The organism is Microbacterium sp. GbtcB4 (genome assembly GCF_019091465.1).
Lineage (GTDB): Bacteria > Actinomycetota > Actinomycetes > Actinomycetales > Microbacteriaceae > Microbacterium > Microbacterium paraoxydans.
The window spans coordinates 170,890-281,053 of record NZ_JAGXJJ010000001.1; the positions used below are offsets into that span (position 1 = coordinate 170,890).

Annotated in this window: 116 protein-coding genes and 2 pseudogenes (2 of these 118 running past the window's edge); 59 read left to right on the forward strand and 59 right to left on the reverse strand. The window is 70.0% G+C overall.

Going from position 1 to position 110,164, the window contains the following annotated elements:
• The 7 genes from KVS71_RS00715 to KVS71_RS00745 all read right to left on the reverse strand — a co-directional run.
• A protein-coding gene (locus KVS71_RS00715; protein WP_217582868.1) for an iron ABC transporter permease crosses the window boundary here: on the reverse strand, positions 1–663 show its 5' portion. The gene continues 381 nt to the left of window position 1, outside the view; the window shows 663 of its 1,044 coding nt (coding positions 1–663); its start codon is at positions 661–663; its stop codon lies off the left edge, out of view.
• A gap of 32 nt (positions 664–695) precedes the next feature.
• Positions 696–1,721 (reverse strand): iron-siderophore ABC transporter substrate-binding protein, encoded by a 1,026-nt coding sequence (locus KVS71_RS00720; protein ID WP_217582869.1) that lies wholly within the window; start codon positions 1,719–1,721, stop codon positions 696–698.
• A 233-nt stretch (positions 1,722–1,954) separates the two neighbouring features.
• A complete protein-coding gene (locus KVS71_RS00725; RefSeq protein WP_025104028.1) occupies positions 1,955–2,158 on the reverse strand; it encodes a cold-shock protein in 204 nt (67 codons plus the stop codon).
• A 73-nt stretch (positions 2,159–2,231) separates the two neighbouring features.
• Positions 2,232–5,099 carry a helix-turn-helix transcriptional regulator gene (locus KVS71_RS00730; RefSeq protein WP_217582870.1) on the reverse strand — a complete coding sequence of 956 codons (2,868 nt, stop codon included), beginning with the start codon at positions 5,097–5,099 and terminating at the stop codon, positions 2,232–2,234.
• A gap of 68 nt (positions 5,100–5,167) precedes the next feature.
• A complete protein-coding gene (locus tag KVS71_RS00735) occupies positions 5,168–5,392 on the reverse strand; it encodes a hypothetical protein (RefSeq protein WP_217582871.1) in 225 nt (74 codons plus the stop codon).
• A 130-nt stretch (positions 5,393–5,522) separates the two neighbouring features.
• A complete protein-coding gene (locus tag KVS71_RS00740) occupies positions 5,523–6,611 on the reverse strand; it encodes a DUF998 domain-containing protein (RefSeq protein WP_217582872.1) in 1,089 nt (362 codons plus the stop codon).
• 93 nt (positions 6,612–6,704) lie between these two features.
• Positions 6,705–7,160, reverse strand: coding sequence for an SRPBCC family protein (locus tag KVS71_RS00745; RefSeq protein ID WP_025104032.1), 456 nt, complete (start codon positions 7,158–7,160; stop codon positions 6,705–6,707).
• A gap of 101 nt (positions 7,161–7,261) precedes the next feature.
• Between KVS71_RS00745 and KVS71_RS00750 the strand changes: the two genes are divergently transcribed.
• The 7 genes from KVS71_RS00750 (at position 7,262) to KVS71_RS00780 (ending at position 14,139) form a co-directional block, all read left to right on the forward strand.
• Positions 7,262–8,299 carry an aromatic acid exporter family protein gene (locus tag KVS71_RS00750; protein WP_060923400.1) on the forward strand — a complete coding sequence of 346 codons (1,038 nt, stop codon included), beginning with the start codon at positions 7,262–7,264 and terminating at the stop codon, positions 8,297–8,299.
• Positions 8,300–8,405: 106 nt separating this feature from the next.
• On the forward strand, positions 8,406–9,065 hold the full coding sequence (locus KVS71_RS00755) for a DNA alkylation repair protein (RefSeq protein WP_105949106.1): 660 nt from the start codon (positions 8,406–8,408) through the stop codon (positions 9,063–9,065).
• Positions 9,066–9,078: 13 nt separating this feature from the next.
• On the forward strand, positions 9,079–9,792 hold the full coding sequence (gene deoD, locus KVS71_RS00760; protein ID WP_217582873.1) for a purine-nucleoside phosphorylase: 714 nt from the start codon (positions 9,079–9,081) through the stop codon (positions 9,790–9,792).
• A 110-nt stretch (positions 9,793–9,902) separates the two neighbouring features.
• On the forward strand, positions 9,903–10,274 hold the full coding sequence (locus tag KVS71_RS00765; protein ID WP_025104036.1) for a hypothetical protein: 372 nt from the start codon (positions 9,903–9,905) through the stop codon (positions 10,272–10,274).
• Positions 10,275–10,342: 68 nt separating this feature from the next.
• Complete coding sequence (locus KVS71_RS00770; RefSeq protein WP_060923397.1) at positions 10,343–10,906, forward strand: ATP/GTP-binding protein; 564 nt, start codon at positions 10,343–10,345, stop codon at positions 10,904–10,906.
• Positions 10,903–11,403 (forward strand): hypothetical protein, encoded by a 501-nt coding sequence (locus tag KVS71_RS00775; protein WP_060923396.1) that lies wholly within the window; start codon positions 10,903–10,905, stop codon positions 11,401–11,403. Before KVS71_RS00770 ends, KVS71_RS00775 begins: the two co-directional genes overlap by 4 nt.
• A 24-nt stretch (positions 11,404–11,427) precedes the next feature.
• Positions 11,428–14,139, forward strand: a complete 2,712-nt coding sequence (locus tag KVS71_RS00780) for a DEAD/DEAH box helicase (protein ID WP_217582875.1) — start codon at positions 11,428–11,430, stop codon at positions 14,137–14,139.
• Between the two features lie 15 nt (positions 14,140–14,154).
• On the opposite strand, the gene KVS71_RS00785 is transcribed toward KVS71_RS00780, so the two are convergent.
• The 4 genes from KVS71_RS00785 to KVS71_RS00800 are packed head-to-tail and all read right to left on the reverse strand — an operon-like array spanning position 14,155 to position 17,317.
• The gene (locus KVS71_RS00785) at positions 14,155–14,544 is read right to left on the reverse strand and encodes a VOC family protein (RefSeq protein WP_025104040.1); all 390 of its coding nucleotides are present in this window, start codon (positions 14,542–14,544) and stop codon (positions 14,155–14,157) included.
• A 42-nt stretch (positions 14,545–14,586) separates the two neighbouring features.
• On the reverse strand, positions 14,587–15,537 hold the full coding sequence (locus KVS71_RS00790) for a D-alanine--D-alanine ligase (protein WP_105949101.1): 951 nt from the start codon (positions 15,535–15,537) through the stop codon (positions 14,587–14,589).
• A complete protein-coding gene (alr, locus tag KVS71_RS00795; protein ID WP_217582877.1) occupies positions 15,534–16,655 on the reverse strand; it encodes an alanine racemase in 1,122 nt (373 codons plus the stop codon). The genes KVS71_RS00790 and alr overlap by 4 nt, the downstream gene beginning before the upstream one ends.
• The gene (locus KVS71_RS00800) at positions 16,652–17,317 is read right to left on the reverse strand and encodes a M15 family metallopeptidase (RefSeq protein ID WP_060923035.1); all 666 of its coding nucleotides are present in this window, start codon (positions 17,315–17,317) and stop codon (positions 16,652–16,654) included. Before KVS71_RS00800 ends, alr begins: the two co-directional genes overlap by 4 nt.
• Before the next feature lie 87 nt (positions 17,318–17,404).
• On the opposite strand from KVS71_RS00800, the gene KVS71_RS00805 reads away from it, so the two are divergent.
• Entirely contained in the window at positions 17,405–18,076 is a 672-nt protein-coding gene (locus tag KVS71_RS00805; protein ID WP_060923034.1) for a response regulator transcription factor, read from the forward strand.
• Positions 18,069–19,160, forward strand: coding sequence for a HAMP domain-containing sensor histidine kinase (locus KVS71_RS00810; protein WP_217582878.1), 1,092 nt, complete (start codon positions 18,069–18,071; stop codon positions 19,158–19,160). The genes KVS71_RS00805 and KVS71_RS00810 overlap by 8 nt, the downstream gene beginning before the upstream one ends.
• A gap of 70 nt (positions 19,161–19,230) precedes the next feature.
• On the opposite strand, the gene KVS71_RS00815 is transcribed toward KVS71_RS00810, so the two are convergent.
• The gene (locus tag KVS71_RS00815; RefSeq protein WP_025104046.1) at positions 19,231–20,748 is read right to left on the reverse strand and encodes an SDR family oxidoreductase; all 1,518 of its coding nucleotides are present in this window, start codon (positions 20,746–20,748) and stop codon (positions 19,231–19,233) included.
• A 107-nt stretch (positions 20,749–20,855) separates the two neighbouring features.
• On the opposite strand from KVS71_RS00815, the gene KVS71_RS00820 reads away from it, so the two are divergent.
• From KVS71_RS00820 to KVS71_RS00850, 7 genes are all read left to right on the forward strand, one after another.
• On the forward strand, positions 20,856–21,056 hold the full coding sequence (locus KVS71_RS00820) for a hypothetical protein (RefSeq protein ID WP_217582880.1): 201 nt from the start codon (positions 20,856–20,858) through the stop codon (positions 21,054–21,056).
• 94 nt (positions 21,057–21,150) lie between these two features.
• Positions 21,151–22,221 carry a M4 family metallopeptidase gene (locus KVS71_RS00825; protein WP_217582883.1) on the forward strand — a complete coding sequence of 357 codons (1,071 nt, stop codon included), beginning with the start codon at positions 21,151–21,153 and terminating at the stop codon, positions 22,219–22,221.
• Positions 22,196–22,507: a protealysin inhibitor emfourin gene (locus KVS71_RS00830; protein WP_217582886.1), complete on the forward strand. Its 312-nt coding sequence runs from the start codon at positions 22,196–22,198 to the stop codon at positions 22,505–22,507. The genes KVS71_RS00825 and KVS71_RS00830 overlap by 26 nt, the downstream gene beginning before the upstream one ends.
• Before the next feature lie 103 nt (positions 22,508–22,610).
• Complete coding sequence (locus tag KVS71_RS00835; protein WP_217582888.1) at positions 22,611–22,802, forward strand: hypothetical protein; 192 nt, start codon at positions 22,611–22,613, stop codon at positions 22,800–22,802.
• A 103-nt stretch (positions 22,803–22,905) separates the two neighbouring features.
• Positions 22,906–23,664 carry a ribonuclease H gene (locus KVS71_RS00840; RefSeq protein WP_217582889.1) on the forward strand — a complete coding sequence of 253 codons (759 nt, stop codon included), beginning with the start codon at positions 22,906–22,908 and terminating at the stop codon, positions 23,662–23,664.
• A gap of 28 nt (positions 23,665–23,692) precedes the next feature.
• Positions 23,693–24,079, forward strand: coding sequence for a DoxX family membrane protein (locus tag KVS71_RS00845; protein ID WP_217582891.1), 387 nt, complete (start codon positions 23,693–23,695; stop codon positions 24,077–24,079).
• Positions 24,080–24,216: 137 nt separating this feature from the next.
• Positions 24,217–24,915, forward strand: a complete 699-nt coding sequence (locus KVS71_RS00850) for a Pr6Pr family membrane protein (RefSeq protein ID WP_231919563.1) — start codon at positions 24,217–24,219, stop codon at positions 24,913–24,915.
• Here KVS71_RS00850 and KVS71_RS00855 read toward each other — a convergent pair.
• From KVS71_RS00855 to KVS71_RS00865, 3 genes are all read right to left on the reverse strand, one after another.
• Positions 24,906–26,258 (reverse strand): FAD-dependent oxidoreductase, encoded by a 1,353-nt coding sequence (locus KVS71_RS00855; RefSeq protein ID WP_217582893.1) that lies wholly within the window; start codon positions 26,256–26,258, stop codon positions 24,906–24,908. The genes KVS71_RS00850 and KVS71_RS00855 overlap by 10 nt on opposite strands.
• A 95-nt stretch (positions 26,259–26,353) precedes the next feature.
• Positions 26,354–27,331: an SRPBCC family protein gene (locus KVS71_RS00860; RefSeq protein WP_217582896.1), complete on the reverse strand. Its 978-nt coding sequence runs from the start codon at positions 27,329–27,331 to the stop codon at positions 26,354–26,356.
• Between the two features lies 1 nt (position 27,332).
• Positions 27,333–27,740, reverse strand: a complete 408-nt coding sequence (locus tag KVS71_RS00865; protein ID WP_217582898.1) for a helix-turn-helix transcriptional regulator — start codon at positions 27,738–27,740, stop codon at positions 27,333–27,335.
• Between the two features lie 198 nt (positions 27,741–27,938).
• Between KVS71_RS00865 and KVS71_RS00870 the strand changes: the two genes are divergently transcribed.
• Positions 27,939–28,691 (forward strand): SDR family NAD(P)-dependent oxidoreductase, encoded by a 753-nt coding sequence (locus KVS71_RS00870; protein ID WP_062633228.1) that lies wholly within the window; start codon positions 27,939–27,941, stop codon positions 28,689–28,691.
• A gap of 167 nt (positions 28,692–28,858) precedes the next feature.
• Here the strand turns inward: KVS71_RS00870 and KVS71_RS00875 are convergent, their stop codons facing one another.
• Both KVS71_RS00875 and KVS71_RS00880 read right to left on the reverse strand, forming a co-directional pair.
• Positions 28,859–29,185, reverse strand: coding sequence for a hypothetical protein (locus KVS71_RS00875; RefSeq protein WP_217582900.1), 327 nt, complete (start codon positions 29,183–29,185; stop codon positions 28,859–28,861).
• Between the two features lie 69 nt (positions 29,186–29,254).
• Positions 29,255–29,701, reverse strand: a complete 447-nt coding sequence (locus KVS71_RS00880; RefSeq protein WP_105949093.1) for a MarR family winged helix-turn-helix transcriptional regulator — start codon at positions 29,699–29,701, stop codon at positions 29,255–29,257.
• 129 nt (positions 29,702–29,830) lie between these two features.
• Here KVS71_RS00880 and KVS71_RS00885 point away from each other — a divergent pair, with 129 nt between their 5' ends.
• Together KVS71_RS00885 and KVS71_RS00890 are read left to right on the forward strand one after the other, a co-directional pair.
• Positions 29,831–30,067: a hypothetical protein gene (locus KVS71_RS00885; protein ID WP_060921946.1), complete on the forward strand. Its 237-nt coding sequence runs from the start codon at positions 29,831–29,833 to the stop codon at positions 30,065–30,067.
• Entirely contained in the window at positions 30,064–30,609 is a 546-nt protein-coding gene (locus KVS71_RS00890; protein ID WP_060921947.1) for a MarR family winged helix-turn-helix transcriptional regulator, read from the forward strand. Before KVS71_RS00885 ends, KVS71_RS00890 begins: the two co-directional genes overlap by 4 nt.
• Here KVS71_RS00890 and KVS71_RS00895 read toward each other — a convergent pair.
• Positions 30,606–31,829 (reverse strand): MFS transporter, encoded by a 1,224-nt coding sequence (locus tag KVS71_RS00895; RefSeq protein WP_260981450.1) that lies wholly within the window; start codon positions 31,827–31,829, stop codon positions 30,606–30,608. The two genes, KVS71_RS00890 and KVS71_RS00895, sit on opposite strands and share 4 nt — an antisense overlap.
• Before the next feature lie 119 nt (positions 31,830–31,948).
• On the opposite strand from KVS71_RS00895, the gene KVS71_RS00900 reads away from it, so the two are divergent.
• On the forward strand, positions 31,949–33,532 hold the full coding sequence (locus KVS71_RS00900; protein ID WP_144881502.1) for an SDR family oxidoreductase: 1,584 nt from the start codon (positions 31,949–31,951) through the stop codon (positions 33,530–33,532).
• 18 nt (positions 33,533–33,550) lie between these two features.
• Here KVS71_RS00900 and KVS71_RS00905 read toward each other — a convergent pair whose 3' ends face one another.
• From KVS71_RS00905 to KVS71_RS00940, 8 genes are all read right to left on the reverse strand, one after another.
• Entirely contained in the window at positions 33,551–35,506 is a 1,956-nt protein-coding gene (locus tag KVS71_RS00905) for a BCCT family transporter (RefSeq protein ID WP_060921949.1), read from the reverse strand.
• A gap of 137 nt (positions 35,507–35,643) precedes the next feature.
• A complete protein-coding gene (locus KVS71_RS00910; protein ID WP_217582906.1) occupies positions 35,644–37,359 on the reverse strand; it encodes an AarF/UbiB family protein in 1,716 nt (571 codons plus the stop codon).
• 45 nt (positions 37,360–37,404) lie between these two features.
• Entirely contained in the window at positions 37,405–38,019 is a 615-nt protein-coding gene (locus KVS71_RS00915) for a PadR family transcriptional regulator (RefSeq protein ID WP_217582907.1), read from the reverse strand.
• Positions 38,020–38,090: 71 nt separating this feature from the next.
• The gene (locus tag KVS71_RS00920) at positions 38,091–39,002 is read right to left on the reverse strand and encodes an ROK family protein (protein ID WP_217582908.1); all 912 of its coding nucleotides are present in this window, start codon (positions 39,000–39,002) and stop codon (positions 38,091–38,093) included.
• Positions 38,999–39,682 carry an N-acetylmannosamine-6-phosphate 2-epimerase gene (locus KVS71_RS00925; RefSeq protein WP_060921951.1) on the reverse strand — a complete coding sequence of 228 codons (684 nt, stop codon included), beginning with the start codon at positions 39,680–39,682 and terminating at the stop codon, positions 38,999–39,001. Before KVS71_RS00925 ends, KVS71_RS00920 begins: the two co-directional genes overlap by 4 nt.
• Positions 39,679–40,545, reverse strand: a complete 867-nt coding sequence (locus tag KVS71_RS00930; protein ID WP_025104068.1) for a carbohydrate ABC transporter permease — start codon at positions 40,543–40,545, stop codon at positions 39,679–39,681. Before KVS71_RS00930 ends, KVS71_RS00925 begins: the two co-directional genes overlap by 4 nt.
• The gene (locus KVS71_RS00935) at positions 40,532–41,500 is read right to left on the reverse strand and encodes a carbohydrate ABC transporter permease (protein ID WP_082750030.1); all 969 of its coding nucleotides are present in this window, start codon (positions 41,498–41,500) and stop codon (positions 40,532–40,534) included. The genes KVS71_RS00930 and KVS71_RS00935 overlap by 14 nt, the downstream gene beginning before the upstream one ends.
• Positions 41,501–41,510: 10 nt before the next feature.
• Positions 41,511–42,800, reverse strand: a complete 1,290-nt coding sequence (locus KVS71_RS00940) for an ABC transporter substrate-binding protein (protein ID WP_060921952.1) — start codon at positions 42,798–42,800, stop codon at positions 41,511–41,513.
• A 128-nt stretch (positions 42,801–42,928) separates the two neighbouring features.
• Here KVS71_RS00940 and KVS71_RS00945 point away from each other — a divergent pair, with 128 nt between their 5' ends.
• The 3 genes from KVS71_RS00945 (at position 42,929) to KVS71_RS00955 (ending at position 46,917) form a co-directional block, all read left to right on the forward strand.
• Entirely contained in the window at positions 42,929–43,645 is a 717-nt protein-coding gene (locus tag KVS71_RS00945; protein WP_126893708.1) for a GntR family transcriptional regulator, read from the forward strand.
• A 40-nt stretch (positions 43,646–43,685) separates the two neighbouring features.
• Positions 43,686–45,188, forward strand: coding sequence for a DUF4127 family protein (locus KVS71_RS00950; protein WP_167627846.1), 1,503 nt, complete (start codon positions 43,686–43,688; stop codon positions 45,186–45,188).
• A gap of 127 nt (positions 45,189–45,315) precedes the next feature.
• Positions 45,316–46,917, forward strand: coding sequence for a glycosyltransferase family A protein (locus KVS71_RS00955; protein ID WP_186326341.1), 1,602 nt, complete (start codon positions 45,316–45,318; stop codon positions 46,915–46,917).
• Positions 46,918–47,002: 85 nt separating this feature from the next.
• Here KVS71_RS00955 and KVS71_RS00960 read toward each other — a convergent pair whose 3' ends face one another.
• Positions 47,003–48,346 carry an HNH endonuclease signature motif containing protein gene (locus tag KVS71_RS00960; RefSeq protein ID WP_254635339.1) on the reverse strand — a complete coding sequence of 448 codons (1,344 nt, stop codon included), beginning with the start codon at positions 48,344–48,346 and terminating at the stop codon, positions 47,003–47,005.
• Between the two features lie 267 nt (positions 48,347–48,613).
• Here KVS71_RS00960 and KVS71_RS00965 point away from each other — a divergent pair, with 267 nt between their 5' ends.
• Genes KVS71_RS00965 through KVS71_RS00985 form a run of 5 tightly spaced genes read left to right on the forward strand, consistent with a single transcriptional unit; the run spans position 48,614 to position 54,549 of the window.
• Complete coding sequence (locus tag KVS71_RS00965; RefSeq protein ID WP_217582912.1) at positions 48,614–49,693, forward strand: extracellular solute-binding protein; 1,080 nt, start codon at positions 48,614–48,616, stop codon at positions 49,691–49,693.
• A gap of 35 nt (positions 49,694–49,728) precedes the next feature.
• Entirely contained in the window at positions 49,729–50,748 is a 1,020-nt protein-coding gene (locus KVS71_RS00970) for an ABC transporter ATP-binding protein (protein ID WP_217582914.1), read from the forward strand.
• Position 50,749: 1 nt separating this feature from the next.
• The gene (locus KVS71_RS00975; protein WP_306663901.1) at positions 50,750–52,609 is read left to right on the forward strand and encodes an iron ABC transporter permease; all 1,860 of its coding nucleotides are present in this window, start codon (positions 50,750–50,752) and stop codon (positions 52,607–52,609) included.
• Complete coding sequence (locus KVS71_RS00980) at positions 52,606–53,628, forward strand: LacI family DNA-binding transcriptional regulator (protein ID WP_217582916.1); 1,023 nt, start codon at positions 52,606–52,608, stop codon at positions 53,626–53,628. Before KVS71_RS00975 ends, KVS71_RS00980 begins: the two co-directional genes overlap by 4 nt.
• A 42-nt stretch (positions 53,629–53,670) precedes the next feature.
• Positions 53,671–54,549, forward strand: coding sequence for a metallophosphoesterase (locus tag KVS71_RS00985; RefSeq protein WP_217582920.1), 879 nt, complete (start codon positions 53,671–53,673; stop codon positions 54,547–54,549).
• Positions 54,550–54,553: 4 nt separating this feature from the next.
• On the opposite strand, the gene KVS71_RS00990 is transcribed toward KVS71_RS00985, so the two are convergent.
• Positions 54,554–55,066 (reverse strand): hypothetical protein, encoded by a 513-nt coding sequence (locus KVS71_RS00990; protein ID WP_217582921.1) that lies wholly within the window; start codon positions 55,064–55,066, stop codon positions 54,554–54,556.
• 140 nt (positions 55,067–55,206) lie between these two features.
• On the opposite strand from KVS71_RS00990, the gene KVS71_RS00995 reads away from it, so the two are divergent.
• On the forward strand, positions 55,207–56,709 hold the full coding sequence (locus tag KVS71_RS00995; protein WP_217582922.1) for a SulP family inorganic anion transporter: 1,503 nt from the start codon (positions 55,207–55,209) through the stop codon (positions 56,707–56,709).
• A 214-nt stretch (positions 56,710–56,923) separates the two neighbouring features.
• Here the strand turns inward: KVS71_RS00995 and KVS71_RS01000 are convergent, their stop codons facing one another.
• The 6 genes and pseudogenes from KVS71_RS01000 to KVS71_RS01020 form a co-directional block, all read right to left on the reverse strand.
• The gene (locus tag KVS71_RS01000; protein ID WP_217582923.1) at positions 56,924–57,892 is read right to left on the reverse strand and encodes a PIN-like domain-containing protein; all 969 of its coding nucleotides are present in this window, start codon (positions 57,890–57,892) and stop codon (positions 56,924–56,926) included.
• The gene (locus KVS71_RS01005) at positions 57,882–59,477 is read right to left on the reverse strand and encodes a DUF262 domain-containing protein (protein ID WP_217582925.1); all 1,596 of its coding nucleotides are present in this window, start codon (positions 59,475–59,477) and stop codon (positions 57,882–57,884) included. Before KVS71_RS01005 ends, KVS71_RS01000 begins: the two co-directional genes overlap by 11 nt.
• A 273-nt stretch (positions 59,478–59,750) precedes the next feature.
• The gene (locus KVS71_RS01010) at positions 59,751–60,695 is read right to left on the reverse strand and encodes a hypothetical protein (RefSeq protein ID WP_217582926.1); all 945 of its coding nucleotides are present in this window, start codon (positions 60,693–60,695) and stop codon (positions 59,751–59,753) included.
• Positions 60,695–62,278, reverse strand: coding sequence for an N-6 DNA methylase (locus KVS71_RS01015; protein WP_217582927.1), 1,584 nt, complete (start codon positions 62,276–62,278; stop codon positions 60,695–60,697). The genes KVS71_RS01010 and KVS71_RS01015 overlap by 1 nt, the downstream gene beginning before the upstream one ends.
• Before the next feature lie 377 nt (positions 62,279–62,655).
• A pseudogene (locus tag KVS71_RS19915) lies at positions 62,656–62,821 on the reverse strand (IS481 family transposase); the annotation flags it as partial.
• A gap of 104 nt (positions 62,822–62,925) precedes the next feature.
• Positions 62,926–63,531, reverse strand: coding sequence for a MerR family transcriptional regulator (locus KVS71_RS01020; RefSeq protein ID WP_217582929.1), 606 nt, complete (start codon positions 63,529–63,531; stop codon positions 62,926–62,928).
• Positions 63,532–63,601: 70 nt separating this feature from the next.
• Here KVS71_RS01020 and KVS71_RS01025 point away from each other — a divergent pair, with 70 nt between their 5' ends.
• The 6 genes from KVS71_RS01025 to KVS71_RS01050 all read left to right on the forward strand — a co-directional run bounded on the left by KVS71_RS01025 (position 63,602) and on the right by KVS71_RS01050 (position 67,854).
• Positions 63,602–64,126: a DUF4188 domain-containing protein gene (locus KVS71_RS01025; protein ID WP_217582933.1), complete on the forward strand. Its 525-nt coding sequence runs from the start codon at positions 63,602–63,604 to the stop codon at positions 64,124–64,126.
• Between the two features lie 163 nt (positions 64,127–64,289).
• Entirely contained in the window at positions 64,290–64,928 is a 639-nt protein-coding gene (locus tag KVS71_RS01030; RefSeq protein WP_217582935.1) for a hypothetical protein, read from the forward strand.
• A gap of 160 nt (positions 64,929–65,088) precedes the next feature.
• A complete protein-coding gene (locus tag KVS71_RS01035; protein ID WP_217582936.1) occupies positions 65,089–65,304 on the forward strand; it encodes a hypothetical protein in 216 nt (71 codons plus the stop codon).
• 375 nt (positions 65,305–65,679) lie between these two features.
• Positions 65,680–65,964 (forward strand): hypothetical protein, encoded by a 285-nt coding sequence (locus KVS71_RS01040; RefSeq protein ID WP_217582938.1) that lies wholly within the window; start codon positions 65,680–65,682, stop codon positions 65,962–65,964.
• A gap of 250 nt (positions 65,965–66,214) precedes the next feature.
• Positions 66,215–66,556 carry a YciI family protein gene (locus KVS71_RS01045; protein ID WP_017202934.1) on the forward strand — a complete coding sequence of 114 codons (342 nt, stop codon included), beginning with the start codon at positions 66,215–66,217 and terminating at the stop codon, positions 66,554–66,556.
• Positions 66,553–67,854, forward strand: coding sequence for a DUF6596 domain-containing protein (locus tag KVS71_RS01050; protein WP_217582939.1), 1,302 nt, complete (start codon positions 66,553–66,555; stop codon positions 67,852–67,854). Before KVS71_RS01045 ends, KVS71_RS01050 begins: the two co-directional genes overlap by 4 nt.
• Positions 67,855–67,919: 65 nt before the next feature.
• Here the strand turns inward: KVS71_RS01050 and KVS71_RS01055 are convergent, their stop codons facing one another.
• Together KVS71_RS01055 and KVS71_RS19920 are read right to left on the reverse strand one after the other, a co-directional pair.
• On the reverse strand, positions 67,920–68,135 hold the full coding sequence (locus KVS71_RS01055) for a hypothetical protein (protein WP_217582941.1): 216 nt from the start codon (positions 68,133–68,135) through the stop codon (positions 67,920–67,922).
• A gap of 630 nt (positions 68,136–68,765) precedes the next feature.
• A pseudogene (locus KVS71_RS19920) lies at positions 68,766–68,885 on the reverse strand (IS481 family transposase); the annotation flags it as partial.
• Between the two features lie 191 nt (positions 68,886–69,076).
• Here KVS71_RS19920 and KVS71_RS20200 point away from each other — a divergent pair.
• The 3 genes from KVS71_RS20200 to KVS71_RS01070 all read left to right on the forward strand — a co-directional run bounded on the left by KVS71_RS20200 (position 69,077) and on the right by KVS71_RS01070 (position 70,007).
• Positions 69,077–69,223 (forward strand): DUF2599 domain-containing protein, encoded by a 147-nt coding sequence (locus KVS71_RS20200; protein WP_368874548.1) that lies wholly within the window; start codon positions 69,077–69,079, stop codon positions 69,221–69,223.
• An 8-nt stretch (positions 69,224–69,231) separates the two neighbouring features.
• Positions 69,232–69,441 (forward strand): hypothetical protein, encoded by a 210-nt coding sequence (locus tag KVS71_RS01065; protein ID WP_217582945.1) that lies wholly within the window; start codon positions 69,232–69,234, stop codon positions 69,439–69,441.
• A gap of 119 nt (positions 69,442–69,560) precedes the next feature.
• Positions 69,561–70,007: a GNAT family N-acetyltransferase gene (locus tag KVS71_RS01070; RefSeq protein ID WP_217582946.1), complete on the forward strand. Its 447-nt coding sequence runs from the start codon at positions 69,561–69,563 to the stop codon at positions 70,005–70,007.
• Positions 70,008–70,192: 185 nt separating this feature from the next.
• Here the strand turns inward: KVS71_RS01070 and KVS71_RS01075 are convergent, their stop codons facing one another.
• Positions 70,193–70,555 (reverse strand): hypothetical protein, encoded by a 363-nt coding sequence (locus KVS71_RS01075; RefSeq protein ID WP_217582948.1) that lies wholly within the window; start codon positions 70,553–70,555, stop codon positions 70,193–70,195.
• Between the two features lie 113 nt (positions 70,556–70,668).
• Positions 70,669–71,238 carry a TetR/AcrR family transcriptional regulator gene (locus KVS71_RS01080; protein WP_368874527.1) on the reverse strand — a complete coding sequence of 190 codons (570 nt, stop codon included), beginning with the start codon at positions 71,236–71,238 and terminating at the stop codon, positions 70,669–70,671.
• Positions 71,239–71,325: 87 nt separating this feature from the next.
• On the opposite strand from KVS71_RS01080, the gene KVS71_RS01085 reads away from it, so the two are divergent.
• Complete coding sequence (locus KVS71_RS01085) at positions 71,326–72,327, forward strand: SDR family NAD(P)-dependent oxidoreductase (protein WP_217582959.1); 1,002 nt, start codon at positions 71,326–71,328, stop codon at positions 72,325–72,327.
• Between the two features lie 62 nt (positions 72,328–72,389).
• Here the strand turns inward: KVS71_RS01085 and KVS71_RS01090 are convergent, their stop codons facing one another.
• Complete coding sequence (locus KVS71_RS01090) at positions 72,390–72,722, reverse strand: hypothetical protein (protein ID WP_217582962.1); 333 nt, start codon at positions 72,720–72,722, stop codon at positions 72,390–72,392.
• Between KVS71_RS01090 and KVS71_RS01095 the strand changes: the two genes are divergently transcribed.
• Complete coding sequence (locus tag KVS71_RS01095; RefSeq protein ID WP_217582964.1) at positions 72,721–72,891, forward strand: hypothetical protein; 171 nt, start codon at positions 72,721–72,723, stop codon at positions 72,889–72,891. The genes KVS71_RS01090 and KVS71_RS01095 overlap by 2 nt on opposite strands.
• An 88-nt stretch (positions 72,892–72,979) precedes the next feature.
• Positions 72,980–73,357, forward strand: coding sequence for a VOC family protein (locus KVS71_RS01100; protein WP_136051033.1), 378 nt, complete (start codon positions 72,980–72,982; stop codon positions 73,355–73,357).
• A 386-nt stretch (positions 73,358–73,743) separates the two neighbouring features.
• Here the strand turns inward: KVS71_RS01100 and KVS71_RS01105 are convergent, their stop codons facing one another.
• From KVS71_RS01105 to KVS71_RS01120, 4 genes are all read right to left on the reverse strand, one after another.
• Positions 73,744–73,908, reverse strand: a complete 165-nt coding sequence (locus tag KVS71_RS01105) for a hypothetical protein (RefSeq protein ID WP_158698493.1) — start codon at positions 73,906–73,908, stop codon at positions 73,744–73,746.
• 381 nt (positions 73,909–74,289) lie between these two features.
• A complete protein-coding gene (locus KVS71_RS01110) occupies positions 74,290–75,012 on the reverse strand; it encodes a 3-keto-5-aminohexanoate cleavage protein (protein WP_217582967.1) in 723 nt (240 codons plus the stop codon).
• A 7-nt stretch (positions 75,013–75,019) separates the two neighbouring features.
• Positions 75,020–75,247: a hypothetical protein gene (locus KVS71_RS01115; protein WP_025104100.1), complete on the reverse strand. Its 228-nt coding sequence runs from the start codon at positions 75,245–75,247 to the stop codon at positions 75,020–75,022.
• 175 nt (positions 75,248–75,422) lie between these two features.
• A complete protein-coding gene (locus KVS71_RS01120; RefSeq protein WP_217582969.1) occupies positions 75,423–75,863 on the reverse strand; it encodes a VOC family protein in 441 nt (146 codons plus the stop codon).
• Positions 75,864–75,962: 99 nt separating this feature from the next.
• Between KVS71_RS01120 and KVS71_RS01125 the strand changes: the two genes are divergently transcribed.
• From KVS71_RS01125 to KVS71_RS01145, 5 genes are all read left to right on the forward strand, one after another.
• The gene (locus tag KVS71_RS01125; protein ID WP_217582971.1) at positions 75,963–76,913 is read left to right on the forward strand and encodes a WYL domain-containing protein; all 951 of its coding nucleotides are present in this window, start codon (positions 75,963–75,965) and stop codon (positions 76,911–76,913) included.
• 138 nt (positions 76,914–77,051) lie between these two features.
• Positions 77,052–77,315: a type II toxin-antitoxin system Phd/YefM family antitoxin gene (locus KVS71_RS01130; RefSeq protein ID WP_060921288.1), complete on the forward strand. Its 264-nt coding sequence runs from the start codon at positions 77,052–77,054 to the stop codon at positions 77,313–77,315.
• A complete protein-coding gene (locus KVS71_RS01135) occupies positions 77,312–77,692 on the forward strand; it encodes a PIN domain-containing protein (protein WP_217582972.1) in 381 nt (126 codons plus the stop codon). The genes KVS71_RS01130 and KVS71_RS01135 overlap by 4 nt, the downstream gene beginning before the upstream one ends.
• Positions 77,693–77,801: 109 nt before the next feature.
• Positions 77,802–80,132, forward strand: a complete 2,331-nt coding sequence (purL, locus tag KVS71_RS01140; RefSeq protein ID WP_136051028.1) for a phosphoribosylformylglycinamidine synthase subunit PurL — start codon at positions 77,802–77,804, stop codon at positions 80,130–80,132.
• On the forward strand, positions 80,129–80,272 hold the full coding sequence (locus KVS71_RS01145; RefSeq protein WP_017202962.1) for a hypothetical protein: 144 nt from the start codon (positions 80,129–80,131) through the stop codon (positions 80,270–80,272). Before purL ends, KVS71_RS01145 begins: the two co-directional genes overlap by 4 nt.
• A gap of 78 nt (positions 80,273–80,350) precedes the next feature.
• Here the strand turns inward: KVS71_RS01145 and KVS71_RS01150 are convergent, their stop codons facing one another.
• Positions 80,351–80,923 carry a TetR/AcrR family transcriptional regulator gene (locus tag KVS71_RS01150; protein ID WP_217582973.1) on the reverse strand — a complete coding sequence of 191 codons (573 nt, stop codon included), beginning with the start codon at positions 80,921–80,923 and terminating at the stop codon, positions 80,351–80,353.
• A gap of 68 nt (positions 80,924–80,991) precedes the next feature.
• Between KVS71_RS01150 and KVS71_RS01155 the strand changes: the two genes are divergently transcribed.
• The 3 genes from KVS71_RS01155 to KVS71_RS01165 all read left to right on the forward strand — a co-directional run bounded on the left by KVS71_RS01155 (position 80,992) and on the right by KVS71_RS01165 (position 84,578).
• Positions 80,992–83,529 (forward strand): MMPL family transporter, encoded by a 2,538-nt coding sequence (locus tag KVS71_RS01155; RefSeq protein ID WP_217582975.1) that lies wholly within the window; start codon positions 80,992–80,994, stop codon positions 83,527–83,529.
• A 245-nt stretch (positions 83,530–83,774) separates the two neighbouring features.
• The gene (locus tag KVS71_RS01160) at positions 83,775–84,119 is read left to right on the forward strand and encodes a TraR/DksA C4-type zinc finger protein (RefSeq protein WP_217582976.1); all 345 of its coding nucleotides are present in this window, start codon (positions 83,775–83,777) and stop codon (positions 84,117–84,119) included.
• Positions 84,120–84,140: 21 nt separating this feature from the next.
• A complete protein-coding gene (locus KVS71_RS01165; protein WP_217582978.1) occupies positions 84,141–84,578 on the forward strand; it encodes a VOC family protein in 438 nt (145 codons plus the stop codon).
• Positions 84,579–84,677: 99 nt separating this feature from the next.
• Here KVS71_RS01165 and KVS71_RS01170 read toward each other — a convergent pair whose 3' ends face one another.
• Entirely contained in the window at positions 84,678–85,526 is an 849-nt protein-coding gene (locus tag KVS71_RS01170) for a Gfo/Idh/MocA family oxidoreductase (RefSeq protein WP_217582980.1), read from the reverse strand.
• 65 nt (positions 85,527–85,591) lie between these two features.
• Between KVS71_RS01170 and KVS71_RS01175 the strand changes: the two genes are divergently transcribed.
• Together KVS71_RS01175 and KVS71_RS01180 are read left to right on the forward strand one after the other, a co-directional pair.
• The gene (locus tag KVS71_RS01175; protein ID WP_217582981.1) at positions 85,592–86,413 is read left to right on the forward strand and encodes a hypothetical protein; all 822 of its coding nucleotides are present in this window, start codon (positions 85,592–85,594) and stop codon (positions 86,411–86,413) included.
• Complete coding sequence (locus KVS71_RS01180; protein ID WP_217582982.1) at positions 86,410–87,258, forward strand: SMP-30/gluconolactonase/LRE family protein; 849 nt, start codon at positions 86,410–86,412, stop codon at positions 87,256–87,258. Before KVS71_RS01175 ends, KVS71_RS01180 begins: the two co-directional genes overlap by 4 nt.
• A gap of 266 nt (positions 87,259–87,524) precedes the next feature.
• Here KVS71_RS01180 and KVS71_RS01185 read toward each other — a convergent pair whose 3' ends face one another.
• A complete protein-coding gene (locus KVS71_RS01185) occupies positions 87,525–88,382 on the reverse strand; it encodes a fumarylacetoacetate hydrolase family protein (RefSeq protein ID WP_060921279.1) in 858 nt (285 codons plus the stop codon).
• 10 nt (positions 88,383–88,392) lie between these two features.
• Complete coding sequence (locus KVS71_RS01190) at positions 88,393–89,367, reverse strand: C-terminal binding protein (protein WP_217582990.1); 975 nt, start codon at positions 89,365–89,367, stop codon at positions 88,393–88,395.
• Between the two features lie 77 nt (positions 89,368–89,444).
• On the opposite strand from KVS71_RS01190, the gene KVS71_RS01195 reads away from it, so the two are divergent.
• Both KVS71_RS01195 and KVS71_RS01200 read left to right on the forward strand, forming a co-directional pair.
• A complete protein-coding gene (locus KVS71_RS01195; RefSeq protein WP_105949046.1) occupies positions 89,445–90,194 on the forward strand; it encodes an SDR family NAD(P)-dependent oxidoreductase in 750 nt (249 codons plus the stop codon).
• Positions 90,187–90,537, forward strand: coding sequence for a nuclear transport factor 2 family protein (locus KVS71_RS01200; RefSeq protein WP_210676311.1), 351 nt, complete (start codon positions 90,187–90,189; stop codon positions 90,535–90,537). The genes KVS71_RS01195 and KVS71_RS01200 overlap by 8 nt, the downstream gene beginning before the upstream one ends.
• 69 nt (positions 90,538–90,606) lie before the next feature.
• Here the strand turns inward: KVS71_RS01200 and dinB are convergent, their stop codons facing one another.
• The 11 genes from dinB to KVS71_RS01255 form a co-directional block, all read right to left on the reverse strand.
• Positions 90,607–91,803: a DNA polymerase IV gene (gene dinB, locus KVS71_RS01205; RefSeq protein ID WP_217582998.1), complete on the reverse strand. Its 1,197-nt coding sequence runs from the start codon at positions 91,801–91,803 to the stop codon at positions 90,607–90,609.
• A 60-nt stretch (positions 91,804–91,863) separates the two neighbouring features.
• Entirely contained in the window at positions 91,864–92,667 is an 804-nt protein-coding gene (locus KVS71_RS01210; protein ID WP_217583008.1) for an SDR family oxidoreductase, read from the reverse strand.
• A gap of 1 nt (position 92,668) precedes the next feature.
• Positions 92,669–93,745: an enolase C-terminal domain-like protein gene (locus KVS71_RS01215; protein ID WP_217583020.1), complete on the reverse strand. Its 1,077-nt coding sequence runs from the start codon at positions 93,743–93,745 to the stop codon at positions 92,669–92,671.
• On the reverse strand, positions 93,742–94,500 hold the full coding sequence (locus KVS71_RS01220) for an SDR family NAD(P)-dependent oxidoreductase (RefSeq protein ID WP_060921272.1): 759 nt from the start codon (positions 94,498–94,500) through the stop codon (positions 93,742–93,744). The genes KVS71_RS01215 and KVS71_RS01220 overlap by 4 nt, the downstream gene beginning before the upstream one ends.
• A gap of 110 nt (positions 94,501–94,610) precedes the next feature.
• Positions 94,611–95,999, reverse strand: coding sequence for a hypothetical protein (locus KVS71_RS01225; RefSeq protein WP_217583022.1), 1,389 nt, complete (start codon positions 95,997–95,999; stop codon positions 94,611–94,613).
• Positions 96,000–96,033: 34 nt separating this feature from the next.
• A complete protein-coding gene (locus tag KVS71_RS01230; RefSeq protein ID WP_254635340.1) occupies positions 96,034–98,250 on the reverse strand; it encodes a peptidase C14 in 2,217 nt (738 codons plus the stop codon).
• A complete protein-coding gene (locus KVS71_RS01235) occupies positions 98,247–100,010 on the reverse strand; it encodes an ABC transporter ATP-binding protein (RefSeq protein WP_217583030.1) in 1,764 nt (587 codons plus the stop codon). The genes KVS71_RS01230 and KVS71_RS01235 overlap by 4 nt, the downstream gene beginning before the upstream one ends.
• Positions 100,007–100,855, reverse strand: coding sequence for an ABC transporter permease (locus KVS71_RS19930; RefSeq protein ID WP_217583032.1), 849 nt, complete (start codon positions 100,853–100,855; stop codon positions 100,007–100,009). The genes KVS71_RS01235 and KVS71_RS19930 overlap by 4 nt, the downstream gene beginning before the upstream one ends.
• Positions 100,848–101,810 carry an ABC transporter permease gene (locus tag KVS71_RS01245; protein WP_217583034.1) on the reverse strand — a complete coding sequence of 321 codons (963 nt, stop codon included), beginning with the start codon at positions 101,808–101,810 and terminating at the stop codon, positions 100,848–100,850. The genes KVS71_RS19930 and KVS71_RS01245 overlap by 8 nt, the downstream gene beginning before the upstream one ends.
• A 1-nt stretch (position 101,811) precedes the next feature.
• On the reverse strand, positions 101,812–103,347 hold the full coding sequence (locus KVS71_RS01250; RefSeq protein WP_105949040.1) for an ABC transporter substrate-binding protein: 1,536 nt from the start codon (positions 103,345–103,347) through the stop codon (positions 101,812–101,814).
• A 132-nt stretch (positions 103,348–103,479) separates the two neighbouring features.
• On the reverse strand, positions 103,480–104,841 hold the full coding sequence (locus KVS71_RS01255; protein WP_025104139.1) for an MFS transporter: 1,362 nt from the start codon (positions 104,839–104,841) through the stop codon (positions 103,480–103,482).
• A gap of 152 nt (positions 104,842–104,993) precedes the next feature.
• On the opposite strand from KVS71_RS01255, the gene KVS71_RS01260 reads away from it, so the two are divergent.
• The 3 genes from KVS71_RS01260 to KVS71_RS01270 are packed head-to-tail and all read left to right on the forward strand — an operon-like array spanning position 104,994 to position 107,427.
• Complete coding sequence (locus tag KVS71_RS01260; protein ID WP_060922906.1) at positions 104,994–105,644, forward strand: GntR family transcriptional regulator; 651 nt, start codon at positions 104,994–104,996, stop codon at positions 105,642–105,644.
• Positions 105,645–105,652: 8 nt separating this feature from the next.
• Positions 105,653–106,495, forward strand: a complete 843-nt coding sequence (locus tag KVS71_RS01265) for an SDR family NAD(P)-dependent oxidoreductase (RefSeq protein WP_217583049.1) — start codon at positions 105,653–105,655, stop codon at positions 106,493–106,495.
• A 20-nt stretch (positions 106,496–106,515) separates the two neighbouring features.
• Positions 106,516–107,427, forward strand: coding sequence for a phosphotransferase (locus tag KVS71_RS01270; RefSeq protein ID WP_217583051.1), 912 nt, complete (start codon positions 106,516–106,518; stop codon positions 107,425–107,427).
• Between the two features lie 27 nt (positions 107,428–107,454).
• Here the strand turns inward: KVS71_RS01270 and KVS71_RS01275 are convergent, their stop codons facing one another.
• Positions 107,455–108,042 (reverse strand): helix-turn-helix domain-containing protein, encoded by a 588-nt coding sequence (locus KVS71_RS01275; RefSeq protein ID WP_231919557.1) that lies wholly within the window; start codon positions 108,040–108,042, stop codon positions 107,455–107,457.
• 77 nt (positions 108,043–108,119) lie between these two features.
• On the opposite strand from KVS71_RS01275, the gene KVS71_RS01280 reads away from it, so the two are divergent.
• The 3 genes in view from KVS71_RS01280 to KVS71_RS01290 are tightly spaced (at most 32 nt apart) and all read left to right on the forward strand, a layout consistent with a single transcriptional unit that may run on beyond the window.
• Positions 108,120–109,034: an NAD(P)/FAD-dependent oxidoreductase gene (locus tag KVS71_RS01280; protein WP_217583054.1), complete on the forward strand. Its 915-nt coding sequence runs from the start codon at positions 108,120–108,122 to the stop codon at positions 109,032–109,034.
• A 25-nt stretch (positions 109,035–109,059) separates the two neighbouring features.
• On the forward strand, positions 109,060–109,326 hold the full coding sequence (locus tag KVS71_RS01285) for a hypothetical protein (RefSeq protein WP_217583061.1): 267 nt from the start codon (positions 109,060–109,062) through the stop codon (positions 109,324–109,326).
• A 32-nt stretch (positions 109,327–109,358) separates the two neighbouring features.
• Positions 109,359–110,164 carry the 5' portion of an amino acid permease gene (locus tag KVS71_RS01290; protein ID WP_217583063.1) on the forward strand. It continues 670 nt past the right edge of the window, so the window shows 806 of its 1,476 coding nt (coding positions 1–806); it begins with the start codon at positions 109,359–109,361; the stop codon falls past the right edge of the window.

The window sequence follows — 110,164 nt, forward strand, 5'->3', positions numbered from 1 at the left end:
GCAGATGAGGGCGCCGACCGCGAGGACGGGCGCGGTGATCGCGATCCGCGGCCACTCCGCCCCGCCGACGCCGCCGATCTGCCACGACTGGAACGTCTGCAGCAGGTCGACCCGCGGCAGCATGACCGCGCTGATGAGCGAGGCGAACGCGGCGGAGGTCGCCGCTCCCGCGAGGGCCAGCTTGAGCGGGGTGGCTCCGCCGCGACCGAGGGAGCCGACGGTGTACACGAAGACGGCGGCGGCCGCGGCGCCGACGATCGCGAAGGCCATCTGCCCGTAGGGGTTGCTCAGCCCGAAGAACGCGATCCCGAGGACGACCGCGAAGGAGGCCCCGCTCGAGACCCCCAGGATGCCGGGGTCGGCGACGGGGTTGCGGGTGACGGCCTGCATGGTCGCCCCGGCGAGCGCGAGGGCCGCCCCCACGAGGAGCGCGAGCACGGTGCGGGGGATGCGCTTGACGACCGCGGCCTGCGCGATCGTGTCGGTCTGGCCGGACAGCGCCGCGAGGATGTCGTCGAGCGTGACCGCGCGCACCCCGAACGACACCGAGAGCACGACGAGCACGAGGATCACTCCGACCCCGGCGAGCAGCCAGAGGGTGCGCACCACCGTCGGACGCCGCAGGGTGGCGGCGTCCGACGCGAGGACGGGTGCTGAGATCACGACGACTCTCCGCTGGGGGGCGGACGCGGAGCTTACTTCGCGAGCGGCGCGGCGAGGATGGCCAGGTAGTCCTCGAGACCCCACGGGATCGACAGCGCCGACGGGTTCGCCGAGGCGGCGATGGGCGTGGCGTCAGGGAGGATCGCGACGCGGCCGTCCGCGATGGCGGGGATCTTCGACAGCAGCGGGTCGGCCTGCAGCGTGGCCAGGGTGGAGTCGTCGCCGTAGGTCACCAGCACGTCCACGTCGTCGAACTTCTGCGCCTCCTCGGCGCTCACCTGCAGGTAGAACTGGTCGCTGTCCTCGTTCTCCTCCACGATGGCGGGGAGCGGCAGGCCGAGGTCGTGCAGGTAGCCGGGGCGCGTGTCGGCCGCGGTGTAGTAGCCGATCTGGCTCAGGTCGCTCGGGTCGAAGTAGGCGAAGAGCACCTTCTTGCCCTCCAGCGCGCTGTTGGCCGCGAGGGCGGCGTCCGCGTCGGCGTGCAGGTCCTCGATCAGGTCCTCGCCCTCGGCCTCGAGCCCCAGGGCCTTGGCGTTCATCTCGACCATGTCGTCGACGGACGTGCCCCACGCGACATCGGGGTAGGCGACGACCGGGGCGATCTTGGAGAGCGTGTCGTACTCCTCCTGCGTGAGCCCGGAGTAGGCGGCGAGGATCACGTCGGGAGCGGTGTCGGCCACGGCCTCGTAGTCGATGCCGTCGGTCTCGTCGAAGAGCACCGGGGTCTCGCCGCCGAGCTCATCGAGCTTCTCCTCGACCCAGGGGAGGATGCCGTTGTCGTCGTCGTCGCCCCAGGTGGCCTTGCTCATGCCGACCGGGACGATGCCGAGGGCCAGCGGCACCTCGTGGTTCGCCCACGCGATCGTCGCCACGCGCTCGGGCTTCTCGTCGATGGTCGTCTCGCCGTAGACGTGCTCGATGGTGACGGGGAACGCGTCGTCGGAGGCCGGGTTGCCGCCGGTGGTCGCGGTCGACTCCGGCGCGGAGGACGAGCAGGCGGAGAGCGTCACGGCGAGCGCGGCGGCCGCGCCGAGGGCGAGGAGTCGAGAGGTGCGCACAGGCGTTCCCTTCGGGATGGGAGGTGGGGTGTCGACGCGAGAGCGTCCGGCCTTTGGTAAGCCTCGCCTAATCTAACACGGAGGTTAGGGCGCCCTCACTCCCGTTTCGAATCGCTCACCTTGTCCCATCCGGCGCCCGGATGCCGCAAAGTGGGCGATTCGAAAGTGCCGGGGCAGCGAAAAGCCGGCCGGACCCGTACGGATCCGGCCGGCTTCAGGAAGTCAGCGCACGCTCAGAGAGCGCGGATGTTCGCCGCCTGCATGCCCTTGGGGCCACGCTCAGCGTCGAATTCGACCTTCTGGTTCTCGCGGAGCTCCTTGAAACCGGAGCCGGCGATAGCCGAGTAGTGGGCGAAGAGGTCTTCGGTGCCGTCATCGGGAGCGATGAAGCCGAAGCCCTTCTCTGCGTTGAACCATTTCACAGTGCCAGTGGCCATGTGTTTTCTACTTTCTGTTGACCGGCCGCTCACGCGGCCTGCATCATGCCGATGATCCGACATGCATGCTCGGTCACGCTACCACGGCGGACTGACGGGTCTCCCCTTCTTCGGCCGTGCGATGGGCGAGCGCCGCTTCGGTGCGCGTGCTCACGCCGAGCTTCCGCAGCACCGCCGAGACGTGGACGCTGACGGTCTTCACGCTGATGAACAGGCGCTCCCCGATCTGGCGGTTGCTCAGGCCCTCCGCGATGAGGGCGAGCACCTGCCGTTCTCTGGCCGTCAGCTGCTCCGTGTCGGTGGCCTCGCGGGGCCCGGTCGGACGCAGCCCTGCCGCCTCGCCGAACCGCGCCAGAGCCTTCCGCAGCGGGACGTGACCGAGATCCTCCGCGATCGCCGTCGCCGCGGCGAGCACGGCCGCCGCCTCCGCGCGCTCACCCGCCGCCACGTGCAGCCGGGCCCGTTCGAGGCGCAGCACCACCCGGAACGTCACCGGCACGTCATCGCCGTCCGCGCGGAGCAAAGCCTCGTCGACAGCAGCGGCCGAGGGGTCGAGGAGTGCGCCGAGCACCGTCGACCACGCGTCGCCCTGCAGTTCCTGCGGCTGTGCCGCCCACGCCGCCTTGATCGCCGCGACCGCCGCCTCGTCGTCCCCACCGCTCGCCCGCAGCTCCGACACGAGGGCGCCGGCCTCGAGGAGCAGTCGGCGCTCGTGCAGCAGCACCGGACCCTTGTCCGTCAGCATCTCCCGCACCGCGTCCAGCGCCTCGCGGAGGTCGCCACGGCTCTCCGCCACCGCGACCGTCATCGTGATCCGGTCGTACCAGATCTGCCGCTCCGAGACCCCCGTCTCCTCGAACGCCGGCAGCCACTCCTGCAGGGTCTCCGCGGCCTCCGTCGCCCGGCCCCGCCACGCGAGCACGCGCACCCTGGTCATGCTGACGTACATCCGGAAGACTCGCAGCGTGCCCTGCAGGAAGTCTCGGGCCAACATGTCCTCGACCGTGCCGATCTCCCCGAGTTCGAGCAAGGACACGATCATGTTCTGCGCCATGATCGAGCCCGACGTCCGCTCGACGCGCAACTCGCGGGCCCGGCGCAGGCCCTCCTCCGCAACGGCGACCGCCTCCCGATAGCGACCGAGCAGCGTCAGCAGATCGGAGTAGTTGACGCGGTACCGCATCTCGGCGGTCGATCCGGCGGCCAGCTCACGCGCCCGTTCGTACTCGCGCACGCCCTCCGCAATCCGGCCGAGGTGGGCCAGCGACGCGCCGCGGACATTCGCGGCGATCGAGAGCTGATCGGTGGTCGCGGCGCCCTTCGCCCGACGTTCGGCCTCGTCGGCGAGCCGGATCGCGTCCTCGCGGTCGCCCGCGATCATTCGCCGACTCGCGAGCTGATTGAGCAGCTCCGCACGGAACACGTCGTCGTCGACCCGCTCGGCCAGTTCGAGAGCCTCCTGCAGCAGCGGGATCGCCCCCAGCCGCCCGAGGTTCACGAGATACAGCGCCTTGTTGCGGAGCAGGCGCGCGTGCAGCCGCGGGTCGACCGTCGCCGGGTCGACCTCGCTCAGGGCGACATTGGCGACCGCCAGCGCCCGCTCGCCGTCACCGGCGTTACGGAGGACCGACCCGAGCACGTGGAGGAGCGCGAGCCTCGCGAATCCGGTGGCCTCCTCCGCGTCCGGCACGAGCGGCCAGAGCTCGAGGACGAGCTCCCCGAACCGCGCCGCACTGGCGAAGGCGTACTGGGCCTTGGCCTGCCGCATGGCCTCCGCGGCGGCGGCGATGGCGCGACGGTCGTCCTGTGCGAGCTGCCAGTGGTAGGCCAGCGCCGCCGGGTCGTCAGCCTCTCCCTGCTCCAGCGCCTCGGCATAGGACCGGTGCAGGCGTGCCCTCTCGCCGGGCAGCAGGTCATCGTGCACCGCCTCGCGCAGGAGGGCGTGACGGAATCGGTAGTCGTCCTCATCGACGACGATGATGCTGCTGCGCACCGCTTCACGGACCGCCTCCTCGAGCCGCGCCTCCGGAAGCTCGGCGAGGCGCTGGAGGAGCGGGTCCGCGATCGGCCGCTCGGCGCCGGACAGGACCTGCACCACGCGGCGCGCGTCGTCGCCGAGACGGTCGAAGCGGGCGAGCAGGAGGTCGCGCAGACTCTCCGGCAGCGGACCTTTGGCGCATCCGGCGATCTCCTCCACGAAGAAGGGCACGCCCTCGGCACGCACCTGCAGCCGCTCCAGCGCCGTCACGCTGGGCGCGCGTCCTGTGATCTGCTCGACGAGCTCGCCGACCGCATGGTCGTCGAGGCGCGGCACGGTCATCCGTTCGAGCAGCCGGGCTCGCGAGGCCTCGCCGATGAACCGGCTCACCGCGTCTCCCCGACGCACGTCGTCGGTGCGGCACGTGATGAGCAGGAGGAGCCGTCCGCGGTCGAGCGTGCGGAGCAGGAAGGAGAGGATCGCGAGGGTCGACTCGTCGGCCCAGTGCAGGTCTTCGACGAGGATGACCTGCGGCGCCAGTTCCGTGGCCGCTTCGATGAGCGAGGCGATCGCGTCGCGCAGGCGCTCGGGGCTCGTGCGGTCGCGGGCGGCAGGGGTGTCGACGAGTTCCGGCAGCAGCATGCCGAGCGCCTCGACGCCCACGCCGACCGCCTCTCGTGCCCGCTCTTCACCCAGCCGCTCAACGATCGAACGAAGGATGCCGGCGAGCGGTCCGAATGGGGCGCGGGAGGAGCCGAGGTCGAGGCACCATCCCACGTGCACGTCGGCGGCGTTCGCGACGTCGGCGCCGAACTCCCGGACCAGCCGTGACTTGCCGATCCCCGCCTCGCCCTCGACGAGCAGCGCGGCGGGAACGCCCTCGCGCACGCCGTCGAACAGGCGGCGCAATTGGGCGAGCTCGGCGTCACGCCCGACCATGGCGGCGGCGGGGGCTGGGGCCATAGACCCATCGTGCCACTCCCCCCGGACATCCGGATGGCCGAGCGGGAAGGACAGCACGCCGACGTCGGTCATCGGGCGACGGCCGGGTCGCACGCTCCCGCGCGCGGCGCCCGGTTCGCCGCGGCTCCGCTGCCGCGTCCGAGGCGGCGCAGCAGGCGGCGCAGCGAGCCTGCGGGGCGCGGGACGATCTGGTCCGCATGCTCGATGAGCATCCGGCGCCGCGCGACCGCGCGCTCGATCTGCTCCTGCTCGAAAGCAGTGACCTGCTGGGTGAGGTAGGGGTGCTCGAACATGATGTCTCCTCGCGGTTCCGTGTATCCCTACACTCCGCTCTGAGGTGGCCCCTCGACATCGGACGGATGCCCTATTTTCCGCACCCTTTCCCTCCCGACGCCCCACGCCGACGCAGGCCTCCGCGCCACGTCAGGCGCTTGGCGCACGCACCTGCCTGAGCTCGCGCGACTGCCTGCCCTGCCAGAGCGAGGGCCGCGCGGAGGGACGCGCCTCCTCCGGCGCGAGGATCGCCAGCACCCGCACGAGCGTCGTCATCCACAGCAGCCCGAGCCCCACCACCACCGCCTCCACCGCGGTCACCGGGAAGAAGCCGATGGGCCACCACAGCAGCACCGCCGCGATCACGAGCATCCCCACAGCGACGGAGGTCACGACGAGGGCCAGGGGCCGCCCGGGGACGGCGGCGGTCGTCACCCCGGCCGCCCCGAGGAACAGGAGCAGCGCCGCGACGGCGGCGATGTCGTGCGGCACGGGCGCCCGGGAGAGCGGGACGAGACCCACCGCGGCGAGCGCGAGTCCGGCCCCGGCCCACAGCACCACCACGGTCGCGATCCGGGACAGCGCGTCGTCGCCGAGCAGCCGATGCAGGTCGCGTCCGATGTACGCGCCGACGGTGGCGACCAGCAGCCCGGCCACGACGAGGGTGCCGTTGAACGCCCAGCCCACCCCGAGCTGCGAGAAGTTCTCCTCCCACCACCGAGGGTCGACGGCGGTCACCATCGCGAACAGCGTGCCGATCACGAGGAACCCGAACAGGAGTCCGGCGAGGTCAGCGGTCCGGAGACCGATCCCCGCACCGAACGCGAGTCGTCCGCCGACCGCCGCCGCGACCCCCGTGAGCAGCCCGCCGCCGATCGCTCCGAGCGCGAGACCGCGCAGGCCCGCCGCGAGCACCTCCGCGGTGAGCAGCACGCCCATCGCCGTCACGGCCCCGAACGCCACGGTGAGGGCGGCAGCCGAGAGGTGCGACACGGTCCGCTGCCAAGGTGGCATCCCCGCCGCCTCCCTCCGACGGTGCAGGTGCGTGCTGATGACGAAGGCCAGAGCCGCGATGCCGCCGGCGACTCCCGCGGCGGGCACCGCCAGACCTCCCTCACCGGTCAGGGGCCGCGGCGGACCGGCGAGGAGCAGCGCCCCGGCGAGACCTCCACCGACGAAGCAGATCACGGTCGCCAGCACGGCTCGAGCTTCGCCCCGGAGACGCTCCGTCGTGTCCATGCGCCCATGCAAGCACGCCCGTCCGACGTCCGCACGCCTGCGGACGCGACGAGGCCCGGGACCGTACGGGTCCCGGGCCTCGAAGAGGATGCGTCAGGCGTCCACGTCACCGCGCCAGGCGCCGGTCTCGACGCCGCGGCCCTCTATGAACTCCTTGAAGTTCTTCAGGTCCTTCTTCACCGCGTGGGATCCCGCGCCGACCAGCGCACCGACCTTCTCCAGCAGCCCCTCCGGCGCCCAGTCGAGCTGGACGGTCACCCGCGTGGTGTTGTCGTCGAGCTTGTGGAACGTCACGACGCCCGCGTGCTCGGTCTCGCCGCCGACGCTGTTCCACGCGACGCGCTCATCCGGGTGCTGCTCGGTGATCTCGGCGTCGAACTCACGCTCCGCGCCCCCCACGTTCACCTTCCAGTGCGTGTGGGTCTCGTCGATCTGCGTGATGGAGACGACCTCGTCGAGGAACTTCGGGAAGCTCTCGAACTGCGTCCACTGGTTGTACGCCGTGCGGACGGGAACGTCGACGTCGATGGTCTCGATGATCTGCACCATGGGGATGCTCCTCACTTGTTCGTCGTTCGTGTGCCTCCATTCAGCCTGCTGGGCGCGAGAAGGGCGATGGGGTTGACATCGGCGCGACTACCGTGGAGGTCATGCGCATCCCCGCCGCGATCCGCGCCTCCCAGCGCTCCCCCCTGCTGCAGGTGGTGAAGTCGGCCGCGGCGACCATCGCCGCGTGGCTGATCGCGGGCTGGGTCTTCCCCGGGCAGCTGCCGGTGTTCGCCGCGATCGCCGCGCTCCTGGTCGTGCAGCCCAGCGTCAACCAGTCGCTGTCGAAGGCGCTCGAGCGCAGCATCGGCGTGATCGTCGGGGTCGTCATCGCGGTCGGTCTCGGCCTGCTCCTCGGCTCGCCGAGCTGGATCGTGCTGCTGGCGATCGTCGTCGCGATGCTCGTCGCGTGGATCTTCCGGGCATCCCCCGGCACCGGCAACCAGGTCGCGATCTCGGCGATGCTCGTGCTGGCGCTCGGGTCGTCGAGCCCGGAGTACGCGGTCGCCCGGATCGTGGAGACCCTGATCGGGGTGGTGATCGGCATCGTCGTGAACGCGCTGATCGTGCCCCCGGTGCTCGTCGAGCCGGCCCGACGGAACGTGGGCTTGCTCGGGCGGGAGCTCGCCGCGAGCCTCGACCGCCTGGCGGACGCCCTGCCCGCCCCGCAGACGCCGGCGCGGCTGCAGGAGCTCATGGTCGAGGTGCGGCTGCTGCGGCCCATGAAGGATGCCGCGGCCACCGCCATCGCCGCCGGGGAGGAGTCGCTCACGCTGAATCCGCGGCGTTCGACCCATCGCGCCGACCTGCAGGAGCTGAAGGCGCTGCTCGACCGGCTCTCGCCCATCGTCACGCAGACCATCGGCATGACCCGCGCCTACTTCGATCACTACGACGACCGGCTCGGGGAAGAGCCCGCGGTCGCCGCGATCGCCGAGCAGCTCCGCCGCGCCGGACACGATGTGCGCCTCGCGGTGCAGACCACGGCTCCCTCCGCGGAGCCCGAGCCGCTGACCTCCGCCATCCCGGCCCTGACGGCTCCGCTCGTGATCCGTCCGCCGTCCTCGCAGCACTGGATCCTCATCGGCTCCCTCATGGAAGACCTCCGTCGTATCCGCGGCGAACTCCTCGACGAGGACTGACCTCCCTCCGATCCACCCCCTTCCGCGCCACCCGGCCCCGTAAGTGCGTCCGCAACGGGCCGGGACGCACCGAAAGGGGTGGGTCGACGGGGGTTACCCTGGCGGGATGACAGTGGAGGAGGCGCTGGCGGAGCTCGCGGCGCTGGAAGACCCCAAGCAGCGCGCGGCGAACGAGAAGCGCGGCGACGACCACGGCATCAATCTGAGCCGGATGCGCGCCCTCGCGAAGCGCATCAAGACCGATCAGGCCCTCGCGCGCGAACTGTGGGCGACGGGCGAGACGTCCGCCCGGCTCCTGGCCCTGCTCGTGTGCCGCCCGGCCGACTTCACCGCCGACGAGCTCGACACGATGCTGCGCGAGACCCGTCCGCCCAAGGTGAACGACTGGTTCGTGAACTACGTGCTCAAGAAGTCACCCCTCGCCGAGGAGCTGCGCCGGCGCTGGTTCGACGATGCCGATCCCACCGTCGCCGCGGCCGCGTGGTCGCTCACGACGGTCCGGGTGACGAAGGACGCCGACGGCCTCGACCTGCCGCACCTGCTCGACCTCATCGAGCGCGACCTGCAGCAGGCCCCGCCGCGCCTGCAGTGGGCGATGAACGAGACCCTCGCGAACATCGGCATCTTCCATCCGGACCTGCGTGCACGGGCGGTGGACATCGGCGAGCGGCTCCAGGTCCTGGCCGACTACCCCACGGCCCCTGGCTGCACCTCACCCTTCGCGCCCCTCTGGATCGGGGAGATCGTCCGCCGTCGCGAGGGCTGAGTACGCTGAGCGGATGAGCACCCACATCGCCGCGGAACCCGGTCAGATCGCCCCCATCGTGCTGTTCCCCGGCGACCCGCTGCGGGCGAGGTGGATCGCCGAGACCTTCCTCGACGACGCCGAGCTGTACTCCGAGACGCGAGGGATGCTGGGCTTCACCGGCACCTGGGAGGGGCATCGGGTCTCCGTCCAGGGCTCGGGCATGGGGCAGCCGTCGATGGCGATCTACGCGACGGAGCTGTTCACCGAGTACGACGTGCAGACGATCGTCCGCGTGGGATCCTGCGGCGCGCTGACCGAGAGGCTCGCGGTGCGCGACATCATCATCGCGAACGGCGCGAGCACCGACTCCGGCATCAACCGCGTGCGCTTCCACGGCCTCGACTACGCTCCGCTCGCCGACTTCGCCCTGCTGCGCGCGGCGGTGGAGGCGAGCGAGACGGAGCCCCTCTCATCCACGGTTCACGTGGGGCCGCTGTTCTCGAGCGATCAGTTCTACAGCACCCGTCCGGAGCTCACCGCCCCCTTCGTGCAGCACGGCATCCTCGGCGTCGAGATGGAGGCGGCAGGGCTCTACACGCTCGCCGCCTTCCACGGGCGCCGCGCCCTCGCGATCTGCACGGTCAGCGACCACATCGTCACGGGTGAGGAGACCACGGCCCAGGAGCGCGAGCAGACGTTCAGCGACATGGTCCGCATCGCCCTCCGTGCGGCGACCTCGGTCTGAGACTGGCCCGCTCCCCGAGTAACGTTATACACTTCACAGGTCGCGCGGCGCTGGGGACGACCGCACAGGGCGGTCGCTGCTGCGCGCGACGGAGACGACTGGGGAGAACCATGGCCACGCAAGATCAGCTCAACGCGCTGCTGGCGGACATCGAACGCGACATCAACGGATTCATCGGGGCGTCGATCGTCGACCTCGAATCGGGGCTGCCGCTCGCCTCGAGCTCCGTCCGCCCGGATTTCGACCTCGAGGTCGCGAGCGCGTTCAACAGCGAGATCGTGAAGAACAAGAAGCGCACGATCGACGCCCTCGGCATCGAGGGCGAGCTCGAGGACATGCTGCTGACGCTGAACACGCAGCTGCACCTGCTCAAGATGCTCGACGACGACCTGTTCATCTACCTGGCCGCCGATCGCCAGGCCACGAACCTCGCCCTGCTGCGCTCCTCGGTGAACCGCCGGGTCGCCGCCCTCGGCGCGTGATCCATGGGGCCGTGGGGAGCGGCCTCGGGAGAGGGCGACAGCGGAAGAGCGGTCGCGTGGGGCGGACGATGAGGCGCCCGCGTCGGCGACGGACCGACCTGCCCCAGCGGTACCGGGTGATCTTCGCCGGACCGGTGGGCGCGGGCAAGACGACCGCGGTCCGCGCCCTGAGCGACGTCCCGCCGGTGGACACCGACGTGCCGATGTCGCTCGCGAGTGGTGACGGCAAGACCACGACGACCGTCGGGCTCGACTACGGGACGTGGCGGCCGACGCCGGAGGTCTCCATCGCGCTCATCGGCATCCCGGGACAGCAGCGGTTCGCCTCGGCGCGACAGCGCGTCTCGATCCCTGGCACCCGGGTGCTGCTCTGGCTGCGCGGCGACCGCGACACCCTCGTCGCCGACGCCGAGGAGTGGCTCGGCGTGTTCGCGGGCGAGGAGCATCGCGTCGCGATCGCCGTCAGCCACACCGCCGCACGAGCGATCGGCGACATCCGCCGCGCCCTCGCCCCCGTGCTCGCGCGACACGGCATCCCGGCCTCGCGTGTGCTCGCGGCCGACGCGCGCGACCGCGACAGCGTGATGCGCGTCGCCGGTGCCGCTCTCGATCTTCCGGAGGAGAAGCCATGACCGGACCCGCCGGGCGGCAGGACGCCGCCGCGACGCCCGATCCGTCCCGCATGCACCCCGACGTCGCCGGCAACTGGGCGCTGTGGTCGCGGATCGTCGGCCCGTCGGCCCAGACCCGTCTGCAGCAGTTGGAGGAGCGCTTCCCGGAGCTGACGACCGCGGTCCTAGGCACTGCGGACGGCCTCCACATCGCCTCCCTCGGCGTCGACCCCGACGGCGGCGAGCAGCTCGCGGCGATGAACGGCTCGCTGTTCGGGGTCGCGCGGGCCGAGGCCGAGATCATCGCGGGAGGGACGGAGCCGACGCTGTCGGCCATCGTGTCGCTGTCCATCGGCGAGAACCAGATGGCGCTGCTCAGCTTCATCCTCGCGCCCTACGGCCAGCTCCTGCTGTCGGTGTCGGCGTCGTCGTCGCAGCTCGGGACCGTGATCGTGCACGCGCGCTCCACGGCGTACGAGCTGCTCACCGCGCTCGGGGTCACGGGATCGGCGACATGACGCAGATGGGATGATCGAAGCACCATGAATCCCACGCCGCGGCTCGAACCCTCGCTCGTTCCCGACGCGGCGGACGCCGATGCGGTGTACCTGACCTTCGTGGAGTGGGCGGAGTCGACCGGCATCCGCCTCTATCCCGCGCAGGACGAGGCGCTCATCGAGATCGTCTCGGGTGCGAACGTCATCCTGTCCACGCCGACGGGCACCGGGAAGTCGCTCGTCGCGGTCGGCGCCCACTTCGCGGCGATGGTCGGCGGAAGCCGCAGCTACTACACGGCACCGATCAAGGCCCTCGTGAGCGAGAAGTTCTTCGCGCTGGCAGAGGTGTTCGGCGCCGAGAACGTGGGGATGGTCACGGGAGACTCCGCCGTGAACGCGGACGCCCCCATCATCTGCTGCACCGCGGAGATCCTCGCGAACCTGGCCCTGCGCCAGGGCGACGCCGCCGACGTCGGCCTCGTCGTCATGGACGAGTTCCACTTCTACGGTGACCCCGACCGCGGCTGGGCCTGGCAGGTGCCGCTCCTCGAGCTCCCGCAGGCGCAGTTCGTGCTGATGTCGGCCACCCTCGGCGACGTCACCACCCTCGCCGCCGACCTGACGCGCCGCACCGGACGGGAGACCGCCTCGGTCACGGGGGTCGAGCGCCCGGTCCCCCTGCACTTCTTCTACGAGACGACGCCCATCCACGAGACCATCGACGACCTGCTCAACACGGGGCAGGCACCGATCTACATCGTGCACTTCTCGCAGGCGGCGGCCATGGAGCGGGCGCAGGCGCTGTCGAGCACGAAGGTCGCCACGCGTGAGCAGCGCGACGAGATCGCCGCCCTCATCGGCGGCTTCCGCTTCACGACGGCGTTCGGCAAGACGCTCTCCCGCTTCCTCCGGGCCGGCATCGGCGTGCACCACGCCGGCATGCTGCCCAAGTACCGCCGACTCGTGGAACAGCTCGCCCAGCGCGGTCTCCTCCGGGTCATCTGCGGCACCGACACCCTGGGCGTGGGCATCAACGTCCCCATCCGGACCGTGCTGCTCACCGCGCTGACGAAGTTCGACGGCACGCGGATGCGCCAGCTCAACGCGCGGGAGTTCCACCAGATCGCGGGCCGGGCCGGACGCGCGGGCTATGACACCGCTGGTACCGTCGTCGCCCAGGCCCCGGAGCACGAGACCGAGAACCTCGCCGCGATCCGCAAGGCCGGCGACGACCCGAAGAAGAAGCGGAAGATCATCCGCAAGAAGGCCCCCGACGGCTTCGTGTCGTGGGGCGAGCCGTCGTTCCGGAAGCTCATCGACGCGACGCCGGAGACCCTGACCTCGCACATGCAGATCACCAGCGCGATGCTGCTCAACGTGATCGCCCGGGGCGGGGATGTGTTCGCCAACGTCCGCCGGCTCGTCTTCGACAACCACGAGCCGCGCGCCCGTCAGCGCGCGCTCGCGCTCCGCGCCCTCGCGATCTTCCGCACGCTCCGGGAATCGGGCGTCGTGGAGACGTTCGACACGGGCGTGCCCGGAGAGCCGAAGGGCGTCCGGCTCACCGTCGACCTGCAGCCGAACTTCGCGCTCAACCAGCCGCTGTCGCCGTTCGCCCTCGCGGCGTTCGATCTGCTGGACCCTTCGACAGGCTCAGGGACCCAGCCTTCGACAGGCTCAGGGACCCAGACTTCGACAGGCTCAGGGACCCAGACTTCGACAGGCTCAGGGACCCAGCCTTCGACAGGCTCAGGGACCCAGCCTTCGACAGGCTCAGGGACCCAGACTTCGACAGACTCAGGGACCCAGGCGGGCTCGGGGGATCAGGGGGTGGGGACGGGGTCGTACGCGCTCGACATGATCTCGATCGTCGAGGCGACGCTCGACGATCCGCGTGCCGTGCTCAGCCAGCAGGAGTTCCTCGCACGGGGCGAGGCGGTCGCCGCGATGAAGCGCGAGGGCATCGAGTACGACGAGCGGATGGAGCTCCTCGAGGCGATCACCTACCCGAAGCCGCTGGAGGAGCTCCTCGATGCGGCCTTCGAGACCTTCAGCGCGGCGCAGCCATGGATCCGGGACTTCGCGCTGCACCCGAAGTCCGTCGTCCGCGACATGTACGAGCGGGCCATGTCGTTCGGCGAGTACGTCGCGTTCTACAAGATCGCCCGCTCCGAGGGCGTCGTCCTGCGGTACCTGTCGGACGCGTATCGCGCCGCCTCCCAGACGATCCCCGAGGATCGGAAGGACGAGGACCTCCACGACCTCATCGCCTGGCTCGGCGAGCTCGTGCGCCAGATCGACTCCAGCCTGCTCGACGAGTGGAGCGAGCTGACCGCCGGGACCGCCGCCCGCAGCGAGACCGACGAGCCGATCGTCCCGCCCGCACCGAAGCGCCTCACGAGCAACACCCGCGCCTTCCGCACGCTCGTCCGCAACGAGCTCTTCCGGCGGGTGCAGCTCGCCGCCCGCGAGGACGTGGACGCGCTGGCCGAGCTCGACCCGTCGTTCGGCGCCGCCGCCTGGTCGGACGCGCTGGACGCGTACTTCGCCGAGCACGACGACATCGGCATCGGCCCGGACGCCCGGAGTTCCCGGATGCTGCTGCTCACCGAGGGCCCGACCGCCTGGACGGCACGGCAGATCATCGACGACCCCGCCGGCGACCACGACTGGGGCATCAGCGCCACCGTCGATCTCGCCGCGTCCGACGAGGCGGGCGAGGCGGTCGTCACGGTGACGGCGGTCGACCGGCTGTGAGCGAGGCGGGCCCCGTCAGGCCTGCATGACGGCGAGCACGTTGCCCGCCGGGTCGCGGAACCACGCGATGTCGGGGCCCTGCCCGTTCCCCCTGACGATGCCGCGGGAGTCCGACGGGAACTCGTCGTCGCCGTAGATCTTGGTCTGCACCCCGCGCTCGTTGAGCTCCTCGACGGCGGCATCGACGTCCGCCACCGGAAAGTTCAGGATCGTGAAGCTCGCCGGGGTGTGGTTCGGCTTCGCGTAGACGAGGACCGACCCGCCGCGGGGGAGGCGCAGATCGAGGAACCCCATCGCGTTGACCTCGACGTCGAGCCCGAGGGTCGTGCCGTAGAACTCTCTCGCCGCGTCGATGTCGTCGACGCTGAAACCGCTGAACGCGTTCTCCGCTGTGAAGGCTGCCATGCCCCCAGCATCCGCCTCTCCCTCACAGATGTCGACCCCTTCTCACACGGCCGCTCGGACGAGCCGGTCCACGAGGTCGACGTAGTCCACCCCGGCCGCCGCGAACATCCGCGGCACCTGGGAGGCGGCGGTCAGCCCGGGCATCGTGTTGACCTCGTTGAGCACCGGACCTTCGTCCGTGAGGAAGAAGTCCATGCGGGCGACCCCGTCGCACCCCAGCGCGTCGAACATCGCGATCGCGGCGCGTTTGAGCGCTGTCGTGGCGGCCGCATCGAGCTGCGCGGGAACCGTGAAGCGGGCCGTGCCGTCGTACTTCGTCGCGGTGTCGAAGAGCCCGGGCGCGTGGATCTCCAGGGGCGGGGCGGCCCACCGCACCCCGCCCTTCTCCCGCAGCACGGCGACGTCGATCTCCCGCGCGTGCACGACCTCCTCGACCAGGATCCGCCGGTCGAAACGCGCCGCCCCCCGCAGCGCCGTGAGCAGGTCGCCCTCCTCCGTCACCAGGCTCACGCCGTGGCTCGAGCCGGCCGTGACCGGCTTGACCACGACGGCGCCCTCGAACTCCACGTCGCCGATGTCCTCCGCGGCGACCAGCCGCCCTCGGGCGGTGCGCAGCCCGACGGCCTGGGCCACGAGCTTCGTGGCCCATTTGTCCATGCCGATCGCCCCCGCCCCCAGCGCGGAGCCGACGGCCGGCACCCCGGCGAGCGCACACAACGCCGCGAGGGCGCCGTCCTCCCCGAGCGCACCGTGCACCGCAGGGAACACGACGTCGCTCGCCGCGAGCAGCGGCAGGGCCTGCTGCAACGACGCCGCCGGACTCACGCCGGGCGGGATGCCGTCGGCCCGCCACACGCCGTCGCGGTCGATCGTCACGGTCGTGACGGTGTGTCCCCCCAACCGCAGCGCCGCGGCGACCGCTGCCGCCGAGGCGAGCGACACCTCGTGCTCGGGATTCTGTCCCCCTCCGATGACCAGGACCTTCATCGTCATGCCACGCTCCTCTCCACCCGCGGGCCGATGCCCGTGACGATGGTGTGCGGGATGGTGCCCGCCCACCGCGCCCACTCCTGCACCGACGGCACCGCGCCGCCGTCCGGCCCGAACACCGTCGCGACCGCTCCCCGGGGGAACGCCCTCCCCCCGGTGTCGACGACGATCTGATCCATCGACACCCGGCCGACGATCGGATGCCGTTCGCCTCCGATCTCCACCCCCGCGCCCGACGCGATCTCCCGCGGGATGCCGTCGGCGTATCCGACGCCCACCACGCTCAGGTGCGTGGCCGCCGCCGTCGTGTGCGTCCCGCCGTAGCCCACGACCGTGCCGGCCGGCACGGCGGCGCTGTGCACCACGGGCGCGGTGAAACGCGAGGCCCCGACCAGAGAGACGGTCTCGGACGGGTCGATCCCCACGAGGGCGGCCCCCACCCGCACCATGTCGAAGTGCGTCGCCGGATCGGTCAGGGCGCCCGAGGTCGCCGCGAGATGCACGAGCAGCGGTCCGAAGCCGGCGCGCAGGACCGCGTCCCTCCCCTGGCGCATCCGCAGCACCGCGGCCGCATTCGCCCGCGGATCCGCGCTGTCGGCGTGCGGGAGGTGTCCCATCACCCCGACGACCTCGATCCGGCCACGGGCCGCCCGCGCCGTGCGCAGCAGCGCATCCCAGTCCTCCACGGGACACCCTCCGCGCGCCATCCCGGTGTCGAGATGCAGATGCACCCGCACGGAAGCTGTGGCATCGGCCGCGAGCTGACGAAGCTCCTCGACGGAGCCCACAGCCACGTCGACCCCGGCGGCGGCCGCGAGCGGCGCGTCGATGCCCGCGGGGTGCAGCCAGGCGAGGATGGGCACGCGCAGTCCGGCCTCGCGCAGCACGACCCCCTCGGCGACGTCGGTGACCCCGAGCCACTCGGCCCCCGCGGCCACGGCGGCGGTCGCCACGGCCACTATTCCATGGCCGTACGCGTCGGCCTTGACCACGGCCATGACGGGTACCGCGGCGGCCTCCCGCACACGGCGGAGGTTCTCGGTCACGGCGTCCGGGAGGGTGGACAGTGTCGGTGCGTGGAGGCGGGACAGGGTCATCCCCGCCGCGAGCACGGCCGTCATCGCTGCATCCTCGGGTCTTCGGTGGGGTCGGCGTACTGTGCGGGGCAGCCGTTCTCGACGGCCTCCGGTCGCAGCTCGTAGTGCCAGGATTCGTTGCCGTAGGTCTGGCAGAGGCCGTAGCGCCATCCGCGCTGTGTGAGCCAGTCGAGAGTGGGCAGGGGACCGAGGTCGACGGCGTCGCCGGAGACGTGCGCCGAGGTCTCCGCGGTCGCCACCCAGCGGCGCGCCTCCTCTTGCGAGCCGTAGTCGTCGATCGCGTCGCGAAGCAGCTGCTCCTGCAGGGCCGCCGAACGCCATCCGCTGTTCACGAGGAACGTCACCCCGTCGGCCTCCGCATCGGAGGCGGCGCGCTGGAGGGCGTCGAGCAGGGCGGGGTCGAGATTGCCGACGGCGACCCTGTCGACGTCGAACACCGTGGGCTGATCGCCGTCGCGGATCACGCCGTCGGCCTCGCTCGGGGCGAGCACCGATCCGGTCGGCGGGTGCGGATAGGAGGAAGGGGCGGGGCCGGCGACGTGCGGGGCGGTCTCGGCGAACGCGGCCGACAGCGACTGCTGCACGGCGACGGCGCCGACCACGGCGAGCGCCAGCACGGACGCCGTGGTGGCGATCCGCCGACGGCGCCGGGCACGGACGGCTCGGGGGGTGCGGAGGTCGTTCATGCTTCCAGTGAAGAGAGCACGCGGTTGCCACGGCGTATGGCCTTTTCCATACACCGGCGATATGCCGCACTGCGTAGGATCACTGCCATGCGTGTGCTGATCGTCGAGGACGAGCCCTACCTCGCCGAGGCCGTCCGCGACGGGCTGCGACTGGAGGCGATCGCGGCCGACATCGCCGGCGACGGAGACACCGCGCTCGAACTCCTGGGCATCAACGCGTACGACATCGCGATCCTCGACCGCGACGTGCCGGGCCCGTCCGGCGACGACATCGCGCGGTGGATTGTCGCCTCGGGCAGCGGCATCCCCATCCTCATGCTCACGGCCGCCGACCGCCTCGACGACAAGGCCTCCGGGTTCGAGCTCGGCGCCGACGACTACCTCACCAAGCCGTTCGAGCTGCGGGAGCTGGTGCTGCGGCTGCGTGCCCTCGACCGCCGCCGACAGCGCGCGCGGCCACCGGTGCTGGAGATCGCCGGGCTGCGCCTCGACCCGTTCCGCCGCGAGGTCTACCGCGACGGCCGGTACGTCGCCCTCACCCGCAAGCAGTTCGCCGTGCTGGAGGTGCTCGTCGACGCCGAGGGCGGGGTGGTCAGCGCCGAGGAGCTGCTGGAGCGGGCGTGGGACGAGAACGCCGACCCGTTCACGAACGCCGTCCGCATCACCGTCTCCTCGCTGCGCAAGCGCCTCGGCGAGCCGTGGCTGATCCTCACGGTGCCCGGCGTCGGCTACCGGATCGGAGCCGACGCGGATGCGTAGGCGACGGGGGCTGAGCGTCCGCCTCAAGCTGACGCTGAGCTACGCGGGCATCGTCGTCGTGTCCGGCCTCCTGCTGCTCGGGGCCGTGGCGCTCTACCTCCTGCGGTACGTCCCGGATGTGCAGATCCCCGTCGTCGATTTCTTCGTCCCCAACCGCTCGGATCTGATCCGGGCGTTCGTGCCGGTCGCGGCGATGGTGATGGTCGCGCTGCTCGCGATCGGCCTCGGCGGCGGGTGGCTGCTCGCCGGACGGATGCTGGCGCCGCTCGACCGCATCGGCGACGCCGCACGGCTCGCGGCGCAGGGCTCCCTCTCGCACCGGATCCGCATGGAGGGCCCGAGCGACGAGTTCCGCGACCTCGCCGACGTCTTCGACACGATGCTCGAGCAGCTCGAGGCACACGTCGCCGAGCAGCAGCGCTTCGCCGCGAACGCCTCGCACGAGCTGCGGACGCCCTTGGCCATCTCGCAGACGCTCCTCGACGTGGCCCGCACCGATCCCGACCGCGACGTCGACGCCCTGATCGACCGGCTCCACGAGGTCAACACGCGCGCGATCGACCTCACCGAGGCGCTGCTGCTGCTGAGCAGGGCGGATCAGCGCACCTTCCCACGGACGCTCGTCGACCTGTCGCTCCTGGCCGAGGAGTCCGTCGAGGCTCTCCTCCCGCTCGCCGACCGCCGCGGGGTCGAGGTCGAGGTGTCCGGCGTGCCGGCGACCGTGCTGGGCTCCTCCGCCCTGCTGCCGCAGCTCGTCATGAACCTCGTCGCCAACGCGATCGTCCACAACCGCAGCGACGGCGGCGGCTCCGTCGCGGTGCGCACGCATTCCCTTCCGCACGCGGTGGCCCTCGTCGTGGAGAACACCGGTGCGGAGCTGCACGCCTCCCAGGTCGCGACGCTCGTCGAGCCCTTCCAGCGCGGCACCGAGCGCACGCGCGGGCCGGAGCACGCCGGGGTGGGTCTCGGCCTCGCGATCGTGCAGCGCATCACGCAGACCCACGGCGGCACCCTCGTGCTCACACCCCGCACCGGCGGAGGCCTCATCGTGACGGTCTGGTTCCCTCACCCCTACCCCGGCTGACGGCTTTCGAATCGCCCGATTGGCCCTATTTCGGCTCCGGATGGAACCATTCAGGCGATTCGAACGGGCGTCACCAGGGGCTGGGCTCGTAGTCCTTGAGGAAGACGCCGTGGATGTCCTCGCCGGCCTCGCCGCGCACGATGGGGTCGTACACGCGGGCGGCGCCGTCGACCAGGTCGAGCGGGGCATGGAAGCCCTCCTCCGCGAGGCGCACCTTCGTGTAGTGCGGGCGCTCGTCGGTGATCCAGCCGGTGTCGACGGCGGTCATGAGGATGCCGTCCTTCTCCAACATCTCCCCCGCGCTCGTGCGGGTCAGCATGTTGAGCGCGGCCTTCGCCATGTTCGTGTGCGGGTGGCCGGGGCCCTTGTAGCGCCGGGAGAACTGCCCCTCCATCGCGGAGACGTTCACGACGTACTTCCGGCGCGACGACGACGCGGCCATCGACGCCCGCAGCCTGCTGATGAGCAGGAACGGCGCGGTCGTGTTGGCGAGCTGCACCTCGAGCATCTCCAGCGGGTCGACCTGATCCACCGACTGCACCCAGCTGTTGACGCGGTTCACGTCCGGCACGAGGCCGCCCGCATCGATCGCCGTGCCATCCGCGTGCTTCTCGAGCGAGGAGGAGCCGGGGGCCATCGCGAGCCTCGCGAGGTCTTCGGCCGTAAGGGCCTGTCCCCCCTGCTCCGCGACCGTGCCGCCGAGCGCCGCGACCGACAGCAGCGGATGCGCGTCGACCGAGGCCTGCAGCGCCTGCGGGTGCGGGTCGACGGTGTGCCCGAAGGTCTCCATCTCCGGCAGCGGGCCGTCCGGCAGCGGCTGGAGCTCCGCGTCGGCGAGCAGCGAGTACGCCCCCGGTGAGCGGCGGACCGTCTGTGCGGCGTTGTTGATGAGGATGTCGAGCGGGCCCTGCGCGGCGACCGAGTCGGCGAGCCCGATCACCTGGGCGGGGTCGCGGAGGTCGATGCCGACCACGCGCAGCCGGTGCAGCCAGTCGCCCGCATCCGGGAGGGCCGAGAACCGCCGCACGGCGTCACGCGGGAACCGGGTGGTGATCGTGGTGTGCGCGCCGTCGCGGAGGAGGCGCAGCGCGATGTGCATGCCGATCTTCGCGCGGCCGCCGGTGAGCAGCGCGCGCTTTCCGGTGAGGTCGGTGCGGGCGGTGCGCTTGCCGTGGCTGAAGCGGGCGCAGTCCGGGCAGAGCTGGTGGTAGAACGCGTCGACGAGCGTGTACGGCTGCTTGCAGATGTAGCAGTTGCGCGGCTTGAGCAGCTCGCCGGCGATGGGGGCGTCGATCACACGGGACGCGAGGTCGTGCCCGCGCGTCTCGTCGTCGATGCGGTCGGGGGCGCCGGTGGCGGTGCGGGCGACGACGGCCTTGTCCGCCTCGGCGATCGCATCCCGGATCTCCTTGCGCCGCACGCGCTTGACCGCCTTGAACATGGCCGCGGTCGCGTGGCGCACGGCCACGAAGTCGGGGTGCTCGTTGTCGATCGTGTGCAGCTCGGCGAGGACGCGCAGCGTCGTGGCGAGGTCGTCGGGGTCGATGCCGGGGCCCAGGTCGGGGGTGGCGTCGGGCGCGTCGGTCATTAGGCCGATTTTACGCGACCGTCCTGGGGGTCTCCTGCTGTGTGGGGTGCCGGGCGCCTCGCGGCTACGCTGTGTCCGGACGGAGGGATGCGATGAGGAGGGCCGGCATGCTGAGGATCATCGGTTTCGTGTGCCTCGCTCTGGCCGTCGTCGGGACGGTCGCATCCTTGTCGGTCGTCCGGGCGGGCGGCGCCGACGGCGCCGTGTACCTCGGTGTGAACATCCTGCTGGCGTTGCTGGGAATCGTGCTGCTCGTCATCGGGGCACGACGCCGACCGGGCGCCTCCCGCGGCGAATCCGCCGACTAATACGCGCTCGGCCACCACCGGCATCGCTCCCGCCCTCATCGCAGAACGGCGGCGGGTCTCCTGCTGTGTCCGCGCCCCGGCGTAGGGTCGACGCATGAGCAGCGCAGAATCCTCCCCGCATCCCGGCGTCGTCCCCTCCTACCTGCTCGCCCGCCTGGCGGAGTCGGGTCGGTTCCCGAAGGCCGCCGCCGCCGCCCGGCAGACGCTCACCGCGGGGCGCCCGCCGTTCCGCGCCCGCATCGACCTCTCCATCGACGAGAACGGCGACCTCGTCGCGCAGCTCTCGGATGCGCCGAACCGCACGATCAGCGACGCCGGCAACACACAGCAGCTCCCGGGGGCCGTGGTCCGCACGGAAGACGATGAGCCCGTCGCCGACACCGCGGTCAACGAGGCCTTCGACGGCCTGGGCGCGACGTTCGAGATGCTGCTCTCCGCGTTCGGCCGTAACTCGCTCGACGACGCCGGTGCTCCTCTCGACGCGACCGTCCACTACGGCGTCGACTACGACAACGCCTTCTGGGACGGCGAGCGCATGGTGTTCGGCGACGGCGACGGCGAGGTGTTCCAGCACTTCACGGGCTCGCTCACCGTGATCGGACATGAGCTCGCCCACGGTGTCGTGCAGCACACGGCGAACCTGGAGTATCAGGGGCAGCCGGGCGCACTCAACGAGTCCGTGGCCGACGTGTTCGGCGCCCTCACCGAGCAGTACGCCCTGGGTCAGTCCGCCGACCAGGCGAGCTGGCTCATCGGGGCGGAGATCTTCACGGATGCGGTGGAGGGCTCAGCTCTCCGCTCCATGATCGCGCCGGGCACGGCCTATGACGACGATGAACTCGGGAAAGACCCGCAGCCCGACCACATGAGCGGATTCGTACGCACCACCGAGGACAACGGGGGCGTGCACATCAACTCCGGCATCCCGAACCGCGCCTTCGCCCTCTTCGCCCTCGACCTCGGCGGCAACGCCTGGGAGCGCGCCGGAACAGTCTGGTACCGGGCACTCACCGGCGGGCTGTCGAGCACCGCGAACTTCACCGAGTTCGCCGACGCCACGGTCGCCGCGGCAGCCACGGTCGATCAGGAGACGGTCGCCGCCGCTCGACGCGCGTGGACGACCGTGGGAGTCTATGAGGGTGACCGAGGACCCGACGCCGCCTGACGCCCCCGTCGTCATCGCCGTCGTGCGCTCGGGAGGTCTCGCCGGCATCCGTCGCCAGTGGCGTGTGGAGGCCGAGCCGCCGGACGCCGAGGAATGGATCGGCCTCATCGACAGCTGCCCCTGGGACGACGACGTCGACACGGAGCCCGGGGCCGATCGGTTCGTCTGGAGCATCCGCGCCCGCACCCCGTCCGAGCGCCGGGAGCGGGAGCTGCCCGACTCCGCCGTGGACGGTCCGTGGCGCACCCTCATCGATGCGGTGCGGGAGGCGGCGCGCTCGGAGTGAGCCGCGGTCGGAGATTCGCGCTCCCGTCGCAGGATGCCGCCGGATCCCTGCGACCTCGGTGGGAAACTGCGACCCCGCGCCGCCCGGGGGTGACAATGGACACATGGGACTCTTCCAGCAGCGACCGGAGGAAGAAGAGAAGCAGTGGGGACTCCCCTCTGAACCTCTCGAGACCTCGGCCGCAGACACGCTCGACGCCGCGCCGGCGCTCGACCCGCTGACCCTCGGCCTCGACACCTCGTCCTCGGTGAGCTCCATCGTGTTCCCCGTCGCCCCACCCGCCCCCGAGGACTGACACCCGCGCGGCGTCGCTGTTTCGCACTCCCGTCGCAGGTTCCGCGGGAATCCGTGCGACCGCGGCGCGAAAGTGCGTCCGCGGCCAGCGATACGGTGGACGGATGACCATCACCGCCGCCGCAGACGGCTCCGCCCTGGGCAACCCCGGCCCGAACGGCTGGGCCTGGTACATCGACGACGCGAACTGGGCGGCCGGCGGCTCCCCGCACGGCACGAACAACCAGGGCGAGCTCCGCGCCGTCCTCGAACTGCTCCGGGCGACGGCCGGCACCGACGAGAAGCTGCTGATCGAGTGTGACAGCCGCTACGTGATCGACTCCGTGACGAAGTGGATGCCCGGCTGGAAGCGCCGCGGGTGGCGGAAGTCCGACGGCGGGCCCGTGCTGAACCGCGACCTCCTCGAGGGGATCGACGAGGCGCTGCGCGGTCGCGACGTCGAGTTCTCCTGGGTCAAGGGCCACGCCGGGCACCCGCTGAACGAAGCCGCCGACGAGCGCGCGAACGCCGCCGCCAAGGCCTACCAGCAGAAGCAGGAGCCACGTCGAGGCCCCGGGTTCACCCGCGCGACCGACGCCGGAGCCGCCGTCGCCGCCTCCGCCCCGGTCGCCGCTGCCGCTACGGAAGCCCCGGCCTCCTCCTCCACGGCACCCTCATCCCGCACCACGACGCCCGTCGCCGAGGCGGAGTTCGCCGCGCCGCTGTGGGCCGAGACCTCCGACCTCCTCGACGGACTCGACCTCGCGCAAGACGATCCCATCGTGCTCCAGCTCCCGCTGTCCCCCGACGAGCACGCCCGCCTCCGGGACCGCGCCGACGCGCAGGGCATCACCCTCGAAGAAGCACTCCGCCGCCTGATCTGACGGAGACCGCGAGGAGTACACTCGCAGCATGTCGACTCCCCGCACCATCGGCCGGATCTTCCTCGGCGTCTCGCTCGTGTTCGCCGGCGTCTCCCACCTCACGTTCGCCCGCGAGGAGTTCCAGGCGCAGGTGCCGGAATCGTTGCCGCTCGATCCCGACACCACGGTGCTCGCGTCCGGCGTCGCGGAGGTCGCGCTCGGCTCCGCTCTCCTCTTCGCCCGACGCCGCCGTCGCACGGTCGGCACCGTCGCCGCGCTCTTCTTCGCGGCGGTCTTCCCGGGCAACGTGGCGCAGTGGATGCATCACCGGGACGGCTTCGGACTCGACACCGATATGAAGCGCTTCGTGCGTCTGTTCTTCCAGCCGGCCCTCATCGCGCTGGCGCTGTGGTCGACGCGCGCTTCGCGCCGCTGACCCCTCCGCCACAGCAGGCATTCCCGCGAGAACAGGACCCCACACCCGCCCGCGCCTGAACCCGCGCGACGGCCTGATGCGGCGTCCCCCGGATCGGCTCCGTAGACTCGGCGGATGGCGGAAAGGACGAGGCGACGGTGAACAAGCGCACCGTCTTCGGCCTGCTCCGGCTCACCGCCGCCGCCGTCTGCCTCGTCGCGCTGATCCACCGCCTCGCGTGGGGACTCGCGTCGAACACCATCGCGAGCCAGAACTTCTTCGCGTACCTGACGAACCAGTCGAACATCGCCTTCGTCGTCCTCCTCACCGTGGCCGGAGTCCTCGCGCTGCGCAGAGCCCGCGATCCGCGGTGGCTCACGGTGGCGCTCGCCCTCGTGCTCACCTGGACCATCACGGCGGGACTCGTGTTCGCGATCCTCGTCTGGCAGGCCGGCGTCCGGGGGATCCGCATCGACGTCCCGTGGTCGGATCAGGTGCTGCACTTCTGGCTGCCCGCGGTGACCGTCGCGGCCTGGGCCCTGGCCCCGGGGCATCGGGCGGTGCCGTGGCGCGTGATCCCGGTGACCCTCGCCTATCCGGTGCTGTGGGGCGTCGCGACGCTCATCCGCGGGCCACTGATCGGCTGGTACCCGTACTACTTCCTCGACCCGCGGCAGGTGAGCGGCCCCGTCGAGTTCACCGTCTCCTGCGCGATCGCGCTGGCCGTCTTCGCCGCCGTGGCGACCGCGCTCGTGCTCATCAGCCGCCTGCCGGACCCGTGGGACCGCGCTCCTGCCGAGCCCCCTCCCGAGGACCGCGCCCCGGTCGAGGCCGCACGCGAGACGGTTCAGGCGTAGAGCGCCAGCGATGCGAGCGCCGCCTCGACGGCCTCGGCCTCCCCGAGCTCCGCGAAGTCCCGCGCCGCCGCACCGCCCACGATCCCGACGAGCACGTTCTCGCCGGTCGAGGGGCGGAGGTTGATCCACGTGGGGATCGCGATGTCGTCGCCCACCGCGTGCCAGATCGCCTCGTCACCGTCCCAGAACGGCTCGTCCCATCGCAGCCACACCGTCTCGATGGCGCCCATGCCGAGCGCGGACACGGCGCCGCGGTTGTCGAACGGCAGCGGCGGGTCGAACTCGAGGGCCTGCTCCTGCAGCACCCCGAGCGGCACCGTCAGCAGCACCCGGTCGAAGGAGAGGGCTTCCCCGGTGCCGAGGCGCACGCTCACCCCGGTGTCGTCCCACGCGAGGCGGGTGACCGGCGAGCTGAGGCCCACCTTCACCCCGTCCAGGGCACTCTCGATGAACGGGGTCAGGTCGTCGCCGACTCCCTGCAGCGCCGCGTCGGGGAGCGGCGGGGCGAACCAGCTCGACAGGTCGGCGGCGTCCGCGCCCGTCCGTGCGGCGAGGAGCGCCAGGAGCGCAGCGGTCGCGGGATCCTCCGGGTCGATGCCGGCTGCCGCGAGGGCGTCCGCCACCGAGGAGTCCTGCGGGGCGGACTGCGCCGTGGTCACCGCGGCTTCCACCGGCTGCGGGTCCACGGGGTCGACATCGCCCTCGGCCGAGCGCCACCGCGCCCCGTCGAGGTCGACGAGGTCCATGTCCCCCTCGTCGATCGTCTCGAGAAGCTCCGCGTCGGCGTCGCCGAACAGCCACGCGCCGAGCTGCACCGGAACCGGCCAGTCGTCCTCCGCGCGGGAGAGGATCCGGCCGCCGACGCGGTCGCGCGCTTCGAACACCGTCACCTGCAGGCCGTTCTCCGCGAGCTGCGCGGCGGCGGTCGCCCCGGCTATCCCGGCGCCGATCACGGCCACCCGCTCGCCGTCCTCGGCGGCGACGATGAGCTCCCGCGCGGCACGGCGGCCCGAGCGCAGGGCTCCCCGGACGGTACCCGGCGCCTCGTCGTCGGTCGCCTCACCGGCGAAGAAGAGCCGGTCGTCGACGGGCTGCGCGAGCGCCGCACGGGTCGCGGCGAGCACCCCCACGGGGGTGAAGCTCGCGGCGCCCCGGGCGAAGGGGTCGGTGGTCCAGGTGCTGCGGACGCTCCCGCTCGGGGCGGGGACGCCGGGCGGCGGCTCCGGCTCGCGCGTGCGGGTGGGGGTCGGCGTCGGTTCCGGCTCCGGAGTGCATGAGCCGAGAAGCACCGAGACGGCACCGGCTCCGGCGCCGAGGAGCAGGGTACGGCGCGTGATCCTCATCGTGCCGCCACTTTATCCCGCTTTCGCACAGGCAGAAGCGCCGGAACAGGCGGCTCTCGACGAGAACCGCCTGTTCCGGCGCGCGTGCCTGGGTGTCAGACGGACAGCAGCTCCCGCTCCAGTCGCGCGAACGAGGCCTCCATGCCGTCGGCCATGCCGGTGGCGAGGATCATGTCCCGCGTCTCCTTGTCGGGATACTCGATGAGCACCGTGACGAGGGTCGCGCCGTCCTCCTCGTAGAGGTTGAGGTCGTTGAGCGTCTCGGTCGGCATACCCTGCATCCGCTCGGTGGTCACGGCGCGCTTCGGGGCGTCGATCAGCAGCGCCTCCCCCTCGAATCCGAACGGCTCACCCTCCGTGTCGCCCACGGGCGCCCAGGAGTTCCGGTACGACTGGCCGACCTCGGTCGCCGACACGCACTCGGTCATCTCCCACCCGTCCGGGCCGAGCATCCACTGGCGGATGAGCTCGGGCTCGAAGTGGGCGCGCCACACCAGCTCGCGCGGACCGTCGACGAGCCGGGTGATGCGCACGTGCGTGTCGTCCAGCAGCTCCACCCGGGTGCCCTTGCCCTGCGCGTAGTCGCGGAGGTCCTGCAACACGGCGTCGAGCTGGGCCATGGCCATCCGGGTGCCCTCAACGGCACCCATCGCGACGACCTGCTCGAGCGCCTCGGCAGACGTGAAGTGGCTCGTGTTGACCATGCGTGTGCCCTCGGCCGTCGGCTCGAACGTGAAGGTCATGCGCATGGAGGGGAGGTTGGCGTCCGGCGTGCCGTCCTCGTCGGCGAACGAGTCGAGCACCGTGAAGCTGCGCGGCGCGTCGATCTCCAGGAACTCCCACGTGCCGGAGGCCTTCTCCCCGCGGGGGCCGTTCATCGTGTACACGGCTCGGCCGCCGACGGTGTGGTCCCACCGGGAGAAGGTGGCCGGCCAGCCGGGTGGGCCCCAGAACCGCTCGAGCTGCTGCGGGTCGGTGTAGGCGGCCCAGACGCGCTCGACGGGCGCGGCGAGGTCGGCGACGACGGTCATGGTGAGGTTCTCGGCATCCGTGATGATGTCCGTGACAGGCATGTCAGTCTCCTTGCGATTCGTTGCGTTGACTGCTGGTGGGGTCGGTGGAGGCCGGTCGCTCCCGCGCGGGCGGGGAGGGCTCGGCCAGGAGATCGTCGAGCCGGGCGATGCGCGACCGCCACAGCTCTTCGTATCGGGCGAGGAGCGCCCTGGCGCGGGCGATCATCTCGGGGTTCGCGCGGACGAGCCGCTCGCGTCCCTCGGCGCGCTTGACGATGAGGTTCGCCGCCTCGAGCACGGCCACGTGCTTCTGGACCGCGGCGAACGACATCTCGTACTCGGAGGCGAGGGTCGAGACGGACTGCTCCCGCTCGATCGTCCGGCGCAGGATGTCCCGCCGGGTCGACGTCGCCAGTGCGTGGAACACACGGTCGACCTCCGCTTCGCTCAACTCCGTTTGTGCAACCATTTGGTTGTACGTTAGACCTGGGCCCGGATCGTGTCAAGAGTTTTTCCCCGGGACAGACGGTTCCCACAGCGTAGCCAGGCGGCCGAGCATTTCCATTCACATGAATCCACACCGGTATTACGGGCGTAGGCTGGAGGGAAGGACGGACCGTCCGAGAAGATCTCCCGGCACCGCGCCCGCCCGGGAAGGAGCCCGAAAGTGGCTCAGTACGACGTCTCGAACCGCTCGGCGATCGTGACAGGAGCGGGCAGCGGCATCGGCCGCGCGGTCGCCCTGCTGCTGGCGCAGAACGGCGCGGCGGTGGTGGTCAACGACCTGAACGCGGAGCACGCGAACGCGGTCGTCGAGGAGATCCGCGCCGCCGGCGGCACCGCGGAGGCGTCGGTCGGCGACGCGACGGACCCGGCCTGGATCGCCTCGTCGGTCGAGCTCGCCAACTCGCTCGCCCCGCTCCGCATCGGCGTCAACAACGCCGGCATCGGCGGCGCCACCGCGCCCACCGCGGACTACGAGGAAGACGCGTGGGACAAGGTGATCGCCATCAACCTCAACGCCGTGTTCCGCAACATGAAGGCGCAGATCCCGTCGATCCTCGCCAACGGCGGCGGCTCGGTCGTGAACATCGCCTCGATCCTCGGCAGCGTCGGCTTCGCAGGCTCCCCCGCCTACGTCACCGCCAAGCACGGCGTCGTCGGCATGACGAAGACCGCCGCCCTCGAGTACTCGGCGCAGGGCGTCCGCGTGAACTCGGTCGGCCCCGGCTTCATCGACACCCCGCTCCTGGCGAACATGGGCGACGAGGCGAAGGACTTCCTCGTGTCGAAGCACCCGATCGGGCGTCTCGGCCAGGCGGAGGAGGTCGCGAACCTCGTGGTGTTCCTCGCGAGCGACGCCGCGAGCTTCATCACCGGCAGCTACCACCTGGTCGACGGCGGCTACACCGCCCTCTGACGAAGAAACGGCATCCGGCTGCCGGGAACCCGAATCCCGGCGGCCGGATGCCGCGGTCGGCGATCGAGAGCCCCCGCTCCGTTCTCGCCGTAGCCGTCACCGCCCGGGATCCGAGAGCCCTTGAAGAGGATCCCGAGGCGGTGAGGCAGGTCTGCACCCCTCCGTTATCAGGCGGACATCGCCTGCAGTTCGCGCGATACCGCATCGAGCGCGAGCTCGGGGTCGGTGAGGTCGAGTCCGCCGGTCGAGCCCGCGGCCTGCATGAGACGGGCCAGCAGCGGTCGCTGCAGGGTGACCGACGTCTCGACGACGAAGCGGATCGGGATGGACGCGTGGATCCACAGCGTCTCGGTGCGGTCGGCGCCGGTCTGCACCGTGAGCGCGAACGGCTCGTTGCGCCGCAGCTTGGTGACGGTGGCGGCGCGAAGGTGGGCGAGCAGCTCGTCGTCGATCTCGATCGGCTCGGCGAGGTTCGCGTAGGTGAGGGTTCCCATGTTCTTCTCCTCGTGGCAGAAAACCTGGACGAGGATAGTTTACTAGTTTAACTAGTTAAATCAAATCGATCAGGGAAGATCGCCGAGCTCATCGGTCAGGCGGCGCAGGAAGCGGGAGATCACAGCCGCCTCCTCCGCCGTGAACTCGCCCTCGACGGCGGCCACACGCTGCGCCAGCTCGTCACCCTGGCCGTGCAGATCTCGCAGGGACGGGCGGAGGACTTTGGACCGGGCATCCAGGGGGTGCGGGGCGACGACGATCTGTCCCCGCTCCGACATCCGCCGGACGACGCTCGTGACGGCGGCCGTGCTGATACCGAGGTAGGTGGCCAGGTCGCGGGGAGTGACGGGCTTCTCGACGGGCGCGGTGCTGATGAAGTGCATCGCGGCGCGGTCGGTATCGTTGGGTTCGCGCCGAGCCGCGAGACGGCGGTTCAACTGCGCGTCGGCGCGACGGAAGTCGTCGACATCGCGCGCGAGCGCTGAGGTCGAGACGTCGGTGCTCACGTTTCCCATGCAGAGATCCTCCTTCCCCGCTCTCCATGGTACCTCGACAGTCTGACAGTAAGGCTGACTAGCGATATTCGCGGGAGACCAGGGACTTCCGGAGGTGCGATGATGGAACCCTGCCCCCGAAAGGATGCCATGCCCGAGCCACTGAGCCTCGAGGAGGCGTCGTACATCCGCTACGCCGATCTGCTCGCACGCCTGGAGGAACTCTTCCCCTCCGTCTCGCGACGCCGGATCGAGCAGATCATCGGCGCCGAGACCGACGCGATCACCGGCGGGCTCCTGCGCATCGTCCCGGCCGAGGTCGAGACCGGCGCGATGGAGATGCTCGAGCGGGAGGCCGGTTCCAGCGACGAAGGAGAGGTCGCGTGACCGACAGCACCGGCGAGTTCCACGCCTCCGGGTACTGGTACCCCGACAGCGAGCGCGCCACCACGGTCGACGTGCTCAACATGCTGCGGCGGTACCGCAGCGCCGAGACGGCGATGCGCGCCCGCACGCGCGCGTCCATGGGGATGAACGAGACAGACCTCGTCGCCCTCCGGTTCCTGCTGCGCGAGCAGAAGGCCGGGCGCATCGTGCGGCCCATCGATCTGGCGCGCATGCTCGACATCTCCACCGCGTCGACGACGACGCTCATCGACCGACTGGAGAAGGGCGGGCACGCCCGCCGCGAACCGCACCCGACCGACCGCCGCGCCGGGATCGTCGTGCCCACCGTGAGCAGCGACGACGAGGTGCGCGCGACGCTGGGTGCGATGCACCGGCGCATGCTGTCCCTCGTGGACGACCTCTCCGACGAGGAGCGCGTCGTCGTCATGCGGTTCCTCGTGGGAATGACCGCCGCGATCCAGGAGGCCGCGGACGCCGACGCCGCGCACGGCGGCGCCGATCTCGTGGAGGAGCCGGCCTAGTCCGACCCGTTCCGCGGGCGCCGGGCGTCCAGGAAGCCCGCGAGCAGCACCGCCACGAGCGCCGCGACAGGCGCGACCACGAGTCCCGCGCGGAGACTCTGCGTCTCCGCCAGCCACCCGACGAACGGCGGCGACAGCAGGAAGCCGAGCCGCAGCAGCCAGGACACCACGGTGAGCCCGACCCCGGGCCGCAGCCCCGGGAGCTCGTCGGCGGCGTGCATCGCGGCGGGGATGAGGGTGGCGATGCCGAAGCCGACGGCCGCGAACCCGAGGATTGTGCCGGGCACGCTCGGGAAGAGCAGCGCGAGCGTCATCCCGACGGCGGCGATGAGGCCGCCGACCCGCGCCACCCAGCGCTGCCCGAAGCGATCGGTCATCGGATCGCCGAGCAGACGCCCGACGAACTGCGCGCCGACGAGGGCGATGAATCCGAGCGGTGCGACCGCGGCCGCCGCTCCCAGGGAGTCACCGAGGTAGAGGGTGGCCCACGAGTTGCCCGCGTCTTCGGCGATGGCTCCGGCCATCGCGATGAGGGTCAGGGCGATCACGGACAGCACCGTCCGCGCCGGAACGCCGCGACGGACCGCGGAGGCGATCTCCTCGGGTTCCGCCACCGCCTCCTCCTCGACCTCGTCGTCGCGGCCGGGCAGGCAGAAGCGGAGGGCGACGAGGGCGACCGTCGCGAAGACCGCGGTCGAGATCCCCAGGTGGACGGCGAGCGGGAGCTGCAGGGCGATCGCGCCCGCGGCCATCACTCCGCCGAGCACCGCGCCGATGGACCAGATGGCGTGGAAGGAATTGATGATGGAGCGCCCGTACCGCCGCTGCACGCGCAGCCCGTGGGCGTTCTGCGCGACATCGGTGATGGCATCGGAGGCGCCGCCGACGAAGAGGGCGATCGCGAAGAGCGCGCCGGTCGGGGACAGCGCCGCCGACAGCAGGCCGAGGCTCGTGAGGACGGTGCCGATGACCGCGATGCGCGCCGACCCGAAGCGGCGGATCAGCGTGGCCGCCAGGAGTCCTGCCGCGATCGCCCCGGCGGGGAAGGCGGCGAGCGCGAGACCGTAGCCGAGGTTGTCGAGGCCGAGGGCGGCCTTGATCTCCGGGTACCGCGGCAGGATGTTCGCGAACAGGGCGCCGTTCGTGAGGAACAGCGCCGAGACGGCGACGCGCGCGCGGCGGGTGGCGCGGTCCGCGGGCGCTCGTCGAATCGATTCGATGGATGTCACGGATACGACCGTACCCTGTCGCCGGGGGTGCTCGCGACGTCACCCGGAGGCGCCGATGCTGCGGGCGCAAGCCCGTACCGCATGTCGGCCCCGGGATCTACCCTCGGAGCATGAGCGAGCTCACCCAGCCCACCGGTCGCGAGGACGCCCTGCGGGCGGTCCCCCGCGACGACGGCTCCGCACCCCGCGCCCTCGTGCTCGGTGCCACCGGCTACATCGGCGGCCGCCTGACCCCGCGCCTGCTGAACGCCGGCTACCGGGTCCGGGTCCTCGCGCGGGACGCCGCCCGCGCCGCCTCCTTCGGCTGGGGCGAGGAGTGCGAGATCTTCGAGGGGTCCGCCGACGACGAGCACGCCGTCGCCTCCGCGATGGACGACGTCGACGTCGTGTACTACCTCATCCACTCCATGTCGGCCGGGAAGGGCTTCGAGGAGAGCGACGAGCGCGCCGCGACCACCGTCGCCACGGCCGCCGCCCGGGCCGGGGTGCGGCGGATCGTCTACCTCGGCGGCCTGCACCCGGACGACGTGAAGCTCTCCCCGCACCTCCGCTCCCGGGTCCACGTCGGCGAGATCTTCCTGGAGTCCGGGGTGCCCACGCTCGTCCTGCAGGCGGGCGTGGTGATCGGCTCCGGTTCGGCGTCCTTCGAGATGATCCGGCACCTCACCGACGTGCTGCCGTACATGCCGGCGCCGAAGTGGGTGCGCAACCGCATCCAGCCCATCGCCGTACGCGACGTGCTGCACTACCTGCTCGGGGCGGCACGGGTCGACGATCAGGTGAACCGCGCGGTCGACATCGGCGGACCGGATGTGCTGCGCTACGGCCAGATGATGAACGGGTACGCGGTGGAGGCCGGGCTGCGGCAGCGCGCCATCGCGGCCCTTCCGGTGCTGACCCCGGAACTCGCCTCGCACTGGGTGAACCTCGTCACGCCGGTGCCGCGCTCCATCGCCCGGCCGCTCGTCGCGTCGCTGCAGAACGAGTGCATCATGAAGGACCACGCCGTCGACGCACTCATCCCGCGCCCCGAGGGCGGGCTCACGCCGTATCGCCGGTCCGTGGCGCTGGCCCTCGGCCGGGTGGACGCGGACGCCGTGGAGACGAGCTGGCAGGACGCCGAGGTGACCGGAGCCCCGAGCGACCCGCTGCCGAGCGACCCGGACTGGGCCGGACGCACCGTCTTCACGGACAAGCGCTCCGTCGCGACCCGCGCGTCCGTCGCGGAGCTGTGGCGCGTCATCCTCGGGATCGGCGGAGAGAACGGGTGGTACTCGTCGCCGCTGCTCTGGGCGGTCCGGGGACTCATGGACCGCGTGGTGGGCGGTGTGGGGCTCCGCCGCGGACGCCGCAGCCGCACCGCCGCCCGAGTCGGGGATGCGATCGACTTCTGGCGCGTCGAGGCGGTCGAGCAGACCGAGGAGGGGCATCTGCTGCGCCTCCGCGCCGAGATGAAGGTGCCGGGCGAGGCGTGGCTCGAACTGCGCGCGGTGCCCGACGGCGACGGCGCCCGCTACGAGCAGCGCGCCGTGTTCTTCCCCCGCGGGCTCCTCGGCCGGCTGTACTGGCTCGCCGTGCTGCCCTTCCACGGGCTCATCTTCTCCGGCATGGCCGCACGGATCACCGCGGCTGCCGAGACAGGCGACCACGCCGGTTCAGGCGTCCTGCGTGAGGACGTGCCTGACCCGGCGTGAGCGCCTGAGCTCCCGCGTTCAGTCCTTGTCGGCAGGGGCGTCCATCGCCGCATCGACGGCGGCGTCCACCTCGGCCGGCGGGATGATGTCGATCGCCTCGGTCGCGGCCTCGTACACCTCGGCGAGGGTGTCGTCGACGGTGTCCTCGTCGATCCAGGCGAGGTCGTCCTCCGAGTGGTCGTACTCGACGGGCACGAGGGCGAAGTCGTCGCCGTACTCCTCGAGCCCGGCCATGACGCTGTGGCGGACGGCGGCCCGGGCATACCGGTCGCGCAGGATCAGGGGATCCCGCCGCAGATCCTTCATGAACGCGATCATCATGAACGCCATGATGATCGCGAACGGCAGCGCCGCGATGATCGTCGCGTTCTGCAGGGACTGCAGGCCGCTCCCCTCGGCGCCGCTGACGAGCAGCACCGCCGCGATCACCCCGACGAGCACACCCCAGACGACGGCGACCCAGCGCGACGGCTCCGGGCGGCCCTGCTGGGACAGCGTGCCCATGACGAGCGAGGCGGAGTCGGCGCCCGTGATGAAGAAGATCGCGATGAGGATGATCAGGATGATGCTGGTGACGAGCGGGAACGGCAGGTTCTCCAGCACCCCGAACAGCACCTCCTCCGGCGGGTCGACGACGAGACCCGCGCCGTCCATCTGCTGCTGGATGGCCGTGGTGCCGAAGATCGCGAACCATACGAGCGAGATCGCGGACGGCACCACGATGACGACCGACACGAACTGACGGAGCGTGCGGCCGCGCGAGATCTTCGCGATGAACATCCCGACGAAGGGCGACCACGAGATCCACCATGCCCAGTAGAAGATCGTCCAGCTCGACAGGAAGGCCTGCGCGGCTTCACCCTGCGAGGCGGAGCGGCCGATCATGGTGGGCAGGTCGCCGAGGAACTGGACCGCGACCGACGGGATGACGTTGAGGATCAGCAGCGTCGGGCCGACGAAGAACACGAAGAACGCCAGCAGGATGGCGACCACGGCGTTGATGTTCGACAGCGCGCGGATGCCCTTGGAGACACCGGAGACGGCGGACGCGATGAAGCAGGCCGTGAGCACCGCGATGACCGCGATGAGGATGCCGTTGCCGAGGGGTCCGGCTCCGCTGACGATCTCGACCCCGTGCCCGATCTGCAGCGCACCGAGCCCCAGCGAGGCGGCCGTGCCGAACAGCGTCACGATGATGGAGAAGATGTCGATCGTGCGGCCGACCGGGCCCGTGGTGCGGTTCTCGCCCAGCAGTGGGGCGAAGATCGAGGAGATCAGCGGCGTGCGGCCGCGGCGGTAGGCGCCGTACGCGATGGCTCCACCGACGAGTGCGTAGAACGCCCAGGCCTGCGGACCCCAGTGGTACAGCACCTGGGTCTGCGCAGTGTGCATGGCCTCGAGGGTGTTCGCCTCGACGGTGCCTGGCGGCGGGTTCTCGAAGAACGTCAGCGGCTCGGCGGCGCCCCAGAACACCAGGCCGATGCCCATGCCCGCCGCGAAGAGCATGGAGATCCACGAGAACATCGAGAACTCGGGCTCCTCGTCGTCGCGGCCGAGCGGGATGCGCCCGTACTTGCTGAAGCCGACGAACAGCATGAACACGAGGATGATCGTGGCGATGGTCGTGAAGAAGAAGCCGAAGTACTCCACGACCCAGGCGAGGACCGTGCTCGTGGTGCCGGCGAGGTTGTCCCCCGCGAACACGCCCCACGCGATGAAGGCGAGGGCGAACGCGGCGGCGACGCCGAAGACGAGCGGGTCGGTGCGGTAGGTGCGCCCCGTCTCCTCGACCGAGACACCGGGCACGAGCGCCGGGTGCACGCTGCGCGGCGGGACCGTCGTGATGTCACGGACGATCTTGCGCGCGGTCTCGGAGGCCTTCGCGGCTTGGCGGTGCGTCCCGGTCACGACGGCGTCAGTGCGCGGACGGGTCGATCCTGCGGAGCGTTCGGTGGGCTTCTCAGGCGTGTCCATGAGAGACCATCTTTCCACCTGCGGGGCCTCAGGCGGACGCGGGAGATCAGGCGCTCCTGGTTGGGAGCGCCTGATTCCGCGCGTTCGCCTGTTCTGGCGGGGCCGTCGGGCGGGGTTCAGGCGGGGTTCGGCGGGAGTCAGCGGGGGCGGCGGCGGCCCAGGAAGAGGGCGCCGAGGAGCGGCAGCACCGAGACCCACAGCAGGGTGATACCCAATGGCGGGAGCGGACCGACGAGCAGCGCCCCGCCGACGAGCATCGCGGCGAACAGCACGCCGGAGGCGATCCGCCGTGCGATGCCCTCCAGCCGGTCGAGGCGGCGCTCCAGACGCGAGGTGTCGAAGGAGACGTTGCCGTCGTCGACGCGGGTGATGATGTCGTCGATGCGCTTCGGGAGCCGCCAGGTCGTGGCCGCGTTCGCCATGGCCTGCTCCGCCATGTCCTGCATGAGGTTTCCGGACTCGTCGCGGAGGAGCCGCGCGGCGTACGGCTCGGCCGCGTCCCACACGTTGAATGCCGGGTTCAGGCCGCTGCACATGCCGGACGTGAGGGACACGGCCCGGATGAGGAGCAGCATGTCCTCGGGGAGCTGCAGCGGAAGCCGCCGCACCATGTCGCCGAACTCCTCGGCGAAGTCGGTGAACTCCCGCGGGTCCACCCGGCTCAGCTCCGCGAACCCCATGCCGCCGAAGCGCGCGAAGAGGGCGGTCAGCGCCCGCTCCAGCTCTCCCGTGTCGGCCGTGGGGAGCAGCACGCCGATCTCCTTCGCCGCACGGACGAGGCCGCGACTGTCCCGCGCGGTCACCGCGATGAGGAGGGTCCGCAGCCCCTGCCGGAGGTTGTCGGAGACCTCCGCCATCATGCCGAAGTCGATGAACGTGAGCCGGAAGCCGCCCTGGGCCCCTGAGCCCTCTTGGGTCCCTGAGCCCGTCGAAGGGACGGGCGTGACGAAGATGTTGCCGGGGTGCGGGTCGGCGTGCACGAACCGGTGCGTGAAGACCTGGTCGAACATGACCTCAGCGAAGGCATCGGCGACCGCGGAGGGGTCGATGCCCGCCGCCCGGAGCGCCGCGGTGTCGTTGATCTTGATCGCGGTCACGTCGGACAGCGTCAGGACCCGGCGGGTCGTGCGCTCCCAGACGATCTCGGGGGCGGCGACGCGGGGGTCGTCGGCGAAGTTCCCACGGAACCGCTCGGCGCTGCGGGCTTCGTGGAGGTAGTCGATCTCCTCGAGGCTCGTGACGGCGAACTCCTCCACGAGGGCGGGGGCGTCCACGCGGTCGGCGACGATCCGGACCCGGGTCAGCCACCGCGCGACCCGGCGGAGGGCGGCGAGGTCGACGGCGACGATCTCGTCGATGCCCGGGCGCTGCACCTTGACCACGACCTCGTCGAGCCCGGTGTCCTCCGCATCGAGCGCCGACAGCCGCGCCCGGTGCACCTGGCCGAGGGACGCGGCCGCGACCGGGGTGTCGTCGAACCAGGTGTACACCCGCTCGAGCGGCATGCCCAGCTCGGCCTCCGCGAGCGCCCGGATCTGCGGGGTGGGCACGGCAGGAACCTCGTCCTGCAGCCCCTCCAGCTCGGCCGTGATCTCGGGCGGGAGCACATCGAGGCGCGAGGACATGAACTGCCCGACCTTGATCATGAGCCCACCGAGTTCGACCGCGAGCGTGTGGAACCGCCGCGCGAACCGCTGCATGCGGCGGGCGCGCGTGCGCTCCGCGACGGACGACAGCCCGAACCGCGGAAGCACGAGCTCGAACCACCAGATCTTCAGGAACTCACGGCTCGCGAACGACAGGATGCGGCGGTACCGGGCTCGGTGAGGACCCTGTGCCGCCGCTGCCGTCATCGCGTCATCCTTCCGCCGTTCCGCGCCGGACGCCGCACGACGCGGTCAGTCCTGGGCGAGGATCGTGTACAGCCTACGGCGGGCCTCGTCGAGCACCTCGATGGCCTGCTGCACCTGTTCCGGGGAGCCGCTGCGCCCGACCTGCGCGGCCGCGGCGGCGAGGTCGACTCCGGCCTTGGGCAGAGCGCTGTACCGGGCGTCACGGCTGCGGTCCTTGTCGGAGGACGGCACCCACGGCGGGGTCTCCGTGCTCTCCGCGGCGACGGCCCGGCCGGCCTCGGTGAGGGCGTAGGTCTTGCGGCCGTTCTGCTCCTCGGCCTCGATCAGGCCCTCGTCGGCGAGGAGCTGAAGCGTCGGGTAGACGGAGCCGGCACTGGGCTTCCAGGTGCCGCCGCTGCGCTCGGCGATCTCGTTGATGATCTGGTAGCCGTGCATCGGTCGCTCGGTGAGGAGCGAGAGCACGGCGGCGCGCACGTCCCCGCGGGCCATGCGGGACCCGCCGGAGGGACGCGACTCGAACGACTTGCGGAGCTGGTCCATCGCTTCGAACAGTGCTCCGGCCGGACCCTGCGAGCCCCCGAAGAGGTTGCCGAGGCCGCCGGCGAAGTCGCCGCCGTTGCCGTTGCCGCCGAACGGGGTGGAGGGGAATGCGTTGTTCATGATGACCTCCCAGTCGTGAACGATACTCAACGATATATCGTTAACGCTGAACGTGGGGTGGGAATCCGGACTCAGACCGGTGCCAGCACCGCAGCCCCGGTGACGGTCGCATCGACCCCGAGCTCCGCGGATCGCACCCGGGCCGTCGACGGGCCCGGCATCGCCGCCTCGCGGTAGGCGCGGGCGACCCCGGCGAGATACCGCTCCCCGATGGCCGCCACGCCGCCGCCGACGGCGACGACCTCCACGTCCAGGAGCGCCTGCGCCCCGGCCAGCGCGCGTCCGAGGAACGCCGCCCCCTCCGCGATCACCTCTTCGGCGACCGGCTCCCCGGCACGAGCGGCCGCGTCCACCTCCCGCAGCGTGCGCGCCGTGCCGGTGCGCTCGAGGTACGTCTGCTCCAACGCCGGACCGGAGGCCACGGCCTCGACGTGCCCGACCCCTCCGCAGCCGCATCGACGACCGGCCAGTCCTGGCGGGAGGGCGAGCTCGGTGTGCCCGACCGATCCCGCCGTGCCGGTCACACCCGCGCGGAGACCGTCCGGGAGGACGACGGCTCCCCCGATGCCGGTGCCGACCGTGACCATCAGCAGACCACGCGCTCCCCGACCCGCCCCTGCCGTGGCCTCCGCGACCGCCGCCGCGTGCACGTCGTTGACGACGACCACCGGGGCATCGAGGGCTCGGATGAGCGTCGCACGCAGCGGGAAGCCCGCCCAGCCGCTGATCGCATCGGTGGCGGAGGTGATGCCGCCGTCCTGATCCACCACGCCCGCAGTGCCCACGCCGACCGCCGCGAGCTGCTTCCCGCCGCGGATCACATCGATCGCATCGACGACCGCCCGCACGATGGCCTCGCCACCCTCCCGAGCCGGCGTCGGCAGGGTGTGCACGGCGGTGGCGCGACGGCGCGCCCCGCCCGGCTCCGCACGGAACCCGGCGACGGCGATCTTCGTCCCGCCGATGTCGACCCCGACGATCACACGCGCTCCCGGGCGGCCGGCGTCGCGGCGACGAACCGACGCGTGAGGGCGATCGGATCGGTGATCGCTCCGCCGACGACGACTGCAAAGGCCCCGGCGTCAAAGGCCGCGCGCACCTGCGCAGGGGTCTGGTAGCGACCCTCGGCGATGGTCGGGATCCCCGCGGCGACGAGCGCGGCCACAAGGTCGAGGTCAGGGTCGTCCTGACGCGGCGAGTGCGGGGTGTAGCCGGACAGCGTCGTGCCGACGACCGCCGCCCCCGCCGCCCAGGCCCGCTCGCCCTCCGCGACCGTCGACACGTCGGCCATCACCGGTCGCCCCGTCGCCGCGGCGATCTCCCCGATGAGCCGGAAGTCCGTGCCGAACTGCTCCGTCGTGGCGTCCACCGCGATGATGTCGGCCCCGGCCTCCGCCAGCCCCGCGGCGAGCGCGCGTTCCGGGGTGATGACGTTGCGGACGCCGTTCCAGACCTTGTGGAGCCCGATGATCGGCGCATCGGTCACCGGTCGCACCCGACGGATGTCCTCCGGCCCGTTGAGCCGCAAGCCGCTCGCACCGCCGAGCAGCGCCGACTCGGCGAGCGCGCCGATGACGTGGGTGTCTCTCGCGGGGGCTCCCGCGGAGGCCTGGACCGAGGCGACGAGCCGGCCGCGGAGGAGGGCGAGGGATTCATGGGTCACTTGAGGGCTCCTGCACTGGCACCGCCGATGAAGAACTTCTGGCCGAGGAGGAAGATCGCCACGGCCGGGAGGGTGAACATCACGCACGCGGCCATGAGCGGCCCCCAGGCCACGTCGTTCTCCCCGAAGAAGGCGTACAGACCGATGGACAGCGTGTACGTCGACTGGTCGTTGAGGTAGATGAGGGGATTGAGGAAGTCGGTCCACGCCCAGACGAACTGGAAGATCGCGGCGGTCACGATGGCCGGGCGCGCCAGCGGGAGCACGATCGTCGCGTAAGTGCGGAACTCGGAGGCACCGTCCAGGCGGGCGGCCTCGATGAGCTCGTCCGGCACCGCGAGGAGGAACTGCCGGATCATGAAGATGAAGAACGGCGTGCCCAGGAACGCGGGGACGATGAGCGGGAGGTAGGTGTTCGTCGCCTCCAGCCCGTTCCACACGAGGAACAGCGGGATCAGCGTGACCTGCGGCGGCAGCATCATCGTGGCGAGCACGAGGATCAGGAGCGGTCGGGCGCCGCGCCACTTCACCTTCGCCAGCGCGTAGGCGACGAGGGGGCAGGAGATGACCGTGCCGAGGATGCTCATGCCCGAGACGAAGAGCGTGTTGGCGAGGTAGCGCCACACCGGGATCTGCGCGAACGCCTCGGCGAAGTTGGCCGTCGTCCACTCGGCGGGCAGCAGGGTGGGCGGGGAGGAGAAGACGTCGCCTGGTGTCTTGAACGCGGTCGACAGCATCACCAGCAGCGGGAACAGGAACAGCAGCGCGAGCAGCGTCACCGCGATCTGCTGCCGGACGCGGCGGAGCGTGCGCCGGGTGCGGCGGGGCCGGCGCACCGGTGCGGAGATGTCAGCGTGCACCATCGTGGACCCACTTCCTCGAGGTCGCGAGCACGATGAGGCTCACGGCGAGCGTGATGATGAACAGAGTCCACGCCATGGCGGAGGCGTAGCCCATCTTCAGGAACACGAAGGCGTTCTGGTACAGGTACATCGCGTAGGAGAGCATCGACTGCCCCGGCCCCGAGCCCGCCTGGTTGAGGCGCTCCTGCGACAGGATGTAGGGCTGCGTGAAGATCTGCAGGAACCCGATGATGCTCACGATCACCTGGAACAGGGTGACCGGGGAGACCGTGGGCCAGGTGACGTTCGTGAAGCGGCGCCACGCCCCCGCGCCGTCGAGCTCGGCCGCCTCGTACAGCTCCTTCGGCACCTCCTGCAGGGCGGCGAGGTAGATGATCATGGTGCCGCCGACGGTCCACAACGACATGAGGATGATGGCGGGCTTTGTCCACTCCGGCTGCTGCAGCCAGGCCGGCCCCTCGATGCCGAACCACGACAGGAAGTAGTTGATGAAGCCGTATTGGGCGTTCAGCAGCCAGCGCCACAGGTAGCCGCCGACGACGACCGGCACGATCGACGGGAGATACACGAGCGCGCGATAGAGCGGCTGGCCCCGCACGGGCGTGTTCAGCAGGTGCGCGCCGGCGAGCGCGATGCCGATCGCGAGCGGCACGCCGAAGACGGTGAGCACGGCTGTGTTGGCGAGCGACTTCCAGAAGACCCCGTCGGCGAACATCTGGGTGTAGTTGTCCAGCCCCACCCACTCCGGCGCCTGGAACAGGTTGAAGTCGGTGAAGCTGTAGTACGCCGACGCTGCGATCGGATAGGCGAAAAGGAACAGGAAGCCGACGATGAACGGCGACGCGAAAGCCAGGCCGATCAGCGTGGTCCGGCGGCTGCGGCGCCGCCGGACGGGAGCGCCGGGTCCGGCAGGAGCGTTCTCCTGCCGGACCCGGGGTGCTGTTGCCGTGGTCACGAGAACCGACTCACTTCGAGGCGTAGGAGGCCATGCGCTCCTCGACGGTCGCGATCGCCTCCTCCGGGGTGGCGGTCAGTCGCACGACCTCGTCGAACGCGGTCGCGAGGTCGGTCGCATACTCGGCGCTGTACGGACGGCTCGCCAGGGACTTCGCGTTCGGGGAGGACGCGGCCTCCGCCCAGACGCCGAAGTCCTGCAGCTCGTCGAACGCGGCGCTGCCCGCGAGGGAGGAGCGGCCGGGGAGGTTGCCGAGGGCGACGGCGAACTTCTCCATGGGCTCGTCGCTCACGAGGTAGGCGAGGAAGGTGGCCGCCTCCTCCTTGTGCTTCGAGTTCGCGGGGATGAAGAGGGTGCTCGCGGTGACCTGCGTGCTGTTCTCCAGGTCGGGCGAGGCGGCGGGGATCGCGGTCACGCCCCACTCGAACTCGGGGGCGATCTTGGCGGCGCTGGCCGACCGCCACTCGCCGTCGATGATCATGGCGACCTGGCCGCTGAAGAACGGGTCCTGCGCGGAGAGGTACTCGCCCTGTCCGGACACGAACGTAGCCATGGCGTCGGCACCGACCGGCTCGATCACGTTGTCCTGATACCACTGCAGGGCCTCGATGTTCCCGTCTTCCGCGGGGGTCGGGCCGTCTTCGCCGTCCCAGCTCCCGCCGAACGCGTAGCCGAGGGTCGTGAGGGTGGTGCTGTCGTTCGCCGAGCCGAGTCCGAGCTGCGTGATCTTGCCCGACGCGTCCTTCTTGGTGAGCTTCGGGATGGCGGCGGCGAGCTCGTCCATCGTGGTCGGCGGGGTGACCCCGGCCTCCTCCAGAAGCTGCGGGTTGTAGAGGAGCTGGAAGCTGTGGATGGCGATCGGCAGCGAGTAGATCTTGCCGTCGTAGGTCATCTGCTCCATGGCGCTGGGGACGAAGTCGTCGACATCGATGTCCTCGGCGGCGATCGCCTCGTCGAGCGGTGCGAGGATGCCCTTCGAAGCCCAGGCGCCGACGGTGTTGCCGAAGTTGTCGGAGATGTCGAAGGAGCCGTTCGACGACGACATCGACGTGAGCTGCTTCTGGGTGTCGGGGCTGGAGACGCCCTTGACGACGATGTCGTCCTGACTGGCGTTGAAGTCGGCGATGATCGCCTCCAGCGCCTTCGCCTCCTCCCCTCCCCACAGGTACGAGAACGTGATCTCGGTGGGGCCGTCCGCATCACCGCCGCCGCCGGCGCAGCCGCTCAGGGCGACGATCGTCGCCGTGCCTACCGCCCCGGCGACCAGGACGCGTCGGCGCATGTTGTGCTTCACGTGCATGGGGATTCTCCGCTCATCGTTGACCGTGCAAAGGATTGGAATAGACCAATTAGGAACCGCTGAGAGGAGACATTGACACAATCCCGGGTGATCGTCAAGATTGGGTTAGTCCAAACGAGGGGGGAACCATGGCGGCGATCGAGGGCCTTACGAAGCACGAACGCGTGCGGCGGCATCTGGAGAAGGTCATCGACCAGGGGCTCGCACCCCACGAGAAGCTGCCGACGGAGCGCGAACTCGCGGAGTCGCTCGAGGTGAACCGGCAGACGGTGCGTCGCGCCCTCGACGAGCTCGAACGGGACGGCCTCGTGTACCGGCTGCAGGGAGCGGGCACCTTCGTGAGCGCCTCGCGGATCAGCAAGGCGTTCGAGCTGACCTCGTTCTCGGAGGACATGCTCGCCCGCAACATGCGACCCGGCTCCCTCTCCGTCGACGTGGGCACCGCGGCGGCCGGGCAGACCGCGGGGTACGCCTTGAACCTCAGCCCGCAGTCGCCGGTCGTCCGGATCCGCCGGGTGCGGACCGCCGACGACATCCCGATCTGCCTGGAGGTGTGCTCGATCGCGGCCGACGCGGTGCCGGGCCTGGAGGACGGCATCGAGGGCGACTCGCTCTACGACGACCTGCGCACCCGTTTCGGCATCACCGCCGTGCGCGCCGACCAGGAGATCCACGCGGTCGTCCTCGACGAGGAGCAGGCGGCCGCGCTGCAGACGCCGCCGTTCTCCCCCGCCTTCCTCGTGAAGCGCACGACCTACGACGCCCGCAGCCGCCCGATCGAGTACGCCGAGTCGGTGTACCGCGGCGACCGCTACTCGTATCTCGTCTCCATCGCCCGCCCCTGATCCCCGATCTGCGACCCTCTTCACCGACGAAAGGCTCCTCGTGTCCGACCCGATCCTCCGCCCCCGCATCGCGCTGCTGCCCCTCGACGACCGCCCGGTGAACGTGAAGCTCCCGGGAGACGTCGCGGCCGTCGCCGGGGTGACCCTCGACGTCCCGCCCGCCGCGATCCTCCCCTCCTACCGGACCGCGGGCGATGCCGACGGGTTGGGCGCCTGGCTGCGCCAGCGTGCCGCAGACCCGGCGACCGTGCACCTCGTGGTGTCGGTGGACATGCTGCTCTACGGGGGACTCATCGCGAGCCGCACGAGTCACGACACCACCCGCGACGTGCTGGCGCGCCTGGACGTGCTGCGCGAGGTGCGGCGGATGCGGCCCGACCTGCCGATCTCGGCGGTGTCGCTGGTGACCCGGGCGAGCAACTCCTACTCCGCGGCCGAGGAGCCGACCTACTGGACGGAGCACGGCAAGGAGATCCACGCGCTCGGCGGCGACGCGCACCGGCTGCTCGGCGAGACCGAGGTGCTGCCGCTCGACGAACTGACCCCGGTGCCGGCCGATGTGGTCTCCGACTACTCGTCTCGGCGGCTGCGCAACCACATCATGAACCTCTCCACGCTCGGCCTCGTGGAGGACGAGACCCTCGACTTCCTGGCGATCACCGCCGACGACACCGCTCCGTTCGCGGCGGGCAGCGCGGAGCAGGTCTGGCTCCGGCACTGGATGCGGATGCTGCCGTCGGGCCGGCGCGTGCTGATGTACCCGGGGGCCGACGAGGTCGGGGCCGCGCTCGTCGCCCGGGCCCTCGCGGCGAACGCCGGGGTGACCGCCTCGTTCTCGGTGGTCTGCGCGGACGCCGCCGGCATGGAGCGCATCCCGCCCTACGAGAACATGTCGCTCGCGGCGTCGGCGAGCCGGCAGATCCGCGCAGCCGGCGCCGAGGAGGTCGCCGCAGGAGGCGATGTCACCCTCGTGCTGCACGCCCCGGACCCCGACCGGCACGACATGTTCCGCGGGCGGCCGGAGGTCGTCGACGCCGAGGCCGTCGCGGGGACGGTCGCACTCGTGCGGGAGCGTCTGGACGCCGGGCAGCACGTGGCCCTGGCCGACGTGCGCTACCCGAACGGCGCGGACGAGGCGCTCGTACGCGCGCTGGCCGAGGCCGGACTGCTCGGGCGCCTGGAGGCCTTCGGCGGGTGGAACACCGCCGGGAACACGCTCGGCAGTGTCGTCGCAGTGGCCGCCGCCGCAGTGGTGGGCAGGGCCGCCGGCTCCTTCGACGAGCGCGCCGCGCGGATCGCCCTGCTCACGCGGCTGCTCGACGATTTCGCCTACCAGGCCGTGGTGCGCACCGATGCGGGCCCGTCGCTCTTCCCCGACATCTACCCGATGACCGAGGATTCGCAGGTCGCGACGGCCGAGCGCGTCATCCGTGCGGAGCTGACGGCCCTCCTGGAGTCGATGCTGCCCGCCGATGACGTGCGAATCGTGGAGCTGACCCTCCCCTGGCGGCGCTCGTTCGAGATCGGTCTCACCCTGCACTGATCCTCCGCGGCGTCGGCATACACCCGAGACCGCCGCGAGCCTGGCGCGCTCCACAGGAAGGGATGGTTGGCTGGAACCTCCGGCGGGGGAGATTCGGGCCGGCCATGATCACAGGGGGATGACGTCCATGAGCAGTGCGACCGGGGACGAGGCGGCCGGGGGCCGCGTGCGGGTGAGCGTGGTGGTACCGGTGTTCCGGCCGAAGGCGTCGTTCGACGACCTCATCGCGTCTCTCGACGCCCAGACGCTGGATCGGGAGGCGTTCGAGGTCCTGCTCTGCGACGACGGCTCCGGGGAGGAGACGGCCGCGCGGCTCGAGAGCATCGCGAAGGGTCGCCCCCACGTGCGCGTGCTTTCGCTGCCGCACTCCGGGTGGCCGGGCACTCCGCGCAACCGCGGCGTCGAAGAGGCCAGGGGCACGTACGTGCAGTTCGTCGATCAGGACGACTGGCTCTACCCGCGCGCACTGGAGCGGCTGTGCGATTACGCGGACGAGAACGGCTCCGATGTCGTGGTCGGCAAGGAGGTGGGCATCGGACGCAAGCTGCCCGCCAAGATCTTCCAGCGCGACATCCCGAACGCCGTGCTCGGGGAAGACCCGATCCTGGAGATGCTGACGCCGCACAAGATGTTCCGGACGGCGTTCCTGCGGGAGAACGGCATCCGCTTCCCTGACGGGAAGGTGCGACTCGAGGACCATCTCTTCGTGATGCAGGCGTACTTCGCCGCCGACACGATCTCGGTCCTCGCGAGCGAGCCCTGCTACGCGTGGGTGAAGGAGCCGGGGAGCGCGAGCTCGTCCCGGATCGAACCGGAGTCGTACTTCCCGCATCTGGAGACCGTGCTCGACGTGGTCGAGGCGAACACCGAACCGGGGAAGGTGCGGGATCGACTGCTGCGGCACTGGTTCCGCGGCAAGATCCTCAACCGGATCGCCGGGCGGCGGATGGTGAAGTACCCGGCGGAGTATCGCGACCGTCTCCTGGACGTGGTGGTGCCGCTCGCGCAGCGTCGTTTCGGACCCGGCGTGGACGCGGGGCTGTCGTTCCCGCAGCGCATCCGGGCCGCTCTGCTGCGCGCCGATCGCCGCGACGACCTGCTCGCCTTCGCTGCCTTCGAGGCGGACACGACCTGCACCGCCACCGTGACGGCGGCGCGCTGGTCCCGCGGCGGGTTGCAGCTCACCGTGCGCGTCCGTCTGCTCCGGGACGGCGAGGAAGCGTTCGTGTTCGAGACCGTCGGTTCCGCCGACCGACTGGTGTCCCTGCCGCTGTCGACGACCGAGGATCTCCCCTCCGGGCTTCTCAACGCCCGCAAGGAACGTCGCGCGGACCGGGTCGACCTGGTCGCGCGCGATACGCCGACGCCCGGCCGACCCGCGGAGTCGACGGCCGGCTCGGAGCGCAAGATCGGCGGCCGGCGCCCGAAGCGCCTCGACGCGGTGCCGATCGCCCTGGACCCGATGAAGGTGTTCCGTGAGGACGGCGCTCGCGAAGCCGACCTCACCGTCGCCGTGCGCTACGCCGGCTGGATGTTCACCGCTCCGCTGACAGCGGCTCCCGACGTGACGGCACACCTCGGCAGGTCGCCGCTTCTCGCGGGCCGTCGGGTCGAACTCGTGCGTAACGAGGACGGCAGCCTCCGGCTGCGCCGTGAGTGGCCGGGCGGCGCCTGGCGCGACGCCCTCGCGCGTGCCGCCCGCCGCGTCCGCTCCCGACTTCGCCGCTGACAGCGCGATCCGGCATTCAGGCGCGCCGGCCACCAGGAGCCCGTGCGCGCCATCGCGACACCGTGCGCGAACAGCCGCTATCCACTCAGGCCGCGACATCGAAGCGTGCCCGTCCGCCCAGCCGCGGCGTGCGCTCCGGGTCGACCCACCGCGGCGGAAGGAACCACGGCCGGCCGCTCACACCGGCGCCCTCGATGACGATCTCCCACCCGTTGTCGTGGATGCGGTGGTGACAGGTCTCGCAGAGCAGGATCCCGTTCGAGAGATCGGTCGGACCTCGGTCGCGCTGCCACCAGCGGAGGTGATGAGCCTTCGTCATCCCCGGCGGGAGCCCGCACATGGCGCACCCGCCATCCCGCTCGGCGAGCGCCAGGCGTTGGGCTCGTGTGAAGAGGCGCTTCTCGCGACCCCAGTCGAGCACTTCGCTCGCCCCGCCGAGGACGCAGGGGATGACGCCGCCGCTGGCAGCCATCCGCCGCGCGGCGCCGATGTCGATCACCTGGTCGAGGCCGTCGATCGTCGCCGACCCGGCTCCCGCCTGCAGATCGTCCAGCGATACCCGGACGATCACCGTCGCCCCCGCGAGCGGCACCCGATCACCCTCGCACCCGAGCACGTGCCCGCAGAAGAGGGCCAGCGCATCGGCCTGGATCATCGCGACCGAGCGCCGGTCGGCGTCCGGCGCACCGGCGTCCGGGGCGTCGAGGCGGGCGGCGAACACGGCGGACACGTGCCCGCGGATCGCAGTGACGACCGGTGCCGCGGTCTCGGCATCGAGCTGCGCGTGCAGGTGCACCATGCCGTCACGTTCGAAGATGCGCAGTCCGCGCCGAGCGCGCTGCTCCTCCGCCCGCGGCGCCACGCCGTCGGGGTCGAGCCACGCTTCGGCGCGGAGGACGAGCTTGCGCACCGCATCGAGCTCGAGACCTTCGGCTGCACCGATCAGCACACGCTCCGCCTCGGCGATGCGCTCCGCCCCGGCGGCCACACGGCAGCGATCCAGCAGCGCGACGAGGAGACCAGCCGCCGGCGCCCCGAGCGCACCCGACGCGAGCGCTTCCCGGAGGAGCGGGTACCGCGCGGGCAGCGGCGCACCGAGCAGATCGCTCCGCGGGGCCGTCGCCTCTCCCACCTTCACCAGACGCTGTGCCTCCCCCGTCGAGATACCCGTCACCGCGGCGATGAGCTTCGCCGCCGTCCGGTAGCCGCGTTGCTTCGCCAGGCTGTCGGCGCCGAGCTCGGCGCGCGACTCCCGGGCGATGCCGGCGGCCACGTCGACGTGCAGTGCATCGAGCCGGCGCTGCAGGAGTCCGATCGCGTCGGCGACGTCGACGAGTTGCGCGCGGGAGAGCTCCGGGGCATCGCCCGCAGACCCCCACGCCTCGTCGAGGCGATCCATCGCCTCGCGCAACCCGGAGATTTTCGACATGCTTCATTTTATCTCCGCGAGGCGCGAGTTTCGAAGAAATGTTCGAGTCAGTACCGGCATTCCGCGCCCTCCGACAGGACACCCCACACCCCGGTCCGGGACCCATCCCCCACCCGTTCACCTCATCGCATCCTCGCCTTCACGCCGCGCGCCTATCTTGAGTGCGGACGCGCGACCGCGCTCACGAAACCAGACAATCTTTGTGCCTTCACCACAAGAACCGGTAGTGTCGCATCGACACACCTCGAAGGCGAGAAAGGGACGAACATGGCCGACAGGCAGCAGAGGCGCTGGGCGCTCATCGGATTGACGGCCGCGGCGGCGATCGCGCTCACCGGATGCATGGCGGGCGGCGACGGAGACGCGGACGGCGGCGGCAGCGACAGCGGCTCCGGGGACACCCTCATCGTCTACACGAACTCGAACAGCGACGGCCGCGGTGAGTGGATCACCGAGAAGGCGGCCGACGCGGGCATCGACATCGAGATCGTGGGCCTTGGCGGCGCCGACCTGACGAACCGCATCATCGCGGAGAAGAACAACCCCGTCGGCGACGTGGTCTTCGGCCTGAACAACATGTTCTTCGAGCAGCTCAAGACGGAAGAGGCCATCACGGCCTACGAGCCGAGCTGGAGCGGCGAGGTGCCCGCGGACGCCGGCGACCCGAAGGACGGCGCGTTCTGGCCGCTCGTGGAGCAGGCGATCGTCACGGTCTACGACGAGAACCGCATCAGCGACGCGCCCACCGACCCCGACGACCTGTACACCGACGAGGAGTACGCCGGCCGCTACGAGGTCAACCCCGCGCTCGGCCAGGCCACCCCGCAGCTCGTGCTCGCCAGCATGCTCACCCGTCACCTCGACGAGGACGGCGACCTCGGCGTGAGCGACGAGGGCTGGGACCTGGTGAAGTCGTACTACGCCAACGGCTCCCCCGCCGTGGAGGGCACCGACCTCTACGCCCGCATCACCCGCGACGAGGTGGACTACGGCGTGCTGCCGTCGAGCGGCATCTCCGCCCGCGACGAGGAGTACGGCACCAGCACCGGCATGATCGTGCCCGAGTACGGCGTCCCCTACGTGACCGAGCAGATCGCGCAGATCAACGGCACGGACAACGAGGACAAGGCGCAGGAGTTCATCGACTGGTTCGGCAGCGCCGAGGTGCAGGGCGAGTTCGCCGCGGAGTTCAACGCCATGCCGGTGAACGAGGGCGCGGTCGAGAAGGCCAACCCCGAGGTCGTCGAGCTCATGGGCACGCTCGACCGTCAGGACATCGACTTCGGCTTCGTGAGCGAGAACCTCGGCGCCTGGGTCGAGAAGGTCACGCTCGAGTACATCGGCTGACCCGCGCAGTCCCGCACCGGCAGAGAGAGAAGACGATGATCCGTTTCGACGACGTCGAGGTCGTGTTCGGCGACCACCGTGCGGTCTCGCACCTCGATCTGGAGATCCAGGAGGGTGAGTTCTTCACCCTCCTGGGTCCGTCCGGATGCGGCAAGACCACCGCCCTGCGCACGCTCGCGGGGTTCATCGAGCCCACCGGCGGCCGCATCCACATCGCGGGTCGCGACGTGACCCGCGTGCCGAGCGAGAAGCGCGGCGTGGGCATGGTGTTCCAGAACTACGCGCTGTTCCCGAGCATGAACGTGCGGGAGAACATCGCGTTCGGCCTCTCGGTGCAGAAGGTGTCGAAGGCCGAGCAGCGGCGGCGCGTGGACGAGGTCGCCGACCGCACCGGGCTCGCCGCGTCGCAGCTCGAGAAGAACGTGGCGGAGCTGTCCGGTGGCCAGCAGCAGCGCGTCGCCATCGCCCGGGCGCTCGCGCTCACCCCCAGCATCCTGCTGCTCGACGAGCCGTTGTCGAACCTCGACGCCAAGCTCCGCGTGCAGCTGCGCGAACAGCTCAAGGAGCTGCAGCACGAGGTCGGCGTGACCACCGTGTACGTCACCCACGATCAGGAGGAGGCGCTCACCCTCAGCGACCGCATCGCCGTGCTCGACGCCGGGACGCTGCAGCAGGTGGGCACCCCGGAGGAGATCTACGACCGCAGCGCGACGCCCTTCGTCTGCCGGTTCATCGGCGAGAACAACCGCCTCAGCCCCGCGCAGCTCGTCGCGATCGGCGCGGGCCTCGACGCCACGGCCGAGAGCTACGTGCGGCCGGAGAAGCTGCACCTGGCGTCCCCGTCCGAGGCCACCGCCGGCAGCACGGCGTCGCTCGACGGCACCGTCGCGGAGCGCACGTACCACGGCAGCCACAGCGTCTACGCGGTCTCCGCTGCCGATGCGACGCTCCGGGTGAGCGTGCCGGCCGCGGCGAGCGCGCGCCGGTGGGACGTCGGCGATGCCGTGCGCATCGACGTCGACCCGCGGTGGATCCTGCAGTACCCGGCGGCGTGACATGAGCGCTCCGCAGAACGACTCCCGTCCGGTGCCGCCGCCGTCCGCGGCGATGACCGACACCCCCGGCGCCCTGACGACTGAGGCCGCCGAGGCGGGCACCGCGACGAAGCCCCGCCTCCGCCGCGGACGGCCCGGCAGCCTGCGCGCGATGCTCCGCTCTCCGCTGGCCTGGGTGACCGGCATCGTCGTGATCTGGTTCGCCGCCGCCTTCCTCGTGCTGCCGAACGCCGAACTGCTCGCCGCGACCTTCTTCCCGGACGGCCAGTTCAGCATCCGCGCCGTCGAGAAGCTGCTCGGCAGCGAGCGCGCGCTGAAGACGCTCGGCAACAGCTTCCTCCTCGCGATCACGCTGTCCGTCACGGTGAATGTCGTCGGGGTGTTCATCGTGCTGGTGACGCAGTACTTCCAGGTGCGCGGCGCGAAACTCCTCTGGCTCGGATACGCCACCACCCTGATCTACGGCGGCATCGTGCTCGCCGCCGGCTACAACTTCATCTACGGGAAATTCGGCTTCATCACGAACCTGATGGTGAACATCTGGCCGGACATGAACCGGGACTGGTTCTCCGGCTACTTCGCGGTCGTGTTCGTGATGACGTTCGCGACGACGACGAACCACATGCTGTTCCTGTCCTCGTCGCTCGGCAAGGTGGACTACGCGTCGATCGAGGCGGCGAAGCTCATGGGCGCGTCGACCTGGACGATCCTGCGCCGCATCGTGCTGCCGGTCATGAAGCCGATGCTCTTCGCGGTCACGGTGCTGACGTTCCTCATCGGTCTCGGGGCCCTCACCGCGCCCCTCGTGCTCGGCGGGCCGGACTTCCAGACCGTCGCGCCTCTCATCATCGACCTGTCGCGCAGCCCGATCACCCGCGACATCGCGGCGCTGCTGGCGATCGTGCTCGGTGTCGCGACCATCATCCTGCTCGCGATCATGAACCGCGCCGAGAAGTCGGGGGTGTACTTCTCGGTGGCGAAGGTGGCGACGCCGATCCAGAAGCAGCGGATCCGCAACCCGTTCGCGAACGCCGTCGTGCACGTGGTCGCCTACCTGCTCTGGGTGATCTACCTCATCCCGGTCGTGCTCATCGTGATCTTCTCGTTCGTGGACGCGCGGAGCATCCTCGCCGGATCGATCACGCTCGACAGCTTCACGCTCGACAACTACATCACCGTGTTCTCCAGCGCGGCGGCCCTCCGTCCGTTCATCGTGAGCGTCGTCTACAGCGCCCTCGCCGCGGTCATCGTGGTGGGCGGGCTGCTGTTCGTCGCGCGGATGATGCAGAAGCACCGCAACCTGCTCACCACGGCCATCGAGTACGTGCTGCACATCCCGTGGATCCTGCCGATCGTGCTGATCGCGCTGGCCTTCGTGATGGCGTTCGACGCGCCGCAGCCGTTCGTCGGCAACATCGTGCTCACGGGGACGCCGGTGCTGCTGCTCGTCGCGTACATCTGCGTGAAGATCCCCTTCACGCTGCGGCTGCTCAAGGCCGGGTTCGCGTCCGTGCCGGACTCCCTGGAAGACGCCTCGCGCATCCTCGGCGCCCGCTCGCTGACCACGTTCCGGCGCGTGCTCATCCCGCTCGTGCTGCCGACCGCGGCCGCGATCACGGCGCTGAACTTCAACAGCCTGCTCGACGACTACGACGCCGCGATCTTCCTCTACCACCCGCTGTACAAGCCGCTCGGGGTCGCGATCCAGGAGAGCACGCGCGGGGAGAACAACCTCGACGCGATGCCCATCACGTTCGTCTACACCGTGCTGCTCATGATCATCATGGGTGTCACCATGTATCTCGTGTATGGACGAGGTTCGCGCGCCGGAGCGCCCCGCCGACGGAAGCAGCGCGCATGAGCGGGACGGAGGCCGGGACGCCCGCCCTGCGGGTCACGATCAGCGACGTCGCCGCGGCGGCCGGGGTGTCCCGCGCGACGGCGACCAGGGCACTGAAGGGCGAGGGGCGGTTCGCGCCGGAGACGCAGGAGCGCATCCTGGAGGCGGCCGAGCGGCTCGGGTACGTGCGCAACACGATGGCCGCCGAGCTCGCCGCCGGACGCACCGGCACCGTCGGCCTCATGCTGCGCGACGCGAGCAACCCCGCGTACGGTCTGCTCTTCTCCCGGTTGCAGGAGGAGGCGCATCAGCGCGGCCTCGACCTCGTGACCGTCACGATCGGCGCCGACGAACAGGGCGCCAAGCAGGTGAATGCGCTGCACCGGCTGCTCGGCATGCGCGTCGCGGGACTCATCGTCGCCACCGGCGGCATCTCCGCGGCGCAGCTCGAGCCCTTCGCCGACCAGGTGCCGATCCTGCGTGCCGGGCGCGTGGAGTCAGCGGGCCGCATCCACACCGCCCACTACGACGACGAGGGCCACGGACGTCTGCTCGCGGAGCACATCGTGGGGCTCGGTCACCGGACCGTCGTCGTGCTCGCCGGAAGTCCCGACGCGTCGTACCCGGAGCACCTGCGCGCGCTCGCGATGCAGGAAGTGCTGACGGGGGCCGGCGTCGCCGTGACGATGATCTCGGCCGGCGCGCGTCCCGAGGACGGCGTCGACGAAGCCCTCGCCGCCTTGCGAGCCGGGGCGACTGCCGTCATGTGCGCCTCGGACTACCGGCAGCTCGCCGTCATGCGCGCCGCCCGCGCGGCCGAGCTCCGCGTGCCGGAGGACGTGAGCGTGACCGGGTGCGACGGCATCCTGCCCGGCGCCGATCTGCTCGGGCTCACCACGCTGCGGATCCCCGTGGAGGCGGTGGCGGCGGCCGCCGTCGAGACCATGCAGCAGCTGCTCACCGCGGACGAGCCGGAGACGCTCGTGCGCCGCTCGTTCACGGGAGCCCTCGTCCCCGGCTCCACGGCCGCCGCCGTCTGACATCTGCCCCGACCTGACTCCGTCCGCCGACCAGGAAGAGACATGATCCTCACCGAACACCCTCGCCCGTCGCACACCTTCGTGCACATCTCCGACACGCACCTGCCCGGTGAACGGTCGCCGCTGTACGGCAGCGGGGCCGACGCCGACGCGAACCTGGCGGAGATGCTCGACCGGCTCGTCGCCTCGGGGCTCCGTCCCGACGCGCTGCTGTTCACGGGAGACCTGACGGACCGGGGCGATGCCGCCGCCTATGAGCGACTGCGCGAGCTCGTGACGCCCACCGCCGATGCGCTCGGCTGCGAGGTCGTGTGGGCGGCCGGCAACCATGACGACCGCCGTGCCATGCGATCGGAGCTCGGACTCGCGGGGGCGGGTGACGAGCCGATCGTCGAGGTGCGGTGGTTCGGGGGGATGCGCGTCATCGTCGTCGATTCGACGGTGCCCGGCGCGCATTGGGGGGAGGTGCCGTCGTCGCAGCTGGTTCGGCTGGAGGGAGAGCTGTCGACGGCGGCACCGCAGGGCACGCTGCTGCTCATCCACCATCCGCCCCTGCCCACCGTGCTCGACCTCGCCGTGACGGTCGAGCTGCGGGATCAGGACGCGCTGGCCGCGGCGCTGCGGGGGTCGGACGTGCGAGGCATCCTGTCGGGGCATGTGCACCATCCGTCGTTCGGCACCTTCGCCGGGATCCCTGTCGCCGTGGCCTCGTCGAGCGCGTACGGGCAGGACCTCGCGCAGCCGGTGGGTGCCACCCGCGGACAGGACGCCGCGCAGGGCTACAACCTCGTGCACGTGTACGCCGACACCATCGTGCACTCCGCCGTCTCGCTCGAGCGCGGGGCGGACGTCGGCGAGCCGGTCGCCGCCGACGAGGCCGGGCGACGGATCGCCGGCGTCGGGATCGACTGGCGCGACTAGGCGGTCACGAGGTCGTCATCGGCGTCACCTCGACGTCGATCGAGCCGAACGGGAACGGGCTGACGACGCTCCAGGAGTCGCCGGTGAACTGCTCGATCGGGATCAGCGCGAACCAGACGTGCGAGATGATGATCGCCGCCACGACGAACAGCCCGACTCCGCGCAGGGTCCACTCCAGGGTGCGAAGCGCCGCGCGCTCGTCAGTCGCCTTCATCACGCGACCCAGCGCGAGCAGCACGATGACGGCGATGGCGATGTAGACGAGGGGGCTCGGCGCGAGCGTGAGCTGGATGCACTGCGGAGCCTCGCCCACGGGCTGACCCGCGGAGTCGATGAACCCGCCGTTCGCGTCGACGCCGCCGGGGCAGATGCCCTTGCTGGCGGTCATGAACACGGGGTAGAGGAACGCGGCGATCAGCGACCAGAGGAGGACGCGACGGATCGCGGCGACGACCACGGCCCCGGGGAGCGTGGCGGATGCCGTGTCCGGGGACGTGGAGGGGGCGAGCGACGACATGCGGGGCTCCTCTCGGCGGTCGTGTTCATCCTGGCGGATGTGAGGGGTGGGGTGGAAGGGGCGCGGGGTGGGCGACTTGCGCATCAGTCATAGGCTGGAACGTCTGCCTCTTTCTGTGAGGCGCCTTCCCCTGGAGCTCCATGTCTGCAACGACGGTCGACGACCGCGCCCGCTATCGCGCCCACCCTTCGGTGCTCGATGCCCTGAAGAATCCGCGACTGCTGACGCGAGAGGTGCTGGCCGGGCTCGTCGTCGGACTCGCGCTGATCCCGGAAGCGATCGCGTTCTCGGTGATCGCGGGCGTCGACCCGAAGGTGGGGCTGTTCTCGTCGTTCATCATGGCGGTGTCGATCGCGTTCCTCGGCGGCCGACCGGCGATGGTCACCGCGGCGACCGGAGCCGTGGCGCTCGTGATCGCTCCCGTCGCGCCGACGTACGGGCTCGACTACTTCATCGCGACGGTCATCCTCGCCGGCATCTTCCAGGTGGTCCTCGGGGTGCTCGGCGTCGCGAAGCTGATGCGCTTCATCCCGCGCAGCGTGATGGTCGGGTTCGTGAACGCGCTCGCGATCTTCGTGTTCAGCTCGCAGTTCCCGCAGCTCATCGACGTGCCGTGGCTGGTGTATCCGCTGGTGGCGCTCGGCATCGTCGTGATGCTCATGATGCCGAAGCTCACCAAGATCGTGCCGGCGCCGCTGGTGTCGGTCATCATCGTGACGGGCGTCGTGCTCGCCTTCGGGATCACGGTGCCGACGGTCGGCGATCAGGGCGAGCTGCCTCGGAGCCTGCCGTCGCTGTTCATCCCGAACGTTCCGCTGACATGGGAGACGTTCACGATCATCGCGCCGTTCGCGCTCGGGGTCGCGCTCGTCGGGCTCATGGAGTCGCTACTCACCGCGAAGCTCGTCGACGAGATCACCGACACCCACTCGAACAAGACGCGCGAGTCGTGGGGGCAGGGCGTCGCGAACGTGCTGTCCGGCATGTTCGGCGGCATGGGCGGCTGCGCCGTGATCGGTCAGACGATGATCAACGTGAAGGCCTCGGGCGCGCGAACCCGCATCTCGACGTTCTGCGCCGGGATCTTTTTGTTCTTGTTGGTCGTGGTGTTCGGTGACTTCGTCGGGACGATCCCGATGGCGGCGCTCGTCGCCGTGATGATCATGGTCGCGATCGGGGCGTTCGACTGGCACAGCGTGCGGCCGTCGACGCTGAAGCGGATGCCGAAGAGCGAGACGTTCGTGATGGTGTCTACCGTTTTGTTGGTCTTGGTGACGCACAACCTGGCGGTCGGGGTCGTCGGTGGGGTGCTCGTCGCGTCGGTGCTGTTCGTGCGGCGGGTGGCGCACTTCGTTTCGGTTCGTCGAGTTCCGGGGCCGGCGGGCGATGTGGTGACGTATGTCGTGGAGGGGGAGCTGTTCTTCGCGTCGAGCAATGACTTGACGACGTTGTTCTCGTATACGGAGGATCCCGATCGCGTTGTCGTCGATCTGTCGGGGTCACATGTGTGGGATGCGTCGACGGTTGCGGCGCTGGATGCGATCGAGACGAAGTACGCGGGCCTGGGGAAGACGCTGGAGATCGTCGGGATGAATGACTCGAGCGGGACGATGCACGGGCGGCTGACGGGCGGGTTTGAGTAGTGGCGGTAGAAGGTCTGTGTTTCATTGTCCAGATGAGTCTCCACAGTCGGGCGATCCGCTTGCTGTCGCAGCCGTCCGACATCACCAGCACAGCGAAGTAGCTCATCCCGCTCTGCAGCTTCACATCTCCGCACGCGATGGCCTTGACTATCGTGGTGCTGGCCGCCGGAGGCTCCTGCACCATGGTGCCGTCCAGCTTGCGCTGGTGGTGTCTTCAGCCTCGGTAGGCTTCAGCAGACCCCGCAAGCTTCGCGACATTCTCGTTGGGCGCTGCGGCGGACGCCAGATTTTCCGGGACTGGAGAGTCCGCCCCCGCGCCATCGGCCAACGCGTCCGCTGCACGCTCCGCCGCTCTTTCCTCAGTGGCCCGCTTCTTCTCATCTTCGCGCACTATTCTGTTCAGCTGAGCGAAGTTAACAATCGAAAGCTCACCCTCGCAGACGGAGTAGAACTCTTCGACCAGCGAAGGATGCCCGTGAGCGGAGGTCTTCCAGTCCCGTTTCGCTTCGTTCGTCACCCAGAGATAGCGATCCCGCGGCGTTGGTTGGCCCAACATACAGCCGAGCAGGAAGTCACACCACACGAAGAAGTCTCCGCCAGAAGCGGCCGCCTTGTCTTTCTCGTCCGCGAATCCGGGCGGGAACTTGCTGAAAAGACGAACAGCCCCCAGGTCTGCGAACCGGCTCCTTGAGACGTGCGGAACCACAGCGGACGCGAGCATAGTCTTGACCAGGTCGACCGACTTCTGGAAGTATGCGGGCGATTTCGGATCCTCGAGGTCGCCCGCGACTCGGTCGACGAGACTAGCGATGTCATCGAGGACCTCCGAACCAAAGCCCGAAAAATTGGCGCGCTCGAGACGTGTCTTGAGGCTCGTGAGGTCACCCCGGAATCCGCTGCCTTCCTCCTCGGCAAACAACTGGTGATTGTTCCAGTACTCCGTCAGTGTCTGTGAGGGAACAATCAGCCTGACCCCGCTTGCTCCTAGGGTTAGGAAAAGTTGCTCAGCGGCGGGCAGGTCCTTCCTAAGGGCTTTCAGCACATTTGTGTCGATCCCGATAGCCGCTATCTCCATCAGCGAGGTGGGTAGCTCGATGCCCAGACCCTGCAGATGCGCTTCTCTCAATTCGCGACCGCGAGACAGCCGCTCATGCAAAGAGTCCTCCAAACCATCAATATTCATACCAGATCCCCGTAACAGACCTCGTCACATCAACAGACTCCAACTCGACCGCGTCAGCTGTCCACGCGCTGATATTCGGTGTCCTCTCAGATTGGAGCACTTTTGATGCAATTTTCTGAGTGACGCCTTCAGGCGTGCGCGCGCCAGGCGGCCGCCGCTCAATGGTCGTTAGAACCCAATTACCGATCATTGTGCCGATTCGATCAAACTGCTCTTCGCTAAAGCCGGGCCAGTCCTCAGCGTTCTTTGGGCGCACCAGATGCGGGTACCCTGTAAGCATTGGCGCTGGGTCGTTTTGCAGGAGTGCGGACCGGACGACGTGCGCCTGCGACCGGTTCAACCCACGCAAGAGCCGGAGTTCGAACTCCTCCTTCGTCGGACGAAGATCACGCAGCTTCTTAAGCTCCACCTCCCACGAGCCCCCGTGACGCAGCCGACGCGCTGCGCGCGTGAACTGCGCTTCGATACTGCCCGTCCCGAAGACCCCGCCAAGAGTTCCGGGGATAGCGATGTTGAGGATCGCCCGATAGAGTTCGTCGGCGTTCGTTTCGCGGCTGGCCGCGAGGAAGAGCGGCCGGAACCGGCTCATCGACAGCGCGTCAGCTAGCATAAATGCCCGCATCTGTGCTTCGCTCGACTCCAAGTCGATCCCAGGATCAAGCATCTGAAGATAGGCCGGCAGGAATGCTTCCAGATTTTCTAGCAAGCTCTCGACGCCGCCAAGGCCGCGGTATCTCTTCGACACCACGTCGTAGAGGTCACGCGGAATGACGTACCCGTGGTCGAGAGAAACGACGTGGCGGACGAAGGTGGTGAGCTGGTCAAGTTGTCCGATGGAGTCGAGCTGGCTCTCGATCTCGCTCCAACGACGGTACGTATGCTCCCGATGATCGCTGCTAGTTCCGATGAGGTGCGACTTAATTAGTTCAGTCGGAGTGAGGATTTTTCCTCGGGTATTGATCACTTCGAAAACGCGAAACGCTGCTCCCCGATCCGGATGCTTGAACACCGCGAAAGTGAGACGTTTCGTCACGAACTCACTCCACTGACCAACTCTCAGCGCCGCGTTATTGTGCTTCGTGAGATCGGCTTCGAGATGCGCGAACAGGCGCCGGTGCGCTTCGTAGATCGGCGAACTTGCGTGCTCATCCACGGCAGAGACTGAGTCTGCTCTCAGGAGAGCGCGCAGGTCAGAGCTGTCTCCCGCGTCGGTCAGTTTGATTCGCGTCACCTGAGCCTCGGTCTCGAAGTTCATGGCATACAAAAAGTCCTTGCGAAGACTCTCGGCCACCAGACGACGCCCTTGAGCCAGCGCGGCGAGTCGTAGCGCGTTCGCGAGAATCGTCAGCGTGACTAGACGCTGCTGCCCGTCCACGATCTCCTGACGCTCAGCACCATCGGCAAGGATGATCAGCCCGAGGAAGTACTCGGTATTACCCACAGCATCACTCAAGTCAGACCAGAACTCATCGATCTGAGTCTTTGGTTGCCAGCTATACCTGCGCTGGTAGTCCGGGACGAAGAACTTGCTCTCGCTGAAGAGCGTTCCTGCGCTCACCGTCGATGCATCGACTTGCGACGCCATGTCGCTCCTCCTCGCGTTACCGGCGGCATCCGCCGCGACTCACGTACCTGAACCTATCGTCCCCAGCACGGTCGCGGCGTTGAAGCGAGCCCTGTGGCGCCAGCGGATTCACGTCTCGGCCTGGCCGAGCTCCTCGCCTCGACCACTTTGGGCTGACGCTCTGGAGTCTCCAGTTGGCCGTGCGTGATGCGGTCCACCGTCCAGCATTCTTGGCGAGACTTACGATCGCTACTGTCATTTCAGACGGGCGAACCCCGTTCACCGTCTTCCCTGCTATGGCGAAGATGGGGAAGTTTCATTATGACCTAACTCATCAGACTTACCGAGGAAGACGTGATGCTCCCCGCTTGTCTGGAGCGACCGTACGAAGTCGGCTCGAAGGATCTGCATGCCCTGGTAATAGTCACGGAATGCCTTTGAGGCCGCCGCTGCCGCGTTAGCATCGTTAGTCCAGGGGATGGCTACCTCAAGATAGCGACGTCCGACATCTTCACGGTTCGTCTGCATGAAAACGACCCGCTTCCATTGATTGCGAACGGCCTTAAGCGAGAGGGCCCACAGCAGGTAGAAGCTGTCCACATTTGCATTTGGGCCAGGACGAAGTATGAGAACTTCCTTCGTCACCACCATCTCTTCCTGCCCAGGCATGAGGACTGCAAATTCACCGATGTTTTTCGAGGCTCGAACTGGAGTCACCAGGTCGAACGCCTTCAACCCAGAGGCATCGCCGCGCCAAAATCGCTCGGCAACGATTCGAGGGACGAGGTTCGTCGGGTTGATATTAACCTGGCCTGCGCGGATGTCGCTGACCTTGATGTACGGGATCTCACCGTCGCGCATATCGGCTGAGGGCGAGCCATGTCCAGGTCTAGCATCGATCATGCCGTCGCCGATCAGCTCTGCCAGCGTGCGCGGCGCGAAGCGCGCATACTTCCTGTTCTTCAAAAGCTTGACGAGCGGTTCCGTGTGTTCGTCGCTGTAGTAGGCCGGCACGCCGACCGAGTAGTGATCCGAATCGACCCATCGACTGGTCGCTCCAGCGCGTGATGCGCGAAGGGCATCGACATCGGCTTCGACCTTGTCATCGATAGTCGTCGTGCGCATGCCTGTAGCGGGATCAACTCGGAAAAGAGTATTGCCGTCCTTATTGATACCAACTGTATCGGCGAAAGAGACGTATACGAACCCGTCCTTGAACCATGCAGGCTTGTGAACCATCAGTCGGTCCCTCCCTCCCTCTTTTCTAGGACGTACAAGTTGGTCTTCGCCCGACAGAAGCCCTGAAATGCCTCCATCGGGATGTTGACAACCCCGCGCATAATGAACCGACTCTCGAGCCATTGACGGAGGTAGTCGTAGCTTGATGAAAAGAAGTACGTCTCTGGGAGGATGATGCCCAGACGGCCACCCTTCTGTAGCAGCCGATATGAGCGCTCAAGGAATACCAGTCCGAGTTCCAGATCCTTATAGGTACCCTTCCCCGCAGCGGAGGAAAGCGAGTACTTGTTGACTTCGCAGTCACGCGCGCTCATCTTCAGATTCTCACCAAAGGGCGGATTGGTGAGGACTGCGGAAAAAGCACCCTCCCTCATAGCCGACGTGAGCAGCGGGTAGTCCGCGCCCCAACGATCTTCGCGGAGCGAGTCTCCGATGTGGATATGCGCGCTACCGTCCCCGAGTACCAGCATCATGGCACGAGTCAGCTTCACGTTGATGGAGTCTTTATCAACGCCGAAGACGTTGCGGTTCGCCCAGGTACGGACCGCAGCGTCGTTGCCGATGCGAGCTGACATGTCACGGAACGCCTCGATCAGGAAGCCGCCAGTTCCGCAGGCGGGATCTATGATCTTGTCCTCTGGCTGTATATCCATGATCTTTACAGCGGCGGAGATCACCCGGGCCGGAGTGAAGTATTGTCCTTCGCCAGCCTTGAGGTTCGCACGACGGAAGATCTGGAACGCGTTCGAAACTGCCTCGGCGCCCACTTCGAGGAGATTCCAACCAGACCAGGCGAACACGACCTCCTTGATGGTGTGGTCGTCGAAGAGCAGACGAGGCGAGTGCTCGTCACGAAACACCTCCTCGCGAGTCAGCACGAGCTCATCGAACGAAGCACGTATGTGATCGGCTGTCATTTTCTCTGTGCTTCGCAGCTGAAAGAGCAGAGGCTTCGTTGGATTCAAGGACCCGAGTGTGTCGGACTCAAGCTTAAGGAGGAGTAGGTTGCAGAGCTGATCGAGCTGCATCTCCGAACGTGTCACCACGCTGTCGCGAGCAACGACGAGGTCGAGTAGCGCCTTGAACGAGGTGCGCAAGTCGGCTTCAGTTGGACGAGACAGATCGTTCCAGACGATTGCCTTAGAGGTCGCCTGGGTGAAGTCGTCGGTCGGCGAGGGAAGCTGAAGGTCATCGTGACGGGTGCACTTGAATGTGCCATCGGGCAACTTCCAGACAACCGCTGAGGACGTCCCGTTGGACCAAACGCCGAATCGCGCACGGGGCTCCCGACTCAAGTAGGTCTCGAGCTGAGAGATACCCGCGTTCCCGTTCGGTTCCTTGAACTCGAAGATCGCGAGAACGTTCTGCCAGTCGTTGGGCGCCTCAGGATCCTCGAAAAGGACGAGGTCCACGGGCCATCCTGCAAAGCCGTGCTTGCCTTCGCGTTTCGTTGCCTCGCTTGGCGCTTTCGGCACTCGCCACTCGGGTTGCCACTGCATCTGGTGGTCAACCCAACCGAGCACGCGAAGAGCCTCGATGACTGGAAGGCGCACCTGCTGGTGCTCAGGCCCGGTAAGTGCCATGTATGTGTATCTCCTCCGCGGTGGCGCGCTACGCAAATGTCAAGTAGTGGACAACGCTACCGATGCCTACATACGCTTGGTTCTGGCTCAACGTTCCGACACCGTCGCTGCATCGCGTCAGGGAATCCCGGACGGGCTCGACAAGGACCACGAACCGCATCAATCATCTCACTACACGTTGCCATCGAGCACCGGAGGTCGGTGGCCTGGTCAAGATGATGCAACAGCGTCATCCGATAGCGGGAGCGGACGCGGCTGACCGTGGAGCCATGCAGCTGATACCCGATTCGGTACAGACCGGATCGGCGGGCCCACTGCAGCGCGAAGACACCAAACTCCAGGGTGGTGGGACCAACGCGAGGCTGCCGGAAGAGCATAGAGCTGCGGCCCGTTAACGGCAGGTCGGCTGGATACCGGCGAGTCCACCGCGACGCCGTCGCCGGCGGGCATTGAGACCGCTCGGCCGCGCGGCGGCTAGCCATCACCCACGACGAGGCAAGTCAAGCGGGCTCTCTGCCCCTCGGGTATGGGATGCAGCGCCAGCGTGAGTCATGGCGACCTCCGTGGAGCGAACGTAAGCGTCAACCCACATCTTCCCGGAGGTCTTCGCTTACGTCAGGCCTCGACTCAGCGTCGAAGAATTGCGGCTAGCCGTCAAACCGCTCCCCCGAGCTCACCTGCTGCGCCACCCGCCGCAACGCCAACAACAGCGGCTCCACCAACACCGACCCCAGCACTACGTACCGCACCGCCGCCTCCGCAGACTCTTCCGGCACCCCCGCGATCTCCGCATCCGCGATCCGCCGCGCACTCGCGAGGTACTCCGCCATCACCGCCTCCGGAACCGTGAACCCGACGCGCTCCAGCCCCTGCGACGCTCGCGCGACCGCATGCAGCACCGCGGGGTCACACATCCCCGGCTTCCACCCGAGCTGGGCGGCGAGCGCCTCGGCGCCGGCGAGGTCCAAAGACTCATCCACCGGCGGGGTGATCGCGGCATGCGCGGTCCCCAGCAGCTCGTGCGGGTTCGCGGGCGGGTCATCCAGCGCCGCGACCACCCGTCGCGTCTCAGCGATGCTCACCCCCGCGTCGAGCAGTGCCCGGATGACGCGCAGCCGCTCGACGTGCTTCTCGCCGTACGCGGCCTGCGTCGCGGAGGTGCGCGCGCCCTCGGGGAGCAGTCCCTCACGCAGGTAGTACTTGATCGTCGGCACGGTCACGCCGGTCTGCGCTGACAGTTCGGAAATCCTCATGGCCACCTCTTGACTTCGATAGTAGCGCTATCCATTATGGATAGCATCGCTATCCAATCGAGGAGTCGCCATGTCGAAAGTCGTCACGGGCCGCATGACCCACCGCCACGAGGGCGAGCTCGTCGTGTTCCACATCGGGATGCAGATCAACCGCTGGTGGCGCCCTGACCTGTGGCTGCCGGCGTTCGTCGCCATGCCGCGCATGCTCCGCGAGCTCAGCACTGAGCCCGACTCCGGACTGCTCGGCTACCAACTCCTCCTCGGATCGGGTGGACCCTACGTCGTGCAGTTCTGGTCGTCGGTCGACAAGCTGTACGCCTATGCGTCGAACCCGGACCAGCAGCATCGTCCGGCGTGGACCGCCTTCAACCGCGCCGCCCGCAAGGCTCCGGGAGCGGTCGGCGTGTGGCACGAGACGTTCCTCGTCGACACCGCCGAGAGCGTGTACGTCTCGACGAAGCGCATGGGCCTCGCGGCCGCGACGGAGCATGTGCCCGTGCCGCGACGCCATGACCGCGCGCAGGCGCGGTTCACGGATGGGCGGACGGCGGCAGCCCACCCGAGAGCCGATCAATCCCAGGCCAACACTCAGTGAGCCCCTTTCGGCGCCGGGAACCGCACCATTTTCCGACACCATCGCCTGGACTACGTTCGTCATCCAAATATATTGCAATCGTCCTCATGCGTGCGCTTTACTCACTGCAGATACAGATCGCATAGGAGGATCCATGAGACGGCACATTCCTAGCCTCGGACTGGTGGCTGGCCTGAGTGTGGCTTCAACGCTGCTCCTCGCGGCTCCCGCTTCGGCCGATGCGGGACTTCTCTCCGACGCCGAAGAGTCAGCGATCCGATCCACGATGACCGAGGGCGGCATCGACCTGGAGATCCAGGATCAGCTCGTCGACAAGATGGAGCACGGCGAAGCTCCCGACTCACTTGCTGGAAAGGGCCCTGTGCGGACGATGATCGAATCCACGAGCACCGGCACTCGCACCGTCAGCATCTTCGCCGACGGTTCTCGGAGTTGGACCGAGATCGAGCTTCCAACCGGTGCGTCAGACGCAGCAACACGGTCCTCGATCAGCGGTTGCAGAAGCTCCGCGGGCTGGAAAGTTGGATGCCGGGTGGGGGTCTACGACCTCATCAGCAGCGCGACCTTCGTCATCGACTACCAGACCAGCACTTCAGGTCGCGCGAGGGTTCGCGACATGCGATCGCTCACCTGCGACAACGTCGCCGGCTCCTGCACCCGATCGGGCAGCATCAAGCGGGCGACGCAGAGCGCCGCGGGCCCGGCATGGGCGGAACTCCGGTACACCGCGAACTTGGCCTGGGCAACCACAAAGGGCTCTATCGGGATCCGCGTAAGCGGCACATCCGTCTCCACCTATTGAACGCCGCCAGCGCTGCAGCACGAAGGAACCCCAATGTTCGGAAACGTCTTCGCCGTAACCGTTATCCTCCTGTGGCTCGTCGTCGTCGGCGGTGCGGGGTACGCCATCTTCCTCTTGGGAAGAGCGGCCTACCGCCGGCTTCGGCACAACTCTCGTCGTGATGTCGAGCAGAAGCGACGTGGGAGCCCGCACCTTCGTTGACGATCCGCTCGGAGGCGACCGCTCGTGGTTCTCGATGGTCTCGCAACGACGCCAGAACCTCGTCGGGACGCTGAGCACATGGAGCATCTTCGCGCTGAGCCTCATCCCCACGCTGGCGTCCTGCTCTCCCGGGGACATGCCGCGTTCGTCGCCGAGCCCGACGACGCGACGTTGACGCACGCGTCTTTCGCTCGCACCGAGCTACACGAGAAGGGAGCCACGATGTTCGTCGGCCAAAAGCCCAGCCCCAGACACTGTCCAGGTCACTGCCACCCAACCGTATGTGGTTCCGGGCTTGGTGTGGTGGGTCGACACGTACCGAGGAGGTCCCTGCAGATGAGGGATGTGCCGCGAACCTGGAGGGGAGTGATCACAGAGCGCGGGCGCGAACGGGCGCTGACAATCGCGATGGGCCTGCTGATCGCAGCAGCCACGGTGCTCTCAGTGCTCTATCCCCCTACAGGGCCATGGTTGTTCGTGACCACCGCGCTGATCGGTGCCGCGTGGTACCTGCACATGATGAGGCGTTGGCTAACCCGAAGGGTGACGAATGGCCGGAATCCCGATGGTGCGTGACGTGCGATCGGAGCAGCCGCTCGTCGTCGAGCATTCGACGTGGTTCGAAACGATCACACACCCCCGCCGCCATCTCGTCGCGACCCTGTGCGTTTGGGGCTGGTTCGTCGCGGTGCTCGCAGGCGCGGACTCTGTGCCGCAGCTCGCTCCGGCGCTCGAAGCGACTGCGGCGACGGGCGCCGCCGTGTGGCACTTCGCGATGATGAGGCGATATCTCGACGCGCCCCGGAATTCCTTGCCGCCCGGACCCATGTCGTGATCCCCAGCCGGGCTGCCGTCGCGGAGGTGGCGCCAGCCCTCATCCATTCCACCCCACGCGCCACCGGCGACCAGCGCGCCGACAACATCGTCAAGACTGGTCTGCTTCCAGGTGGCCGAAGGCGACTTCTGAGGCCCGCCCGTTCGCGTTCAGTGTTTCGACGCGATCCTTTTCCCGAATCTGTGTCCTCTGCGCTGGTGGTCGTCCGTCGTCTGGGTAAGTAGCTGTAGAAAGACCTTGAGGAGAACACATGCGCTACGTACTTTTCATCTGCACCGACCCGACCGCTGAGCCCTATGTCGAGGCCGAGGACAACGCCGGGGAATGGGTGGCGTCGCTGCAGGACAGCGGCTCGTACGTCTTGGGCGACCGTCTGCGGCCTGTCGAAGACGCCACGACCGTGCGCGTCCGAGCCGGCGAGCGGATCGTGGCCGACGGACCGTTCACCGAGAGCCGCGAATGGATCGCCGGGTTCGACGTGATCGATGCCGACGACCTCGACGCCGCGATCGAGATCGCCGCCGCACACCCGATGGCCCGGTTCGGCCTGGTGGAGGTGCGGCCCGTGTGGCCGCTCGGGTCGACGATGTGACCACACCGGAGGAGCCGCCGGGCACGTTTCCGGATGCCATGGCCGCCGTGCGGCACGTGGCATCGATCGAGTACGGCCGTGTGGTCGCGAGCGTGATCGGCTCAGTCCACGACTGGACCCTCGCGGAAGACGCCGTTCAGGATGCTCTCGCGCGAGCGGTCGAGCGGTGGCCAGGCGACGGGGTTCCGGCGAACCCCGCCGCCTGGGTCACGACCGTCGCGCGCCGCCGCGCAATCGACCTCGTCCGGCACGCGAACGCCGAGCGCCGGGCGGTGGCCCGGCTGGAGCACGAGCCGCACGATGGCGTCGACAACACCCGGGAAGCCGACGACCACGACGACGTGTTCCCGCACGGGGACGAGCGGCTGAAGCTGATCTTCACCGCCTGCCATCCCGCGCTGCCCCTGGAAGCCCGCGCGGCGTTGACGCTCCGCACCGTCCTGAACGTGTCGATCGAACAGCTCGCCGGGATCTTCGCGGTCGCACCCGCGACGATGGAGAAGAGACTCGTGCGGGCGCGGGCCAAGATCGCGCACGCGAACATCCCGTACCGCGTTCCGGATGCCGCACAACTCGACAGTCGAAGCGCGAGCGTCTGCGAGGTCCTGTCCGCCCTGTTCACCATCGGCTACTCCGATCCGACGCTCCAGCCCGACCCCGGCGCCGAGGCCATCCGCCTTGCTCGGCTGTGCCGGCAGCTGCTCCCCGCGGACTCCCCGGCTCGACTCGAGTTCACGGGGCTTCTCGCCCTCCTTCTTCTTCAGCACTCCCGCCGTGCAGCACGCACGACGCCCGACGGCCTGTCCGTGCCGTTCGACGAACAGGATCGCGAACTGTGGGATGTCTCCGAGATCGAGGAGGGGCTGCGGCTTCTCGACGACGCCGTCGAGGAGGCGGCACGGGCGGGCATCCACGGCGGACGGCACCTCATCCGCGCCACCGTCGCGGCCGAGTACGTCCGCCCCGACCCGGGCATGGAGATCGACCACGCCCGCATCGCCGACATCTACGGGGTGCTGGAGCAGGTGGATGCATCGCCATTCGTCCGCCTGAATCGTGCGGTCGCCGTCGCGAACGCGGGACGACCGGCCGAAGCCCTCGCACTGACGGAGGCGCTCGAGAGCTCGCTGGGAGGACACCACCTCTACTCAGCGGTTCGGGGAGATCTCCTGCAGCGCCTCAGGCGCGTCGATGAAGCGAGGTCTGCGTTTCGCGATGCCGCACGTGCTGCTCCGACGGAACGCGAGCGACGGTCTTACTCCCAGCACGCGGACGACATCGCCTCGGCGTCGACCTAGCCCGCACCAGAGAGCCCGGTCCACCCTCAACGAGGTGACCTCGAGGCGGCAGATTCTTGCCCTACCTAACCGCGGTGATCTTCTATCGGCCGAATGATGGGATAGGTGACCTCGCGTAGTTCGCTCGCTGTTCCGCCCTCTGCGAGATGCGCGATCAGCGCCTGCTTGGCAGCCCGCCGGTCGATGCGATCGGGCAGATCAAACGCGAGCACATCGAGGTCTCGCTCGTGGTAGTGAGGAACCATTGCTCGCACGCGTCCAAGCTGAGGGTCCTCACTCATGACATGCAGGTAAGCGCGCAGCTCTGGGTCGAATCCAGTGCCGCCTACGTACGCGATCGCGCCGCTCTGCACATGGAGCCAGACGTAGAGCCAAGATCCACTCGGCTGAACTTGACCATTCCGGACCGCGACGACGCATAGGGAGCTAAGGCTCGTCTGCCACCCATATTCGGCGCGCGTAGACCTTTGTCAGACGCCCCCTGGTTGGAGACGCCTTTCACCCTTGCTTCATTCGCCGTGGCCCAGACTCCAGCTTTTAAACCTCTGCACGCTCCGCCTGTCCGTCACGGCCTGTCCGCCGAAAGGAGGACAGACAGTACACACACCCACGAAGTAACGTCTTACATGTCGGCGGAATGATCAGCGAAGGAGCAATGATGAATATCGCCGCAGTCAGGAGCGGCGGCGACGTCGTGACCGTCGGGCTCCCCAACCCTTCGGAGGCTGCGCGTGGCATTGCTGATGCAGACGGCCTCGTCCACTTCAACAACGCCGATGGATCCACCACCGTCCCCCTGGTTCGCGAAGACGGGGTCGTGCAGATCACGACCATCATCGAAACCGCATCAGCCCCGGCTGTCTTCGAGTATCCGATCGCCGTTGCCGACGGCGGCCAGCTCGTCGACGCAGGAGACGGATTCTTCGCCGTTCTTGACGAGGCTGGACAGCCGGCAGCGATGATCGATCCGGCCTGGGCAAAGGACGCCAACGGTCGCGACGTGCCCACCTGGTACGAGCAGCAGGGGAACACGCTAGTGCAGGTCGTGGAGCACAGGTCAGACTTCGCGTATCCGGTCGTTGCGGACCCTGCTGTGCGGGGAAATCTCATCACCGACGTGAAGCTCAGCTGGAGCCGCTACGGCACAACCGTTGGAGTCACCCCCCGCTCCGGCTGGGCGATCACGCCGTTCTCCAACTGGTGGGCGGAATACAAGCTCTGGGTGGGTGCGCAGTACGAGGGCAACAAGTTCTATAACCAGCTTCGGTGCCACGTCGACATCGCCCCTTTCAAGTCGCCCTGGAACCTCGACGCTTGGCGGCCTGACGTAAGGTACAGCGACGTCTTGGCCGCAGGATGCAACCCGTAGGAGCGATTGTGAAGCAACGAACGCGACGAGCGATGGTCACCATTGGATTTGTCGGTGCCGGCGTCATCATCCTCGCCATCGTCATGGCGATTGCTGAGGGCTACATCTCGGACGCGGAGCACACGGCTGGGAACCTCGCACCTGCTGCTCTGACTGGTCTGTTTGGCGCATGTCTCATGCTCGTCGGCTTCGGGAGCATTCTCTTCCGAAAAGAGTGACTAGGGGACTACAGCTCAGCTCGTTCGGCCCCGCTACCCGTAAGGGTGGCGGGGCCTTCTCCTGCCCGCACACCGTTCGTGGCGCGGCGATCCGCTCCGAATCGGGCTACCGTACCGAGATGGACGAGTCACTCCTGACCATCGAATCGTTGCGCGAACTCACGGACGCGGACGCCGAAGCAATTGCATCGCTCCTGGTGCAGCTCTCCGCATCGGCCGAATTCGATCGCGCTCGAACCGAGGCGGTCATCGCACACGAGGCGACGGATCTCCTGGTGGCGCGTGACTTTGGGCGCATCGTAGGCACCGCCACTCTCGTGACCGCGCCTTCCCTGACCGGGCTCCGCGGGCACGTCGAAGATGTCGTAGTCGACGAGGCGGAACGAGGGCGGGGCATCGCGCGGCTTCTTTTGGAGCACATGACTCAGCTCGCGCAAGAGCGCGGGCTCCGGACGCTCGATCTCACCTCACGCCCGTCCCGAGAGTCCGCACTGCGGCTGTACGAGTCCGTCGGGTTCCGCAGGCGTGAGACGAACGTGCTCCGGTTCAGCCCGACCGCGGACTAGTCACGCCGCGATCCCCCGCAGCAAGCGCACCGCCGTCTCTTTGGTCGAGATGTGGCGGTCTCGCGGGCCGGTCTGCTTCCCGGTGGCGAAGGGCGACGCCTCAGCCCGCGCAGGTCAAACCCCGGCCGGCGGCACCGTCGAGACGTCACCGCCACACTCGTCGCCGGCATCACACGCCGCCCGGGTCATGGTTTCTGTCGTGAATTGCGCACGGCCACGAAGCGATTGGTGAGGTTGACGCCGATCGTGAAGGCAAGGAGCCCGATCACGAGGTACACCGGTAGCGCATCTCCGGGCGGGCTGTCGAGGTCGCCCGACGAGCCGAACCACGCCAGGACCCCGAACCACACCAGAACGGGAACGATGGCGAGAAGAGTGCCGAGCTTCGTGCCGACCCGCCCCACCAACGCCCCCCAGAGGAGAAGAGCTACGCCCACCGCGACATAAAGCATGATGTCCACCTCTAGCAGTTCCTCACCCACGGCCACCACACGCCCGCCGGCCCCGACCCGATGCCGCGGGATCGCGCTCTCTGTGTCATGCGACATATAAAAGCATACATATGAGGTCATAGCCGATGTTCTCGACTCGGGGTATCCGGGGAATGCAGTAGGGAGCACCGCGACCGTGGCGCCTCACCGCGATCCAGCGAGAGACTCGGCTACGCCGCGATCCCCCGCAGCAACCGCACCACCGTCTCGTCCACCCGCTCCGCACTCAACGGCTGCCCGATCAGGGCGGAGTATGAGGCGATCGCGATGAACTCGTCGGCGACCGCGGCGGCATCCACGTCGGCCCGTACGTCTCCGTCCGCGCGTCCGCGCGACATCCGCTCCGCCACCCACTCCCGGATCGGCGCCGCCAGCCGCTCGTTCAAGACGAGCCCCAGCTCGGGGTCAGCCGCCGTCACCTCGATGAGCGCCCGCGCGAGCGAGACACCCTCGGGCCGAGCGAGCCCCGCGGACACCGCCGTGAACCACGCGCGCAGGTCCGCGCCGAGGTCGTCCGTCATCGGCACGACGACATCCGAACCAGGGACGGTCCCCTCGAGCAACGCCTCCCCGAGGATCGCGGCCTTCGACGGCCACCACCGGTAGATCGTCTGCTTCGACACCTCCGCCTCCGCCGCGAGGCCCTCGATCGTCACGGCCTCGTATCCGTCTGCGGCGAGCGCGCGACGCATCGCCTCCAGCACGGACTGGCGGGCCTTTTCACTGCGAGGACGGGGCACCTTTCGAGCGTACAGAGGCGTACACTGGAACATAAGTAGACGCACCGTTGCGAAACTACGACGGAAACCCGAGCAAGGAGAAAGAGCATGGCCCTCACCGCACACTCCACCATCGGCGACTGGATGAACGACCCCACCGGCGGCCCGCTCATCCGGGGCCTGTTCGAGCAGACGGGCGCCGACCCCGAGCTCCTGACCCCCGTGCTCGGGCTCCCCCTGCAGCAGCTCGTCGCCATGAGCCAGGGCCAGCTCCCGCAGTCGGTCGTCGACGACCTCGTGCGCGCCGCGAACAACGGCGAGATCCCGGAGGACGACGCCTCCGAGGGCTGGACCGAGAAGGTCACCTCCGGCCGCTTCGCCGGCAAGACCGTCATCGTCACCGGCGCCGCGTCCGGCATCGGCAAAGCCACCGCCTCGCGCATCGCCCGGGAAGGCGGTCGCGTGATCGCCAGCGACATCGCCGCCGAGAAGCTCGACGCCCTCAAGGCCGAGCTGCCGGACGCCGACATCGTGACGGTCGCGGGCGACCTCACCACGCAGGACGCGATCGACGCCGTCGTCGCGGCCGCGGGCGACCGCATCGACGGCCTCGCGAACGTCGCCGGCATCAACGACGACTTCTCCCCCGCCGGCGAGACCCCGGATGCCGTGTGGGACCGCGTCATCGCGATCAACCTCACCGCGCCGTTCAAGCTCATGCGCGCGGTCATCCCCGTCATGGAGAAGGCCGGCCGCGGCGCGATCCTCAACGTGTCGAGCGAGGCGGGCCTGCGCGGCAACGCCTCGGGCAACGCCTACACGGCCAGCAAGCACGGCATCGTCGGCGTCACCAAGTCGGCCGCCTTCATGTACGGGCCGAAGGGCATCCGCGTGAACTCCGTCGCCCCGGGCGGCGTCGCCACCGGAATCCCCATGCCCCCGCACATGTCCGAGTACGGCTCCGGCCGCCTCGCCCCGTTCCAGCAGGCCATCCCGACCGTCGCGACCGCTGAGCACCTGGCCGCATCGATCACCTTCCTGCTCTCGGACGACGCCGTGAACATCAACGGCGCCATCCTCGCCTCCGACGGCGGCTGGTCCGTGCAGTAACGCGACTCCATGGAACCGACGCCCCCGCCGACCCGAACGGCGGGGGCATTCTCCGTCCGGGGTCAGCGCCTCTGCGTGAGGACCGCGGTGGCGAGGGCGGTGGCGATGACGCCGAGTGCACCCACGCCCAGGAGCACGAGACCCGCGGGCCAGACCTCGCGCGTGAAGACGTCGTAGCTGTCGCTGTACTCGACGATGTGCTTGACCGTCCCGACTCCCGTGAGACTCACGCCGACGATCAGAGCCACGACGGACACACCCCACGCGACAATCCATCCGAAGCGGTTCACGGCCAGCCGGCGCCGCTCCGCGCGCTCGGCCTCCTCCGCCTCTGGCGCGGTCCCCGACCGTGCGTCGTCATCGGTCTCGTGCGTCAGCTCGGATGTGATCTCCATGGCCGCACGATATCGGACGGGGTCGCTTCCGGCGGGATGCCGGTCACACCACTCCGACACGACACCGGCGGAATGGGCCGCGGTCGGGACGCTCGCCGACACGGTCGCCCAGGGCGCTCGTGTCGCCGTCACCTCCACCGACCAGCACGGCGCGCCTCGGAGCCGGTGATCGCCCCACCGCCCCGTTGCGGAAGCTGATCCCGCGCGGCGGCGCAAGCCCCTCCGCGGAGGCCTACCCTCGCCGTACCCTCGGCGGCATGTTGAAGATCGTGTCGATCGTGATCCGCGTAGACGACCTCCCGGCCCAGACTGCGTTCTGGAAGGCAGCCCTCGACTACGTCGAACGAGACCCCGCGGAGGACGACTGGGTCGTACTCAAACCCCGCGACGCCGACGCACCGTGCATCGCGCTCGACGCGCACCACTCGGAGCGTGTGCTGCCCCCGCGCATCCACCTCGACATCTACGCGGAGGACCAGGCTGCCGAGGTGGAGCGCCTCGCCGGGCTCGGAGCACGGGAGGTCCACTGGGACGGTCGGCCCGACGACGCCGACTACATCATCATGGAAGACCCCGAGGGGAACCGCTTCTGCATCGTGGACCGTCCCGACTGGGGCGGGTGGAGTGCGGGGTGAGTCCGGGGGTCTTCGTGCGGCCTCCTGCGGGTGCGGAGTGCGAAAACGTTCCGTGACAGGCGGAACTATGGACGTTTCTGCACCCGCACCGGGTCCCGCGCGGCGCGCATGACGTTGCGAGTGCGAAGACGTTCCGGAGCGGGCGAGGCCAGGGACGTTTCTGCACTCGCACAGAGGCGGAGTGGCGCACCCGCTGGGGAGTGCGGAAACGTTCCGGTACTGGCAAGACCAGGGACGTTTCTGCACCCGCACCGGTGTCCCGGACGGGCACCCGTGCAGGGAAGCGCAGAAACGTGCCGGAGCCGGGTGGCGGGAGGAGCAGTTCTGCGCCTGCACCCGACGTCAGGGGCGAGGCATGCGGGCACGAGAGCGCTAGAAGCGCAGGATCAGGGGGTGTCCGGCGCGGTGGTGCGCTCCGCGGCGAGGGCGCGGCGGTGCGCAGTCAGTGCCGCCCGGACCGCCGAGTAGATGATCAGCCACAGGAGCAGCAGCGCGAGGAGCGGGACGACCACGTAGACGAGCAGGAAGTAGACGGAGGCACCGGCGAACATCGCTCCAGCGTAGGGGCGCTCGTACTCCTCGGGAAAACCCTGACACGGTTCGGACCGCCCCCTTCCGAAGTCGAGTGCGAGAACGCCCCGGAACCGGCGACGGGAGGTGCGGTTCTGCACTCGCGTTCAAGGGCCGGGATCAGCCCCCGCGGCGCGGAGTGCGAGAGCGGACCGAAGCGCGCCACGGGAGGAGCGGTTTCGCATCCGCGGCAGGGCGTGTGCAGCCGGCGCTGGGGAATGCGAAAACGGGCGGGAGTCTGCGCGGTGAGGCACGGTCTGCACTCGCACGAGCGGGCCTGAGATGTGGAGTGCGAAAAGGGACCTGAATCCGCGGAGAGAGGGACGTTTCTGCACCCGCACGGGTGCCACGGTGCGGCGGAGCTAGGCGCGGCGGAGGCGGGCGCGGGCGGCGCGGACGAGGGCGGCGTTGCTCGGGGCGTCGGCGCCGTCCGGCAGGAGGAGCGTGTCCTCCAGGCCGATCCGCGTGTCGAGGTCGAGCTCCCCGGCGAGGTCGAGGGCGGGCCAGGCCGACAGCTCCTCACCGTGCAGCAGGATCGGCAGGTCGGGCTCCTCGCGCGCCACGTGGGCGATGAGTCCTTCGGCGTGCGGACGGACGACGTCGGCGGCCTCCGCGGCAAGCTCGACCAGCACGCGCAGGCAGGCCCCACGGACCGGGGAGACCCGCCAGGCCTCGAGCCCTGCCGCGTCCCAGATACCCGCTTCCACACCGATCCCCCGTCGATGCAGCGCCGCCGCCACCTCGTCCGCCCCGGCCTCGTGCCAGTTCACGGAGGCATAGTCGGGGAGTTCCGTCCAGCCCTCGATCGCCTCGAGGCGCCTCGACACGTCCGGTTCGGCCCAGGCGCCGGTCGTCACTCCCACGCGCACTCCCGGCGCCGCGGCACGGACGGCTCCGAGCCACCGCCGCACATCCTCGGGCGCCAGGGAGTCGCGGCCGGCGGCGTCCTTCGCATGCACGTGGATCTCTGCGGCACCAGCATCCACGGCCGCCGCGGCGTCCTGGGCCACCACCGTCTCGTCGGCGCTCAGCCACGGATGCTCCGCAACGTCCCTGGCACCGTTCACGCAGGCCTGCAGGATCATCCGCGACTCACCACATGAGGTCGCGCGGGTGGGCCTCATTCGGGGCCACGTCGTCGGACGGCCCCTCCTCGGTGCGCACGAAATGCTGCACCTGACGCGCTGTCGCCGCGCCACGGCCGACCTTCACCGCCTCCTCCATCGACTCGAAGCTGCTGCCCAGCGTGTGCGACTCGCCCTGGATCCGGTTGAACCAGATGCCGTTGCGCGAGAACGTCTCGATGTCTCCTGCGGCCATGCCCTGCCTTTCGTCTCCTCCTTTCTACGTCAGGCGACCGACGACGAAGAGGCCCTTGACATGTCATGTCGCCCACGGGCGGTGACCCACCCCGTTACGTGCATCCCGGCCCGTTGCGGACGGGCGCAAGGGGCCGGGTCGACCGCATGGGGCCGGGTCGAGCGTCCGAGTGGGGTCAGGCGACGTCGAGGACCCAGGTCACGCCGAAGCGGTCGGTGAGCATGCCGAAACCGGCGGACCAGGCGGAGGCGGCGAGAGGTTCGATCACGGTCGCCCCCTCGACGAGAGCGTCCCAGACGGGCTGCAGCTCATCCAGGGAGTCCGCCCGCAGCGACTGGAAGAAGGAGCGGTCCGTGATCGTCGTCCCGTTCTCGCGACGGGTGGTGCCGGCAGTCGCGGCCGTGTCGTCCGCGCCCGGGATGTCGTACGCCATCAGCCGCACGGGCCCGTCGAGCTGCCCGAACACGAGCTTGTCGAACCCGGGAACGCCCTCCGGCATCCCGAACTGTCCGTAGGTCGCCGCGGTCACCTCGCCGCCGAAGACCGACCGGTAGAAGTCGAGGGCCTGACGGGCCGTGCCGCGGAAGTTGAGGTGGGTGGTGGTCGTGAGAGTCATGGTGTCCTCCGTGTCCCGGTCCGCCGATCGGACCGTGTGATCCCACGGTTCCAGGGATAGAGGTCTGTTTCTGTCCTCTTTCCGCCGCAGAATGGAGCCATGACCGGAAGCTCGTCGCGGATGCTCGCGCTGCTGTCCCTGCTGCAGGCGACGCGCGACTGGCCGGGCGGGGAGCTCGCCGACCGCCTCGGCGTCACACCGCGCACGGTGCGCCGCGACGTCGATCGGCTGCGCACGCTCGGCTACCGCATCGAATCGAGCAAGGGCCCGTACGGCGGCTATCGCCTCGAAGCGGGGTCGGATATGCCGCCGCTCCTGTTCGACGACGAGCAGGCCGTGGCCATCGCCGTCGCCCTCCAGAGTGCGAGCGCGACCGGGGTCGAGGTCACCGAGGCCGCTCAGCGCGCTCTCGCGACCGTCCGTCAGGTCATGCCCTCGCGCCTGCGCCACCGCATCGACGGGATCCGCTTCGACGGAGCGCCGGCAGAGGTCCGCGCCGACCCGGCCGTGCTGGAGGCGGCGAGCGCGGCGGTGCGTGAGCGGAAGGTGCTCCGCTTCGACTACGGCTCCGAGCGGGACCGCCCGCCACGGCGCACCGAGCCCCATGCCGTCGTGGCGCGCGAGGGCCGCTGGTACCTGCTGGCCTGGGACCAGGACGCGGCCGACTGGCGCACGTATCGCCTCGATCGACTGCGGCCGCGGACGCCGACCGGCCCCTCCTTCGCGCCGCGGCCTCTTCCCGCCGCGGACGCGCAGACCTTCCTCGCCGCCCGCGCCAAGGGCTCGACGACCGAGGACCGCTGGCCGTGCACGGGGGTGGTGGACATCGCCCTGCCCGCGAGGGAGGTGGCGCCGTGGGTCGGAGACGGCGCTGCGGTGCCGCTGTCGGAGGACTCGTGCCGGGTCACGGTCGGCTCCTGGTCATGGACGGGTGTGCTCGCCGCGGTGGCCCGGTTCGACGCGCCGTTCACGGTGGTCCGGCCCGAGGCCCTGCGCGAGGCGGCGGGGACTCTGGCGCAGCGATTCGCGGCAGCGCACTCCTCCTCCTGACACCGCCCTTCAGGAGAGTTATCCAGAGCCTTCGGGGAGATCCATCCGTGCGGCCTCGCAATGTCGCCGAGCGATGGTTCACTGGACCCACGAATCGGAGAACTAGTAGTTCTACTACTTTGGATCTACCCTGAGGAGATGGGCACCGTGTCGAAAACCGAGCTGAATCAGCAGACCGCGCGGGTGCTGGCGCGCGTCACCGCCGGCGAACACCTGACCGTGACAGACCGCGGGCGCCCGATCGCCGAGCTGTCGCCGCCCGCCGAGACGGCATGGACGCGCATGATCGCCAACGGGCGGGTGACGCTGCCCCGCGCGAGCGGTCCGCTCCGCCGCGCCCCCGTGCCGGACTCGCTATCCGTGACGGAGATCCTCGACGAGCTTCGGGCCGACCGGTCGTGATCTACCTCGACACCTCAGCGGCTGCGAAGGCACTCATCGAGGAAGAGGGGTCGGAAGCGGTCGTCCGCGCTTTCGCGAACGGCAGCGAGTTCGTCTCCTCGCGCCTCCTCGCCGTGGAGCTGCACGCGCTCGCCGACCGCCGTTCCCTCGACCGCGCAGCCGTCGTCGACCTCCTCGACCGCGTCGCGCTCGTCTCCCTCGACGACGAGACGCTGACCTCGGCCATCCGGGCAGGCTCAGGGCTCCGCACTCTGGATGCTCTCCACCTCGCCGCCGCGCTCGAACTCGGCGACGTGGTCACGGCGCTCCTCACCTTCGACCGTGAGCTGGCGGCCGCCGCACGCGCACAGGGCCTGAGCCTCGCCGAGCTGCCATGAGGCCGCCGCCTTCCCACCCCGACGCCGTGCGACAGCACGCACGAGAGAACGGCCCCGACCGCGCCGGTAGACTGAACACGCCCCGCCGGCCCCTTCCTTTGGAGTGCGCGTGACCACCGCCCCTGCACCTTCCCCCCAGCACGTCCCCGACTCCGTCGAGAACGCGATCGCAACGCCCGAGAAGGAGCAGCCGTACGGCGCCCTCGGGCTCAAGGACGACGAGTACGCGCGCATCAAGGAGATCCTCGGCCGCCGCCCCACCTCGGGCGAGCTGGCGATGTACTCGGTGATGTGGTCGGAGCACTGCTCCTACAAGTCGAGCAAGAACTACCTGCGCCGCTTCGGCCAGAAGGTCTCCGACGAGATGAAGGAACGCCTGATGGTCGGCATGGGCCAGAACGCGGGCGTCGTCGACGTCGGCGAGGGCTGGGCCGTCACCTTCAAGGCCGAGTCGCACAACCACCCGTCGTTCATCGAGCCGTTCCAGGGTGCGGCCACCGGCGTCGGCGGCATCGTCCGCGACATCATCTCGATGGGCGCCCGCCCCGTCGCCGTCATGGATGCGCTGCGCTTCGGTGCGATCGACCACCCGGACACCGCCCGCGTCGTGCACGGCGTGACCAGCGGCATCAGCTTTTACGGCAACTGCCTCGGTCTTCCGAACATCGGCGGCGAGACGGTCTTCGACAGCGTCTACCAGGCCAACCCGCTCGTGAACGCGCTCGCGGTGGGCGTGCTGCGCCACGAAGACCTCAAGCTCGCGAACGCCACCGGCGTCGGCAACAAGGTCGTCCTGTTCGGTGCCCGCACCGGCGGCGACGGCATCGGCGGCGCGAGCATCCTGGCCTCCGACACGTTCGCCGACGGCGGCCCCACCAAGCGCCCCGCGGTGCAGGTGGGCGACCCGTTCGCCGAGAAGGTGCTCATCGAGTGCTGTCTGGAGCTCTACCGCGGCGAGCTCGTCGAGGCCATCCAGGACCTCGGTGCCGCCGGCATCTCCTGCGCGACCAGCGAGCTCGCGGCCAACGGCAACAGCGGCATGCACGTCTCGCTCGACAACGTGCTGCTGCGCGACCCCACGCTGACGGCCGAAGAGATCCTCATGTCGGAGTCGCAGGAGCGCATGATGGCGATCGTCGCCCCTGAGAAGCTCGACGCCTTCCTGGCCGTCGTGAACAAGTGGGAGGTCGAGACCTCCGTGCTCGGCGAGGTCACCGGCGACGGACGCCTCATCATCGACTGGCAGGGCGAGCGCATCGTCGACGTCGACCCCTCGACCGTCGCGGTCGACGGTCCCGTCTACGACCGTCCGGTCGCCTACCCGACGTGGATCGACGCCCTACAGGCGGACGCCGCCGAGAACCTGCCTCGCGCGAACGATGCCGAGACGCTGCGCGAGCAGTTCCTCGCCCTCGTCGCCTCCCCGAACCTCGCCGACACGAGCTGGATCACGAACCAGTACGACTACTACGTGCTCGGCAACACGGCCCTGAGCTTCCCCGACGACGCCGGCATGATCCGCGTGGACGAGGAGTCCGGCCTCGGCTTCTCCGTCGCGACGGACGCCAACGGCCGCTACTGCCAGCTCGACCCGTACGCCGGCGCGCAGCTCGCCCTCGCCGAGGCGTACCGCAACGTCGCCGTGACCGGTGCCGTGCCGACCGCGATCACCGACTGCCTCAACTTCGGTTCTCCCGAGAACCCCGAGGTCATGTGGCAGTTCGGGCAGACCGTCGACGGCCTCGCAGACGGCTGCTACGAACTGGGCACTCCGGTCACCGGCGGCAACGTCTCGTTCTACAACCAGACCGGCGATGTGCCGATCCACCCGACCCCGCTCGTCGGCGTGCTCGGCATCATCGACGACGTCTCCCGCCGCATCCCGTCCGGATGGCAGGACGAGGGGCAGAACATCTACCTGCTCGGCACCACGTCGACCGAGCTCTCCGGCTCCGCGTGGGCCGAGGTCGTGCACCAGCACCTCGGCGGCCGCCCGCCGAAGGTCGACCTCGCGGGCGAGAAGCGCCTCGCCGGACTGCTCGCCGCCGCCCGGGACGAGTGGCTCATCTCCTCGGCGCACGACCTCTCCGAAGGTGGTCTCGCGCAGGCCCTGGCCGAGGGCGTCATGCGCTTCGGCGTCGGCGCCCGGGTCTGGCTCAACGAGATCATCGAGCGCGACGGCGTGGACGCCGCGACCGCCCTGTTCTCCGAGTCGACCGGCCGCGTCATCGTGACCGTCCCCCGCGAGGACGACGTGAAGTTCCGCGGACTCTGCGAGGGCCGCGGCTACCCGGTCGCCCGCATCGGCGTCACGGACAGCGAGCCGCAGCTCGAGGTGCAGGACGTCTTCACCGTCTCGGCCGCCGAGCTCCGCGAGCGCTCGCAGGCCACGCTGCCGTCGTACTTCGGTCCGACCGTCACGGAACCGGTCAGCGCATGAGCGGCGACGGCCTCAGCGAGGACTACGGCGACCTCGGCGAGAAGCGCAACCGGCGCATCCGCATCATCGCGTGGACGGTCATCGTGGCGCTGATCCTCGGTGGCGGCGGCGCGACCGTCCTCACCCTGCTCCTCGGCTGACCCGGGCCCGCGTCGCAGATTCGCACCCGGGTCGCAGGGATACCAGGAATCCGTGCGACCTCGTGCGGATCCGCGACCTCAGCGCGCGAAGAAGTAGCGGGTCAGGGCGACGACGGAACCCGGATCGTGGGCCTCGCGGCCGAGGGACTCCACGATGATGGCCCCGAGGATCGCGCGACCGAGTTGCTCGACCGGGGCGTCCTCCGGCAGCTGACCGTCGCGGATGCCGCCGCGGAGACGCTCCGACAGGTACTTCTCCACCCCGAGGCTCTCGCCGAGGTGAGCGCCGACCGACGCATCCTCCGTGGCCGCGGCCACGAGCGACCGCAGCAGCACGCCGCCCTGCGGCTTCTCGAGGATGGACAGGACGCTCCGCAGCCAGGTCTCCACGTCGGCGGAGAGGTCTCCGGTGTCGGGCACGACGAAGTCCACGGGGATGAGGCGTCCCTCGGCCAGGCACTCCCCGATGAGCGCACCCCGCGACGGCCACCAGCGGTAGATGGTCTGCTTGCCGACCTTGGCCTCCTTGGCGATGCCCTCGATCGTGAGCCGGTCGTACCCCTGATTGTGGAAGAGCCGGGCCGTCGCGTCGAGGATCGCCTCGCGGGCCGCGGTGCTGCGCACAGGGCCGCTGCGATGCTCGTTCACCATGCGTTCAGGATAGCCACAGATCCCTAGACGAGACGTGCCGTATGCTCTTTTCGTCTGAAGGAGATCACGTGGCTTCACTGCTGTTCCGTCTGGGTTCTTTCGCTGCGCGCAGGGCGTGGACGGTGATCGTCTCCTGGGTGGTCATCCTCGGGCTCGGCGTCGGCGCCTTCCTCACCTTCGGCGGCACGCTGAGCAACAGCTTCGACATCCCGGGCACCGCCTCCGGCGAGGTCACCGATCAGCTCGCCGACAAGCTGCCGGACACCGCCGGCGGCACCGGGACGGTCGTCTATCGGACGGACGACGGCGAGCCCTTCACCGACGAGCAGAAGCAGGCGATCTCCGACCTCGCCGCGAGCGCGGAAGACCTCGACGGCGTCGCCTCCGTCGTCGACCCGTTCGACGCCCAGCGGCAGCAGGATGAGCAGGCGAAGGAGCTGACCGACGGCCGGACCCAGCTCGAGAACGGGCAGGCCCAGCTCGACGCCGGCCAGGCCCAGCTCGACGATGGCCGGGCACAGCTCGACGCCGGGATCACCCAGCTCGAAGGCGCGCGGGCTCAGGCCGAGGCCGCCGGCGCGCCGCCCGAGCAGACCGCCGCGCTCGACGCGCAGCTCGCAGAGCTGAACGCCCAGCTCGCGCAGCTCGAGGCCCAGCAGGCCACCATCGACGCGAACCGCGACGAGCTCGCCGACAACGCGGAGCAGCTGGAGCTCGGCACGACCCTCCTCGACCTCGCGGACGGCGTCGGCGTCGTCTCGGAGGACGGCTCCACGGCCATCGTCAACGTCTCCTTCGTCGACCCGCGCCTGGAACTCGCCGAGGAGACCAAGCAGAGCACCATCGCCCACTTCCAGGACGAGGAGATCGACGGTGTGACGGTCGACTTCGGCACCGACATCGCCCAGGGCGTGCCGGAGATCTTCGGCGTCGGCGAGGCCATCGGTCTCGCGTTCGCCGCCGTCGTGCTCATCGTGATGCTGGGTTCGCTGATCGGTGCGGCCCTGCCCATCGTCACCGCCGTGGTCGGCGTCGGGGTGGGCGTCACGGCGTCCCTGGCGTTCTCCGGCGTCGTCGACATGGCCTCGGTCACTCCCGTCCTCGGCGTGATGCTGGGGCTCGCGGTCGGCATCGACTACTCCCTCTTCATCGTGAACCGGCACCGCAAGCAGCTGCTGGCCGGGTCGCCCGTGCGCGAGTCCATCGGTCTGGCCACCGGCACCTCCGGGACCGCGGTGGTGTTCGCGGGGACCACCGTCATCGTCGCGCTCCTCGCCCTCAACGTGACGGGCGTGCCGTTCCTCGGCCTCATGGGCACGGTGGGCGCCGTCTGCGTCGCCGTCGCCGTGCTCGTGGCCGTGACCCTCGCCCCGGCGATCCTCGGCCTCGTCGGCACCCGCCTGCTCGGTCGCAAGGCGCGGGCGACCATCGGCCAGGAGCACGCGGCCGGGAAGCCCGTGCGCCGGATGTCGACGCTGCGCGCGGTCGTCACCGCGCTCGTCAGCGTCGTCGCGCTGCTCGTGATCGCGATCCCCGCTATGTCGATGCGCCTCGGCCTTCCGGACGGGTCGAGCGAACCCGCCGACTCCACCAGCTACCGCGCGTTCCAGACCGTCGACGAGCAGTTCGGCGAGGGCGCGAACGGCCCGCTCCTGGTCACCGCGACCCTCGACGACGCCGTGAGCGACGACGACCTGCTGGCCACCCAGGTGACCGTCGCGGAGAAGATCGCCGAGCAGGACGACGTGGTCGCGGTGGCCCCCATCGCCACGTCGGACGACAACACGCTCCTCGCCTTCCAGGTGCTGCCCGCCGGAGGCCCGAACAGCGCCTCCACCGAGGAGCTGGTGCAGGACCTGCGGGGTCTCCCCGAGATCGACGGCGGCATCACCCTCGGCGTCGCCGGTCAGGCTGCCACCAACATCGACATCTCCGAGGCGCTGGCGAGCGTGCTCCCGCTGTACCTCGTGGTCGTCGTGGGCCTGTCGCTGCTCATCATGATCGTCGTGTTCCGCTCGCTGCTCGTGCCGCTCATCGCCACGGGAGGGTTCGTGCTGTCGCTGTTCGCGACGTACGGACTCATCGTCGCGGTGTTCCAGTGGGGGTGGGGCGCCGACCTCATCGGATTGCACAGCACCGGTCCGATCCTGAGCTTCCTGCCGGTGATCCTCGTCGGCATCCTGTTCGGACTCGCGATGGACTACCAGCTCTTCCTCGCGTCGGGGATGCGGGAGGCCTACGTGCACGGCGCCTCCGCGCGCGATGCCGTGGCCCAGGGCTTCCGAGCCGGGCGCTCGGTGGTCATCGCGGCCGCGCTCATCATGGTGTCGGTGTTCGGCGGATTCGTGTTCTCGGAGTCGACCATCATCCGGTCCATCGGGTTCGGTCTCGCTTTCGGCGTGCTACTCGATGCATTCGTGGTGCGGATGCTGCTGATGCCCGCGCTCATGCACCTGCTCGGACGCTCGGCTTGGTGGCTGCCGAAGTGGCTCGACCGCATCATCCCGAACGTCGACATGGAGGGCGCGGCGCTGGAGCGGGACCACCCCAGCGTGCACACCGACTCCGTGCCCACCGTGGAGGCGCCGCGCACCCGTCGCGGCTGAACCGCGTTCGCGGGTTCAGGCAGTCCGGGAGGACAGGCAGTCACGCCGGTTCAGGCGCCTGTCACCGGTGTCGCCTGAACCCGCGCGGGCGCCTGATCCTGCGCGAGCGGTCGCGGGGGCACGCTGTCCGGAGAGGACAGGCGGGCGCGGGAGTTCAGGCACCTGCTGCCGATGTCGCCTGATCTCGCGGGGATGCCTGGTCCGGCGACGACGCGAGTGTCGCAGGGCGGGCCTAGAGTGGGCGGATGGATCTGCGTGCGCTGTTGCAAGAGCGCCGCGCCGAGGCCGAAACCCGCGTCACGGCGACGGCGGCGACGCTCGCGGAGCTCATGCGCGACCGCGAGGGCTCGAACGACGATGACGAACACGACCCGGAGGGGGTGACGCTCTCGTCGGAGTGGTCGCGGCTGTCGGGGCTCGCCGAGGCGGCACAGGCGGAGCTCCGCCAGGTGGACGAGGCGCTGATGCGGATGGACGCAGGGACCTACGGCATCTGCGCGCACTGCGGGCGGCCCATCCCGCCGGAGCGCCTGGAGGTACGGCCGTTCGCGGAATACTGCGTGGCCTGCGCCGGGAAGCTCGGTCGTTGAGGCCGGAGTAGCATCGCGGGCATGGCTATCGCCTTCGAGAACATCGGGATCGCCGTGCGCGACCTCGACGCCACCATCGCGTTCTTCATCGACCTGGGCCTCTCCGTGGTCGGACGGGACGAGGTCAGCGGCGAGTGGGCGTCCACCGCGGTCGGGCTCGACGGGAACCACGCGCGGATCGCCGTGCTGCAGACCCCGGACGGGCACGGGCAGATCGAGCTGTTCGAGTACATCCATCCCGAGGCGATCGAGACGGAGCCGACGAGGCCGAACGAGATCGGCATGCACCGGATCGCCTTCTCCGTCGACGACATCGATGCCTCCCTCGCCATCGCCGCCCGACACGGATTCCACCCCTTGCGCGGCGTCGCGAACTACCGGGACATCTACCGGCTCACCTACCTCCGCGGCCCCAGCGGGATCATCCTCATGCTCGCGCAGGACCTCACGAAGGCCTGATTCCGGCCCCGGGCACGACTTCGGCGACCGGAGGCGACACGCCGCCGCACGGGACCTGTGGACGGCGTGCCGGATCCGATCTCCGAACCTGTGCCCGGGTCAGCGGGAGGCGAGAGCCTCGGCGACCATCTCGAGCACGGCGATCGGGGCGCGCATCTCGGGCGCGGGAACCGGCGGCTCGCCGGTCTCGAGCATCCCGGCGAAGGCACGGACGCCGGGCTGCACGTAGCCGGGGCCGATCGGGATCTCCCGGCTCGCGATGCCCCGGCGGCCGACGACGGCCGCCCGGAACGGCACCTGACGATCCCCGTCCGGCCGCACGAACTCCAGCGCCACCGGCACCCCGCCGACCCGGTAGCGGGCGACGACACCCGCGGGCAGGGACTGCACCTCGACGTCCTCCGCGGTGCCGGGCCGCAGAACCTGGGCGAGATCGGCGAGGTGGATGCCGTAGAAGAAGATGCCGCTGTACGGGCTGTCCGGATCGGCCGGCCCCGTGACGGAGACCGCCTGGACCTCCCCAATGCGGGCGGCCTCCGCCACGAGCTCCGCGGTGTCCGCGAGCCAACGGAGCGTGGACGACGAGGTGACGGGCACCCGGCCACGCTGCGCGGCGGCGAGGATCGCGTCAGCATCGGCGACGGTCGCCGCGAGCGGCTTGTCGACCCAGACCGGCACCCCGGCTTCCAGGAAGGGGACGGCGAGGGCGCGATGATCGGCACCGTCGCGGGCGGTCACGATGAGCGCATCCACCGTGCCGAGGAGCGCGCCCGCCTCGTCGACGACACGTTCGATGCCGCCGAGCGCGGCCAGTTCCCGCGTGCGCTCCGGCTCCCCTGCCACGAGGGCCGTGATCCGCACGGGCACGTCCGGGGCCTCGACGTTCAGGAAGCGGACGATCTCCGTGGCGTGGCTGTTCTCGATCCCGACGATGCCGACGCTCTTCATGCGGCCGCCCTCCCTCTCGTGCGGGCCCCCGGCGACCCGCCGTCGCGCAGTAGGCTGAACCCATCATGGACGAGTTCATCCGGGGCTTCTGGAACTTCGCGGGTAACTACTGGTGGCTCGTCTTCCCGATCATGGGCATGGCCGGCGGAGTCGCCAAGGCCTGGGAGCGCGGCTCCAAGCGTCGGCACGAGCGCCGGCTGGAGGCCCTGCGCATGAAGGCGCAGGTCAAGACCGCCGAGATCGAGGCGCGCGCGGCCGCCCGGCAGGCGAAGCACGGCGGTCCCACTGTCGTCGACACGACGGCGTCGGTGGCGCCCGACGACCTGCTCGCCCGCCTCTTCGCCGAGCACGACGAGATCACCGCGCGCTGGCTGGACTACGAGCTCGACGTCGCCAAGCTCATCGCGTTCCCCGCCATGAGCGACGGCCGCCAGCCGCTGACGGCCGCCTTCCTCCGCGCGAAGAAGACCGCGGACGCGCTGCGTCCGGCCTCCGCCGACGCGAAGCTCACGGAGCAGCAGATCGCGGAGTACCTGCAGGCCGTCGGCGACTACGCGGTCGCGTTCGAGATCGCGGAGAAGGACGCCCGGCGCCTGCGCGACTCGACGTTCACCGAGGCCGAGCGCAAGCGCCTCGACCGCGCGCAGCAGCTCCTCAAGGTCGCCGTGGACGAGTCGGCGACGCAGTCCGAGCGGAACATCGCCTACAAGCGGGTGCGCGAGGAGCTCGACGGCCTCATCCTGCTCTCCGACGAGGCCGTGACCGTGCTCGAGAAGCAGGTCGCGAAGGAGCTTCCGTCCGCGCCGGCCGCAGCGGCGGATCATGCCGACCCCGTTCCGGAGCCGCTCCCCGTGACCGACCCGCGGCGGACGGCGGAGGGCGCATGACCCCCGAGAACGTGACCGGACCGGTCGCCGTCCACGCCGAGGCCCCGGTCTGGTGGCCCGGGTGGGGCGGCCTGCGCTGGGTCGACGGAGACGCGGGCGATCTGCTCACGCTCCGCGGCGACGAGATCGTCCGCCAGCACGTCGACGACGAGTACCTCGCGTTCTTCCGCCCGCGGACGTCCGGGGGCTTCGTGGCGGTGGGCGCGCGCACCCTGTACCTCGCCGACGGCCCCGACGCGGAGGCCCGTCCCGTCGCGACGCTGCTCGACGACGGCGCGGTACGCATGAACGACGGCTGCTGCGACCCGCGAGGACGACTCCTGGCCGGATCGATGTCCACGGACTCCACCGCGGGTGCCGGGACCGTGCTCCGCATCGACGCCGCCCTCGACGTGACCACGGTGCTCCCCCGCGTGACCTCGTCCAACGGTGTCAGCTACTCCCCGGACGGCCGCCGCGTCTACTACGTGGACACCGACACCGGCCGGATCGACGTGTTCGACGTGACCGAGGGCGACCTCCGCGGACGCCGGGTGTTCGCCCACATCCCCGAAGACGACGGCGTGCCCGACGGCCTCACGGTCGCCGCGGACGGCAGCGTCTGGGTCGCGCTGTGGGGCGGGAGCCGCGTGCGGGGGTTCGAGCCGTCCGGGGCCGTGCGCGAGGACATCGTGCTGCCGGTGCCGCAGGTCAGTGCGTGCACCTTCGGCGGCGACGACCTCGGCACGCTCTTCATCACGACCTCCGCGCAGGGCCTGCCGTCCGATCACGGCACCGCCGCGGGCTCGGTGTTCGCGGTGCGCCCCGGGGTGCACGGCCTCCCGGTCCTCCCCTTCGCCGGCTGACCCCCGCGCGGGTTCAGGCGCTCGCGCGGCATCAGGCACCTTTCCCCTCCACTCGCCTGAGCCCGCGCGGTTGCCTGAGTTCACGTGGATGCCTGAGCCGCCGGGGGCTTGCGGCAACAGGCTGTCGCGCGAAAGCAGGCACCTCTCCCTCCACTCGCCTGAGCCCGCGCGGATGCCTGAGCCCGCGCAGGCGCCAGCGGTGGGTGAGGACTCTACCCGGGACACGGTTGCACTCAGCGAAAGGAACCGTGCCCCGGGCACAGGCCTCACCCGAGACGGACCCGCTCCGTGCGCTGGTGCTGGCGGCCGAGCCGTTCGATCTCGATGGTCATCTCGTCGCCGTCCTGCAGGTAGGGGAAGCGTCCGGACAGCGCGACACCCTGCGGGGTGCCGGTGTTGATGACATCGCCGGGTTCGAGCACGAGGTAATGGCTGAGCTCGTGCACCAGCTGCAGCACGGGGAAGATCATGTCGGCGGTGGAGGAGTCCTGCCGCGGCTCGCCGTTCACGAAGGATCGGAGGCGCAGCGCCTGAGGATCGACCTCGTCCGCGGGGACCAGTGCCGGGCCGAGGGGGTTGAACGTCTCGGAGCACTTCCCCTTCGACCACTGTCCGCCGGAGACCTCGAGTTGATACGCGCGCTCGGACACGTCGTTCGAGATGGTGTAGCCGGCGATCACGTCGCGCGCGGCCTCGACGGAGGGCAGGTACCGCGCTGTGCGGCCGATGACGACCGCGAGCTCGACCTCCCAGTCGACCTTCTCCGCGCCCGGCGGCAGGAGCACGACATCGTCCGGACCCACGACCGTGTTCGGGTGCTTGAAGAACACCACCGGGTGTGCGGGCGGCTCGGCGCCGGACTCCGCCGCGTGCGCCGCGTAGTTCTGGCCGATGCAGATCACCGCGGTCGGCCGCGCCACGGGGGCGCCGACGCGCAGTCCCGTGGTCTCCACCTGCGGCAGGGAGCCGTCCGCGAGCGCCGCCCGCACGCGGACGATGCCGTCCGCGGCGAGGAAGGCGCCGTCGATGTCGCGGGTCAGGGAGCTGAGATCGCGCACCACGCCCTCGTCATCGCGGACGTATGGACGCTCGTGGCCGATCGCGCCGAGTCGCAGCAGTTCCATGGGAGTCCTCTCAGCGCGCGGCGGCGAAGGCCGGGTTGACGATGGGCACGGCCTCGCCCGCGAGCGAGCGGATCACGTTCTCGGCGGCGTGCACGGGAAGATCCGCCAGAGCCTCCGGGGAGTACCAGGCGGCGTGCGGCGAGAGCAGCACGGTGTCGAGCGCGCGCAGCGGGGACGCCGCGGGGAGCGGCTCCTCCGCGAAGACGTCGAGAGCGGCACCGGCGAGCCGGCCGTCGCGGAGCGCCGCGGCCAGGGCGTCCTCGTCGATGAGCGGCCCCCGGCAGGTGTTCACGATCACGGCGTCCCGCTTCATCGTCGCCAGGGCCGCGGCGTCGATCAGATGGCGGGTCTCGTCCGTCAGCGGCACGTGCAGGGTGAGGATGTCGGCGCGGGCGATCGCCGACGGGATGTCCACGGGCTCACAGCCCGCGTCGCGCACGGCGTCGTCGGAGGCATACGGGTCGGCCACCAGCACGCGGAAGCCGAGCGCCCGGCACCCGCGGGCGACGATCGATCCGATGCGCCCGAAGCCGAGCACCGACACGGTGGTGGAGGACGGCCGCACGGCGAGCGGGCGGGCGTCGACCGCCTTCCAGACGCCCTCCCGCACGGCGCGGTCGTAGGCGGAGAGGCCGCGGGCCTGGGTCATGATCATCGCGACGGTGTGCGCGGCGACCTCTTCGATGCAGTAGCTCGGCGTGTTCGCGACGGCGATGCCGCGGGCCGTCGCGGCCTCGACGTCGATCATGTCGTAGCCGATGCCGACTCGGCTGATGAAACGGAGGTTCGGCAGCCGGTCCATGAGGGCGCCGTCGATGCGCGCCCACTGCACGACCAGCGCCTCGGCTTCGGCGCCGGCGGCGGCGATGTCGTCCGGGCTCCCGGAGGCGGCCCGCTCGGCACGGAGGCCGGCGGCGCGGAGGGTGTCTTCGATGACGGTTCCCGGGAGGTCGCAGTCGGTGACGAGGATGAGCGGCGCGGTCATGCATGCGATGCTATAGCCTCTAGCAACTTCTCGTACAGCGCTGTCCTGGGGGCCCATTCTTGCTATAGCGTTTAGTCATGACTGTTCGCCGCGCACTCGTCACGGGCGCCAGTTCCGGCATCGGAACCGCCGCCGCCCTCGAACTCGCCCGCGAGGGCGTCGCCCTCTGGATCACCTACGCCGGACGGGAGGCCGAAGCCGTCCGCGTGGCGGAGGAGTGCCGCGCGGCGGGCTCCCCGGACGTCCACGTCTCGCGCCTCGACCTCCGCGACCCCGACTCCATCGCCGCGCTCATCGCCGAGATCACGGCAGCGTGGGACGACCTGCACGTCCTCGTCAACAACGGCGGTGTCTGCCCCTACACCCCCTACCCCGAGATCGACATCGAGGAGTGGGACTTCGTCCTCGAGACGAACGCCCGCGGCACTTTCCTGCTCACCCGCGCGGCGCTCCCGCTGCTCCGGGCCGCCGACGGCGACCGCTCCGTCATCAACATCGCCTCGATCGCCGGGCAGGTCGGCGCGCTGCAGACGGGCATCCACTACGCGGCCAGCAAGGGGGCGATCCTCGCGATCACCCGCAGCTTCGCCCGGCACCTCGCCGCCGAGGGCATCCGCGTCAACGCCGTCACGCCCGGCCCGGTCGCCAGCGCGATCACGGATCAGCTTCAGGGCGAGGGCCGCGCCAAGCTCGAGTCGGGCATCCCCCTCGGCGCGTTCGGTCAGCCGGAGGACGTCGCCTGGATCATCGCGTCGCTCGCCTCGGAGCGGGCCCGCTTCATCACCGGAGCCACCTACGACGTCAACGGAGGAGTTCGCATTGACTGACCGCACCACCCAGGACCGTTCTGCCCTCGACACCGTGCAGGCGCAGCTCGACGCCTTCAACGCCCACGACCTCGACGCCTTCGTCGCGACCTATGCCGACGACGCCGTGGTCACCGGGGTCGCGCCGGAACCCCTCGTCGGGTCGGCTGCGATCCGTGCCTTCTACGAGCCGCGGCTGCAGAACCCGGAGCTCTCCTGCGTGATCGACACGAGCGTCCTGTTCGGCTCCCGCTGGGTCGTCGCGCAGGAGCGGGTGATCAACGCCGGCGTCGCGACGGAGACCATCGCGACCTTCGACGTGGTCGACGGCGTGATCTCGCGGGCGTCGATGCTCAAGGCCTGACCCGCTTCGAATCGCCCGATTGGCTGTGTTTCCGGCCGAAATGGGACCATTCAGGCGATTCGAAAGGGGTCAGTGGTGCTCCGGCAGCACCGGGGACGACCAACCGGGGTCGCGGCCGAGGTGGGCGGCGCGCGAGACCGAGGCGGAGCCGTAGCGGTCGCGGAGCGCGTCGAGCACGGTGTCGAGGCGAGACTCGTCGCCCCAGTCGATCGGCAGCTCGGGCGGGACGCTGTCCGCCGCGTCGAGCTGGGTGAGCGAGAGACCGAGCAGCGTGATGCCCCGACCGCTGATCTCGGGGTGCGCCGCGGCGAGGAGCGTGCGGGCGACGGCGAGCAGCAGCGCGGTGCGGTCGGTCGGCGCTCGCAGCGACCGGGAACGGGTGGCCTTCGCGAAGTCGCCGAAGCGCAGCCGCAGCACCACCGTTCGGCACACGCGCTCGCCGTCGCGGAGCCGCCGCGCGAGCCGGTCGACGATCTGGGTGAGGATGACGTCGAGCTCCTCCGGCGACCGCGGACGGACGCCGAGCGCCCGCTGCGACCCGATCGATCCCCGGCGCCTGGTCGTGTCCACGGGTCGGGGGTCCCGCAGGCGGGCGAGAGCATGGACGTGCGCTCCGGTGGCCTTTCCGAGCATGCGCTCCGCGGTCGCCGCCTCGAGCTCCGCGAGCTGTCCGACCGTGCGGATGCCGTAACGGTGCAGCTTCTCCGCCGTCACCGCGCCGACGCCCCACAGCCGCTCGACAGGGAGCGGCAGCAGGAACTCCTCCTCCCGGTCGGGCTCGACGACGAGGAGTCCGTCGGGTTTGCTCACCGCACTCGCGACCTTCGCGAGGAACTTCGTGCGGGCGACGCCGACCGAGATCGCCAGGCCCGCCTCGGCGCGCACGCGCTCCCGCAACCGGACGGCGATGGCCTCGGGGGTGCCGGCGATGCGCCGTAGCCCGCCGACCTCGAGGAACGCCTCGTCGATGGAGAGCCCTTCCACGAGCGGGGTGGTGTCGCGGAAGATGCGGAAGACGTCCTTGCTGGCCGCGGAATAGGCCTCCATCCGGGGCGGCACCACGACGGCGTCGGGGCACAGCTCCCGCGCCTGCCGGCCGCCCATCGCGGTGCGGACGCCCTGCGCCTTGGCCTCGTAGCTCGCGGCCAGCACGACCCCGCCGCCGACGATCACCGGACGCCCGCGGAGCTCCGGCGCATCACGCTGCTCGACCGAGGCGTAGAACGCATCGAGATCGGCGTGCAGAACCGTCGCTTCCCCGCGCATCCCGTTCTCCCGTCGACGAGCGGATCGTCGCACGGACCGGGGACATCGGCGCGGTGGGGCTCAGGGAGCGGGCGGCGCGTCGAAGCGCTCCCGCAGCGCGGGGTCGAGCGCGATGTCGCCGAACGACGCCGTCCAGGCTCCGTCGACCGCGATGGACTGCCCGGAGAGGTAGGGGGCCTCGTCGGAGAGCAGGAACGCCGTCACCGCGGCGACCTCCTCCGCACGGGCGATGCGTCCCATCGGCGGACCCTCCGCGAGCAGGCGCTCCTCCGCCGCAGGGTCGGCCGCCCGGGCGATCTGCGCCTCCAGATGCGGGGTGCGCACGCCGCCCGGCGCGACGGTGTTCGCCCGTATGCCCACTCCGCCATATGTCACCGCGACACTGCGACTCAGGGCGTCGATGCCGCCCTTCGTGAACTCGTAGGCCGCGTGGTCCACGAAACTCGACCGCCCGTGGATCGACCCGATGTTGACGATCGCCCCGGCGACGCCCTGATCGAGGAATGCGGACACGGCCGCCGAGCACCCCCAGAGGTAGCCGAAGCCGTTGATGTCGACGATCTCCCGCACGACCGTCTCGTCGAGCTCGTGCAGCGGCGTGCGCTTCGTGATGCCCGCGTTGTTGACCCAGCCCGCCAGCGGAGCCCTGGCGCGCGCGGCGGCGGCGGCACGCTCGTGGGCGCTCCGATCGGCGGCGTCGCCGAGCACGACCTCGGCGACGATGCCCTCCTCCACAGTCCCGGAGCCGGGCGAGCGTTCGAGCCCGACAACGATCCAGCCGTCGGCGGTGAGCCGCGCGGCCACCGCGCGGCCGATGCCCTTGCCGCTGCCGGTCACCACGACGCTGCGCGGGGAAGGTGTCATGTCAGTCCCTCTCGAATCGGAAGACGGTGGGATCGAGGCCGAAGCCGAGCCCCGGAGCCGTGGGGGGCGTGACGGTGCCGGCGAACCGCGGCCCGCCCGTGACGAACGAGGGTGCGGGGTCGTAGGGATTCACCCCGCGGGCGAAGGTCTCCACCTGGATGCCGAGGTGCGCCGTGACCTCGGGATAGACGTGTCCGGACACGGGGACACCGCGCTCCGTCGCCCAGGCGATGAGCTCGCGCGCGGGAGTGATGCCGCCGATCGCGACGACGTCGAGGCGCAGCGCGTCGACCTCGCCGACCTCGACGAGAGCCCGGAGCACCGCGGGGTCGGTCACCTCGTCGCCCACCGCCACCGGCAGTCCGGTCTCCCGGCGGATCCGGGCCACGCCGGCCGCGTCCTCGGGGAGCAGCGGGTCCTCCAGCCAAGCCAGGCGCGGGTCGCCCCATTGCGCGACCTCCGTCACGGCGGCCTCCGCGTCGGGCCAGCCGAAACCGACATCCACGACGAGTCCGGTCGAGGTGGGAAGCTCTGCGCCGAGGATCGCGAGCAGTTCGCGCATGTATGCCGGATCGGGAATGCGCGAGATCTTCACCTGCGCCCAGCCCTCCGCCTGCGCGAGCACCTCGTCCGCGACCTCCCGCGGCGGGCGCTGCGGAGACGGATACGCGGCGACGAGCATCCCCTCCCGCGGGGCGTCACCGGTGCCGAGCAGGGTCCACAGCGGCACGCCGGCCCGACGGGACGCGATGTCCCACAGGGCGATGTCGACGAGACCGATCGCCCGCCGCACGAGCCCCACCCGTCCGACGATCGCGCTGCCGCGGAGCATCCGGTCCCACGCGGCCGCCGGGTCGTCGGCGTCGAGCCCCACCGCGTGCGGGGCCACCAGGCGGTCGACGATCTCCGCCATCGGGGCCTCGCGCGACAGGCAGTAGGCGACCCCGGTGGTGCCGTCGTCCGCCGTCACCTGCAGGGCGGAGTACTCCCGCCGCGTGACCGTCATCGCACCGAGCTGCAGCGGTGCCGGAAGGGGCAGGACCGCGGTGGCCGTGTCGATCCGGGCGACGGCGGTCATTCGGGCTTCTTCGCGAGGGGCACGCCGTAGTCCACCATGAAGCCGCCGTCGACGTACAGCGTCTGCCCGTTCATGTAGCGCGACTGGTCGGACACGAGGAAGCTCACGGCCGCGGCGATCTCACTCGCGTCGGCCAGGCGCTTCGCGGGGATGCGGGACAGGATCGTGTCGAGACTCAGTGTCCCCTGCTCGACGCCCTGCCGGAACACCCCGGTGTCGACGTAGCCCGGGGCGACAGCGTTGACACGGACACCGCGCGCCGCCCACTCGGCTCCGGCCGTGGAGGTGAGTCCGATGACGGCGGCCTTGGTCGTGGCATACGGCGCCCGCCCCGCGGAGCCTCGCGAGGAGATGGAGGAGATGTTGACGATGCGGCCCTCACCCCGGTCGAGCATGCGCTTCCCGGCAGCCTGGAGCGCGGAGAACACCCCGTGCAGGTTCACGTCCACGACCGCGGACCACTCGTCCCACGTGAGGTCTTCGATCCCGCGATGACGCTGGATGCCCGCGTTGTTCACGAGCACCTCGATGGGTCCGAGCTCCGCCTCGATCTCGCCGAAGACCCGGTCGACGGCGGCATGGTCGGTGACGTCGAGCTCCCGCCACAGGATCCCGGCGGGGTTCTCGCCCGCGGTGAGCCCGGGGACGCGGTCGGTCGCGACGACGAGGTACCCGTCCGCGGAGAGCCGCTGTCCGATCTCCCAGCCGATGCCGGCCGAGCCTCCGGTGACGATGGCGACGGGTCGCGCGGTCATGTCTCTCCTCTGCCTCGGGGATTTGCTATAGCAACTCTATCCCGTTCAAGTCGCGCAACTGGTTCGATTTCGGCCGGAAATGGAGCAAAGTGGGCGATTCGAACGGGGGACTACCCCAGCAACCCGGCCACGACCGACACGGCGTGGGACTCCAGGAGCTCCAGGGCACCGGGAGCCAAGGGGGTCTGCCAGGACTGATAGGCGCCACGGTCGTAGGCCTCGCGGGTCGGGAGATACACGAACCCCGGGCCGTTCGTGAGGTTCATCACCACGATCGGCGTCTCCGGGAACCGCTCCCGCAGGGTCGTCTGCAGCCGCGAGTACGCCTCGCCCGGATGCCCCACGATCACGGCGTCTCCGAGCCGCCACGCCCACACCGGATGCGCCACGGTCGGACCGTCGATGTAGCCGTCACGGAGGTTCCGCGCCCGTCCGAGGCGCTCCTCCCGGGACCGGGGGTCGATGTCCTTCCACTCCTCGGCGAGTTCGTCCAGAGTGGGCAGGTCGCGCAGCGGCAGCTCGACCGCCGAGACGACTCCCGCCGCCCCGTCGCCGCCGTCCGCGGGGGTCCCGGTCCAGATCGCGAGCGGAGCCCCCGACTCCACGACCCCGTCCAGCGTCAGCTCCTCGCCGGGTACCGGGAGCCCGTCCAGCGCCGCGAGCACCGCGTGCCCGAGTGAGCGTCCGTGCCGGTCGGCCACCGCGACGTCGCCGGTGTACTGCTCCCGAGGGGCCAGCTCGCCCGAGGCCCCCTGCACGAACAGGCACGGTGCACCGGTGGCGGCCTCCACGATCTCGCGCATCGCGCCGACGTAGTCCGGCGACACCTCCCGGTGCTGCCAGGCCAGGGTCGTCGGATGGCAGGCGTAGTTCACCAGCGTCGCCCGCACCTCCCCGTCGACGCTGATCCGGCCGATGGTCACCGTGTCGTCGGCGGTGCCCTGGGGGTTGTAGCCGACGAGAGCGCGGCCGTCGAGGTCGAGCTCACGCTCCGCCGCGAGGGTGCAGGTGCCCGTGGTCCACTCGATGAGCCCCGGTCGCGCGGCCTCCAGCGCCTCACGCCCGGCGGCGATGCCCGCGGCAGCAAGCGCCTCCAGGTACCCGGGGATGAGCTCCCCGCCCGGGAGATGCGCATCCGCGGCACAGAGCACGGCCCCCGCGTGGGTGTGCGACAGGGAGAGCATGAGCTGATCGGCATCGAGGCCCAGACCGTCGAGGATCGCCCCGCGCACGCCCTGCTCATCGGCGACTCGGCGCCACCACGTGCCGTCCACGGCGAGCAGCACCCGGGGCCGCTCGTCCGCGGCCACCACGGCGAGCGCGGTCAGCTCGAACGGCCGGTGCGCCCCCTCCGAGCGCTCCCAGTCGGCCGGGCCCCAGTTCTTGGCGCGGATGCCGACGGGCGGGGTGATGTCGCGCCGGGCGACGCCGATGCGCGCCCGCGTGCGGGGGATGCGGATGCGGTCTCCGAGGTGCGTCGCGGCTGCCGTGTGATTCACGCGTGGTCCTCCCTGATGTCCATGATGCCGTCCGTCACGCGCTCGCCAGCACGTCCGCGATGACGACGCGCGGTCCGGCCTCCGGGAGCGCGGTCTCGACGCCGCGCTCGACGGTGTCGCTGTACAGCAGCGTCGAGGGCTCGGCGAATCCGTCCGCCAGCCGCAGTCCTCCGCCGACGAACTGGCTGCCGGTGACGCGGGCGTGATTGACGCCCGTGCCGATGTCGAGGTGCGCCGCGCCCTTCGGCACGGTCGAGGTCACGCCGCTCACCCGCCAGGTGACGACGCCGGCACCGGCGGCCCTGCTCAGCAGCGCGCCGTCCGTCCGCTCCGTGGACAGCTCGACGCCGTCCAGAGCGACGAGCTGATCCCGCACCGCGGTCGCGGTCAGGCGCACGTCGCGCACGGACCCGCCGCGGATGGTGACGCGGGAGGCGCCGAGCTCGAAGGGCGCACCCGCCGCCGGGCCGCTGAGGCGGCAGTCCACGAACTCGACCGGACCCGACCCGCGGGCCTTCACCCCGTCGATTCCGGTGATCGTGCAGTCCACGAAGCGCACGGGAGCCGTGACCGGGGTCTGCACGAGCACCTGGTCCTTCGGCAGCGCGAAGGTGGAGTCCGCGATCACGGTCGGCCGCGACGAGCGCTGCGACCGCTGTCCGATCGCCAGAAGTCCCGCGGTGCACCCGCGCACCTGGGCGCCGTCGGCGTTGATGGTCATGGTCGCCTGCGGATCGAAGGTCGAGCGGCCGATGACCCGCACGTTCTCCAGCGTCAGATCACTGATCTTGGTGCCGGCGACGAACCAGGAGCAGACGTGGTCGCGCACCGTGATGCGCTTGGCGGCCGTGCCCCACTGCGCGCCGGAGTTGGCGATGTCCATGAGCCCGGAGTTGCCGATGAAGGTGAGGTCGTGCTCGTACTGGCCGTGCGTGGTGAAGGGGTTGCCGCCCTGATCGTCGCCGTCGCCGTGGCAGTTCTCGACGATGCAGTAGGCGCTGGCGGTGAGGTCGTTCAGGTGCCGGGCGTTCGACGACGTGCAGTCGCTGACCCGTCCGTAGAGGCTGTAGATCTGCTGCGTGAGGTAGCCGGCGCCGCCGTAGAACACGGTCGGCGGGTTCTCCACCGAGCAGCGCTCCGTCGTGAAGTGCGTGTTCCACCGCCGCATGATCACGGGCCACCAGGTGCGGCTCGCGTGCACATCGGCGACGTCGCAGTGGATCGCGTACTCGAAGGCGATCGGGTGGGAGCCGGTGAGCTCGCGGGAGTCGGGGAAGGAGCCGTCGGTGGGACCGTCGAAGGGACCGGCCCCCAGGAACCGCATGTTCGCGATCCGGACGCCCGCGACCGGTTCCATCTGCCGCCAGATGAGCTTCCGCCCCTTGTCCAGCGGCCAGCCATTGAGGTAGTCGATGCGGATGTGGGTGCCGTCGATCTGCTGCGTCACCTGCACGAACCGCTGCAGCTCGCGCTCGTCCGCACCTCCTCCGGCGACGGGATCGCACTGCACCGCCCACCAGGAGTCGACGGGGAACCGGGAGGCATCCGGCACGGCGACGGCGTCGGTCAGCTCCGGCCAGGCCTCGGCCAGCGCGTGCTCGACCGTCACGTCCTTCGACACCCCGGTGAAGAACATCACGGCGCCGAACGGGTTGTCGTGCGTGTTCTTCTCGATGCCGTCGGTCGTGATGAGGTGTCCGCCGAAGTCGATCTCGACGTACGACCGGGTGAAGCGGTGTCGTCGCTGGAACAGGAGATCCGTGCTCGCCTCGATCCGGCGGATGCGGGGATCGTTCACCATCGCCGCGAGCGCATCGTCGGCCGGCTTCTCCGGTCCCGTGATGCCGAAGACCCGGAAGTCGACGGTGCCGTCGTGCTGCAGGATCCAGCGGGTGTCGTGCTTCCCCGCGATCACGGTGCCGCCGTTGGGCGCGGTCTTCGCGTTCTCGCTGCCCACGTACACGAGCAGCCCGGCGTCGCCCGGCTTCCGGTACCCGGCGACGATCGCCACCTCGCCGTCGCGGGCCCGGAGGCGGCCGAGGTCGGCGACGGACTCCGCTCGCGTGACGTCCTTGGCGCCGGCGGCGACCGGGGCGGCCTGCGCCGGTGCCGTGCTCGCGAGCGCGCCCGCTGTGCCGAGCGCGACCGCGCCGAGCCCGGCCATGAGCGCGCGGCGGCCGGTGGACCGCACCGCCGCGCCGGCACCCGCGGTGTCCGCCGCGGGCCCCGTCCCCTGATCCGTGATGGTCATCGTCGTCCTCCTCGTCCGGCGGTCGTCGCGGGGACCGCACCCGTCTGCCCGCCGTGGGTCTGCCAGAGCGCCGCGGCCTCCGCACGCCGTCGGCGCTCGAGGACCGGGTCGGCGACGGGGATCGCCGCCATGAGCCCGCGCGTGTACTCGTGCTGCGGATTCGCGAAGAGCGCGTCGCGCGCGCCGATCTCGACGATGCGGCCCTGCTGCATCACGGCGACCGTCGAGGACATGTACCGGATCACCGCCAGGTCGTGGCTGATGAAGAGATACGTGAGGCCGAGCTCGGCCTGCAGCTCCCGGAGCAGATTGAGCACCTGCGCCTGGATCGACACGTCGAGCGCCGACACCGATTCGTCCAGCACAAGGAACTCCGGCTCCAGCACGAGCGACCGGGCGATGGACACGCGCTGGCACTGCCCGCCGGACATCGAGCGCGGCAGCCGGTGCGCGAACTCCTCGTCCAGGCGCACGCGGTGCATGGTCTCGCGCACCTTCTCGGCGCGGGAGGCCCGGGTGCCGATGCCGTGGGCGCGTAGCGGCGCCTCGATGATCTGCGCGACGGTCTGCCGCCGGTTCAGCGCCGAGAACGGGTCCTGGAACACCATCTGCATGCGCTTGCGCAGGCGCCGCAGCTCCTCGCCGCGGAGGTCGTGCGGGCGCTGCCCGTCGAAGACGACCGACCCTCCGTCGATGCCTCCGAGCGCGAGCACGGCCTTCGACACGGTCGACTTGCCGGAGCCCGACTCGCCGACGAGCCCGACCGTCTCGCCGCGCCGGATCTGGAACGACACGTCGTCGACCGCGGTCACCCGGCGTCCGGAGCCGAGCGTGAACACCTTCGACACGCCCTGCACGTCCACCAGGACGTCACCGGACTCCCGCGCCCGATCCACCGCGCTGATCGACCCGGCTTCGGCGAGCGGCTCCGTCCCGCGTTCGAGCACCTCCGCGGCGGTGCGGATGGGCTGCTGCACGTCCACCGTGAGGTCGACGACCGCGCCGAGCAGCGCCTGCGTGTACGGGTGCTCGGGGGCGGCGTAGATGCGGTCGACCGGGCCCTCCTCGACCACGCGCCCGTGCCGCATCACGTGGATGCGCTCGCAGAACCCGGCGGCGACGCCGAGGTCGTGCGTGATGAGCACGACCGCGGTCCCGTGGTCCTCCGCGAGCCGGTCGAGGAGGTCGATGATCCGGGACTGCGTCGTGACGTCGAGGGCCGTGGTCGGCTCGTCCGCGATGAGCACGGCGGGTCGAGACGACATGGCCATCGCGATCATGACGCGCTGCCGCATCCCGCCGGAGAACTCGTGCGGGTACTGGCCGAGACGCTCCTCAGGGAGCGGCACCCCGACCTCGGTCAGCAGCTCGACGGCCCGCGCGCGGGCGGCCGCCGCCGAGACCCGGTCGTGCAGCCGGATCGCCTCGACGAGCTGGTGCCCGATCGTGCGGACCGGGTTCAGCGACGACATCGGGTCCTGGTAGACCATCGCGATCTCGCCGCCGCGCACGCGGGTCATCTCCCGCGGGCTGAGCGTGAGCAGTTCGCGATCGCGCAACCGGATGCTGCCGCCCAGGGTCGCCCCGTCGTTCAGCCGCATGATCGACACCGCCGTGAGCGACTTGCCGGAGCCGGATTCGCCGACGAGGCCGATGCGCTCACCGGGGCGCACCGCGAACGTGATGCCCTGGACGGGCATGACGTCGCCGTAGGAGACGGTGAGGTCCTGCACCTGCAGGACGGGCGTGAGGTCGGTCATCGGCCCTTCCCCTTCCGATCGCCGCCGAACTGGTCGGCGAGCACGTTGAGCAGCCAGATGGTGACGAAGATGAACAGGGCGGGGAACAGCACGTACCCGATGGACTGGTACATCTTCTGGTAGCCCTGCTGCACGAGCGTGCCCCAGGTGGCCTCGGGCGGCGCGATGCCGAGCCCGACGAAGCTCATCGACGCTTCCAGGAGGATCGCGTTGGCGGCGTTGATGGCCGCCTGCACGACGATCGGCCCCTTGGCGTTCGGCAGCACCTCGGCGAAGAGCAGCCGGCGCGAGGTCGAGCCGAAGGCCACCGCGGCCGTGAAGTAGTCCTCCTGCAGTTCGCTGAGCACCGACGACCGCACGAGCCGCGCGGTGGTCGGCGTGAGGAGCACCCCGATGATGACGGCGAGCTTGACGGGGTCGGCGCCGAAGGCGGAGATGAAGACGAGCGCGAAGAGGATCTGCGGGATCGCCATGACCGTGTCGGCGAGGCGCATGAGGATCTCGTCGACCCAGCCGCGCGCGAACGCCGCCGCCATTCCCCAGGCGATGCCGAGGACCATGGCCACGAGCGTCGCGCCCCCGGCGATGAACACGGTGAGCTGGCCGCCGTAGAGCACGCGGCTGAAGAGGTCGCGGCCCAGCTCGTCGGTCCCGAAGAGGTGCGCCGCCGAGGGTCCGGCGAACCGGTCGGACGACTGTGCCGCGGGGTCGTACGGGGCCAGGAGCGGGGCGAGCACGCAGGCGAGGACGATGATCGCCAGCAGCCCCAGCGGGATCCAGGAGGCGACGGCGACCCGTCGCCGCGGACGCGCGGAGCGCAGCGCGAGGGTGAGGGTGTCAGCCACGGCTGCTCCTTGCACGAAGACGCGGATCGAGCACCCCGTAGAGGAGGTCGACGATGAGCGTGGTGAGGATGAACATCGCGGAGATCAGCAGCACGACCGACTGCAGCACCGCGTAGTCCCGCTTGAAGACCGCGTCGATCGCGAGCGAGCCGAGCCCGGGGACGCCGAACACGTACTCCACGATCACCACGCCGCCCAGGGTGTAGCCGACGATCAGGCCGAGCATGGTGAGCCCGGGGATCAGGGCGTTGCGGAGCGCGTGGCCGAGGACGACGCCACTCGCCGACTGTCCCTTGCCCTTCGCGGTGCGGATGTAGGGGGCGTCCAGCACCTCGACCATCGAGGCCCGGAGGAACCGCATGAGCAGCGGCGCCGCCGCGAAGGCGAGGGTGAGGCCGGGGAGGATCATGCGCACGAGGTTCTCGGCGGGGTCCTCCGCGAACGGCGTGTAGCCGCGGGCCGGCAGCACCTTGAGCTGCACGGCGAACACGACGATGAGCACGATGCCGATGAGGAACTGCGGAAGGGCCATGCCCGCGGTCGAGATCGCGGTGAGCACCCGGTCGACCACGCCGAGCGGACGCAGCGAGGCGAGCACGGCGGCCGGGGTGGCGATGAGCACGGCCAGGAGCACGCCGATGAGCGTGAGCTCCAGCGTCGCGGGAAGGCGCTGGGCGATGAGCTCCGTCACCGAGTACTGGTTGAAGTAGGACTGACCGAAGTCGCCCGTGAAGACGCCGCCGATCCAGCGCAGGTACTGCTCGATGACGGGGGCGTCGAGGCCGGCCTCCTCCCGGAGCCGGGCGATGGTCTCGGCATCCACGCCCGGCGTCGAGCCGAGGCGGGTGATGACGGGGTCGCCCGGCAGCAGCCGGAGCACGACGAAGACGAGGAGCGAGGTGGCGATCAGCATCGCGATGCTGATCGCCACCCGCCGGAGGACGGAGAGGACCACGTCAGCCCTTCAGCTGCGCGCCCTCGAGGTGCAGCTGTCCGCCGCCCTCGACCCACACGCCGTCGACCGCCGTGCTGGTGGCGGTGACGACCGTCGACTGCAGGGGCACGATGAGCGGCACCTGCTCGTTGATGATGGTCTGCACGGTGCCCCACTTGTCGGCCCGCGCGGTCTCGTCCGGCTCGGCCACGGCGTCGGCGAACGCCGTCTGGAAGTCGGGGTCGACCCAGTTGCACTCGCACCGCCCCTCCAGGTAGAAGTTCAGCGAGTAGGCCGGCTCGGGCGGGGTGGACTGGAAGTTCGGCACGATGTACCCGGGGTAGCTCTTGCCCGCGGGGTAGAACGCGTCGACCCAGGTGCCGATGTCGTTGTTGTCGATCTTCAACGTGATGCCGATCTCCTTCAGGCTCGCCTGCAGGATCTCGCCGCTCGTGTTCCACTCGGGGTACTGTCCGGCCACGCCCCACCAGGTGAGCGTGCTCCCCTCGGTCACCCCGGCCTCGGCGAACAGCTCCTTCGCCTTGTCCAGGTCGTAGGAGTAGTCGGTCAGCTGGCCGCCGAACCACGGGTTCACCTCGCCGAGCGCGTTGTTCGTCGGCGAGACCGTGCCCTGGCCGTAGTAGGCGGCGTCGAGGATGGCCTCGCGGTCGGTCGCGTACGCGAGGGCCTGCCGGGCGCGCACGTCGTCGAAGGGCGGCGACGTCGTGTCGATCTCCCACGACGGCCACTGGCTCGGGTTCTCGGGCTTCACCAGGGCGATGTCGCCGCCCTCCAGACCCGCCACGTCGCCCTGTGGCACGGACCACAGCACGTCGATGTCGCCGGAACGCAGACCGGTGACGGCGGCGGTGGACTCGGCGGCCTTCACGATCGTGATCTCGTCGAGCGCCGGAGCCTCGCCGAAGTACTCGGGGTTGGGGACGAGCGTGAGGCTGTCGTCCGGAGTGAAGGCGTCCACGACGTACGGACCGGTGCCGATGGGCTCCTTGTCGATCGTGTCGAGCGCGTCGACGTCGATCATCTTCACCCAGACGATGCCCGCGGGGAAGGTCGCGATGGGCTCGGACAGCGTCACCACGACGGTCTTCTCGTCCGGCGCGGTGACGTCGGTGACCATCGAGATCTTGTTCTTCTCCTGCGTCGCCGTCTCCGGGTCGAGGTAGTAGTCGAACGCGGCCACCGCGTCGTCGGCGGTGAAGTCCTCGCCGTTCGAGAACGTCACGCCGTCGCGGAGGGTGAACGTCCAGGTCTTCTGGTCGGCGGATGCCTCCCAGCTCTCGGCGAGGTCGCCGACGATCTCGCCGGACTCGTCGGTCTTGGTGAGGCCGTTCCACAGCAGCGGGAACAGCACCTCCTCCCACGCGAACGTGCGGATGGCGGGATTGAGCTGCGGGATGCCCTGCGCGGCGGCGACGGTGAGGGTGCCGCCCTCCTGCGCCTGGCCGTCGGGGGTGGATGAGGTGCTGCAACCAGCGGTGATGAGCGCGGCGGTCAGCAGCATCGCTGCTCCGCCGAGCCGAACACGACGACGCGACATGGGTGCCTCCAAGGTCGGGTGGTGCTTCGGGTAAGGGTGTTGCGCTATAGCATGTAGCAAAAGCGTAGGGTCGTCTAGAGCGAACCGGGCCGGCGGGGTCACGTTCTCGTCACGACCGCCGGCCCGGACCGGTCACCGTCGGGCGCTGGACGCCTCGACGGCGAGCGCGGGCGCCGTCGTGAAGTCCGTGCGGCGGCTGAGCACGAAGGCGATCGTCGCCCCGAGCAGCGTCAGCCCCGAGATGAGGAGCAGGCCCCACACCGCCGATCCCGTGGTCTCGCTGATCCAGCCGATCGCGTAGGGTCCCGCGAAGCCGGCGAGGTTGCCGACCGAGTTGATGAACGCGAGGCCGGCCGCGGCCGCCGTGCCGGTGAGCACCATGGGCGGCAGGCTCCAGAACAGCGGGGTGGTCGAGAAGAGCGCCGACATCCCGACGCACAGCGCTGCGAGCGCGAGCACCGGCGTGCCCTGGGCCGCGACCGCCGCGATGAGCGACAGGGCGGTGATGCTGAGCGTGATGCCGATCTGCAGCGGGATGTTGCCCTGCTTCCGGGCGGCGCGCTCCCACGGCAGCATCACGAGGGCGGCGCACAGGTTCGGCAGCGCCACGAGCCACCCTGTGGTCGCGTTCGAGAAGTCGCCCATGCTCTTCACGATCGTCGGCAGCCACATGCCCAGCCCGTAGGCACCGAACACGACGCCGAAGAAGAGCACGATGAGCGTCCACAGGCGGCCGTTGCGGAAGACCTCCCCCAGACGCAGGCGTCCGTGCCGCTGCTCGGTCGCCTGGGTCTCGGCGGCGAGCGTGTCGGTGATCCAGCGCTGCTCGGCGGGGGTCAGCCAGCGCGCGTCCTGCGGGCGGTCGGGGAGCCAGAAGAACACGACGAACGCGAGCAGCACGGCCGGGATGCCCTGCAGCAGGAAGACGAGCTGCCAGCCGTCCAGGCCCCACAGCCCGTGCAGCTCCAGCATCCAGCCGGACAGCGGCGCGGCGACCGCGTTGGCGATCGGGTTCGAGAGCACGAAGACGGCGAGCACCTGCGTGCGGTACTGCCGCGGGAACCACAACGTGAGGTAGAGCAGCACGCCGGGGAAGAACCCGGCCTCCGCGATACCGAGGATGAAGCGCGCGATCGCGAACTGCGTCGCGTCCTGCACGAAGGCGGTCAGCGCGGCGACGATGCCCCACGAGATCATGATGCGGGCGATCCACTTGCGGGCGCCGAACTTCTCCAGGAGCAGGTTGCTCGGCACCTCGAACAGCAGGTAGCCGATGAAGAAGATGCCCGCCGCGAAGCCGAAGGCGGCCTCGGTGATTTGGAGGGCGGCGGTCATCTCCAGCTTCGCGAAGCCGGCGTTGTTCCGGTCGATGTAGGCGACGAGGTAGAGCAGGCCGAGGAACGGACCGAGTCTCCAGATCGCCTTCTTCATGGCGGCGGCTCCCACCGCGTCCTCCGCGGCGCGTGCCTGCGCAAGCGTCTCTCTGCCGGACATGACAACTCCTTCGTCATCGGTTTCGTGTTTTGCTATAGCATCTAGCACCGCGCGGCTCCTGTCCAGTCCCCCGCTCATGCCATAGCATCGACCGAGCGAAGGAGCCCCCGCTCGACGAGCACCGGGCCGCGCGAGATCGAGAAGGGCCCCGGATGCGCAGCGTGTCGGATCAGAACATCGCCGAGCAGGTCACGGACGAGCTGCGGGCGGCGATCCACTCCGGAGAGCTCGCCCCCGGCGAGCGGCTCGTGGAGCGCAAGCTCGCCGACCGTCTCGGCGTCAGCCACATCCCCGTGCGCGAGGCCCTGACCCGGCTCGCCGAGGAGCGCCTCATCACCCGCGAGCCCCGCCGTGGCGCCCGCGTCGCCCAGCTCAGCGCGCAGGACCTGGAGGAGATCTCGAGCCTGCGGATCGTGCTGGAGCAGTTCATGGCGATCCGGGTCCAGGAGCGGTGGAACGACGAGTCGGCGGCCCGGCTGGAAGCGATCATCCAGGCCATGGCGGCGGCGGCCCCGGGCGATGTGGCCGAGGTCCTGCGCCAGGACCGCCTCTTCCACGAGACCCTCGCCGACCTCGCCGAGCACCGGTTCCTCGACGAGCTCAGCGCCCAGCTCCGTGGCCGGATCGCCGGGTTCATCCAGGCGGCCAACTCCGCCCTCGACCCCGCCGAGCAGGAGGAGCACGTGCGCAGCCACCAGCAGATCGTCGACGCCATCGCGACCGGCGATCCGGAGCAGGCGCGCGCGGTGATCGCCGAGCACGTGACCAGGGCCGTCCGCCGCATCACGCCATCGGCCGAGTGAGCGCCGCCGTGGCCGCACGCACCATCGTCCTGACCGGAGCCTCGGACGGGATCGGCGCCGCCGCCGCCCGCCAGCTCGCGGGGTCCCCGCACCGCCTGCTCCTCGTGGGCCGTTCGCCCGACAAGATGCGGGCCGTGGCGGAGGAGACCGGCGCGGAGTGGTTCACCGCCGACTTCGCGCGCCTCGACGACGTGCGCGCGCTCGCCGCCCAGCTCGCGGACGCCGTGGGCGCGGCGGGCATCGACGTGCTGGCCAATAACGCCGGCGGCATCTTCGGCGACCGCACCCCCACGGTCGACGGGCACGAGAAGACGATGCAGGTGAACCACCTCGCCCCGTTCCTGCTGACGAACCTCCTGCTCCCGCAGCTGCTCGCCGCCCGCGGCGCGGTCGTGAACACCTCCAGCGTCGCCCATCGCCTCTTCGGGCATCTCGACGTCGACGATCTCGACAACACCCGCCGGTACTCCCCGAACAAGGCCTACGGCGATGCCAAGCTCGCCAACGTCCTGATGGCGAAGAGCCTGCACGAGAAGTTCCATGCGCAGGGGCTCAGCGCGGTGGCCTTCCACCCCGGCACCGTGGCGACGAACTTCGCCGCCGAGTCGTCGAGCATCATGCGCCTCGTCTACCGCACCCCGCTGCGCCGCCTCGTCCTCATCGGCAGCGACCGCGGCGGCGCGACGCTGCGCTGGTTCCTCGAAGGCACGCCGGGCGAGACCTGGATCTCCGGCGGCTACTACGACGAGCGCGTCCTCAGCACCCGCGTGAACCCGCAGGTGCACGACCCCGCTCTCGCCGAGGCCCTCTGGCGGCGCAGCGCCGCGCTCGTCGGCGTGGCCGGGGGCTGAGCGCCGTCTACGCTGGGGCGATGGCGCGCCTCGACTGGACCCAGCTCCCTCCCGCTCTCCGAGCCCGGGTCGAGGAGTTCGCGGGTTTCCCGGTGGCAAGGGCGCAGTCGCAGGACGGCGGCTTCTCAGCGGGGCTGGCCTCACGGCTGACCTTCGCCGACGGACGGCGGCTGTTCGTGAAGGCGGTGCAGGAGTCCGCGGAAGGCACGTTCGCGCTCTACGTACGGGAGGCCGAGGTGCTCGGCGCGATCCCCCGCTCCCTCCCCGCCGCGCACCTCGTCGACGCCTTCACCGCGGACGGGTGGGCGGTGCTGCTCATCGAAAACGTCGAGGGTCGTCATCCGGAACGCTCGGCCACCGCTCCCGACACCGCGCACGTCCTGGATGCGATCGCCGCCCTGGCCACCGCCGAGGCGCCGCACACGCTTCCCCGCCTCGCCGACGAGCTGCACGACGACTCCGGATCCTGGCGACGGCTCGAGGAGGCCGGGCTCCTGGAGACGACCACGCCGTGGTGCGCGCAGAACGTCGACCTCCTCCGCACGGCGGCGGAACGCGTGCGCACCGCGGTCGCGGGGGATCGGCTCCTGCACGGCGACCTCAGGGCCGACAACATCCTCATCGACGCCTCCGGGCGGGCGCGCCTGCTCGACTGGCCGTGGGCGGCCCGAGGTGCGGGGTGGGAGGACGCCCTCCTCTACCTGCTCGACCTCCGCGTCGAGGACGCCGCAGCCGAGGTCGGCCCCCTGCTCGATCACCCGGCCTTCGCCGGGTCCACCACGGAGGACCACATCGCCCTCCTGTCCGCCGCGGGCGGCGCCTGGTTCGAGAAGTGCCGTCTTCCCGCGCCGGACGGGATGACGACGCTCCGCGACTTCCAGCGCCGGGAAGCGGTCATCGCCACCGACTGGATCGCCGAGCTCGTCCGCTGATCGCCCACGAGGCGGGGGCGTCCGCCGTCATCCCTCGGGCTGCGCGCCCGACTCGCCCGCGTGGACGCGTTCGCCCTGTCGGCCGAACAGGCTGAGCACCTCGGCGGGCTCCCCGTCCGCGCTCCCGAACCAGTGCGGCACGTGCGTGTCGAACTCGGCGACCTCTCCGGCCGCCATGCGCAGATCGCGCGTGCCGAGGATCAACCGCATGGTGCCGCTGAGCACATAGAGCCATTCGCGCCCCTCGTGCGCCCGGGGACGCGGAGTCACCTGGCTCCCCGGGATGAGGATCTTCCAGGCCTGGACCGGGCCGGCGTGCGGGGTCAGCGGCACGACGATCCGGCCGTGCACGCGGCGCGGCTTCAATCGCACGCGCGGATCGCCGACGTCGGGCGCCCCGACGAGGTCGTCCAACGGCACCCGGTGGGCGCGGGCGAGCGGGAGGAGAAGCTCGAGGCTCGGTCGGCGTTGCCCCGTCTCCAACCGTGAGAGCGTGCTCGTGGAGATCCCCGTCGCGTCGGCCAGGTCGGTCAGCGTCATCCCCCGCTGCTTCCGCAGCCACCGCAACCGCGGGCCCACGCCGTCGAGCGTCGCGTCGATCTCGTCCCCCTGCACGTCCTCAGTCTGGCCGCATTTCCCAGGAGCAGCAAAGAAGTTTGCCGCCCCGGCACCTCCGGGGCGACTCTCGTGGCATGAAGAGATTCGATGTGCTCATCGTCGGCGGCGGTGCCGCCGGCCTCAGCGCCGCCCTGGTCCTGCTCCGCGCTCGACGCACGGTCGCGATCGTCGATGCGGGGGAGCCCCGCAACGCCCCCGCGGCGCATCTGCACGGCTTCCTCTCCCGGGACGGCGCCGCGCCCGCTGCGCTGCTCGCGAGCGGACGCGACGAGGTCGCGGGCTACGGAGGCACGATCATCGACGGACGCGTCGCCGAGCTGTCCCCGGGCTTCACGGCCACCCTCGACGACGGGCGACGGCTGGAGGCCCGGCGGGTGCTGGTCACCACGGGCCTGCGCGACGAGATCCCCGACATCCCGCATCTGCGGGAGCGCTGGGGGCGAGACGTACTGCACTGCCCGTACTGCCACGGCTACGAGGTGCGGGATCGCGCTCTCGGGGTGATCGGCGGCACGGCTGCGTCGGTCGCCCACGCGCTCCTCATCGCCCAGTGGTCCGCCGACGTCGTCTACTTCCCCCACACCCGGCCACTCACGGACGACGAGCAGGAACGTCTCGACGCGCGCGGCGTCCGGGTGCATCCGGGGGAGGTCTCCCGCCTCATCGTCGAGGCCGACCGCCTCCAGAGCGTGGAGCTGAGCGACGGCACGCACGTCGAGCGCGCCGCGGTGTTCGTCCGCCCCGAGATGCGCGCTCACGACGCCCTCCTCCACGTTCTCGGCTGCGAGACCGACGAGAACGGGTGGGTCCGGCACGATGCCGGCGGGCGCACGAGCGTGCCAGGGGTCTCCGTCGCCGGGAACGTCGCCGATCCGCGTGCGCAGCTCATCACCGCGGCCGGACAGGGCTCCGCCGCCGCGATCGCCCTCAACGCCGACCTCACCGACGACGACCTCGCCGCCCAGCTCGCGACCCACCGCGGCGCCTGACCCCCGAGAGAGAAGGAACACAGCAATGTCCGCAGCACCCGCCCCGACGGCGACCCCCGCTCCCCCGCCCACGCAGCACCAGCTCGCGCTGATGATCTGGATCGCCGTCTTCCCGACCCTCACGGTCTTGAACCTCGTCCTCGCCGCCCCGCTTTCCGGACTCCCGATCGTCGTGCGCACGCTGGTGCTCGTCACCATCGCCGTCCCCCTCGTGATCTACCTGGAGATGCCGCTGCTGCACCGCGTCCGCCGCCGGATCCACGGTCTTGTGACGGCGCGTCGGCGAAGGTAACGTTCTACCGTTCCTGACGAGAGAAGGCGACGATGCCCCGGACCGATCGACCCCGTTCCACGACGTCCGTGTGGCGCCGCAAGCCCGTCAGCGACATGACGGAGGAGTCGGGCGGGAGCGGTCTGTTCCGGACGCTCGGGCTCTGGCAGCTCACCGCGATCGGCGTGGGGGGCATCGTCGGCGTCGGGATCTTCTCGCTCGCCGGACTCGTCGCCCATGGCGATGCGACGACTCCCGCCGTGGGCCCCGCCGTCGTCCTCTCCTTCCTCATCGCCGGGCTCGCGTCGGCAGCGGCCGCGCTGTCGTACGCGGAGTTCGCCGGCATGATCCCGCGGGCCGGTTCCGCCTACAGCTACGGCTACGTCGCGCTCGGCGAGCTCGTCGGCTGGTTCATCGGCTGGGACCTGCTCCTGGAGTACGTCGCCATCGTGGCCGTCGTCGCGATCGGCATCTCCGGCTATCTGGACGCGTTCCTCTCCGGATTCGGGCTGGAGCTGCCGACCGCGATCACGGAGACCGCCGACCAGCCGGGCGGCATGGTCAACATCCCGGCCATCCTCATCTGCCTGTTCGTGACGTTCCTGCTGAGCCGCGGCACCCGCACGTTCGGCCGCTTCGAACTCGTCGCCGTGGCCATCAAGATCCTCCTCGTGGTGTTCATCGTCGTCCTCGGCGTCTTCTTCATCGACCCCGCCAACTACGACCCCTTCCTGCCGAACGGCTTCGGCCCCGTCTTCACCGGTGCCGCGACGGTGTTCTTCGCGGTGTTCGGCTACGACGCGATGAGCACTGCCGCCGAGGAGGCGAAGGACGGGCGTCGGCACATGCCGAAGGCGAT

What these genes read in the sequence shown, in the direction of transcription:
- KVS71_RS00725 (WP_025104028.1), bottom strand. Translation starts at nt 2,158, where the DNA reads ATGGCCACTGGCACTGTGAAATGGTTCAACGCAGAGAAGGGCTTCGGC.
- KVS71_RS00730 (WP_217582870.1), bottom strand. Translation starts at nt 5,099, where the DNA reads ATGGCCCCAGCCCCCGCCGCCGCCATGGTCGGGCGTGACGCCGAGCTC.
- KVS71_RS00735 (WP_217582871.1), bottom strand. Translation starts at nt 5,392, where the DNA reads ATGTTCGAGCACCCCTACCTCACCCAGCAGGTCACTGCTTTCGAGCAG.
- KVS71_RS00740 (WP_217582872.1), bottom strand. Translation starts at nt 6,611, where the DNA reads ATGGACACGACGGAGCGTCTCCGGGGCGAAGCTCGAGCCGTGCTGGCG.
- KVS71_RS00745 (WP_025104032.1), bottom strand. Translation starts at nt 7,160, where the DNA reads ATGGTGCAGATCATCGAGACCATCGACGTCGACGTTCCCGTCCGCACG.
- KVS71_RS00750 (WP_060923400.1), top strand. Translation starts at nt 7,262, where the DNA reads ATGCGCATCCCCGCCGCGATCCGCGCCTCCCAGCGCTCCCCCCTGCTG.
- KVS71_RS00755 (WP_105949106.1), top strand. Translation starts at nt 8,406, where the DNA reads ATGACAGTGGAGGAGGCGCTGGCGGAGCTCGCGGCGCTGGAAGACCCC.
- deoD (WP_217582873.1), top strand. Translation starts at nt 9,079, where the DNA reads ATGAGCACCCACATCGCCGCGGAACCCGGTCAGATCGCCCCCATCGTG.
- KVS71_RS00765 (WP_025104036.1), top strand. Translation starts at nt 9,903, where the DNA reads ATGGCCACGCAAGATCAGCTCAACGCGCTGCTGGCGGACATCGAACGC.
- KVS71_RS00770 (WP_060923397.1), top strand. Translation starts at nt 10,343, where the DNA reads ATGAGGCGCCCGCGTCGGCGACGGACCGACCTGCCCCAGCGGTACCGG.
- KVS71_RS00775 (WP_060923396.1), top strand. Translation starts at nt 10,903, where the DNA reads ATGACCGGACCCGCCGGGCGGCAGGACGCCGCCGCGACGCCCGATCCG.
- KVS71_RS00780 (WP_217582875.1), top strand. Translation starts at nt 11,428, where the DNA reads ATGAATCCCACGCCGCGGCTCGAACCCTCGCTCGTTCCCGACGCGGCG.
- KVS71_RS00785 (WP_025104040.1), bottom strand. Translation starts at nt 14,544, where the DNA reads ATGGCAGCCTTCACAGCGGAGAACGCGTTCAGCGGTTTCAGCGTCGAC.
- KVS71_RS00790 (WP_105949101.1), bottom strand. Translation starts at nt 15,537, where the DNA reads ATGACGATGAAGGTCCTGGTCATCGGAGGGGGACAGAATCCCGAGCAC.
- alr (WP_217582877.1), bottom strand. Translation starts at nt 16,655, where the DNA reads ATGACGGCCGTGCTCGCGGCGGGGATGACCCTGTCCCGCCTCCACGCA.
- KVS71_RS00800 (WP_060923035.1), bottom strand. Translation starts at nt 17,317, where the DNA reads ATGAACGACCTCCGCACCCCCCGAGCCGTCCGTGCCCGGCGCCGTCGG.
- KVS71_RS00805 (WP_060923034.1), top strand. Translation starts at nt 17,405, where the DNA reads ATGCGTGTGCTGATCGTCGAGGACGAGCCCTACCTCGCCGAGGCCGTC.
- KVS71_RS00810 (WP_217582878.1), top strand. Translation starts at nt 18,069, where the DNA reads ATGCGTAGGCGACGGGGGCTGAGCGTCCGCCTCAAGCTGACGCTGAGC.
- KVS71_RS00815 (WP_025104046.1), bottom strand. Translation starts at nt 20,748, where the DNA reads ATGACCGACGCGCCCGACGCCACCCCCGACCTGGGCCCCGGCATCGAC.
- KVS71_RS00820 (WP_217582880.1), top strand. Translation starts at nt 20,856, where the DNA reads ATGCTGAGGATCATCGGTTTCGTGTGCCTCGCTCTGGCCGTCGTCGGG.
- KVS71_RS00825 (WP_217582883.1), top strand. Translation starts at nt 21,151, where the DNA reads ATGAGCAGCGCAGAATCCTCCCCGCATCCCGGCGTCGTCCCCTCCTAC.
- KVS71_RS00835 (WP_217582888.1), top strand. Translation starts at nt 22,611, where the DNA reads ATGGGACTCTTCCAGCAGCGACCGGAGGAAGAAGAGAAGCAGTGGGGA.
- KVS71_RS00840 (WP_217582889.1), top strand. Translation starts at nt 22,906, where the DNA reads ATGACCATCACCGCCGCCGCAGACGGCTCCGCCCTGGGCAACCCCGGC.
- KVS71_RS00845 (WP_217582891.1), top strand. Translation starts at nt 23,693, where the DNA reads ATGTCGACTCCCCGCACCATCGGCCGGATCTTCCTCGGCGTCTCGCTC.
- KVS71_RS00855 (WP_217582893.1), bottom strand. Translation starts at nt 26,258, where the DNA reads ATGAGGATCACGCGCCGTACCCTGCTCCTCGGCGCCGGAGCCGGTGCC.
- KVS71_RS00860 (WP_217582896.1), bottom strand. Translation starts at nt 27,331, where the DNA reads ATGCCTGTCACGGACATCATCACGGATGCCGAGAACCTCACCATGACC.
- KVS71_RS00865 (WP_217582898.1), bottom strand. Translation starts at nt 27,740, where the DNA reads ATGGTTGCACAAACGGAGTTGAGCGAAGCGGAGGTCGACCGTGTGTTC.
- KVS71_RS00875 (WP_217582900.1), bottom strand. Translation starts at nt 29,185, where the DNA reads ATGGGAACCCTCACCTACGCGAACCTCGCCGAGCCGATCGAGATCGAC.
- KVS71_RS00880 (WP_105949093.1), bottom strand. Translation starts at nt 29,701, where the DNA reads ATGGGAAACGTGAGCACCGACGTCTCGACCTCAGCGCTCGCGCGCGAT.
- KVS71_RS00885 (WP_060921946.1), top strand. Translation starts at nt 29,831, where the DNA reads ATGCCCGAGCCACTGAGCCTCGAGGAGGCGTCGTACATCCGCTACGCC.
- KVS71_RS00900 (WP_144881502.1), top strand. Translation starts at nt 31,949, where the DNA reads ATGAGCGAGCTCACCCAGCCCACCGGTCGCGAGGACGCCCTGCGGGCG.
- KVS71_RS00905 (WP_060921949.1), bottom strand. Translation starts at nt 35,506, where the DNA reads ATGGACACGCCTGAGAAGCCCACCGAACGCTCCGCAGGATCGACCCGT.
- KVS71_RS00910 (WP_217582906.1), bottom strand. Translation starts at nt 37,359, where the DNA reads ATGACGGCAGCGGCGGCACAGGGTCCTCACCGAGCCCGGTACCGCCGC.
- KVS71_RS00915 (WP_217582907.1), bottom strand. Translation starts at nt 38,019, where the DNA reads ATGAACAACGCATTCCCCTCCACCCCGTTCGGCGGCAACGGCAACGGC.
- KVS71_RS00930 (WP_025104068.1), bottom strand. Translation starts at nt 40,545, where the DNA reads ATGGTGCACGCTGACATCTCCGCACCGGTGCGCCGGCCCCGCCGCACC.
- KVS71_RS00940 (WP_060921952.1), bottom strand. Translation starts at nt 42,800, where the DNA reads ATGCACGTGAAGCACAACATGCGCCGACGCGTCCTGGTCGCCGGGGCG.
- KVS71_RS00945 (WP_126893708.1), top strand. Translation starts at nt 42,929, where the DNA reads ATGGCGGCGATCGAGGGCCTTACGAAGCACGAACGCGTGCGGCGGCAT.
- KVS71_RS00955 (WP_186326341.1), top strand. Translation starts at nt 45,316, where the DNA reads ATGAGCAGTGCGACCGGGGACGAGGCGGCCGGGGGCCGCGTGCGGGTG.
- KVS71_RS00960 (WP_254635339.1), bottom strand. Translation starts at nt 48,346, where the DNA reads ATGTCGAAAATCTCCGGGTTGCGCGAGGCGATGGATCGCCTCGACGAG.
- KVS71_RS00965 (WP_217582912.1), top strand. Translation starts at nt 48,614, where the DNA reads ATGGCCGACAGGCAGCAGAGGCGCTGGGCGCTCATCGGATTGACGGCC.
- KVS71_RS00970 (WP_217582914.1), top strand. Translation starts at nt 49,729, where the DNA reads ATGATCCGTTTCGACGACGTCGAGGTCGTGTTCGGCGACCACCGTGCG.
- KVS71_RS00975 (WP_306663901.1), top strand. Translation starts at nt 50,750, where the DNA reads ATGAGCGCTCCGCAGAACGACTCCCGTCCGGTGCCGCCGCCGTCCGCG.
- KVS71_RS00980 (WP_217582916.1), top strand. Translation starts at nt 52,606, where the DNA reads ATGAGCGGGACGGAGGCCGGGACGCCCGCCCTGCGGGTCACGATCAGC.
- KVS71_RS00985 (WP_217582920.1), top strand. Translation starts at nt 53,671, where the DNA reads ATGATCCTCACCGAACACCCTCGCCCGTCGCACACCTTCGTGCACATC.
- KVS71_RS00990 (WP_217582921.1), bottom strand. Translation starts at nt 55,066, where the DNA reads ATGTCGTCGCTCGCCCCCTCCACGTCCCCGGACACGGCATCCGCCACG.
- KVS71_RS00995 (WP_217582922.1), top strand. Translation starts at nt 55,207, where the DNA reads ATGTCTGCAACGACGGTCGACGACCGCGCCCGCTATCGCGCCCACCCT.
- KVS71_RS01000 (WP_217582923.1), bottom strand. Translation starts at nt 57,892, where the DNA reads ATGAATATTGATGGTTTGGAGGACTCTTTGCATGAGCGGCTGTCTCGC.
- KVS71_RS01005 (WP_217582925.1), bottom strand. Translation starts at nt 59,477, where the DNA reads ATGGCGTCGCAAGTCGATGCATCGACGGTGAGCGCAGGAACGCTCTTC.
- KVS71_RS01010 (WP_217582926.1), bottom strand. Translation starts at nt 60,695, where the DNA reads ATGGTTCACAAGCCTGCATGGTTCAAGGACGGGTTCGTATACGTCTCT.
- KVS71_RS01015 (WP_217582927.1), bottom strand. Translation starts at nt 62,278, where the DNA reads ATGGCACTTACCGGGCCTGAGCACCAGCAGGTGCGCCTTCCAGTCATC.
- KVS71_RS01020 (WP_217582929.1), bottom strand. Translation starts at nt 63,531, where the DNA reads ATGAGGATTTCCGAACTGTCAGCGCAGACCGGCGTGACCGTGCCGACG.
- KVS71_RS01025 (WP_217582933.1), top strand. Translation starts at nt 63,602, where the DNA reads ATGTCGAAAGTCGTCACGGGCCGCATGACCCACCGCCACGAGGGCGAG.
- KVS71_RS01035 (WP_217582936.1), top strand. Translation starts at nt 65,089, where the DNA reads ATGTCGAGCAGAAGCGACGTGGGAGCCCGCACCTTCGTTGACGATCCG.
- KVS71_RS01040 (WP_217582938.1), top strand. Translation starts at nt 65,680, where the DNA reads ATGGCCGGAATCCCGATGGTGCGTGACGTGCGATCGGAGCAGCCGCTC.
- KVS71_RS01045 (WP_017202934.1), top strand. Translation starts at nt 66,215, where the DNA reads ATGCGCTACGTACTTTTCATCTGCACCGACCCGACCGCTGAGCCCTAT.
- KVS71_RS01055 (WP_217582941.1), bottom strand. Translation starts at nt 68,135, where the DNA reads ATGAGTGAGGACCCTCAGCTTGGACGCGTGCGAGCAATGGTTCCTCAC.
- KVS71_RS01070 (WP_217582946.1), top strand. Translation starts at nt 69,561, where the DNA reads ATGGACGAGTCACTCCTGACCATCGAATCGTTGCGCGAACTCACGGAC.
- KVS71_RS01075 (WP_217582948.1), bottom strand. Translation starts at nt 70,555, where the DNA reads ATGTCGCATGACACAGAGAGCGCGATCCCGCGGCATCGGGTCGGGGCC.
- KVS71_RS01085 (WP_217582959.1), top strand. Translation starts at nt 71,326, where the DNA reads ATGGCCCTCACCGCACACTCCACCATCGGCGACTGGATGAACGACCCC.
- KVS71_RS01095 (WP_217582964.1), top strand. Translation starts at nt 72,721, where the DNA reads ATGGCCGCACGATATCGGACGGGGTCGCTTCCGGCGGGATGCCGGTCA.
- KVS71_RS01090 (WP_217582962.1), bottom strand. Translation starts at nt 72,722, where the DNA reads ATGGAGATCACATCCGAGCTGACGCACGAGACCGATGACGACGCACGG.
- KVS71_RS01100 (WP_136051033.1), top strand. Translation starts at nt 72,980, where the DNA reads ATGTTGAAGATCGTGTCGATCGTGATCCGCGTAGACGACCTCCCGGCC.
- KVS71_RS01105 (WP_158698493.1), bottom strand. Translation starts at nt 73,908, where the DNA reads ATGTTCGCCGGTGCCTCCGTCTACTTCCTGCTCGTCTACGTGGTCGTC.
- KVS71_RS01110 (WP_217582967.1), bottom strand. Translation starts at nt 75,012, where the DNA reads ATGATCCTGCAGGCCTGCGTGAACGGTGCCAGGGACGTTGCGGAGCAT.
- KVS71_RS01115 (WP_025104100.1), bottom strand. Translation starts at nt 75,247, where the DNA reads ATGGCCGCAGGAGACATCGAGACGTTCTCGCGCAACGGCATCTGGTTC.
- KVS71_RS01120 (WP_217582969.1), bottom strand. Translation starts at nt 75,863, where the DNA reads ATGACTCTCACGACCACCACCCACCTCAACTTCCGCGGCACGGCCCGT.
- KVS71_RS01125 (WP_217582971.1), top strand. Translation starts at nt 75,963, where the DNA reads ATGACCGGAAGCTCGTCGCGGATGCTCGCGCTGCTGTCCCTGCTGCAG.
- KVS71_RS01130 (WP_060921288.1), top strand. Translation starts at nt 77,052, where the DNA reads ATGGGCACCGTGTCGAAAACCGAGCTGAATCAGCAGACCGCGCGGGTG.
- KVS71_RS01145 (WP_017202962.1), top strand. Translation starts at nt 80,129, where the DNA reads ATGAGCGGCGACGGCCTCAGCGAGGACTACGGCGACCTCGGCGAGAAG.
- KVS71_RS01150 (WP_217582973.1), bottom strand. Translation starts at nt 80,923, where the DNA reads ATGGTGAACGAGCATCGCAGCGGCCCTGTGCGCAGCACCGCGGCCCGC.
- KVS71_RS01160 (WP_217582976.1), top strand. Translation starts at nt 83,775, where the DNA reads ATGGATCTGCGTGCGCTGTTGCAAGAGCGCCGCGCCGAGGCCGAAACC.
- KVS71_RS01165 (WP_217582978.1), top strand. Translation starts at nt 84,141, where the DNA reads ATGGCTATCGCCTTCGAGAACATCGGGATCGCCGTGCGCGACCTCGAC.
- KVS71_RS01170 (WP_217582980.1), bottom strand. Translation starts at nt 85,526, where the DNA reads ATGAAGAGCGTCGGCATCGTCGGGATCGAGAACAGCCACGCCACGGAG.
- KVS71_RS01175 (WP_217582981.1), top strand. Translation starts at nt 85,592, where the DNA reads ATGGACGAGTTCATCCGGGGCTTCTGGAACTTCGCGGGTAACTACTGG.
- KVS71_RS01180 (WP_217582982.1), top strand. Translation starts at nt 86,410, where the DNA reads ATGACCCCCGAGAACGTGACCGGACCGGTCGCCGTCCACGCCGAGGCC.
- KVS71_RS01185 (WP_060921279.1), bottom strand. Translation starts at nt 88,382, where the DNA reads ATGGAACTGCTGCGACTCGGCGCGATCGGCCACGAGCGTCCATACGTC.
- KVS71_RS01190 (WP_217582990.1), bottom strand. Translation starts at nt 89,367, where the DNA reads ATGACCGCGCCGCTCATCCTCGTCACCGACTGCGACCTCCCGGGAACC.
- KVS71_RS01195 (WP_105949046.1), top strand. Translation starts at nt 89,445, where the DNA reads ATGACTGTTCGCCGCGCACTCGTCACGGGCGCCAGTTCCGGCATCGGA.
- dinB (WP_217582998.1), bottom strand. Translation starts at nt 91,803, where the DNA reads ATGCGCGGGGAAGCGACGGTTCTGCACGCCGATCTCGATGCGTTCTAC.
- KVS71_RS01210 (WP_217583008.1), bottom strand. Translation starts at nt 92,667, where the DNA reads ATGACACCTTCCCCGCGCAGCGTCGTGGTGACCGGCAGCGGCAAGGGC.
- KVS71_RS01215 (WP_217583020.1), bottom strand. Translation starts at nt 93,745, where the DNA reads ATGACCGCCGTCGCCCGGATCGACACGGCCACCGCGGTCCTGCCCCTT.
- KVS71_RS01220 (WP_060921272.1), bottom strand. Translation starts at nt 94,500, where the DNA reads ATGACCGCGCGACCCGTCGCCATCGTCACCGGAGGCTCGGCCGGCATC.
- KVS71_RS01230 (WP_254635340.1), bottom strand. Translation starts at nt 98,250, where the DNA reads ATGACCATCACGGATCAGGGGACGGGGCCCGCGGCGGACACCGCGGGT.
- KVS71_RS01235 (WP_217583030.1), bottom strand. Translation starts at nt 100,010, where the DNA reads ATGACCGACCTCACGCCCGTCCTGCAGGTGCAGGACCTCACCGTCTCC.
- KVS71_RS01250 (WP_105949040.1), bottom strand. Translation starts at nt 103,347, where the DNA reads ATGTCGCGTCGTCGTGTTCGGCTCGGCGGAGCAGCGATGCTGCTGACC.
- KVS71_RS01255 (WP_025104139.1), bottom strand. Translation starts at nt 104,841, where the DNA reads ATGTCCGGCAGAGAGACGCTTGCGCAGGCACGCGCCGCGGAGGACGCG.
- KVS71_RS01260 (WP_060922906.1), top strand. Translation starts at nt 104,994, where the DNA reads ATGCGCAGCGTGTCGGATCAGAACATCGCCGAGCAGGTCACGGACGAG.
- KVS71_RS01270 (WP_217583051.1), top strand. Translation starts at nt 106,516, where the DNA reads ATGGCGCGCCTCGACTGGACCCAGCTCCCTCCCGCTCTCCGAGCCCGG.
- KVS71_RS01280 (WP_217583054.1), top strand. Translation starts at nt 108,120, where the DNA reads ATGAAGAGATTCGATGTGCTCATCGTCGGCGGCGGTGCCGCCGGCCTC.
- KVS71_RS01285 (WP_217583061.1), top strand. Translation starts at nt 109,060, where the DNA reads ATGTCCGCAGCACCCGCCCCGACGGCGACCCCCGCTCCCCCGCCCACG.